A 115,343-nucleotide genomic window follows, 5' to 3' on the forward strand; every position below is an offset into this window, starting at 1 on the left:
ATTGGTGGGTCGTGCAGGATTCGAACCTGCGACCAATTGATTAAAAGTCAACTGCTCTACCAACTGAGCTAACGACCCGAAGTGGTGGGTGATGACGGGATCGAACCGCCGACCCCCTCCTTGTAAGGGAGGTGCTCTCCCAGCTGAGCTAATCACCCACTTCTCAATTTCTTGCTACACGGCGGAGACTACGTAAAGTAGTTGGTGGGTGATGACGGGTTCGAACCGCCGACCCCCTCCTTGTAAGGGAGGTGCTCTCCCAGCTGAGCTAATCACCCCCGCTGTGTGGAGTCGCATTATAGGGAGAGTTGGAAATGAGTCAACGCCTTTTCTAAATAATTTGTTTGTTCGTCGTAAAATTAAACAAAACGATCGCAATGTCATCTGTGGCGCATGATTTATAAACAAAAAGGGGAAAGCGTGACGTTGAAACGGTAACAACATTGAGGAATCAGCCCACGGTGTTAGAATATTCCCCCATAAAATCTAACGAACGCTGCCGCGTGTCGGCACCTTTATCAAACGTAAGGCCACTTCATGAAAATCAAAACTCGCTTCGCGCCCAGCCCGACAGGCTATCTGCACGTTGGCGGCGCGCGTACTGCTCTCTATTCCTGGCTTTTTGCACGTAACCACGGCGGTGAGTTTGTGCTGCGTATTGAAGACACCGATCTCGAGCGCTCAACGCCGGAGGCCATTGAAGCCATCATGGATGGTATGAACTGGCTGAGCCTGGAATGGGATGAGGGTCCGTACTTCCAGACCAAGCGTTTTGATCGCTACAACGCCGTCATTGATGAAATGCTGCAGGCGGGCACGGCCTATAAATGCTACTGCTCCAAAGAGCGCCTGGAAGCACTGCGTGAAGAACAGATGGCGAAAGGTGAAAAGCCGCGCTACGACGGTCGCTGCCGCCATGGCCACGAGCATCATGCTGACGACGAACCTTGCGTTGTCCGTTTTGCCAACCCGGAAGAGGGTTCCGTTGTTTTTGACGACCAGATCCGCGGTCCGATCGAATTCAGCAACCAGGAGCTGGACGATCTGATTATCCGTCGTACCGACGGTTCCCCGACCTACAACTTTTGCGTGGTGGTTGACGACTGGGATATGGAGATCACCCACGTTATCCGTGGCGAAGACCATATCAACAACACCCCGCGCCAGATTAACATCCTGAAAGCGCTGAATGCGCCGGTGCCGGTTTACGCCCACGTCTCGATGATTAACGGCGACGATGGTAAAAAACTCTCCAAGCGTCACGGCGCGGTCAGCGTTATGCAGTATCGCGACGACGGCTACCTGCCGGAAGCGCTGCTGAACTATCTGGTGCGTCTGGGATGGTCCAGCGGCGACCAGGAGATTTTCTCTCGCGAAGAGATGATTAAACTGTTCAGTCTGGGCGCGGTGAGCAAATCTGCCAGCGCGTTCAACACGGAAAAGCTGCAGTGGCTGAACCACCACTATATCAATTCGCTGGCCCCGGAATATGTGGCAACGCATTTACAGTGGCACATTGAGCAGGAAAATATCGACACCCGTAACGGGCCTCAGCTGGCTGAACTGGTGAAACTGCTGGGCGAACGTTGCAAAACGCTTAAAGAGATGGCGGCGAGCTGCCGCTATTTCTATGAAGATTTCGCCGAGTTTGATGCCGATGCGGCGAAAAAACATCTGCGTCCGGTTGCCCGCCAGCCGCTGGAAATGGTGCGCGACAAATTAGCCGCCATGAGTGACTGGACGGCCGAAAACGTCCACCACGCGATTCAGGCGACGGCCGATGAGCTGGAAGTGGGAATGGGAAAAGTGGGGATGCCGCTGCGCGTCGCGGTGACCGGTGCAGGCCAGTCTCCGGCGCTTGATGTCACCGTGCATGCAATCGGTAAGTCACGTAGCGTAGAACGAATCAATAAAGCGCTGGCCTTTATTGCTGAACGGGAAAGTCAACAATCCTGATAGTAATATCGGGATTTATAAAACGGTGGGGCAAGCTAACCCCGCCGTTTTTTTTGCCTATTTTTTAGCATCAGCAATACCCAGTCGGGATAGAAACCCGCTGATCCCTTCGCGGGCAAGAAGATCGCGCAGGTGCAACTGCTCTGCGGGGGTCATCAGGTGCATGGTCTCGACAATCTGGCGCCAGATCGTATCAGCATCATTCACAAAGTATTTAACGACTGGTTCCGCCAGCTGGTTATCAAGGGTTAAATGGCGCAGCGCCGGGATATTTGCCAGGAAATCGATTACCGCTTTGTCGATGACAATCACGCGAGCGCGCCCGCCTTTCACACCGGGTATGGCTTCCGTCCGCCAGTTTTGCTCTCTGGCCCAACGGTTAATGGTTTGCCGGGCGAGATTAAGGCACTCGGCAAGCTCCGCTGGCGTCATTTTTTCTTTGAGTTTCATCATGATTTCACCGATCGCGGATACCCAGTCGGTTGAGTAGCCCGGTGATCCCCTCGCGTAGCAACAGCGACATAAACAGCTTTTGCTCACCCGGCGTCATCTCTTTACATAGCGTAAGCAGCAGAGATTCCAGATCGTTATCCGTTGCGGAATAGGGGACGGGGTTTTCGGCCACGCGCTGTGCGCTGCGGATAAACTCGCGAACCTGCTCATTAACGTGTACGAGGCGCGCTTTACCGCCCTGTACGCCGGGTCGTGGGGAAGTTTGCCATCCCTCTTTGCGTACCCATTTGTTAATCGTTTGCCGACTGAAGCCAGTCAGATGCGCTATTTCTTCAGGTGTCATTCGTTCCTTGAGCATACTATTTCCTGAGTAAATATGTGGGAATTAGTTGCACATGTTATAGCATCCTTTTAAAGGAAAGCGTGACATGTTTAGCTTCTGGCTGCGATAAGGCTCGCAATGTCAGCCGTTTGCCTGCTTTTTCAGCGATCAAATAGCTGGGATTGATTTTGCCGTTGACACCTGGCGAAGGAATTCATATTATGCCGCCCGTCAACACGACACGCTTTACGTTACGGGGCTATAGCTCAGCTGGGAGAGCGCTTGCATGGCATGCAAGAGGTCAGCGGTTCGATCCCGCTTAGCTCCACCAAATTCGGAACCCTCGCTACGGCGGGGGTTTTTTGTTTGTCTGCTGGAGGAAATGTAAAGCATTCTTTGAATAAGTCAGCAAACCTCTGCGTTAAGTAATTTCAGATTTTTTCACTATTTAAAATCTTGCCTGCCTTTATTAAGCAACATAATATCTGTTGCCTAAATATATTTATTGCAGCCGGAGTTTTAATTAACAATAATGATTGATCATCTTAACATTAAGATCAAAAAAACTCTGCTGGCTCTCCTGGTCTGCCTTATCGCAATTCCGCTGTCCCGATTTATTTCGCCGCAAACCATTATTGACGGAAATCAAATTTATTTGGCATGGTTACCGCTGAGCTTAATGTATTCGGTGCTTTTTATTTTTGGCCGATACGCCGTTGCGCCATTGATAATCGCGTTTGCGATCACCAACGCCTGGATAATCGATCTGACGCTAGCCCAGGCGCTGATCCTGCTATTCTGCCAGCTCTTTTCGGTTTTCGTCTCCTGCGCTATTGTCCGCTTTCAGCTTGGAAGGCGCTGGCGCGCCGGGCTGACGGCAAAACATATGGGCGCGAGGATTTTTTGGGGAGGCTTTTTCGCTCCCCTCCTGTTGAAGGTCACTATGTACATGGCGGGGCGTTTTTTTTCGTTTCCGCTGGCGATCTCCAGCTATTTCGGCAATATGTCAGTTATTTACACCATTATCGATATACAAAGCCTGATTAGCGCCGCATTAATTTTTACGACATTCTTTTATTATCCGTTGCGGATGATTATCAGTCCGCATTATGCGCGAGCATTCTGGCGCAATCTTTGTCACGCGTGGCGGACGCGCGAGCAGCGGGTATTTACGTTGTATTGGTTTGTGGCCCTGGCGGCAATATTACTGGTGCTGTGTACGCCTTATGATTCTGTTTTTATTGCCGGTTATTTAGTCCCGCTTATTTTCATTTTATACTTCATTGGTATTAGCCGCCTGGGACATACGCTGATTCGCATTTCATGGTCCGTTTCCGCCTTTTTACTCGTGGCGTATAACCAGAATTTTTTACATGGGGTACAAACTGAATATTCACTATCATTTGTTCTTTCAGTACTAATTTGTTTCACTATCTGCCTGTTTTATATGGCGGATATCTATGCTCGCAGTGAAAGAATGAAGCTCAGGTGGCGAGATCAGGCGGAAGAAGATCCGCTAACCGGTTTACCGAATCTACGCGCGCTGGAGAGCCACCTGCAGCGAAACCCTGCTGTTGCCATCAGCAGCCTGCGTATTCAGAATCTGGATTTTCTGAGTCGTCATTACGGCATGATGATGAGAGTAGAGAGCAAAAGGCAGATTGCCCGCAAACTACAGCCGCTATTGGCTCAGGGAGAGCGCATATATCAGCTCCCCGGCAGCGAGCTGTTGCTGGTGCTTAATGGCCCGGAGCCAGAGGCGCGTTTAAATCATATTGTTTCCACGCTTAACCATAAAAAGTTTAGCTGGAACAACCAGGCGTTGGATCTGGAATTTGGCGCATCATGGGGCGGCTACGGCGGTAAAGAATCCGAGCTTCATCCGATGCTCGGTCAGCTTAGCTGGTTATCGGAGCAGGCCGGGGCGGGGCGGCGCGTATTAGCGCTGGACGCGGCGCAAGAGCAGATATCCGATCAAACAAGCGAACAGGTACGGCTGCTGGCGAAAATTAAACAGGCGCTTAGCGAGCGTGGAGTGGTGCTGTACGCCCAGCCTATCCGGAATGCCTGCGGAGAAGGGTACTATGAGATACTTAGCCGTATGCGCTGCGGTAATACCATCATTACGCCCGATAGGTTTATTCCACTGATTGCGCAATTTAACCTGAGCCAGCGTTTTGATATGCAGGTACTGGAAACGCTGTTTAGTTCGCTCAAAAACCACCACGGTCGGCATTTCTCCGTTAACCTGCTGCCCTATACGCTGATGCAAAAGGATAGCGCGGCGCAAATCATCGCTCTGTTTAAACGCCATAACCTGTCGGCAGAGGCGATAACGATTGAGGTTACCGAGGAGCAGGCATTTTCCGATGTTGAGACCAGCATGCATAACATCCAGCTGCTGCGAGATTTCGGCTGCGGCATCGCGATTGATGACTTTGGTACCGGCTACGCTAACTACGAGCGCCTGAAAAGCCTGCAGGCCGATATCCTGAAAATTGACGGCTGCTTCGTGCGTGATATCGAGACCGATCCGCTGGATGCCATTATGGTCAAATCTATTATTGAAATGGCCAAGGTTAAGAAAATGAAGGTGGTGGCGGAATATGTTGAAACGCCTGAGCAGCGGGAAAAGCTTCTTGAGTTAGGCGTTGATTATTTGCAGGGGTATCTGATCGGTAAGCCGCTGCCGTTGAGCGAACTGCGGACATGAAAAAGCCGGGACTTGCCCGGCTTTCGCTAATTACAGTACCAGCGCGGCGATAGACGCAGAGAGCACGCTCACCAGCGTAGAACCGTACACCAGCTTCAGGCCGAAGCGGGAAACCACGTTACCTTGCTCTTCATTCAATCCTTTAATTGCCCCGGCGATAATACCGATAGAGGAGAAGTTAGCGAAGGAGACCAGGAAGATAGAGATGATGCCTTCCGCACGCGGAGAGAGCGTGGCGGCAACTTTCTGCAGATCCATCATGGCGACGAATTCATTAGAAACCAGTTTGGTGGCCATAATACTCCCTACCTGCAGCGCTTCACCCGCCGGTACGCCCATAACCCAGGCTACCGGATAGAAGATATAGCCGAGGATCCCCTGGAAGGAGATGCTATAGCCGAACCAGCCGGTGACGGTGGCGAACAGGGCGTTCAGCGCGGAAATCAGCGCGATGAAGCCAATCAGCATGGCGGCAACGATAATCGCCACTTTAAAGCCCGCCAGGATGTATTCACCCAGCATCTCGAAGAAGCTTTGGCCTTCATGCAGGTTGGACATCTGCAGGTTTTCTTCGCTTTCGTCGACGCGGTACGGGTTAATCAGCGACAGAACGATAAAGGTGCTGAACATGTTCAGTACCAGCGCCGCGACCACATATTTCGGCTGCAGCATGGTCATGTACGCGCCCACGATAGACATGGAGACGGTAGACATCGCGGTCGCCGCCATGGTGTACATGCGGTTGCGGGACATCTTGCCAAGAATATCTTTATAAGCGATGAAGTTTTCGGACTGGCCCAGAATCAGGGAGCTGACAGCGTTAAAGGATTCCAGCTTGCCCATGCCGTTGATTTTGGACAGTACGGTACCGATAGCGCGAATGACGATAGGCAGAATGCGAATATGCTGCAAAATACCGATCAGCGCGGAAATAAAGACGATCGGGCACAAAACTTTCAGGAAGAAGAACGCCAGACCTTTGTCGTTCATGTTGCCGAAGACGAAATTTGTCCCTTCATTAGCGAAACCGAGGAGTTTTTCAAACATCTCGGAGAAGCCCTTCACAAAACCCAGGCCAATGTCAGAGTTCAGGAAGAACCAGGCCAGCAGCACTTCAATGACCAGCAGCTGAATGACATAACGAATACGAATCTGCTTACGGTTGTGGCTGACCAACAGGGCCAGAATGGCCACCACTACGATCGCGAGAATAAAGTGCAGGACGCGGTCCATATTTGCTCCAAATATGAGGCAGGTTAAATTTCTGTGCACATTCTATGTAACAAGCGCAAAGAAAACGAGAGCTAGCACACACTATTGCAAGGATATGTGACTAATGGCAAAAATAGTGATCAACCATGCATTTTTGTTATGTTACGTAAAGGTTTTAAAAGTTGCTCTCTTGTACTATTCTGGTGATTAATTAAAAGCGTTTATCAGTTCCCCCGGTTTTTCAGTTGCCGACCCGCTATCGTTCCCTCCTATCATAGCAATCATTATCACCATTCCAAATGAACTTGATAATCATTCGCATTTTGATAGCATAAAACATAGCAAAGGCTATATTTCCAGAGGCAGAAAATGACAAACAGTCGCGTTGAGAATAGCAGCGGTCGCGCAGCGCGCAAGATTAAGCTCGCCCTGATGGGGCCGGCGTTCATTGCTGCCATCGGCTATATCGATCCGGGTAACTTCGCCACCAACATCCAGGCCGGCGCCAGCTTTGGCTACCAGCTGCTGTGGGTGGTGGTATGGGCTAACCTGATGGCGATGCTGATTCAGGTGATGTCGGCGAAGCTGGGCATCGCCACCGGAAAAAATCTGGCGGAGCAAATTCGCGACCATTATCCGCGTCCTGTGGTGTGGTTTTACTGGGTGCAGGCCGAAATTATCGCGATGGCGACCGATCTTGCCGAGTTTATTGGCGCGGCTATCGGATTTAAGCTGGTTCTCGGCGTGTCATTGCTGCAGGGCGCGGTGCTGACGGGGATTGCGACGTTTCTGATTCTGATGCTCCAGCGTCGCGGTCAAAAGCCGCTGGAAAAAGTGATTGGCGGGCTACTGCTGTTCGTCGCGGCGGCGTATGTCGTAGAGCTTATCTTCTCTCAGCCCGCGCTGGCGCCGTTAGCGAAAGGGATGCTCGTTCCATCTCTGCCGACCAGCGAGGCGGTGTTTCTTGCCGCCGGGGTGCTGGGAGCGACCATTATGCCGCATGTCATCTATTTACACTCGTCGCTCACTCAGCACCTGCATGGAGGCACGCGCAAAGATCGCTATAACGCCACGCGCTGGGATGTGGCGATTGCCATGACCATTGCTGGTTTTGTCAACCTGGCAATGATGGCGACCGCCGCCGCGGCCTTCCATTTCAACGGCCACACCGGAGTTGCCGACCTCGATCAGGCCTATCTGACGCTTGAACCCTTGCTGAGCCACGCGGCAGCCACCATCTTTGGCCTGAGTCTGATTGCGGCGGGTTTATCTTCTACGGTTGTTGGGACCCTGGCGGGGCAGGTGGTGATGCAGGGCTTTATCCGCTTTCATATCCCGCTGTGGTTTCGTCGGGCGATCACCATGCTGCCGTCGTTTATCGTGATTTTAATGGGCCTGGATCCCACGCGTATTCTGGTGATGAGCCAGGTATTGCTGAGTTTCGGTATTGCCCTCGCGCTGGTGCCGCTGCTGATATTCACCAGCGACTCCCGCCTGATGGGCGATCTGGTCAATTCCCGGTGGGTAAAACTGCTGGGGTGGGCGATTGTCGCAGTCGTTGTGGCGCTTAACGGCTGGCTGATTGTTGGGACGATATTTAGTTAAACGCGACAACGAGAAAGGGAGCCGGATGGCTCCCTTTTACAATGAATATTAATGATGACCGTGGCCGTGGCCATGTCCGCGACCGCCTGGTCCACGACCCCAACCGCCGCGTCGGTCATCACGATCATTCCAGCCTTCACGATAGCCGCGCTCGTAGGCTTTACGTTTATCCCAGCCGCGATGCCAGCCGTTATCGTGACGACGCCAGCGGTTATCGCGCCATTCATAGTGTCGACGCCAATAATCACGGTCGCGCCAGCCGCCACCGTCCCAGTAGTTACCATAATTGTCGCGATCGCCAATTTGTAATTTTATTGATGGCAACAGGGTGATTTCACCAGCATTAGCGACCAATGGCGCTGAAGCCAGAAGCACTGCAGCCAAAATCAGTGACCTGAACATACTCTTCTCCTTCACGATCGGGGCCGTTGTCGGCCTGTTAACCTGATATTACGGGGCGGTAAAGCCCCGTCGTATCGGAGGAACTCCTAAATCGCCAGTGAGAGCACTTTTTGCTAAAGTAACAATGAATTTACACCGCAAGGATCGCGTCGATGGTTGCCCGCTCTTCGGCGCTGAAATGGCGGTTTTCCAGCATGCCAACCGCATCGTCGAGCTGCGAGGTTTTACTGGCGCCAATCAGTACCGAAGTGACTTTCTCATCGCGCAGCACCCAGGCCAGCGCCATCTGCGAAAGCTTCTGTCCGCGGGATTCGGCCAGCGCGTCCAGCTGGCGAACTTTTTCCAGTTTGCTTTCGGTAAGCTGATCCGGTTGCAGGAACCGGCTACCGCTGGCGGCGCGGGAGTCAGCCGGAATGCCGTGCAGGTAACGGTTGGTTAACTGGCCGCCCGCCAGCGGTGAAAACGCTATACTTCCCACCCCCGAGGTGTGCAGGAAATCCAGTAATCCCTCTTCGACCCAGCGTTCAAACATCGAATATTTTGGCTGATGAATCAGGCACGGCGTGCCGAGATCGTTAAGGATGTTGACGGCTTGCCGGGCCTGTTCGAGCGGATAATTAGACAAGCCGACGTACAGCGCCTTGCCCTGGCGGACGATGTGGTCCAGCGCGCGCATGGTTTCCAGCAGCGGCGTTTCGGGGTCAGGGCGGTGGTGGTAGAAAATGTCGATATAGTCCAGGCCCATTCGTTTAAGGCTTTGATCGAGGCTGGCGATCAGGTACTTGCGCGATCCCCAGTCGCCATAGGGGCCGTCCCACATGGTGTAACCGGCTTTGCTGGAGATGATCAGCTCATCGCGATAGGGCAAAAAATCCTCTTTCAGAATACGGCCAAAATTGCTCTCCGCCGATCCCGGCGGTGGCCCGTAGTTATTGGCTAAATCGAAATGGGTTATGCCGAGATCGAATGCGTGACGCAGAAGCTGACGGCTGGTTTCCACCCGCGTTTCATCGCCAAAATTATGCCAAAGCCCCAGAGAAACTGCCGGTAGCTTTAGTCCGCTATGACCGCAGCGGCGGTATTCCATCGTTTGATATCGCGTGGCGTTTGCCTGGTAAACCATACTTCCTCCGCAGATAAAACAGGGTTGTGTATACGTTTACACTAAAGAATCTTTGGCGCCGAGTATACTCCCTGAACGCGTAAATTTTACTTGCCACCGCATTTGTTGGGTGCAATGTGGACAGCGCAACTGCTTATTCAATACTCAACTTATCTGCATGAGAGGAGAGTGGGGATATGCAACCGACTTACACCATTGGCGATTATCTGCTGGATCGTCTCGTAGACTGCGGTATAGACCGCTTGTTTGGCGTACCTGGTGATTACAATTTACAGTTTCTCGACAGCGTTATTGCGCATCGGAATTTAGGGTGGGTGGGTTGTGCAAATGAGCTAAACGCGGCCTATGCCGCTGATGGCTATGCGCGTATCAAGGGCGCAGGCGCGCTGTTGACCACCTATGGCGTCGGCGAGCTGAGCGCGCTGAACGGCATCGCCGGGAGCTACGCTGAACATGTACCGGTCCTGCATATCGTCGGTGCTCCCTGTACCGGCGCCCAGCAGCGCGGCGAGCTGCTGCACCATACGCTTGGCGATGGCGATTTCAGCCATTTTTCGCGTATGAGTGAACAAATTACCTGCTCTCAGGCGGTGCTGGCGGCGGGAAATGCCTGCCATGAAATAGACCGGGTTCTGAGCGAAATGCTCACCCATCATCGTCCTGGTTATCTGATGCTGCCGGCCGATGTGGCGAAGGCAAAGACCACGCCGCCTGCTCATCGTTTGCTTATTCAGGGGCTGCCCGCCGATGAGAACCAGCTGGCGGGTTTCCGCGAGCACGCCGGACGGATGCTAAGAAGCAGCCGTCGCGTATCGCTGCTGGCCGATTTTCTCGCCCAGCGCTATGGGTTACAAAACGCTCTTCGTGAGTGGGTGGCGAAGGTACCCGTTGCTTACGCCACGATGCTCATGGGCAAAGGTCTTTTTGATGAGCAACAGAGCGGTTTTGTCGGGACGTATAGCGGGATAGCCAGTGCGGAGGAGACTCGCGATGCTATCGAAAACGCGGATACCATTATTTGTATCGGTACGCGTTTTACCGACACTATTACCGCCGGTTTTACCCAGCACCTTCCACTGGAAAAAACGATAGAAATACAGCCCTTTGCCGTTCGGGTTGCCGATCGCTGGTTCAGCCGGATTCCCATGGAAAAGGCGCTCGCCATTTTAATCGAGCTCTCTGCCAGCCTGGCGGCAGAATGGGTTTCGCCGAATATTCAGGCGCCCGGCGTGAGCGGCGCGCCAGAGGGGAGCCTGACGCAGAAAAACTTCTGGAATACGGTACAGAAACAGCTCCGTCCTGGAGATATTATCCTTGCCGATCAGGGTACCGCCGCTTTTGGCGCCGCTGCGCTTAAGCTTCCGGTCGACGCGACGCTGATCGTCCAGCCGTTATGGGGATCGATAGGCTTTACCCTTCCTGCGGCCTACGGGGCGCAAATCGCGGCAGCGGAGAGAAGGGTGGTGCTGATTGTTGGCGATGGCGCTGCGCAGTTAACTATTCAGGAGCTGGGATCGATGCTCAGAGATAAGCAGCGTCCGCTGATTTTGTTGCTCAACAACGAAGGCTATACGGTCGAGCGCGCGATTCACGGTCCCGAGCAACGCTACAACGATATTGCGCTCTGGGACTGGAATCGTCTGCCTGACGCTTTCGCTCCGGACGTCCCCTCCCGCTGCTGGCGAGTGACGCGCACGCAGGAACTACAGGAAGCGATGAATAGCAGCGTCGCCTCAGACAGGCTGACGCTGGTGGAGGTGATACTGCCAAAAATGGATATCCCCGATTTTCTGCGTACGGTCACTCAGGCACTGGAAGAGAGAAACAGCCGCGTTTAATCGTTGGGGCGTTTGGCGATCATCAGCGGTTTCCCGGCAAGTAATAGCCAGGCGGGAAGCATAACGATGCACAGCAGCGGAAGTAACGTGGAGTCTGGCACCACGACCGCTGCCATAAACAGGCTCAACCAGCCATCGCGCGTCACCACCAGCGTCAGTCCGAGGATCGCGCAGGAAACGGTGATAGCGGCCGGGACGGCATCCACGTGCGCGTGAAGCATCAGTCCGAGCGCGACGCCGACGAACACCGCCGGGAAAATCCGCCCGCCGCGAAAGCCGCAGGCGGCAGCCAGCACCAGCGCCGCCATCTTCACCAAAGCAATAAGCATGAAATCGCTGGCGGTCAATGTCTGGCTAAAGGCTAATTGCTGCATTTCTTCGAGGCCTTTGAACAGGGTAATATGTCCACCGATGACGCCCAGGATCCCCAATAAAAATCCGCCAATACCGAGGGTTAAGATCGGATTTTTCAGCCGTTGCATCAGCGCGTGTAAACGCGGTAAGCACCAAACGCCAACCATGCCGACGGCAATAGCAATAAGCGTAACGATAGCCCCGCTAAAGATATCGACAAGCTGCCACTGATTGTACTGCGCGATAGGTAACGAAAAATTGGGGTGGAAAAATAGCCCGGTGGTCAAAGAGCCCGCCGCCGCGGCAAGCAATGGTGCGAAGAGCCGGTCCCAGAGCGGGACATCGTTACTGCTGTTCAGCGTTTGCGAAAAGATCAGCGCCGCAGCAACAGGCGTACCGAATAGCGCTCCGATGGTGCCGGAAGAGGCGAGGATCGTCCAGTCGAGCGCGCTGACGCGGGGGAAAATGCGTGAACCAAGGGCCACCGTCAGAGCGATATTAATTACCATAATAGGATGTTCCGGCCCCAGGCTAACGCCGCCTGCCAGGCCAATTATCAGCGCCGCGAGCAGGCCGGGCAGCGCGCTGGGGCTCACCGGGGCGCCAATGAGCGACTCGGTGGCCGGATCGGGTCCGGCGTGCCCTGGGCTAAAACGTACGACCAGACCTACGGCAATGCCGGTGCAGGTGAGAATAGCGATCGTCCAGAAAGGGCCGCTGGCGTTCATGCCCAGAGCTCCTGGCAGGTTACTCCAGAGAATCTTCTGCAACATGGCTGCCGTTTTCATCGCCACAATCAATACCAGGCTGGCAGCAATACCGATCACGATTGCGGGTATCGATAATAACAGCATCGTTCTGGCGCGCGGGTGCAGCATGAAAATATCCTTCTGAAAATTTCGAAGCACTACTTTGCCCGTACGCGTTTAGGACGTTGGCGCAAATGGTGCTGAAACGATAAAGTAACGAGGTAGCCTGACGATCGTGCCGCACAATATTTTCATAAATTACAGCCTAACTGTGACATGGGTCGCTAAACAAAGGGCACTTATACGTTGGTCGTTGTTGTTAGGTCGTCATGAATTTAGAGTGTGCCAAAGAATCATTTTGACTTTAGCGGAGCCGTAACGGAATGACAAAATTTGCTTTAGTAGGGGACGTTGGCGGAACGAATGCCCGTCTGGCGTTATGCGATCTTACAAGCGGGGAAATATCCCGTGCCAAGACCTATTCCGGGCTCGATTATCCCAGTCTTGAAGCCGTTGTTCAGGTCTATCTGGAAGAGCATAACGTCCAGGTAGAAGACGGCTGTATTGCCATCGCCTGTCCGATTACCGGCGACTGGGTGGCGATGACCAACCACACCTGGGCATTTTCTATCGCTGAGATGAAAAAGAACCTGGGTTTCTCGCATCTGGAAATCATTAACGATTTTACTGCGGTGTCGATGGCAATCCCCATGCTGAAAGCTGAACATCTGATTCAGTTTGGCGGCGCGAAGCCGGTGGAAGGTAAGCCGATTGCCGTCTATGGCGCAGGTACCGGGCTGGGCGTTGCTCATCTGGTACATGTTGATAAACGCTGGGTGAGTCTGCCGGGCGAGGGCGGCCATGTGGATTTCGCGCCCAATAGTGAAGAAGAAGGCATTATTCTGGAAGAGCTGCGTTCCGAGCTGGGGCACGTCTCCGCCGAACGCGTATTATCTGGGCCCGGGTTGGTCAATCTTTATCATGCGATCGTGAAGTCTGATGGGCGTCTGCCGGAAAACCTGCAGCCTAAAGATGTCACCGAACGCGCGCTGGCCGATACCTGCATCGATTGTCGTCGCGCCCTGTCGCTGTTTTGCGTCATTATGGGGCGATTTGGCGGTAACCTGGCGCTGACGCTCGGTACCTTTGGCGGCGTGTATATTGCTGGCGGCATTGTGCCGCGTTTCCTCGAATTCTTTAAAGCGTCCGGTTTTCGCGGCGGATTTGAAGATAAAGGCCGGTTTAAAGCCTTCGTCCAGGATATTCCGGTGTATCTGATCGTTCACGACAATCCGGGACTGCTGGGCTCCGGCGCGCACCTGCGTCAGACGCTCGGGCAGGTTCTGTAAGCGCCGAATCTTACCCGAATAAAACGTTTATTTGGGTAAGAAATCCTACAGATGCATGAGCTGGCGAAACTCTTTCACCTTGCTGCGGCTCACCGGAACCTGAAACTCAAGGTCACGAAGCCGCAGAATATAGGTGTTGTTGAACCAGGGTTCGATTTCGCGAATTTTGTTCAGATTGACGCAGTACGAGCGGTGACAGCGAAAAAAGTGTGCGGGCGGCAGCTTGTTGCAGAATTCCGTGATATTCATCGGCATCACGAACGATTCCTTCCGGGTATAAACAAACGTCATCTTTTCATGTGCTTCCGCGTAGTAAATATCGTGGATGCTGGTGACGATAATCCGCTCATCTTTAATCAGATTAATCGTGTCGTTTTCCCGGGTCGGATTGGGCGCTGCTCCGGTAGCTGTGCTAGCCTGCTGCTGTTGCAGCCAGGCGCCGGTCAGCTTTTGCAGCATGTTGATAATGCGCGATTCCTGGTAGGGTTTAAGGATGTAATCGAACGCCTCCAGCTCAAAGGCTTCCACCGCATGCTCTTTCCACGCGGTAATAAAAACGATAAAGGGCTTATGCGCGAACTGGCTGATGTTTTGCGCCAGCAGTACGCCATCCAGCGACGGGATGTTGATATCGAGAAAAATAGCGTCGACTTTGTTGTGCTGTAAAAACTTCAGCACATCGAGTCCGTCGTCAAAGGTACCGACAATCTCCATTTCGCTATGGGTATTAATCAACCAGGTGAGCTCTTGCTGCGCGAGGAACTCATCTTCCACAATGATGACTTTCATTTTATCTCCGCTCATGACAGCAGCGACTCCGTAGCCACCTGAGGCGCGTATTGGGTTGGCACATAGAAAGCGATTTCGGTCCCCGGCGTCAGGCGTCGGATATGCAGGCCTTCTCCGTACAGTAGCTTGACCCGGTGATGAACGTTGAGTAAACCGATTTTATTTCCCGGCATTTCGTCAGCTTCTACCCTTGCTACCACCGCGGGGTCGATACCGTTCCCCGTATCGCGAACGCTAATCCGTACTCGATTCCCGCACTCATTAATGCCGATGGTCACCACGCCTTTTCCTTTGCAGGGCTGAATTCCGTGGACGATAGCATTCTCCACCAGCGGCTGAATAAGCAGGCTGGGGATCATAAAACTGACTTCATCATCAATATCATAAATCACCGTCAGCTTATCGCCGAAGCGAGCCTGTTCAATCGCGATATAATCCTTGATTTGATACAGCTCCCTTTTGATATCTATTTGTTCATCATCTTTTAATTCAATGTTGTAGCGTAAATAGCGCGACAAATTAAAAATTAGCTGACGCGCGGTGTCTGGATTCATGCGAATCGACGACGAAATAGCGTTCAGGGCATTAAATAAGAAATGGGGATTAATTTTACTCTGCAGCGCGCGCAGTTCGGCTTTATTGGCCATTTCTCGGAGCTGTTCAGCGCGGGAGACCTCCAGCTGCGTGGAGATGATTTGCGACAGGCCAATCGCCATTTCCTGCAATGAAGAGGTGATGCGGTGCGCGTGGCAGTAATAGATTTTTAGCGTACCGGTGACGACGCCTTTTTCCCATAGCGGAATGACCAGCATGGAGTGTATTTCCGGCGTCCGATGAGCTTCATCATTGTTTTTGATAATGATTTTTCCATAGCGGATCGCCTGCTGCGTCGTCGGGCTGATAACGTCGTCGTTATCGCGGTAGTTGATTTCCCCGACACCGACGTAGGCCATCACCTGCTGGGTATTGGTAATGGCGACAGCATCGGCATTGATATCGCGGCGGATAATATCGCATACCTGACGCAGGGACTCGCTATTGACGTGGCGAAACAGCGGTAGCGTTTTGTTGGCGATGTCGAGCGCCAGTTTTGCCTGGCGGGCGGCGCTGGCTTCCTTTTCTCCCTCAACGCTCTGCACCAGCAAAACGATAAAGCCGATACATACGCTGCCGAGGATCATCGGAATACCGATTTTTGACACGATATCGATCCCCAACGCCAACGAAGGCGCCCATACGACCACGAGGATCATGGTTAACGTCTCACATAGCATCCCGGCGAGGATCCCCGCTTTCCAGCGCTGCGCTTTCGGTACTTTACGACTGATAAAACCGGAGAGCAGACCGGCGACGATGCTGGTAATAAAACAGGGGACGGCGGTGACGCCATCGATATCGATCAGGTAGCGATGTATCCCGGCGATCGCGCCGACAATCGCCCCAACCCAGGGACCGAATAGGATCCCGCCGGACATGACTGCGATAATACGCACGTTGACCAGCGATCCTTCGACCGGTACGCCTGACCAGGTACTGAACAGGGCAAAGAGAGAGAAGATCGCGGTAACGGCCAGCAGCTCTTTTGGCGTATGCGCGGATTTATGCAGAAGTTCACGAAACAGGCGCAGGCGAATGAGGAAAAAGAGACAAATCAGCATTAATGCCGCACGGTCAAAAACCGCCAGCAGCATAGTAAATATTTCGTGCATGTGTGCGCCGTGTTAATCGCGAGAAAGCAATATGATAGAAAACCTCGCGGCAGAAGGCCAGCTGAAGGGATGAATAGGGAAAAGTATTACAAATAAAAGGGGATTAATGATAAAGGCCTGAGATTCAACAGCGTCTACCGATGAGAAATGATTCAAGTAAAATTATAGATATCAATATGTTAATTTTAATGAGTTAAGCGAGGTGGGTAAAGAACATTGCTGCCCTATTTTGCTGAACTGATGCCCGTTTTTAACGCCAGAATTTTTTTTTGCCTTTCCCCTCGACAGCGGGAATTTTTTCGGGTTATTTTCTAAACGTGCTGCACATGCAGCAGCGTCGCTCGGACGGTCCGGGCGCTAACGTTAATCCGAGGAATCTATGGCTGAATTCAGTCCTGAACGCCGTTTTACGCGTATCGATCGTCTCCCCCCGTACGTTTTTAATATCACCGCTGAACTGAAAATGGCTGCGCGACGCCGCGGCGAAGATATTATTGATTTCAGCATGGGTAACCCCGATGGCGCGACCCCGCCGCATATCGTCGAGAAGCTATGCACCGTTGCCCAGCGTCCCGATACGCACGGCTATTCCACCTCTCGCGGAATTCCGCGCCTGCGCCGGGCGATTTCACGTTGGTATCAAGAGCGTTATAACGTTGAGATCGATCCGGAATCAGAAGCGATAGTGACCATTGGTTCAAAAGAGGGCCTGGCGCATCTGATGCTGGCGACGCTTGACCATGGCGACACCGTACTGGTGCCCAATCCCAGCTATCCTATTCACATTTACGGTGCGGTGATCGCCGGAGCCCAGGTGCGCTCGGTACCTCTGGTTGAAGGCGTAGATTTCTTTAACGAGCTTGAGCGCGCCATTCGTGAGAGTTACCCGAAGCCGAAAATGATGATCCTCGGTTTCCCTTCCAACCCGACCGCGCAGTGCGTCGAACTGGAGTTCTTTGAGAAAGTCGTGGCGCTGGCGAAGCGTTATGACGTACTGGTTGTGCACGATCTGGCCTACGCCGATATTGTTTATGATGGCTGGAAAGCGCCCTCTATTATGCAGGTTCCCGGTGCGCGAGATGTCGCCGTCGAATTCTTTACGCTATCGAAAAGCTACAATATGGCGGGCTGGCGTATCGGCTTTATGGTTGGCAACAAAACGTTGGTTAATGCGCTGGCGCGTATTAAAAGCTACCACGACTACGGCACCTTCACCCCTCTACAGGTTGCGGCCATTGCGGCGCTTGAAGGCGATCAGCAGTGCGTTCGCGACATTGCCGAGCAGTATAAGCGCCGTCGCGATGTGCTGGTGAAAGGGCTGCATGAGGCCGGATGGATGGTGGAATGTCCGAAGGCGTCAATGTATGTATGGGCGAAGATCCCTGAACAGTATGCGGCGATGGGCTCGCTGGAGTTCGCTAAAAAGCTGCTGCAGGATGCTAAAGTCTGCGTTTCGCCGGGTATCGGCTTCGGGGATTATGGCGATACCCACGTACGCTTCGCTTTAATTGAGAATCGTGATCGTATCCGCCAGGCGGTGCGCGGCATTAAATCCATGTTCCGTGCAGACGGACTGCTGCCCGCATCGACGAAGCTAATCAGCGAAAGCAACGAATAAAAAAAGGAGCCGAGAGGCTCCTTTTTTTAACACCGTTACAGCTAGATCATCAGGGCGAAAGTCCCGGCCCAAACGATGACCATAAAAGAAATGCCCATTAAAAAATATTTCACGACTCATCACTCCGCGATCTCGGCGAGACGCCTTAAATGAATTTGACCTTCGTTATTTGTTCAACTATCGCTCACAAAAAATTCACTTTTTTCAAGGGCGATAGCTGTAAATTCTGAGCTCAAACTGCTCCAGATGGCGCTAATGTACGCCTAAAAAATGAGGGAAACAAGAGCCATTTTTTTATTAATTTTTAGTTACTTACGAGTGTCGTGATTCGACGACACATTAATTTCATTCGGTATTAAATTTTATTCTGGCGACGGCCATCAACGATGATTTTCGTATTGATATAGTTGTTTGATTTTGGGCTTTTTTCTGCCTGAAAGCGGGGGAGGGATAGCGGGCGGATTCAGGAAGTTAATCATTTCGAAAGGCGCTATTCGTACGAAGAGCGTGCGAGGGTGAAAAGTAATGCTAAGACACAAGCGCGAAATAAAACCGTAGAGCCGATAAGCGATAAGGCCAGTGCCTTTAAGCCTGGCCAGGATAGGTAACTGAAGCGCTCCGTTAGTTTGGCCGCTGCCCTCTGTACCAGCAGGATGCCGCTGACCAATACCCCTTCGCTTCGTCTGCGGAGTATGACGATGAAACAGGCAATGATTGCTTCTTCCCGCAATAAGCGTACGCCAACTGAAGATTTGACGGCTTCTGAGCGACTGGAAAGATCCGTCTGGTTGATACAACGTTCAGGGAGTCGGAGCCATGCTGGTATGCACGAATTTGCCGCTATCGCCAGGCAAAGCGCTATGCTAGTTGATACGAGATAATTTAACTGAAGTAGCTAAAGATCATAGTAAAACAGGGGAGTGAAGTATAAAGCCAGCTAGCAGATGAAAAGATACTCCTGTACGCATTTTCAGCTATAAATTACCTTCTCTTCGGCAGCAGAGCACGGACTATTCTAATTGACATTTTTGTAATATCAGAGGGCGGCTATGGATCATTTATTGTATTGTTCAGCGCCGCGTTAACACTATCTATCTCATTTTTACTCTTTTCGCAAATCTCATATTACACATCAAGATTCTCATTAACGTAGAGGGATTTCTTATCGAGCTCAGGGTTTAATTTCATGAATTCATCAATGAAGTCAGTAAGGGTTTTATTTTGTAAAGTGAATTGAGGTTCATTAATGATCTTTTTATTTAAAATAATCGTGGGCTCCCTGGCGAGCTCAAGGGGGCGACTGCTTATGGTATGCTCATAAATCTTCTCTACATCCTTGCTGATAATGTAAATTTTATTGATCGATATTGGCAGATTACTACTATTATCTGGAGAAAAATGGCAAAAAAGAGTGTTGTTAGCAGGATTTATTGCACTAACCTCTTTTGCTAAATGGTTGTGTTCGGGGCATTCTAGCAGTTCTCCAATATTTTTTGAGGTAGCATACCAAAGCCCAGAAACAATCGCTTTAAGCTGGATTTGTATTGCATGGTTACCTTGCTGCGTCTCTATAGCCGAAACGCTATCTTTCAGCTCTAAAACTCGATCTACCCTGGAATAGTACGACCATGTCGCTTCGTTTTTTTTTAAAGTATCGCTTTGATTCACACTATAAAGAGAGCATTTGTTTATGCTTTCTTTATTCTGAGTCAGAGCAATATTTAACGTTCCTGTGATGCTAGTTAATTTTACGCACAGGTTTATTGCACCGATATCATGCCAGTGGAGTAAATCTTCAATCTCACAATCTAGCAGCTTTTGCGCGCGGGAAATGGAACAATATTCTAACGGCGGGATATTGTTTTGTTTCCATATGTTTCTTTCGGTTTTACTAATCATAATTACTTTCTTCTTACGAGATGGTTACTTTTGTGTTGTTGATGTTAATTTGGCAGTGAAAATATCTTATACGGTATTTGTTAGTAATGCTTTGATGAATTAGCACGATTCATATGATTTTTAGCTTGAATTCACATTAATTCGAAGTCCTATAATTTGATATGAGCTATATACTTATTATAATTCATATTATATATTTTTATTATGAATGATTTGTTTGTTATTTATTTGTTGAGGGCATTTAAATCTCATCAATAGCGCGTTCCTTGCTGGAACAACTCAATATTAGATGTTTATTTCCACCAACCGCTCTTACGGCCTGTGGCATGATAATATTCATCTGCCCTGAAGCATCAGGTCTGCAAGAATTTGTAGATCGGTTTCTTAAATCACCACTGGCCAGGCTTTGCTGGTGCACTGAAAGCGAAAAATGAAGGGCGTTATCTGAAGGGCGTTAACTGTTGGTCTGGAAAAACTGATGAGAATGTCCCCTGCAGGAATCGAACCTGCAACTAGCCCTTAGGAGGGGCTCGTTATATCCATTTAACTAAGGGGACGACGCGCCGCATTATAGCGTTATTTTCGGCGCGCGTTAAGCTTGTGCGGGCCAACTGCTTAATCTATAGCCACTTAGCGTTTATTTCTCTCTTCAGCGGCACGCGCCTTCTTCTCATGGCTCATGTCATTGCGGATCTGCGCATGGCTTAATAAAGCGAAAATAAAGGTCCCGCCGCATATGTTGCCGGCAAGCGTTGGCAGAGCGAAAGGCCAGATAAATTCCTGCCACGGTAGCGCTCCGTTGAACACCAGATAGAAAATTTCGACGCTGCCAACCACGATATGAGTGGTGTCTGCCAGGGCGATAAGCCACGTCATCAGGATGATGACGATAATCTTTGCGGAACCCGCGGCAGGAAACATCCATACCATGGTCGCGACCAGCCATCCGGAGATAATCGCATTGGCAAACATCTCCAGCGGCGGATTTTGCATCACCTTCAGGCTAATTTTGAGAAAAGCCTCGCGAGTGGGATCATCAAACACGGGCATCACATCGAACGCCCATGCGGCGATCGCGGTCCCGATCAGGTTACCGGCCAGCACGACTCCCCATAGACGCAACAGCAGGCCGATATTGCCGAGCGTGGGCTTATGCATAATTGGCAGGACGGCGGTCACGGTGTTCTCGGTAAACAGCTGTTGGCGAGCGAGGATGACAATTACAAAACCAAAGGTGTAGCCGAGATTTTCCAGCAAAAAACCACCGGGAAGTTCGCTAAGATGAACATGGAAGATACCTTTGGCGACCAGCGAAGCCCCCATTGAAAGTCCGGCGGCAATCGCTGACCATAGTAGCGCCATAGCATCGCGCTCAAGCTCTTTCTCACCTTCCTGGCGAATCACTTCATGGGTAGCCATTGCCTGTGAAGGCAGCCGTTCTTCATCAACCTCAATTTCTTCACCATTCTGTTTTTCATCACTTTCTACCTCAACATCTTCACTATCATGGTGAGTTTGCGGTTTCATCACTTTTCCTCAACGATGGGTCTTTATTATAATCGTAGAGCGGTTTCGGCTGTTCGGGTCGGATAAGCTCCTAAATTCTTCACAATGACAAGATTAGCAATACGGAAATTGCAAAATGTGTATAGAATCGGGACATCAACAATGATGCTAAAAAAGGCTATGCTGAAAGCAGGCACATGCTTACGGGCGATATCTTAATGGAGGCAGCTGTCCCCCGATAACCCCCAGCGATAGCTAAAATTAACAGGGAGACACCTATGAATTTTCGCCTGTCGGCGCTTGCGCTTGGCGCCACATTGCTGGTGGGATGCGCCAGTTCTAGTTCTGGCGATCAACCGCAGGGGCGTTCAGATCCGCTTGAAGGCTTTAACCGTACCATGTTCAACTTCAACTTTAATGTTGTCGATCCCTATGTCCTTCGCCCGGTCGCGGTGGCGTGGCGTGATTATGTTCCGCAGCCTGCGCGTAATGGTCTGAGTAATTTTACCAGCAACCTTGAAGAGCCGGCGGTAATGGTGAACTCCTTCCTGAAAGGCGATCCCTATAAAGGAATGGTGCACTTTACGCGTTTCTTCCTGAACACCATCCTTGGGATGGGGGGCCTGGTTGATGTGGCCGGGATGGCGAATCCGAAACTGCAGCGCGTTGAGCCTGCGCGCTTCGGTAGCACGCTGGGTCACTATGGCGTCGGTTATGGTCCATATGTGCAATTGCCTTTCTACGGCAGCTTCACCCTGCGTGATGAGGGGGGGGATATGGCGGATGACTTGTATCCGGTTCTTTCCTGGCTGACATGGCCGATGTCTATCGGTAAATGGATGGTTGAGGGCGTTGAAACGCGCGCGCAGCTGCTGGATTCAGACGGCTTGCTTCGTCAGTCCTCCGATCCGTATATCTTAATGCGTGAAGCCTACTTCCAGCGTCACGACTTTATCGCCAACGGCGGTAAACTTTCTCCGAATGAGAACCCCAACGCCCAGGCGATTGAGGGCGATCTTAAAGATATCGATTCACAGTAACCGACGGGTTGAAAGTAAAAAGGGTGAACATGATGTTCACCCTTTTTTGTTGCTGCTGAGGATCAGAAACGGTAGTTGAAGTTCGCGCCGTAGAGCCAGGCTTTACCTTCTGATTTAAAGGTATATGGCCCTTCTGTAAATTCAACGTGCTGACCGTGCATATAGGACACACCGACGTCGACTGAGGCATCTTTATTAAAGGCGTAAGTCGTACCGGCGCTGAGCCACAGGCGATCCTGGTCCGGAATAGAGATAGAGCGATTGGAAGCCGGTACCGGGCTATCATCAAAGGCGATACCGGTACGGAAGGTCCAGTTATCGTCATGATAATAGGTGGTACCCAGCGCGATACGGTAGGAATCTTTAAAACCTTCGTCTTTATAGAACAGTGTTTCGCCACCGCTGGTTTTGGTTGCTTTCAGCTCCTGGAACTGGCTCCAGCTGGTGTAAGCCAGACTGTAGTGAACGGCCCATTTTGGCGCCACGCGGTTATACCCTGAAATTTCCCACATTTCTGGCAGATTCAACGTCAGAGAACCGCCAATCGTGGAGCCGCCGGTGCCGTACGGCAGGCCCAGGCCCAGAGCAGAGTTGATGGGGTTGAGGGAAGACGGCAGGCTGCTCTTATAATCCCCATCAAAATCAACTTTAATTTCAGAGCGATAGGTCAAACCGTAGCGGTTGTTTTTATCGACTTCATATAAAATACCGGCATTCCAGCCGAAGCCCCATTCATCACCCTTCAGACGAGCAATTTGGGTGTCGCGGCTGATACCGCCGGCCTGTTGACCAATTGCCGCCGCCTGAGCCGGGGAGAGTTTGCCTGCTTTCACCATTCCCGGTAGCTGGGCGCCGATGATATCCGGTAAATCGCCCGCATAGCGCTCTAATTTCGCCCGCGCGTAAACGGCGTCAAAGCCCAAACCAAAACTCCAGTGGTCGTTGAGGCGATATGCGCCGCTCAAATTCAGGTTGAGGGTTTCGAGATCGGTCGTACCGCCCATCGAGCCTGCGGCAAAATCGTTGTTGAACTCGGTGGCTAAACCATAGTTCGACGTGAGGGAGGCCCCCCAACCGAACTGGTCGTTAATCGGCGCCACGAAGTGCAGATTCGGCACCCATGCTGTTGGCGCGATATTGTCCTGGCTGGCGTCGTTACCGATAACTGAACTGCCGGTGACGTTGACATCAGGATCGACGAAAATGGCGCCGCCCGAGAAGGTTGGGCGATCGAACATCATGATTAACGCCGGGTTACGGCTGGCGTTGCCCGCATCATCAGCAATAGCGCCTTCACCTGAATAGGCGCGACCAAGGCCCGATGAAGAGAATTCGTTAAGCTGAAAGCCTGCTGACCAGGCCTGGGTTGAAACCATTGCTACAGCCACTGCAAGGGCAGATTGGGTAAGGCGGGTTTTCTGGCTCATGCCCATAACCTCATAGAGTTATTTTTTATTTAAACAATGTTACATGCTGTAACAGGAGCGCGAAGTGTAGGGTCTGCTTTACAACAGAGAAATCAGACCAGTGCGCTGAGTATAGGTCTGACCAGATGATATGTTGCAAGTTTGTTTATAAGTTTTTTCAATTGTGATCTAAGAAACGCGATCCAGTTGGCAATTTTGCTGGGGCAGCTGATACCCAAAGTGGGCGGTTTTTGTTTTGGATCATTTTTAAGTGTGATTTCGGTCACTTATCCCGTTTGTCGCCATTAACGACTGGAGGCTGGCATGCCCTGGGCGTAAAATAAGCACATTGTTTGTCTGGCACTTTGAGTGCATATACAGAGGAAATCTACGATGAGTAAATGCAGTGCTGATGAAACCCCGGTTTGCTGCTGTATGGATGTTGGCACCATTATGGACAACACCGATTGCACCGCATCCTATAGCCGCGTGTTTGCGAACCGTGCCGAGGCAGAAGAAACGCTCGCCGCATTAAGCGAAAGAGCGCGTAACGTTGAATCTGAGCCGTGCAAAATCACCCCGACCTTTACAGACGTAGAGGGTGGCGTGAAGCTGGATATCGATTTCGTGTTCAGCTGTGAAGCTGAAACCCTGATTTTCCAGCTCGGCCTGCGTTAATCCTTCCCCCGGACGCCCCTCATGGCAGGGGCGTTACCTTTTCTAATCAATGTGTTTTGGCTCCCACTTTTTCGCTTCCCCGATTGGCTTAATGTAAAATATTAGTTAAAACTGTTATCAGGTCAGACCACTTTGTTTTATCGGTTAACAGGGGAGCGTTATGAGTCAGGCATTACCGCTAGTCACCCGCCAGGGCGATCGTATCGCGATAGTCAGCGGTTTACGTACTCCGTTTGCCCGACAGGCGACGGCTTTCCACGGCGTGCCGGCCGTTGATTTAGGTAAACTGGTGGTCGGCGAAATGCTGGCTCGCAGTACTATCCCCGCGGACATAATAGAACAGCTGGTATTTGGTCAGGTGGTGCAGATGCCGGAAGCGCCGAATATTGCCCGGGAAATTGTACTGGGGACCGGTATGAGCGTGCATACTGATGCCTACAGCGTCAGCCGCGCCTGCGCGACCAGCTTTCAGGCGGTGGCCAACGTCGCGGAAAGCCTGATGGCAGGCACTATTCGCGCGGGTATCGCCGGCGGGGCCGACTCCTCTTCCGTATTACCCATTGGTGTCAGCAAAAAACTTGCCCGAACGCTGGTGGATGCCAATAAAGCCCGTACGCTGGGGCAGCGCCTTAAGCTATTTTCCCGTCTGCGTTTTCGCGACCTTTTGCCCGTACCGCCAGCCGTTGCCGAATACTCAACCGGCCTGCGAATGGGGGATACCGCCGAACAAATGGCGAAAACCTGGGGTATCACCCGCGAACGGCAGGATGCGCTGGCGCTTCGTTCGCACCAGCTTGCCGCCAAAGCCTGGGAGGAAGGGAAGCTATCGGCAGAAGTGATGACGGCGTATACGCCGCCGTTCCGTGAGCCGCTGGAACAGGATAATAATATTCGTAAAAATTCAACCCTGGCGGATTACCAAAAGTTACGCCCGGCCTTCGATCGCCAACACGGGAGCGTGACCGCCGCTAACAGTACGCCGTTGACCGATGGGGCAGCGGCGGTGATTCTGATGACCGAGTCCCGGGCGAAAGAGCTGGGTCTTGTCCCGTTGGGCTATCTGCGAAGCTACGCTTTTACCGCGATTGATGTTCGCCAGGATATGCTGCTGGGCCCGGCCTGGTCGACGCCGCTGGCGCTGGAAAGAGCGGGGCTGACGCTGGCTGATTTGACCCTGATTGATATGCACGAAGCTTTTGCCGCGCAAACGCTGGCTAACCTGCACTGTATGGCCAGCGATCGCTTTGCCCGCGAAGTGCTTGGCCGCTCTCAGGCGATCGGGGAAGTGGACGAGAGTAAATTTAACGTGCTAGGCGGCTCGATTGCCTACGGTCATCCGTTTGCCGCCACCGGCGCGCGGATGATTACCCAAACGCTGCATGAGCTGCGCCGTCGCGGCGGAGGATTTGGGCTGGTCACCGCCTGTGCGGCGGGTGGATTGGGTTCAGCGATGGTTCTGGAGGCCGAATAATGGAAACCGTATCGGCATTTACGCTTGAGGTTCGCCCGGACAATATCGCCGTCATCACCATTGACGCGCCCGGCGAAAAAATGAATACCCTGAAAGCTGAGTTCGCCAGCGAGGTTCGGGGGATCATCCGTCAGATCCGTGACAATAAAGAACTGCGCGGCGCGGTGTTTATCTCGGCAAAACCGGATAATTTTATCGCCGGGGCGGATATCAATATGATTGCCCGCTGCCATTCCGCTCAGGAAGCTGAAGCGCTGGCCCGCCAGGGTCAGCAAATCATGGCCGAGATCCACGGGCTGTCGATTCCGGTGATTGCCGCTATCCACGGCGCATGTCTGGGCGGCGGGCTTGAGCTGGCGCTGGCCTGTCACGGGCGGGTATGTAGCGATGACGATAAAACCCGGCTTGGTCTGCCGGAGGTTCAGCTAGGGCTGCTGCCCGGCTCCGGAGGAACTCAGCGCCTACCGCGATTAATTGGCGTCAGCGGCGCGCTGGAGATGATCCTCACCGGTAAGCAGCTTCGCCCGCGTCAGGCCCTGAAGGCGGGGCTGGTCGATGAGGTGGTGGCGCAGACTATCCTTCTGCAAACCGCGGTTGAACTGGCGCTCAAAGGTCGCCCGGCAAGCCGCACTGTTCCGGCGCGCGAACGTATTCTCGCAGGCCCGCTTGGCCGCAGCCTGCTGTTTCGTCTGGTAGCGAAAAAGACGCATCACAAAACCCAGGGAAACTACCCGGCAACTGAGCGCATTCTGCAGGTGATGGAAACCGGGCTGGCGCAGGGCTGCAGCAGCGGCTATGCAGAGGAGGCTCGCGCTTTTGGCGAGCTGGCGATGACGCCGCAATCGCAGGCGCTACGGTCGATTTTTTTCGCCAGCACCGATCTGAAAAAAGATCGCGGCGCGGATGCTGAGCCCGTCGCGCTGCGCAGCGTGGGCATCCTTGGCGGAGGACTGATGGGGGGCGGTATCGCTTACGTCACCGCATGCAAAGGCGGATTACCGGTACGCATTAAGGACATTCAGCCGCGCGGGATAAATCACGCGCTGAAGTACAGCTGGGATCTGCTCGACAAACAGGTGCGTCGCCGCTATCTGCGCGCCAGTGAGCGCGATCGCCAGATAGGATTAATTTCCGGCTCGTTAGATTACCAGGGATTCGCACATCGCGATGTGGTGATCGAGGCGGTATTTGAAGATCTTGCGCTCAAGCAAAAAATGGTCAGCGAAGTTGAACAGCACTGTCGTCCGGAGACGATCTTTGCTTCTAATACATCGTCTTTACCGATCGGCGAGATCGCGGCGCAGGCAAGCAGGCCGCAGCGGGTCATCGGGCTTCACTTCTTTAGTCCGGTAGACAAAATGCCGCTGGTGGAGGTGATTCCCCATATCGGTACGGATCGGCAGACAATTGCGACAGCGGTTAAGCTGGCGAAACTGCAGGGGAAAACGCCGATTGTCGTCGCCGATAAAGCGGGCTTTTATGTTAACCGCATTCTGGCCCCCTACATAAATGAAGCCATGCGCCTGTTGATGGAAGGCGAGCCGGTAGAGCATATTGATAACGCTTTGGTTAAATTCGGTTTTCCGGTTGGCCCGATTCAGCTCCTTGATGAAGTGGGGATCGATACCGGTACCAAAATTATCCCGGTGCTGGAAGCTGCGTGGGGAGAACGTTTCAGCCCGCCTGCAAACATCATTAGCTCGATTCTGAATGACGATCGCAAAGGGAGAAAAAATAACCGGGGTTTCTATCTTTATGCGGCAAAAGGGCGTAAAAGCAAAAAACGGCCCGACCCGGCTATCTACTCTTTACTGGGTATTTCCTCTCCGCAGGCGCGCTTGTCAGAACAGCAGGTGGCGGAACGTTGCGTGATGATGATGCTTAACGAAGCGGCGCGCTGCTTCGATGAGCGAGTGGTTCGCAGCGCCCGCGATGGCGACATCGGCGCCGTGTTTGGCATTGGTTTTCCGCCGTTTCTTGGCGGCCCGTTCCGCTATATGGATACCCTGGGAGCGGGGGAGGTCGCGGCGATACTGCAGCGCCTGGCCGCTCAGTACGGCCCGCGTTTTACACCATGTGACACTTTGTTACACATGGCCGAGCAGGGGGCGACCTTTTGGCCCGCTGAGGAACGTAGGACCTAAGTTATGGTCAAAGAAGGTAAATCCGGCAACGTACGGCGCTGCGCTTTGGCGATTTTGTAAGCAATAGTTGACTATACTTACGCCATTGAGGTAAAAAACAGCGTTTCATTCGTTGAATGGATCAGGCACAATGCCCGGCCACCGGGTCACCTGCGTATCATCTACGTCGGTAAGACCGCGGTGCTTCTGGTTAACAAAAGCGGTGCAATATGCAAGTTTTTATCATGCGTCACGGCGACGCTGCCCTCGATGCAGCCAGTGACTCGGTTCGTCCATTAACCGTCTGCGGTTGCGATGAGTCTCGTCAGATGGCAACCTGGCTGAAAGGTCAAAAAGTGGATATTGAGCGGGTTCTTGTGAGTCCCTTCCTGCGTGCAGAACAGACGCTGGAAATTGTTGGGGAGTGCATGAATCTGCCAAAAGATGTCGACGTGATGCCGGAACTCACGCCGTGCGGCGATGTTGGCATGGTTAGCGCTTATCTGCAGGCGCTGGCGAATGAAGGTGTGGCGACGGCGCTGGTCGTGTCCCACCTCCCTCTGGTGGGGTACCTCGTCTCAGAGCTGTGCCCGGGGGAAACGCCCCCGATGTTCACCACTTCGGCGATTGCCTGCGTTACGCTTGATGCCAGCGGCAAAGGCGAATTCAACTGGCAAATGAGCCCCTGCAATTTGAAGATGGCGAAAGCTATCTGATCCCCTCCGGGGCTGACGTTTTACGGAAGCTCCGGCGGTTGCCACTCTTCAACTTCAATCAGTACCAGCAGTGCGGCGTCGCCGCCGTACTCTTTTGGTGCCTGATGAAACGCCATAATATGCGGGTGCTGAGCCAGCCACAGCGGCGTCTGCTGTTTGAGAATATGCTTCCCGTGCCCGTGCATCACGCAGGCGCAGAATACATGCTCGCGACGACAGGCGGCAATCAAGGCTCCCAGCTCCTGCTTGGCCTGCTGCTGGGTTAACCCGTGCAGGTCGAGAAACAGCTCCGGCGAATAATCACCCCGACGCAGCTTCTTCAGCTCAAAGTGGCTGACGTCCGAGCGCACGTACTTCACCGAGCCTTCAGTATTCAGCAGCGGCTGAAACTCATCGGAAAAGTAGTGGCTATTGTCAGCCTGTTCCTGAAGCAGCCGCTTGGGTGGGACCTCAGCGATTTTTTTGCGTAGCGGGCGATGAACGATAGTGTCCTGCTTAATCTGACGCGTGCCGGTCATCAGCTGCCGGAACAATGCCTGATCCTCCTCGCTTAGCGATGTTTTCTTTTTCATTACCTGATCTCATTTTTTCTTTGTCGGTAGTTTACCCGACTCGCCACGCATCCAGGCAAGGAAAACCTATTTTTCCCCTTCAGCCTGACCTAAGAATGCTGATTTATCCCCGTCTTCGTGGCAAACTAGCCGCCGAATTTATAGCAGAGCGTGCCCTGGGGGATAGCGTGGATAAAATTTTTGTTGATGAAGCCGTTAATGAGCTTCATACCATTCAGGACATGCTGCGTTGGGCGGTAAGCCGCTTCAGCGCTGCAAATATCTGGTACGGACACGGCACTGATAACCCGTGGGATGAAGCCGTACAGCTGGTGATGCCGTCGCTGTATCTGCCGCTTGATATTCCGGAAGATATGCGTACCGCGCGTCTGACTTCCAGCGAAAAACATCGCATCGTTGAGCGCGTCATTCGCCGTATTAACGAGCGCATTCCGGTCGCTTATCTGACCAACAAAGCCTGGTTCTGCGGCCATGAGTTTTACGTTGATGAGCGCGTGCTGGTGCCGCGCTCGCCGATTGGCGAACTCATTAATAACCATTTTTCCGGCCTGATTGACCACTATCCGCAGCACATCCTCGATATGTGCACCGGCAGCGGCTGTATCGCCATCGCCTGCGCATACGCTTTCCCGGAAGCGGAAGTCGATGCGGTGGATATTTCTCTTGACGCGCTGGCCGTGACCGAGCAGAACGTGGAAGATCACGGCTTAATTCATAACGTGACGCCGATTCGCTCCGATCTATTCCGCGATCTGCCGAAGGTGCAATACGATCTGATCGTGACCAATCCACCGTACGTTGATGAAGAAGATATGTCCGACCTGCCGGGCGAATATCGCCATGAACCGGTTCTGGGACTGGCTTCCGGCAGCGATGGCCTGAAGTTGACCCGCCGGATCCTGGCCTGCGCGCCGGATTATCTCAGCGATGACGGTATCCTGATTTGTGAAGTCGGTAACAGCATGGTACATCTGATGGAGCAATATCCTGACGTGCCGTTTACCTGGCTGGAGTTTGAAAATGGCGGCGATGGCGTCTTTATGCTGACCAAACCGCAGCTGATTGCCGCCCGCGCGCATTTCGGCATCTATAAAGACTAAAACAACACGCAAACATAACGACAAAAACGGAGCCGTGATGGCAGGAAACACAATTGGACAACTCTTTCGCGTCACGACGTTCGGCGAATCGCATGGCCTGGCGCTGGGCTGCATCGTTGACGGCGTGCCGCCAGGCATTCCGCTAACCGAAGCCGATCTCCAGCACGATCTCGATCGCCGTCGTCCGGGAACCTCGCGCTATACCACCCAGCGCCGCGAGCCGGACCAGGTGAAGATCCTCTCCGGCGTATTCGAGGGCGTAACCACCGGGACCAGCATTGGCCTGCTGATTGAGAATACCGACCAGCGTTCTCAGGACTACGGCGCCATTAAGGACGTTTTCCGCCCGGGCCACGCTGACTACACCTACGAGCAGAAATATGGTCTGCGTGACTATCGCGGCGGCGGTCGTTCCTCTGCACGTGAAACCGCCATGCGCGTGGCCGCCGGGGCGATTGCCAAGAAATTCCTCGCCGCGAAATTCGGTATTGTGATTCGCGGTTGCCTGACCCAGATGGGCGATATCCCGCTGGCGATAAAAGCGTGGGATCAGGTAGAGCAGAACCCGTTCTTCTGCCCGGATCCGGACAAAATCGAAGCGCTTGATGAACTGATGCGCGGCCTGAAAAAAGAGGGCGACTCCATCGGGGCGAAGGTTACCGTGGTGGCCGATGGCGTACCGCCGGGGCTGGGCGAGCCGGTATTCGACCGCCTGGATGCCGATATCGCGCACGCGCTGATGAGCATCAATGCGGTGAAGGGCGTGGAAATTGGCGATGGTTTTGAGGTGGTGAAACTGCGCGGCAGCGAAAACCGCGATGAAATTACCAAAGCGGGCTTCCAGAGCAACCACGCGGGCGGCATTCTCGGCGGCATCAGCAGCGGTCAGCAGATCGTGGCGAATATCGCGCTGAAGCCGACCTCAAGCATCACCGTACCTGGACACACGATCAATCGCTTTGGCGAAGAAGTCGAGATGATCACCAAAGGGCGTCACGATCCTTGCGTCGGTATTCGTGCGGTACCTATTGCCGAAGCGATGCTGGCGATCGTGTTAATGGATCACTTTATGCGTCAGCGCGCGCAAAACGGCGACGTGACGACATCAATTCCACGCTGGTAATAGATGAAAAAAACCGTTATCGCACTGCTGGCGCTCCTCGCCAGCGCTACCAGCCTGGCGGCAACGCCGTGGCAGAAAATCACGCAGCCCGTTAGCGGCAGCCCGCAGTCCATTGGCGCGTTTGCCAATGGCTGTATCGTTGGCGCCCAGGCGCTGCCGTTAAACGCCACCGGCTATCAGGTGATGCGTACCGATCAGAACCGCTACTTCGGCCATCCGGACCTCGTGCAGTTTATTCAACGTCTGAGCAATCAGGCGCACAATAAAGGCATGGGGACGGTGCTGATTGGCGACATGGGTATGCCGGCCGGGGGACGCTTTAACGGCGGCCACGCCAGCCATCAGTCCGGGCTGGACGTCGATATTTTTCTTCAGCTGCCGCAGGCGCGCTGGAGTTCAGCTCAGCTGCTGAAACCGCAGGCTCTGGATCTGGTGGCCCGCGACGGCAAGCGCGTGGTACCGTCGCTATGGAGCCCGCAAATCAGCCAGCTGATTAAGATGGCGGCGGAAGATAGCGAAGTCACGCGTATTTTCGTCAACCCGGCGATTAAGCAGCAACTGTGCCTGGATGCCGGTAACGATCGCGACTGGCTACGCAAGGTCCGCCCGTGGTTCCAGCACCGCGCGCATATGCACGTACGCTTGCGCTGCCCGGCCGGCAGCCTCGAGTGTGAAGATCAGGCCCCGCCTCCGGCTGGCGATGGCTGCGGCGCGGAATTGCAAAGCTGGTTTGAACCCCCTAAACCCGGATCAACCCCTCCTGTGAAGAAGACGCCGCCTCCGCTGCCGCCTTCCTGCCAGGCGCTACTGGATGAGCATATTCTTTAATGGATAGTTTTATCGACGTTTTTATGGTGTCACCGACGGTACTGGTCGTACTGTTCTTCGTGGCCATTCTGGCGGGTTTCATCGATTCTCTGGCGGGCGGCGGCGGATTATTGACCGTTCCGGCCCTGATGGCGGCGGGTCTTCCCCCTGCGCAGGCGCTGGCCACCAACAAGCTGCAGGCCTGCGGCGGGTCGCTGTCCGCTTCGCTGTATTTCATTCGCCGCAAGGTGGTGAATCTGGCCGATCAGAAGCTGAATATTCTGATGACCTTTCTCGGCTCGACCGGCGGCGCGCTGCTGGTTCAGCACGTTCAGTCCGACGTTCTTAAGCAAATACTGCCCATTCTGGTTATCGGTATCGGCCTCTATTTTCTGTTGATGCCGAAGCTCGGCGAAGAGGACCGGCAGCGCCGTCTGTATGGCCTGCCGTTTGCCCTGATCGCCGGCGGCTGCGTTGGCTTTTACGACGGTTTCTTTGGCCCGGGCGCCGGATCTTTTTACGCGCTGGCGTTCGTCACGCTGGCCGGGTTCAACCTGGCGAAATCGACCGCACATGCGAAATTGCTGAACGCGACGTCTAACGTTGGCGGCCTGCTGCTGTTCATCATCGGCGGCAAGGTCATTTGGGCTACCGGCTTTGTGATGATGGCCGGGCAATTTATCGGCGCTCGCGCGGGATCGCGGCTAGTGCTGAGCAAAGGACAGTCACTGATTCGACCGATGATCGTCGTGGTGTCGGCGGTGATGAGTGCAAAACTGCTTTATGACAGCCATGGACAGGAGATCCTCCACTGGCTGGGGATGAACTAATGAACAGCACGCATAAATACGAACAGCTGATCGCGATCTTCGACGGCTGTTTTGCTGACGATTTTAATACCCGTCTGATTAAAGGCGATGACGAACCGATCTATCTTCCGGCAGATGATGACGTGCCTTACAACCGCATCGTCTTTGCCCACGGCTTTTATGCCAGCGGACTGCACGAGATATCGCACTGGTGCATTGCCGGAAAGGCGCGCCGCGAGCAGGTTGATTTCGGTTACTGGTACTGCCCGGACGGTCGCGACGCGATGACTCAGTCTAAATTTGAAGACGTCGAGGTGAAGCCTCAGGCATTCGATTGGCTGTTTTGCGTGGCGGCGGGATATCCATTTAACGTCAGCTGCGACAACCTGGAGGGGGATTTTGAACCCGACCGCATCGCTTTTCAGCGGCGTGTGCATGCCCAGGTGATGACCTATCTGGAGCAGGGGATCCCCGAGCGTCCCGCGCGTTTCATTAAGGCGCTGCAAGAATATTACCAAACGCCGCCCTTGACGGCAGAACAGTTCCCGTGGCCGGAAGACCTGCATTAAGGCCACGCTTTACATACTATGAGGAAAGAAGATGATCGCGGAGTTTGAATCACGCATTCTGGCGTTAATTGATAATATGGTCGACCACGCCAGTGATGACGAACTGTTTGCCGGCGGTTATCTGCGCGGCCACCTGACGCTGGCGGTGGCCGAGCTGGAAGGAGAGGGCGAGCATACTGCGCAAGCGGTGCATGACAAAGTCGCCCAGAGCCTTGAAAAAGCCATCAGCGCGGGCGAACTGTCGCCGCCGGATCAGATTCTGGTGCAGGAAATGTGGAACAGTCTGTATCAGAAGGCGATGCAGAAATAGTTCTGCTTTCTGCCAAAGCCCGGCGATCGCTCCGCCGGGCCCGATTTTCCCTCGATTATTTCACCGCTTTCCCTTTCAGCAGCTTTCTGACCCATAGCCGGTTAGGGTTCAGCGCCGCCAGCGTTTCTTTATCCATCGGTAATGGCTCATTGCTCATTTGCGACGCCAGAATTTCAGCCGCCAGCGGCGCGGAGCACAGGCCGCGTGAACCCAGCGCGCCCAACATATACAGGTTGCGGTAAACCGGCGCTTCTCCGGCCTGCTCCTGGCGTTCAGCCAGCGAGGCATATGCGCTTAAGGTAGCGTCATAATCAGGCACGTTGCCGACCATCGGCAAATGATCGCGGGTTGCGCAGCGCACGCCGCTGCGTGACTGATTCGCGCTCACGTCTACTTCCCGCGTCCATTCCGCCTGCGGGAAGCAGTCAATCAGGCGCTGCCGATTCTGCTGCTGATCGTCGGCGCTAAACGCGGCATCTGCCTGTCCTCGGTGGTAGCTTGCGCCAATGCAGTGCTGCTGATTATGCGGGTTTTGCGGCGTCAGGTAGCCGTTGTAGCACAGGACCTGGCGCAATTTCGATAGCCCTGGCGTTGTCGGAATATGGCTGACCTGACCGGCAACCGGGTACATGGGAAGATGCTCCGTCTGGATGAAGTGGGTCAACCGATGGCCGTTGGCCAGTATCACGACCTCGTGGTACTGGCGCTGGTTTAACTGCCAGCCGCTATTGTCTGCGCTGAGAGCCTCTACCGGGTAATCGTAGTGAACGCGGAGTCCGCGAGTCGCGGCGAGGGCCAGCAGCTCAGCGGTTAACTGCTGCGGACAAAGCCAGCCGCCTGCCGGATAGGCGATGCCCCCGCAGCCGGTTTCGACACCGGTTTGTTGCTCTGCGGCCTCGGCGTCCACGGCGACGGCGATTTCCGGCGGCAGATTAAGCTCAATCATCTGAGCGATTTTCTGCGCGCTTTTGACATCCCAGCCCAGCTGCGTCACGCCGCACCATTCATGATCGAACATCACCGGCAGCGTGTCGTACAGACGGCGGGCGAAAGTAAACGCCGCCGGGAAGAAGCGGGCCAGGGCGGGATCGTGCTGGCTGAGCAGCGGATAGAGCGCGCCCTGGCGGTTTCCGGAGGCGCCATCGGCCGGCGCGCTGTCGGCGCAGTATAACGTCACCTGCCATCCGCGGCGCAGCAGCGCCAGCGCGAGCAGGGCGCTGGCGATCCCCCCGCCGATGATTGCCGCATCGCGCTGTTCCGTACCGCTGCGGGCAAACCACGGCGCGCGTGCGGGGATCTCCAGCGTCTGAAGCATTTCACCGGTGAGCATTTCGCGCTTGCGGCCAAAACCCTTGCGCTTGTGCATGCTGAAGCCGGCTTCCTGCAGCCCGCGGCGCACAAAACCGGCGGAGGTGAAGGTCGCCAGGGTGCCGCCGGGTCTGGCCAGACGGGCCATCGCCGCAAACAGCTCCGCCGTCCACATGTCCGGGTTTTTTGCGGGGGCAAAGCCGTCGAGAAACCAGGCATCCACCTGCCGATTAAGCGAATCATCGAGCTCGTTGGTCAGCTCATTAATATCGCCAAACCACAAGTCCAGCGTGACCCGGCCCTCGTCCAGCAGCAGACGATGGCAGCCCGCGATGGGCAGAGGCCACTGCGCCTGCAGCTGCTCGGCCCAGCTTGCAAGCTCCGGCCAGCGCTGGTGAGCGAGGCGCAGGTCGTCCGCTTTCAGCGGAAATTTTTCGAAACTGATGAAATGTAATCTTTGCAGGGTAGCTTGTGGATTCTCGCGGTGAAAAACGTCAAACGCCTGCCACAGCGTGAGGAAATTGAGGCCGGTACCGAACCCGCTTTCGGCAACCACAAAAAACGGGCGGGGATGCCCTGGAAAGCGTTCATTGAGCCGATTGCCGCCGAGGAAGACGTAGCGCGTCTCTTCCAGACCGTTGTCATTGGAAAAGTACACATCATCAAAATCTCGGGAAACAGGTGTACCCTCAGCGTTGAATTCCAGGTTGGCAGGTTGTATGGCGTTTTGTTTCACGTAAGTTACTCGAATCACAAGGCGTAGAACGATCTTAACGATGTGTGCCTGAGGGCGCAAATTTATACACAAATTGGCTGATCGGACTTGTTCGGCGTACAAGTGTACGCTATTGTGCGACTCGAAACTTACTATAGTGCGACTTACAGAGGTATTGAATGAAACGTGCAGTGATTACTGGCCTGGGCATCGTTTCCAGTATTGGTAATAACCAGCAGGAAGTCCTGGCATCTCTGCGTGAAGGACGCTCCGGGATCACTTTCTCTGAAGAGTTTAAAGATTCGGGAATGCGCAGCCACGTATGGGGCAACGTCAAACTGGACACCACCGGCTTGATCGACCGTAAAGTGGTTCGTTTCATGAACGATGCCTCAATCTATTCCTATCTCTCTATGCAGCAGGCTATTGAAGATGCTGGCCTGAAAGATGAAGTCTATCAGCAAAACCCGCGCGTGGGTCTGATCGCCGGTTCCGGCGGTTCTTCTAAATCTCAGGTTTTCGGCGCTGACGCCATGCGTAGCCCGCGCGGCCTGAAAGCGGTTGGCCCTTACGTGGTGACCAAAGCGATGGCGTCAGCGGTATCCGCTTGCCTCGCAACACCGTTCAAAATCTACGGCGTGAACTACTCCATCAGCTCCGCCTGCGCGACTTCCGCCCACTGCATCGGTAACGCCGTTGAACAAATCCAGCTGGGCAAACAGGATATCGTGTTTGCCGGCGGCGGCGAAGAGCTGTGCTGGGAAATGGCGTGTGAATTCGACGCGATGGGCGCGCTGTCCACCAAATACAACGAAACGCCGGAAAAAGCGTCTCGTACCTATGACACCCACCGTGATGGTTTCGTTATCGCGGGCGGCGGCGGCATGGTTGTGGTTGAAGAGCTGGAACATGCCCTGGCGCGCGGCGCGCACATCTATGCTGAAATCGTTGGCTACGGCGCAACGTCCGATGGCGCAGACATGGTTGCCCCGTCCGGTGAAGGCGCGGTTCGCTGCATGAAGATGGCGATGGACGGCGTTGATACGCCGATTGACTACCTGAACTCCCACGGCACCTCTACCCCGGTAGGCGATGTGAAGGAGCTGGGGGCGATTCGTGAAGTCTTTGGCGATAACAGCCCGGCTATCTCCGCGACCAAAGCGATGACCGGCCACTCCCTGGGCGCCGCTGGCGTACAGGAAGCTATCTACTCCCTGCTGATGCTGGAACACGCCTTTATTGCCCCGAGCATCAACATTGAAGAGATGGATGAGCAGGCGGCTGGCCTGAATATCGTGACCGAGCCGACTGAACGCGCGCTGAAGACCGTGATGTCTAACAGCTTCGGCTTTGGCGGGACTAACGCCACGCTGGTGATGCGCAAATACAGCGCATAACGAGCACGCTTTACCAGGGGAGCCCGTTGGCTCCCCTTTTTTGTATTCTTGACAGACCCCTGCGCGAAAAGGCAAACTCCTGCCACAACATTAGTCTCTCAGATAATGCGTAAGCGTTTAACGTCATCCAACGCGCCTTAACCCTGATAATCAGGTGGAGGGGGCGTGGCTATCACCTCGCCTTACTCTGCGAACTGGAGTAAAGCATGTCCGCAGTCACTGAAACAAAACATACCCCTTCAGCGAATGGTTCGCTGTTTCGCATCACTTTCGCCGTTTTTCTGACCTATATGACCGTCGGCCTGCCGCTACCGGTTATCCCCTTGTTTGTCCATCAGGAGCTGGGATTCGGCAACACCATGGTTGGCATCGCTGTCGGTATTCAGTTTCTGGCGACCGTATTAACCCGCGGCTATGCCGGCCGCCTTGCCGACCAGTACGGCGCCAAACGCTCTGTCCTGCAGGGGATGCTGGCCTGCGCGCTGGCGGGGGGCGCCTGGCTGTGCGCCGCGCTGCTGCCAGTGCCGGTGATGGCGAAGTTTGGCCTGCTGGTGCTTGGTCGCCTGATCCTGGGGTTTGGGGAAAGCCAGCTGCTCACCGGGAATTTAAGCTGGGGGATGGGGCTGGTGGGGCCCATGCGATCCGGTAAAGTCATGTCATGGAACGGCATGGCGATCTACGGCTCGCTGGCGGCCGGGGCCCCGCTGGGGCTGCTAATCTACAGCCATTACGGCGTCGCGGCGCTGGCCTGCGTCACCATGGTACTGCCGTTAGTGGCCTGGGCGATTAACGGCACGGTGCGTAAAATTCCTGCTCACGGCGGCGAGCGCCCGTCGCTGTGGAGCGTGGTTGGGATGATCTGGCGGCCCGGTATCGGTCTTGGCCTTCAGGGCGTTGGCTTCGCGGTAATTGGCACCTTTGTCTCTTTGTATTTCGCCAGCAACGGCTGGGCGATGGCCGGCTTTACGCTGACCGCGTTTGGCGGGGCATTCGTGCTGATGCGCGTGCTGTTTGGCTGGATGCCGGATCGCTTCGGCGGGGTAAAAGTGGCCATCGTTTCGCTGCTGATTGAAGCGATAGGCCTAGCGCTGCTTTGGCAGGCGCCCGATGCCTGGATCGCGCTGGCGGGCGCGGCGCTAACCGGCTGCGGATGCTCGCTTATCTTCCCGGCGCTGGGCGTCGAGGTCGTGAAGCGGGTACCGCCGCAGGTACGGGGAACGGCGCTTGGCGGCTATGCCGCGTTTCAGGATATCTCCTACGGCGTCACCGGCCCGCTTACCGGGCTGCTCGCGACTTCGTTGGGCTACTCTTCGGTCTTCCTGGCCGCGGCAATATGCGCCGTGGTGGGGATCCTGGTTACCCTGGTGTCGCTGCGTAAGTAGCGCTTTCATTCGGCCCGCGATGCGGGCCGATGAGATGTCTTTAAATCACCAGCCACAGCAGGGCAAGCGCCACGAAAGCTGCCAGCGCGATAACCCACGGTTTTTTCAATGCCAGCCACGGTGAGGCGGAAGGCGCCTGAACCGGCGGGATCGCCAGCGTCTCCTGGGCTCTGGCGACCCTGAGCACGAAAATTTTGTTAAGCAGCGTCAGCAGCTGAGCCGCGCTGAGCGGCGTTTGCGCCGTCGCGTGCCAGTGGGTTTGGGCAAAATCCATCACTCTTTGCCATTCCGCGGCTTCAAGCGGCTGTTTTAATGCGGCCTGCAGCGAGGTCAGCGTCGGCGCAGCCTGAGAACTGAGCGTTTGCCGCGCGTGGAGCCAGTAGGAGAGGGGCGTAAAGTGGGTCGCCGGGATCAGCTCTCCGCTCTTGACGCCGCTTAGCTCCAGCATGGATTGCCAGATAAGCTTGCTGGACTCGCCGGTGGCCGCGGCGAGTTTGGTCACCTGCTGATTGAGCGTGTTGTGTTCCGCTGGCAGCAGCGGACGATGCGTTGGCGGGCGCTGCTGCGGCTGAGGAATCGACAGCTGGCCGCTTTGCAGGAGTTGCAGAACATTCTCCAGCTGCGGCTGGGTCAATGCATGCAGCGCGGTTTGACCGTCATGCTGACGAATATAATCGCTGACCGCCTGGCGATTGTTGCCCTGGTTCAGCAGTTCGCTCAGCTGCGCCAGGATTTGCCGACGGTGATGATTTTGCTGGGCGAGGATTAAGCGCTGGTTCAGGCTGTGCTCGGCGGCGGCAAAATGGCTTGCCAGCAGCGGCGCGTCGTTTTTCAGGCTAAGATCGTGTTTTACGCAGGCCCACACTTCCGCATTTTGCTGCGAGGTTAAGGCCACCAGGCGCGTAATGAGCCGCTCAAGCGCGGTACGCTGCTGAGTGGTGAGCGGAGGTTCGCCCGATCCCGGAGGGCGTTCGGACATACCTGAAACGGGTTGCGTCATGATTAATCCTTTGCGTATTGCTGTACTAAGGGCCGGGTGATGATGTTCCTGGCGGCCAGATTATGGCACACTTCCCCGGTTTACTCTCGCTCTCAGACAGGTACTGAACCGTGAAAATCCTCGTTGATGAAAATATGCCCTATGCGCGCGAGCTTTTTAGCCGCCTGGGGGAAGTCAAGGCCGTTGCTGGCCGCCCTGTCCCGGTCGATGCGTTGAATGACGCCGATGCGCTGATGGTGCGATCCGTCACCAAAGTTAACGAAGCACTGCTTTCCGGCAAGGCGATCAAATTTGTTGGCACCGCGACGGCGGGTACCGATCATGTCGATCAAGCGTGGCTGCAGCAGGCGGGAATCGGCTTTTCCGCTGCCCCGGGCTGCAACGCTATCGCGGTGGTGGAATATGTGTTTTCGGCGCTGTTAATACTGGCCGAGCGCGATGGTTTTGCGCTTAGCGACCGTACCGTCGGGATCGTGGGCGTCGGTAACGTGGGCGGGCGCCTGCAAAAGCGCCTTGAGGCGCTGGGAATAAAAACCCTGCTTTGCGATCCGCCGCGCGCCGATCGTGGCGATGAGGGCGATTTTCACACCCTCGACGAGCTGGTGCAGGAAGCGGACATTCTGACTTTCCATACGCCGCTCTATAAGGAAGGGCAGTACAAAACGCTGCACCTGGCGGATGAGGCGCTGATTCGCCGCCTGAAGCCGGGGACGATTTTAATCAACGCCTGCCGTGGGCCAGTGGTGGATAACGCCGCGCTGCTGCAGCGACTGCAGGCCAATCAGTCGTTAAGCGTGGTACTGGATGTCTGGGAGCCGGAGCCGGACCTGAATACCGAATTGCTCAAGCGGGTGGATATTGGTACGCCGCATATTGCCGGTTATACCCTTGAAGGAAAAGCGCGCGGCACGACGCAGGTTTTTGAGGCCTACAGCGCGTTTATTGGTCATCCGCAGCAGGTGGCGCTGGACACATTGCTGCCGGCGCCGGAATTTGGCCGCATTACGCTGCACGGGCCGCTCGATCAGGCAACGCTAAAACGGCTGGCGCATTTGGTGTATGATGTGCGCCGCGATGATGCGCCGCTGCGAAAAGTCGCGGGCGTTGCGGGCGAATTCGACAAACTGCGTAAAAATTATCAGGAACGCCGTGAATGGTCTTCGCTGTACGTGCAGTGCAGCGATGCGCAGGCGGCGACGCTGTTGCGCCAGCTGGGCTTCAACGCCGTACATCATCCTGTTCGTTAATATCATCTTAATGCTCCTGCTGGATAATCCGGCAGGGCCGCTTTTTTCTGGAGTACACCACCATGTCTGAAGGCTGGAATATTGCCGTACTGGGCGCAACGGGCGCCGTAGGCGAAGCCCTGTTCGAAACGCTTGCCGATCGTCAGTTCCCGGTGGGGGATATTTATGCCCTGGCTCGAAGCGATAGCGCTGGGGAACATCTGCGCTTTTCGGGCAAGTCGGTTGTCGTACAGGATGCGACCGAATTCGACTGGACCCAGGTCCAGCTGGCCTTTTTTGCCGCCGGCGTCGAAGCGACCGCGGCGTATATCGACGACGCCACAAACGCGGGCTGCCTGGTGATTGATTTAAGCGGTCTGTTTGCGCTGGAGCCGGACGTGCCGCTGGTGGTGCCGGATGTCAACCCGTTCGTGCTGGCGGATTACCGCAATCGTAACGTTATTGCGGTACCGAATAGCCTGACCAGCCAGCTGCTGTCGGCGTTAAAACCGCTGATCGATCAGGGCGGCCTGTCGCGCATCAGCGTGACCAACCTGCTGTCCGCCTCCGCCCACGGTAAAAAAGCGGTCGATGCGCTGGCGGGGCAGAGCGCCAAACTGCTTAACGGTGTTCCGATCGATGAGGACGACTTCTTCGGCCGCCAGCTGGCGTTCAATATGCTGCCGCTGCTGCCCGATCGGGAAGGAAGCGTGCGCGAAGAGCGTCGTATCGTCGATGAAGTCCGCAAAATGCTGCAGGATGACGGCCTGATGATCTCCGCAAGCGTCGTTCAGTCGCCGGTATTCTACGGTCATGCACAGATGGTCAGCTTTGAAGCGCAGCGCCCGCTGGCGGCGGAAGAGGCGCGCGATGCCCTTAGCCGCGGCGAAGATATCGAGCTGTCAGAAGAGGGCGAGTTCCCGACGCAGGTCGGCGATGCTTCCGGTAATGGCCGCCTTTCCGTCGGCTGCGTGCATAACGATTACGGGATGCCGGAGCAGGTGCAGTTCTGGTCCGTTGCCGATAACGTCCGTTTTGGCGGCGCGCTGATGGCGGTGAAAATCGCTGAGAAGCTGGTTCAGGAGTATCTGTACTGATGTCTGAGATGGAGCAGCCGCCGGTCTACAAAATTGCGCTGGGCATCGAATATGATGGCAGCAAGTACTACGGCTGGCAGCGGCAGAATGAAGTTCGCAGCGTGCAGGAGAAGCTGGAAAAGGCGCTTTCGCAGGTGGCGAACGAGCCTGTTAACGTTTTTTGCGCCGGCCGTACGGACGCCGGCGTTCACGGCACCGGTCAGGTGGTGCATTTTGAAACGCGCGCGCAGCGTCAGGATGCCGCATGGACGCTTGGCGTTAATGCCAATTTACCCGGCGACATTGCGGTGCGCTGGGTGAAGCCGGTTCCGCAAGATTTTCACGCCCGCTTCAGCGCCACGGCGCGTCGCTATCGTTATGTTATCTATAATCATCGTCTGCGGCCGGCGGTATTGAGCCGCGGCGTAACCCATTATTATCTGCCGCTGGATGCGGAGCGGATGCAGCGCGCCGCTCAGTGTCTGCTGGGAGAGAATGATTTCACCTCGTTTCGTGCGGTACAGTGCCAGTCGCGCACGCCGTGGCGCAACGTGATGCACATCAACGTCACCCGTTATGGTGCATATGTGGTGGTGGACATCAAAGCGAATGCCTTTGTACATCATATGGTAAGGAACATTGTCGGCAGTCTGATGGAAGTAGGTGCCGGTAACCAGCCTGAGAGCTGGATTGCAGAACTTCTGGCGGCAAAAGACAGGACGCTTGCCGCCGCAACGGCAAAGGCGGAAGGATTGTATCTGGTGTCGGTGGACTACCCGGCCCGCTACGACCTCCCGGTCATGCCGATGGGCCCGCTGTTTCTGGCGGACTAACCGGGTTATTAAGGGCTAACGCAAACTATGGACCTGATTCACTTTTTAATTGATTTTATCCTGCATATTGATGTGCATCTGGCTGAGCTGGTCGCGGAGTACGGTATTTGGGTATACGCGATTTTATTTTTGATTCTGTTCTGCGAAACCGGTCTGGTGGTCACGCCGTTCCTGCCGGGGGATTCTCTGCTGTTTGTGGCGGGCGCGCTCTCCGCGCTGCCGACCAACGATCTCAACGTGCATTTAATGGTGCTGCTGATGGTCATTGCCGCGATTGTTGGCGATGCGCTGAACTACACGATTGGCCGGCTGTTTGGTGAAAAGCTTTTCAGCAATCCCAATTCGAAAATTTTCCGCCGCAGCTACCTGGATAAGACCCATAGCTTCTACGAACGCCACGGCGGTAAAACTATCATTCTGGCGCGTTTCGTGCCGATCGTCCGAACGTTTGCGCCGTTTGTGGCGGGAATGGGGCATATGTCCTATCGTCATTTTGCGATGTATAACGTTGTTGGCGCGCTGCTGTGGGTGCTGTTATTTACCTATGCGGGTTATCTGTTCGGCGATTTGCCGATCGTACAGGAAAACCTTAAGCTGCTGATTGTGGCGATTATCGTCCTCTCCGTATTGCCTGGCGTGATTGAAGTCATCCGCCACAAGCGGGCGGCGGCGAAACAGGCGAAATAACGCGGCGACGATCTTCGGGCGGTATGCCGCCGTCCGTAGAGTGAAGTGTGAGCGGTTCGACCACTTTTTTATCCCATGTTACGGGATGTTATGATTTAATGTGCAACATTCATGGTCTGTAAGGGGCAAAAATGGCATTATGCGCCCCTTGCGACAAAACTGGCATCGACCAGGTTCAGGTAGAAAGGTTATCAATGAGCTGGATTGAACGAATTAAAAGCAATATAACCCCCACCCGTAAGGCAAGTATTCCTGAAGGTGTATGGACCAAGTGCGACAGCTGCGGACAGGTATTGTACCGCGCAGAGCTGGAGCGCAACCTGGAGGTTTGCCCTAAGTGCGATCACCACATGCGTATGTCGGCGCGCAACCGCCTGCATAGTCTGCTGGACGAAGGTTCCCTCGTGGAGCTGGGTAGCGAGCTCGAGCCGAAAGATGTGCTGAAGTTCCGCGATTCGAAAAAGTATAAAGACCGTCTGGCGTCCGCCCAGAAAGAGACCGGCGAAAAAGACGCGCTGGTGGTCATGAAAGGCACCCTGCACGATATGCCGGTTGTTGCCGCCGCTTTCGAATTCTCCTTTATGGGCGGGTCAATGGGCTCCGTGGTCGGCGCGCGCTTTGTTCGCGCGGTTGAGCAGGCTCTGGAAGACAACTGCCCGCTGATTTGCTTCTCCGCATCCGGCGGCGCGCGTATGCAGGAAGCGCTGATGTCGCTGATGCAGATGGCGAAAACCTCCGCTGCGCTGGCGAAAATGCAGGAGCGCGGCTTGCCGTATATCTCTGTGCTGACCGACCCAACCATGGGCGGCGTCTCGGCGAGTTTTGCGATGCTGGGCGATCTCAACATCGCTGAGCCAAAAGCGCTGATCGGCTTTGCCGGTCCCCGCGTTATCGAGCAGACCGTTCGCGAGAAGCTGCCGCCGGGGTTCCAGCGCAGCGAGTTCCTGATTGAGAAAGGGGCGATCGACATGATCGTACGCCGCCCGGAAATGCGTCTGAAGCTGGCCAGTATCCTGGCGAAGCTGATGAACCTTCCGGCGCCAAGTCCGGAACCCGCTCACGAAGGCGAGGTGGTGCCGCCGGTACCGGATCAGGAACCAGAGGCCTGATAATGGAGAGGGCAGGCCTGACGGCGCTGCCCTTTTTTATACGCGTAGCGATCTTAACTCTTGCCGGACATCATGGAAAAACAACCTATTCCTCAGGCCGCGTCGCCCCTGGCTACGTGGCTTTCTTATCTGGAGCATCTGCACAGCAAAACTATCGATCTCGGGCTGGCGCGCGTCAGCGAGGTCGCGCAGCGGATGGCGGTATTAAAACCGGCACCGTTTGTCTTCACGGTGGCGGGGACCAACGGTAAAGGCACCACTTGCCGTACCCTGGAGTCGGCGCTGATGGCGGCGGGCTACAAGGTTGGAGTTTACAGTTCGCCGCATCTGGTACGCTACACCGAGCGGGTGCGCGTGCAGGGTGAGGAGCTGACGGAGCTGGCGCACACTACCTCTTTTGCCGAAATTGAAGCCGCGCGCGGTGAGATTTCCCTGAGCTATTTTGAGTTCGGTACGCTTTCCGCGCTGTGGCTGTTTCAGCAGGCGCGGCTGGATGTGGTGATTCTTGAGGTGGGCCTGGGCGGCCGCCTGGATGCGACCAATATCGTCGATGCCGACGTGGCGGTGGTGACCAGTATCGCCCTCGACCATACCGACTGGCTGGGGCCGGATCGCGAAAGCATCGGCCGCGAAAAGGCGGGTATTTTCCGCACCGGCAAAGCGGCCATCGTCGGTGAACCCGATATGCCGTTGACCATTGCTCAGGTGGCGGATGAAAAAGGGGCGCGGCTCCTGCGCCGTGACGTTGACTGGCGGTACGAGGCCGGGGAACAAGGCTGGTCTTTCTACGATCGGCAGGGGGCGTTGACCGACCTGCCGCTGCCGCAGGTTCCGATGCCGAATGCGGCTACGGCGATTGCGGCCTTGCGCGCCAGCGGGCTTAAGGTTAGCGAGCAGGCGATTCGCGACGGCGTACAACGCGCGATGCTGCCGGGGCGTTTCCAGATAATCAGCGATGCTCCCCGGACGATCCTGGATGTTGCCCATAATCCGCATGCGGCGGCCTATCTCGCCGGGCGTCTCAAAACCTTATCGAAAACGGGGCGCGTGCTGGCGGTTATTGGTATGCTGCATGACAAGGATATCGCGGGAACGCTGGCAAATTTGCAGGCCGAAGTTGACGACTGGTACTGCGCGCCGCTGGAATGGCCGCGCGGAGCCACGGCGGAGCAGCTGCTGGAACATTTGCGCGCAGGTAAAGTCTATACTAGCGTCGCTGAGGCGTGGCATGCCGCGATGGCGGACGCCAGACCTGAAGATACGGTGCTGGTATGTGGTTCATTCCACACGGTGGCGCATGTAATGGAAGAAATAGACGCGGGGAGAATCGGTGGCGAGTAAGTTTCAGAACCGTTTAGTCGGGACGATTGTGCTGGTGGCGCTGGGGGTGATTATCCTGCCAGGGCTGCTGGATGGTCAGAAAAAACATTATCAGGATGAGTTTGCCGCGATCCCGCTGGTGCCAAAGCCGGGGGATCGCGATGAGCCGGATATGTTACCTGCAGCGACTCAAGCGCTGCCTTCGCAGCCTCCGGAAGGGGCGGCGGAAGAGGTACGAGCAGGCGATGCCGCTGCGCCATCGCTGGATCCGTCGCGAATACCGGTGAACAACAACAGTTTTGATGTGGTCCAGGAGCCGGTTGTGACGCCGAAGCCGCAGCCGAAACCTCAGCCGAAGCCTCAGCCTAAGCCGGTAGAGAAACCGCAGACGCAGCAGGTTACGGCGCAGACGCCGCCGCCTAAACCGCAGCAGCAGGCTGAAATTCCGGCGCCGACCGGCAAAGCTTATGTTGTGCAACTGGGCGCGCTGAAGAACGCCGATAAGGTCAACGAAATTGTTGGTAAGCTGCGCGCTTCCGGCTTTAAAGTTTACACATCGCCTTCGACGCCGGTGCAGGGTAAAATCACCCGTATCCTCGTGGGGCCGGATACTTCAAAGGATAAGCTGAAAGGCCAGCTTGGCGAGCTGAAGCAGATTTCAGGACTTAGCGGCGTGGTCATGGGCTACAGCCCGAACTAACTCTCTCTTTTTTAAAGGAGTAGAGGGCCGGAACCCCTGTCTGACGCGCCCTGAAGAGGCGAAAGGCAGTATGGCGTTGAATGTTTTTTCAGCGCCATTTTTATTTCTGTAGGGCATGGAAATCCCTACGCAAACGTTTTCTTTTTCTGTTAGAATGCGCCCCGAACCGGACGACAGGGCGTAAAATCGTGGGACGTATATGGTCTGGATTGATTACGCCATAATTGCGGTGATTGGTTTTTCCTCACTGGTTAGCCTGATCCGCGGCTTTGTTCGTGAAGCTTTATCGCTGGTAACCTGGGGATGCGCTTTCTTTGTTGCCAGTCATTACTACACTTACCTGGCTGTCTGGTTCACGGGCTTTGAAGACGAACTGGTCCGAAATGGGATTGCTATCGCGATACTGTTTATCGCAACGCTTATCGTCGGCGCTATCGTTAACTTTGTGATAGGTCAGCTGGTGGAAAAAACCGGCCTGTCGGGAACCGACAGGGTGTTAGGGATCTGCTTTGGCGCCCTGCGCGGGGTGTTAATCGTCTCAGCGATTCTGTTCTTTCTCGATAGCTTTACCGGTATGGCGAAAAGCGAAGACTGGCAAAAGTCTGAGCTTATCCCGCAGTTCAGTTTCGTTATCAGATGGTTTTTTGACTATCTGCAGAGCTCGTCAAGTTTCTTGCCCAAAGCATAAGCGTTGGGATGTAGCTTAACGAGGAAAAGACGTATGTGCGGTATTGTCGGTATCGCCGGTGTTATGCCGGTAAACCAGTCGATTTATGACGCGTTAACGGTGCTTCAGCATCGTGGCCAGGATGCCGCAGGCATCATCACTATTGATGCGAACAACTGTTTCCGTTTGCGTAAGGCGAACGGACTGGTGAGCGACGTTTTTGAAGCTCGCCATATGCAGCGTATGCAGGGCAATATGGGTATTGGTCACGTTCGTTACCCGACGGCGGGCAGCTCCAGCGCCTCCGAGGCACAGCCTTTTTACGTCAACTCGCCGTATGGCATCACGTTAGCGCACAACGGTAACCTGACTAACGCTCACGAGCTGCGTAAAAAGCTGTTTGAAGAAAAACGCCGCCATATCAACACCACCTCTGATTCCGAAATTCTGCTCAATATCTTCGCCAGCGAGCTGGACAATTACCGCCACTATCCGCTGGAAGCAGACAACATTTTTGCGGCGATCGCTGCCACCAACCGCCAGATTCGCGGCGCTTACGCCTGCGTGGCGATGATTATCGGCCACGGCATGATCGCCTTCCGCGACCCGAACGGCATCCGTCCGCTGGTGCTGGGCAAGCGCGATATCGGCGATGGCCGCACCGAGTATATGGTGGCTTCGGAAAGCGTGGCGCTGGATACGCTGGGCTTTGAGTTCCTGCGCGACGTGGCGCCTGGCGAAGCGGTGTACATCACCGAAAAAGGTCAGCTGTTCACTCGTCAATGCGCGGAGAACCCGGTCAGCAACCCGTGCCTGTTCGAATACGTCTACTTTGCGCGTCCGGACTCCTTCATCGATAAAATCTCCGTCTATAGCGCGCGCGTTAATATGGGCACGAAGCTGGGCGAGAAAATTGCCCGCGAGTGGGAAGATCTGGATATCGACGTGGTCATTCCTATCCCGGAAACCTCCTGCGATATCGCGCTGGAAATTGCCCGTATTCTCGACAAACCTTACCGCCAGGGGTTTGTTAAAAACCGCTACGTTGGCCGCACCTTTATCATGCCGGGCCAGCAGCTGCGCCGTAAGTCCGTGCGCCGTAAGCTTAACGCCAACCGCGCCGAGTTCCGCGATAAGAACGTGCTGCTGGTGGATGACTCCATCGTGCGCGGCACTACCTCAGAGCAGATTATCGAGATGGCGCGCGAAGCCGGGGCGAAGAAAGTGTATCTGGCCTCCGCGGCACCGGAAATTCGCTTCCCGAACGTGTATGGCATCGATATGCCGACCGCCAATGAGCTGATCGCACACGGGCGTGAAGTGGATGAGATTCGCCAGATCATCGGCGCAGACGGCCTGATTTTCCAGGATCTGGACGATCTGATTGACGCGGTGCGCGCTGAGAATCCGGATATTCAGCAGTTCGAATGCTCGGTGTTCAACGGTATCTACGTCACCAAAGATGTTGATCAGACCTATCTGGATTTCCTTGACTCTCTGCGCAACGACGACGCAAAAGCGGTTCAGCTGCAGAACGAAGTGGAAAACCTGGAGATGCACAACGAAGGGTAATGCCTTGATTCACCAGAAGCCCGCGGTCCGGAGACTGCGGGCTTTTTGTTTATAGAGGTCAGGCTTCGTTGATCCAAATTCGCATTTCGCCTTCGCCACGATTGGCCCAGCTAAACCATGGAATAAAGGTTAAGGTCTGTTTCTCTACCGCCGTCTGGCGATGGTCGAAGCTGTAGAGCGGTTTATCCTGTTGGGCGGTCAGTACCCGAAGCCCCTCCGCCTGCAGCACTATTTTTCCTTTTAGCACCCCAGTCCCTTGAATCTCGCGTATCTGACTCGCTTTCGGCAGCGACAGGTTGTGCAGTTCGGCGCCGTTATCAACCTCTTCCAGACAGTAAACCAGCGGTCCGCGCTGAATGGCGACTTTACCGGCGTTATGGCGCACCAGCGGGTTGGCGTAGACCCGGCGGATAGTCATCGGCAGGCGCAGCGTAATGACGTCCCCCTGCTGCCATTGGCGCGTAATATGCAGATAGCCTTTCAGCTGTTCGCCCTGCGCGCCTTCGCCGTTGATGAGCACCTGCGGCGCTTCACACCACTCCGGCAGGCGCAGCGCCAGCGTATGCTGAACGGCCTGCGGGTGGCTGAAAGTGATGATGACCTCCTCATCCCATGGATAGTTACCGCTGATTTTTAGCGCCAGCGGCTGGTCATTAATGGTGAACTGCGCTTCGCTTCCGGCGTAGAAATTAATAAACAGCGCGTCCCGGCGCGGCGTGAACAGGTAGTGCCCGATAGCCACCAACGTGCGGGCGATATTTGGCGGGCAGCAGGCGCAGCCAAACCAGCGCTGGCGAACCGGTTTGATATGATCGTAAATATGGTTATGAGGAATGCTTTTCGGATAGGTTTCCAGCGGGTTAACATAAAAGAAGTGTTTACCATCCAGCGCCATCCCGCCGAGTACCGTATTGTAAAAAGCGCGTTCCATCACGTCTGCATAGTGCGCATCGCCTTCCATTTCCAGCATCCGACGGGCGAACATCATCAGGCCAATCGAAGCGCAGCTTTCGCCGTAGGCGGTATCGTTGGGCAGATCGTAGTCGCTGGTAAAAGCTTCGCCGATCCCCTGGGAGCCGATTCCTCCGGTGATATACATCCGACGCTGTACCATGTTGTTCCAGATCCGCAGGCAGGTCTGACGTTTCTCTTCGTCATTGGTCATACGGGCGATATGCGCCAGGCCGGTCATCAGATAGACCGAACGTACGGCGTGGCCGACCGCTTCGTTCTGTTCAGCGAGCGGTTTGTGCGCATGGGTGTAAGTTTTGTCTTTGATCATTCCCGGCCAGGCGTCGCCCCAACCGATCCAGTGCCGGGTACCGCCGCGTTTTTCGAACTCGATATCGTAATAGTAGGGCTGCTTCCCTCGCTCTTCGACGAAGAAGCAGGCCAGCGCCTGATAGCGAGGTTCCCGGGTGACTTCATACAGGCGCATCAGCGCCAGTTCGATTTCCGGATGTCCCGGATAGCCGCGAAGCTGTCCGGGGTTAGGTCCGAAGACGGTATCAATGTGGTCGGCAAAGCGGCAGGAGATTTCCAACAGACGACGTTTGCCGGTGGCGCGATAAAAAGCGACAGTTGCTTCAAAAAGATGCCCGGCACAGTACAGTTCGTGGCACTCCGCAAGGTTAGTCCAGCGCTGACCCGGTTCTTTGACGGTATACCAGGTATTGAGATAGCCGTCTTCACACTGCGCTTGCGCCAGCAGTTCGATCACTTCGTCAGCGGTTTGTTCGAGCGCCGCGTCAGGTTTTTGGCTTAACGACCAGGCGACCGCCTCAAGCCATTTGGTGACGTCGCTATCCTGAAAAACCATTCCGTAAAATTGGCCATCCTCTTGTCCCGCGGCAATGCGGTAGTTGGCCAGCGCGTGGCTAGGCTCCGCATCGGGAATATTGTCGTTCAGCGCTTCCCACTGATAAGGAATGACGACATCACGAATCAAACGCTGATACTCTCCCAGGAAAGGATCGGTAACGGTAATTCGGTTCAGATCGGCTTCAATTACATCGGACTGCATCATGTTTACCTCAGGAAATTTGGCTATGTCTTTGGTTAAGATCGGTGGAGATACGTTTCATCATTGGGCCGTTCAGTCGGCACTTCAGCAGGCACAGAGCCAGCACCAGATGGAAAATTGCCGGTATTACGCTTTGCAGCAGGGTGATGCCCTGAACAGATACGGCAGTTTGATTTTCCAGGCCTGGACGGTACGCGACCAGGATCAGCAACAGGCTGATAATGCCGCCGGATGAGGCCCAGGAGAGCTTGATAAAAAAGAGGTTAAAGGCGAAGTTCATACCGGAGGAACGCACGCCATTCTTCCATTCACCGTAATCATCGGCGAAGGCCATAATCGAGAAGTGCAGCGGCAGGGTGAAACCAAGCACAATGTTGTTGATCAGGATACAGACCAGCCATAGCGTCTGATGCTGCGGGCCGGTCGGCAGGAACCACATCGCCAGGCCGAAAATAACCAGCACCAGGTTGGTGCGGAAGTACAGCGTAACCATGTCGACGCGCCGGGAAAGCGGGTTGACGATCACCGCGCCAATAATTGCGGCCACGGTGACGATGGCAAAAAACAGCGACATAAAGCCGGCGCTGCCCTGCAGCGCGTAGGAGATAAAGTACATGTAGCCGCCGCCGCGAATGCACAGAATATTCACCAGCAGGAAGGACATCACCAGCATCAGCAGTAATTGGTCGTTCTTACGCAGACCTTGCAGATGCTGGCGCAGCGTGAATTTCCCGGCCAGCGACAGCGGAACCCGCTCTTTGACCCAGAAAAAGCAAAGTAAAAACATGATCATACCAACGGCGCACAGCACGGCCACGCCGTACTGGTAGCCTTTAGCCAGATTCCCCTGGCCAAAAAGCTCGACCATCCATGGCAGCCCGACGGAGACCAGGAAGCCGGCGATACCGCTTAAGACAAAGCGCCAGGACTGGCAGGACATTACCTGATCGTGACGGTTGGTCATGGCGTTTATCAGGGCGCAGTAGGGGACGTTATTGGCGGTATAGCCAATAGAGAGCAAAAAATAGGTCCCGAACGCCCAGGCAATTTTCATGTTTGGGCTCATGTCTGGCACGGTAAACGTCAGGATGCCGATAACCGCAAGCGGCACGGCAGTCCAGAGCTGCCACGGGCGAAAGCGGCCCCAGCGGCTGCGGGTTCTGTCAGCAATAACGCCCATAACCGGGTCTGATACCGCATCAAAAATTCTCAGGGTAAAGAACATTGCCCCGACGATGGCCGGGCTGAGGCCGAACACATCGGTGTAGAAAAAAAGCAGGAAGCCGCTGATTAAGTCAGAGATGCAGTGTCCACCGGCATCTCCCAGCCCATAGCCTATTTTTTCGCGGGTGGAGAGCGTTTCGCCCGCATCAACCATCTGCACATTCGTGTCCAGATTATCGACTGTAGCCATAACCAATCCTTATTTGCTTAGCAGAGTGTGAGGGTACACAGGTCATTACGATCTGTTTTTTTTTAGTAAACTTAATACGCTTCCGAGCATAGATCTAATCTTCTCTTTTCGTACATTTTTGACTTTCTCGCTTGTGATTTTGATCTTGATTTTTACTATAAATTATTTTTAATGCTGATCTTGATCACATTTATCCGTGAGGGATGCCGGGATTTTTTGCGTTATTCGCTAAGCTGAGCATCATTTTTACGAGAAAAGGTCGAATTAAATGCATCTAGGAATGGATATCGGTGGGACCAAAGTTGAGACTGTCGTGCTGGATGACAAGGGAAAACTGGTCCGGCAGCAGCGCATTGCGACACCGAAAGCCAGTATTGAGCAGTTCTTACAGGGTATCATTGGGGAAGTCCAGGCCGCGCAGGATTGGGCAGGCGAAAAGCTAAGCCTGGGATTCGGTTTGCCCGGCGCGATTGACACCGCTACATGTTTAGTAAAAAATTCAAATATTCAGGTGGTCAATGGGCATCCGCTGCATGATATCCTGAGCGACTATTTTTCCCAGCCGGTGGCTGTCGCAAACGATGCTAACTGTTTCGCGCTGTCGGAAGCGATAGATGGCTGCGGCGCCGGTCATGAAGTGGTGTTTGGGGCGATACTTGGTACCGGATGCGGCGGCGGTGTGGTGGTGCATCAGCGTTTGCTGACCGGGCCGAATGCCTGCAGCGGTGAATGGGGGCATAATCCTTTGCCGCACTATTCTCCAGAACACGATGGGCCTGCGCACTTGTGCTATTGCGGTCAGCATAACTGCGTAGAATCGTTTATCTCTGGCAGCGGGCTGGCCCGACAGTTTCGCTTACATAATGAAGGACGCGGAACCGCTGAAGAACTGGTGTTGAAGATGCGTGAAGGACACCCTCAAGCGCTGGCGCTGTGGCGGCAATTCCGTAATCAGCTGGCGCGCGCCTTCGCAAACGTCGTGAATACGCTCGATCCGGATGTGATAGTGATAGGTGGGGGGCTGTCGGGCGTCGATGAGCTGTATAGCGATTTGTCGGCTGAGATGGCAAAGTACGTCTTCGGAGGACGCTGCGTGACGCCGGTTCTGCCGGCAAAGCATGGCGACAGCAGCGGCGTACGCGGCGCAGCATGGGCTGGAGAGCAGGCGCTGCAGGGATAATCAGCGTAAACCCCGTAAAACAGGTGAAAACGAACGGAATGGTAAAAAAGACCAGAATTAAAGATATTGCGGCGGCCTGCGGCGTGTCGATTGCCGCAGTATCAAGAGCGCTAAAAGGGCAGCCGGGGCTTAGCGAGGAGACCCGCCAGCGGATCCTGTCGATAGCGGAAGCCGAAGGCTATGATTTTAGCCGCTTGCGCAACGGTCGCATCAAGCGGCTGCTGTTTTTAATGCACAGGGAACACAATATTGCCAGCGCTCTGCCGTTCTATTCGACCGTCATGCTTGGCGTTGCTGACGCTTGTAGAGAAAATGAAATTGCCATGAGCTTCCAGCCCATTGGTCCGGGAGATTCAGTTGGCGAGTTGATTAATCTCCATCAGCCTGATGCGCTGATCTGCGCGGGTTATCTTGAAGCAGAGATACTGACGGAATTGAAAAAAACGGCGCTCCCCGTTGCCCTGGTTGATTTGTGGGCGGCGGATTTTCCCTGCGCCAATCCTGACAACTATCACGGCGGATTTATCGCCACCCGCCACCTGCTAGAACAGGGAAGAAAGCGCATTGCGTTACTTGGCCATTCCCTGCGCCATTACAGTATTCGCCAGCGTACTGAAGGCTATCAGCAGGCGCTGTTTGATGCCGGCATTTCTCTGGGCGAGGATTATAGAGTCGAGATCCCGCCGGTTAAGGAGATAGAACAGCCGTTGGTGGAGGGCATGGAGAAACTGCTGGCGCTACCGCAGCCGCCGGATGCTATCTTTGCTTATAACGATATGGCGGCGCTGGTGGCGATGCGAGTCTGCGCGCGGAAGGGCATCAAGGTGCCGGATGAGATTGCGATCGTCGGTTTCGATGATATTGAAGCTGCTGCCTGGGCCTGGCCGCCGTTAACCACGGTGGCCATTGATAAGCGTGAGCTTGGCCGCGATGCGTTCCGTCTTTTACTCAGCGATGAGGGTGACAGAAACCTGTTGTTGCCGGTGCGGTTAGTGGTTCGTGAGAGTTCATTGCGGTTGCGTCCGCAGGCATAATCCGGCAAAGTCTGCGCCATCGTGTGAAAGGGGCAATCATCGTGAAGCGACTCATTATCGGTATATCTGGCGCCAGCGGCGCAATCTACGGCGTGCGTTTGCTCCAGGTTTTGCGCGAGGTGCCTGATGTCGAAACCCATCTTATTTTAAGCCAGGCGGCGCGGCAGACGCTGGCGCTGGAGACGGATTTCTCCCTGCGGGAGGTGCAGGCGTTAGCCGATGTGGTGCACGATGCCCGCGATATCGCCGCCAGCATCTCTTCCGGCTCTTTTAAAACCGCGGGAATGGTCATTTTGCCGTGTTCTATGAAGACCCTTTCCGGCATTGTTCATAGCTATACCGATGGGCTATTGACCAGGGCGGCAGACGTGGTGCTCAAAGAGCGTCGCCCGCTGGTGCTGTGCGTAAGGGAAACGCCGTTCCACCTTGGCCACCTGCGTCTGCTGGTCCAGGCGGCGGAAATGGGCGCGGTGATTATGCCGCCGGTTCCCGCGTTTTATCATCGGCCAAAGACCCTTGATGACGTGATAAACCAAACGGTCAACCGCGTTATCGATCAGTTTGATATTTCTCTTCCTGAAGACCTCTTTACCCGCTGGCAGGGAGCGTAAAGCGCACTAAGATAGTGCGCTTTATTCACATCTGCATTGCCGCAGTGCAATTTTGTCGCCTCGATCAAATCCTAAACATTTAATTTGTTTTTTTGCGCTGTGACACTGCGGTTTATCCGTTATTGCTGGTATCTTCCCTTTTAAGACAAACTTGCAACCTTTATTTAACAAATTTAACGCCATTTCCAGCACGCACTGAGAAAATGGCATAAAACGTGCAAGATTTTGTCGGCAGCATAAATAACAAAATAACGCATCGCATAACAACATCACGACACTTAAGGGTAACCTATGAAGAAGACGGTCCTGGCTCTCTCTTTAATGATGGGCATTTGCAGCGCCTCCAGCGCGTTCGCCGCGCTGCCGCAGAGTATTCGCATTGGCACCGATGCCACCTACGCGCCTTTCTCTTCTAAGGATGCGAAAGGGGATTTCGTGGGTTTTGACATTGATTTGGGCAATGAGCTCTGTTCGCGTATCAAAGTAAAATGTACCTGGGTTGGCAGCGATTTCGACTCCCTGATCCCGTCGCTGAAGGCCAAGAAAATCGACGCTATCATCTCTTCGTTGTCGATTACGGAAAAACGCCAGCAGGAAATCGCCTTCTCTGACAAGCTCTACGCCGCCGACTCGCGCCTGATTGCCGCCAAAGGCTCGCCGATTCAGCCAACGCTGGAATCGCTGAAAGGCAAGCATGTCGGCGTGCTTCAGGGCTCTACCCAGGAGGCCTATGGTAATGAACGCTGGCGCAGCCACGGCGTCGATGTCGTGGCTTATCAGAACCAGGATTTGATTTACTCAGACCTCTCCGCTGGCCGCCTTGACGCCGCATTGCAGGATGAAGTGGCCGCGAGCGAAGGTTTCCTCAAGCAACCCGCCGGTAAAGATTTCGCGTTTGCCGGTCCTTCCGTTAAAGACAAAAAATTCTTCGGTGATGGTACCGGCATCGGCCTGCGTAAGGACGATAGCGAGCTGAAGGCCGCGTTTGATAAAGCGCTGGCTGACATGCGTAAAGACGGTACCTACGACAAAATGGCGAAGAAGTACTTCGACTTCAACGTTTACGGTGAGTAAGACGCCCGCTGGCCCGGACTCCGGGCCACGCGTATCTATTTCTGCCCATTATTGGTGCAACTGCACTTTTTGCGGATCGCTTTGGTGCAAAGAATTCCGCACGGGATGTTAATAAGTGCATAGTTAAGCGTTTCTGATGCGAAAAAATTTGCTTCCCGGCGCGGAATGTTTTGCCTTACCGGGGCGAATAATGGCACGATAACTGCCGTAAGTACTTCTAATAAATCCGTTAGAATGACAGTCTGTTGAGGATAGTTATGAAAAAACTGGCGTTGTCTCTCTCTTTAGCGCTGGCCCTTTCCAGCGTTTCCACTGTATTCGCAGCCATTCCGCAAAAAGTCCGCATCGGCACCGATCCTACTTATGCCCCGTTCGAATCCAAGAATGCACAGGGTGAATTGGTTGGTTTTGACATCGATCTGGCAAAAGAGCTCTGTAAGCGCATCAATACGCAATGTACCTTCATTGAGAACCCGCTGGACGCGCTGATCCCGTCTTTAAAAGCGAAGAAAATCGATGCCATTATGTCTTCGCTTTCAATCACCGAAAAACGTCAGCAGGAAATTGCCTTCACCGACAAGCTTTACGCGGCGGATTCGCGCCTGGTCGTGAAAAAAGGCAGCGATATTACGCCAGACCTCGCGAAGCTGAAAGGTAAACGCGTTGGCGTTCTGCAGGGTACCACTCAGGAAACCTACGGCAACGAGCACTGGGCGCCGAAGGGTATTGAAATCGTTTCCTACCAGGGGCAGGACAATATTTATTCTGACCTGACCGCTGGACGTATCGATGCTGCGTTCCAGGATGAAGTCGCCGCCAGCGAAGGCTTCCTCAAACAGCCTATCGGCAAGGATTATCAGTTTGGCGGCCCGTCGATTAAAGACGAGAAGCTGTTCGGCGTCGGCACCGGTATGGGGCTGCGTAAAGAGGACAACGAACTGCGTGAAGCATTGAATAAAGCCTTTGCCGAGATGCGCCAGGACGGCACCTACGACAAGCTGGCGAAGAAATATTTCGATTTTAACGTGTACGGCGACTAATCATCCCGCGTACCCCATCGCGCGTGATTTCACGCGCGATGGTTGATGACAGACAGGGCAGACAGCATGCTGTACGGGTTTTCACAGGTTATATTTCAGGGCGCGCTGGTCACCCTTGAGCTGGCGTTAAGCTCGGTCGTTCTGGCGGTGCTTATCGGCCTGGCGGGCGCTGGGGCGAAACTTTCTAACAATCGTCCATTAGCGCTGATTTTTGAAGGCTATACCACTTTAATCCGTGGTGTCCCCGATCTGGTGCTGATGCTGCTGATTTTCTACGGGCTGCAGATCGCGCTTAACAGCGTGACCGATGCGCTTGGCCTGGCGCAGTTTGATATTGACCCAATGGTGGCGGGTATCATCACGCTGGGCTTTATTTACGGCGCCTACTTCACCGAAACTTTTCGCGGCGCCTTCCTGGCGGTGCCGACGGGGCATATTGAAGCGGCGACGGCTTTCGGCTTTAGCGGCGGGCAAACCTTTCGTCGCATTCTGTTCCCGGCAATGATGCGCTATGCGCTGCCTGGAATAGGCAACAACTGGCAGGTGATCCTCAAAGCGACCGCGCTGGTCTCGCTGCTGGGGCTGGAGGATGTGGTCAAGGCAACCCAGCTGGCGGGTAAAAGCACCTGGGAGCCGTTCTACTTCGCCATCGTCTGCGGCCTGATTTATCTCGTATTTACAACGGTTTCCAATGGTGTGCTGCTGATGCTCGAACGCCGTTACTCGGTGGGCGTGAAGAGGGCTGACCTGTGATTGACATTATTCAGGAGTACTGGAAATCCCTGCTGTGGACCGACGGCTACCGCTTTACCGGCGTCGCGATTACGCTCTGGCTGCTGATCTCTTCCGTGGTGATGGGCGGCATCCTGGCGGTTTTCCTCGCGATAGGCCGAGTGTCGAGCAACAAATTTATCCAGTTCCCCATCTGGCTCTTCACCTATATCTTTCGCGGCACGCCGCTGTACGTTCAGCTGCTGGTGTTCTATTCCGGGATGTATACGCTGGAAATCGTCAAAGGCACTGAACTGCTGAACGCCTTCTTTCGCAGCGGGCTGAACTGTACGGTGCTGGCGCTGACGCTGAACACCTGCGCCTATACCACGGAGATTTTCGCCGGGGCGATTCGTTCAGTGCCGGCAGGCGAGATAGAGGCTGCCCGGGCGTACGGTTTTTCCTCGGTTAAAATGTATCGCTGCATTATCCTGCCTTCCGCGCTGCGTATCGCTCTGCCTGCGTACAGCAACGAAGTGATTCTGATGCTGCATTCCACCGCGCTGGCTTTTACCGCCACGGTGCCGGATCTGCTGAAAATTGCCCGCGATATTAACTCGGCAACCTACCAGCCGTTTACCGCCTTTGGTATTGCCGCAGTACTGTATTTAATTATCTCGTATGTGCTGATTAGCCTGTTCCGCAGGGCGGAAAAGCGCTGGCTCCAGCACATCAAACCTTCTTCGACGCACTGAGAACGCCATGTCCGACAATAAATTAAATGTAATCGATCTGCATAAACGTTACGGCGAGCATGAGGTACTGAAAGGCGTCTCACTGCGGGCGAAAGCCGGAGACGTGATCAGTATTATTGGCTCATCCGGTTCCGGTAAAAGTACCTTTTTGCGCTGCATTAACTTTCTTGAAAAGCCCAGCGAAGGGACGATCGTCGTTAACGGGCAAAACATTGGCCTGGTTCGCGATAAAGACGGTCAGTTAAAGGTGTCTGATAAGAACCAGCTGCGCCTTCTGCGTACCCGCCTGACGATGGTGTTCCAGCACTTCAACCTGTGGAGCCATATGACGGTGCTGGAAAACGTGATGGAAGCGCCGATTCAGGTATTAGGCCTGAGCAAACAGGAAGCTCGCGATCGGGCGGTCAAATATCTGGCAAAAGTCGGTATTGACGAACGCCAGCAGATTAAATATCCGGTGCACCTCTCCGGCGGCCAGCAGCAGCGTGTTTCCATTGCCCGCGCGCTGGCGATGGAGCCCGACGTACTGCTGTTTGATGAACCGACGTCGGCGCTTGACCCTGAACTGGTGGGCGAAGTGCTGCGTATTATGCAGCAGCTGGCGGAAGAGGGGAAAACCATGGTCGTGGTAACGCATGAAATGGGCTTTGCGCGCCATGTCTCTTCGCACGTGATTTTCCTGCATCAGGGCAAGATTGAAGAAGAAGGGCACCCTGACGATGTTTTCGGCAATCCGAAAAGCCAGCGCCTGCAGCAGTTCCTGAAGGGCTCGTTAAAGTAATACTGCCTATGCCCCCGGCGGAATCCCCTCCGCCGGGACGGCTAGCGCTCCAGCCGATACACCCAGTCATCGTAGTCCATTCCGTTCAAATGATACGCTTTTTCGAGCACCTGAATGCGGATAAAACCGTGTTTTTCCAGCAGGCGGGAAGAGCCAGCGTTATTGCTCAGCACCCAGGCATTTATCGCGTGAACGCCGAGCTGGTTAAAGCCGTAGTCGCAAATTGCTTTTAACGCTTCGCTGGCGTATCCCTTTCCCTGAGCATCGGGCAGGAGAGCGTATCCGATATCCGCTTCGTGCGGATTTTTACCGCTGATGCGCAGGCCGATATCGCCAACCGCCGCGCCGCTGGCGTCGCGCAGTACGAATACGCCAGGGTCAGCGCAGCGGGATTCAAACAGCGTCCGCAGCGCTGGCTCTTCAAGAACCTCGCCCATATAGCGCATCACTTCCGGGTCTCGCCGTAAGCGCAGGAAAAATGGCCAGTCGGATGCGTGAAACGGCGAGAGGCGCAGGCGCGGCGTAGTGAGTATTATCATCATGCAGTCCATAGAGGTGGATTATTCCACCACCTTAACATCATAAAGCGCTGAGTCTAACCGACCCTCGGTGAAGCCCGGCGCTGATTTTCGAGCCCGCCGAGATAGCGCAGCACGGTGTTGCTCTCTTGCGTCGCCCTCAACTGCAGCGCCAGGTTGAGGTTGTCCAGCACCTCGGCGTGGGCGACCAGCGGTGAATCCCCGGCAAGCCGTCCCTCCATCACCAGCCAGCCGACGACGGTTTTCCAGCGCCACAGCGGCGAATTGCCTTTCACCCGCTGTACCGGCCCTGGAAACTGGCCCGAGCCTCGTGCGCCATCTTTCAATAAGGCGATGGCCTGTCGCGTCAGGCCGGTGAGTTCAGCAATATCGCTTAATCCAACCAGCGCGGAATCGACGGATTCGACCCGCGCATTCAGGGCCGGGGCGGATTCGATATTGGCAATCGCTGACAAAATGGCCTGTTCGAGAGAATCGCATTCGCGGTCGAACTCCAGATAGACCGCCGTTCCGTAAAAGCAGACCAGGGCATCAGCGCAGCCTGCCGCATGCAGCGCATCCTCTAGTCCTACGGTATGCGCGGTGACGCCGGAGAGGGTGAGCGTAAAGTTATACAGCGCCATGGTTTAATCCTTCTTGTGGTTAATCTGACCCGATACGGGTACCAGACAGCGATCGACCATGCGGATGATTTGCCTGGCATGGTGAATGGGCGCCGCCGGCGTTGACCAGATGCTCATCATGTGTTCCCGATGGTGGGCTGTTCCGCACATCAGTCGCCCAAAACAGTGCGCGCTTTTGCCGCCAGGGAGAAAAATCCAGCCGCGCGCCAGCGCGTAGTCAATAGCGGCTCTGATATGTTTATCCGGATGTTCCTTCATCAATGTGTCCTGCTAATACTGAATATAATGTTGACGGATGTCAACGATCGGGTAAGGTTAAATCACACGCAGGGGTTATGACAGAGTGAAGGGGAGATCGCTGGAATGAGATTCACAGTTAAGACGCGACAGACGCGGTGGTTTTTGCGCGTTGCGAGGAGGGTTCCACAAATAACAGAGCAGGGAGATCGCCGAGACCTCCCTGAAGGCCCCTGAACTATTTCAGGACATCGGCAAGGGCCTCTTCCAGATCGTACCAACGAAAGCCAAATCCGGCGGCTTCCAGGCGTTTTGGCAGCGCGCGCTGGCCGCCGAGTACCAGAACGGAAGATTCTCCCATCAGCAGGCGAATCGCCGCCGCCGGGACGCGGAAAATGGCGGGCCGATTCAACGCATGGCCCAGCGCGTGGGCGAACTGCTCGTTACGCACCGGGTAAGGGGAAACCATATTAAACGGCCCCCGCAGGTCGTTATCCAGCAGCCAGAGGATACCGTTGACCATGTCGTCGATGTGGATCCACGCCAGATATTGCCTTCCGCTACCGATAGGGCCGCCGAGGCCAAGTTTAAAAGCCGGCGTCATTTTGGCCAGAATGCCGCCGCGCGGCGCCAGCACCACGCCGGTACGCAGCAGGCAGACGCGGGTGCGATCGCTCTGTGCTTCACAGGCGATTTGCTCCCAGCGGGCGCAAAGCTTATGGGTAAACTCGTTGTGCGGCGGCTCTTCTTCGGTAACCACGACTTCACCGAGGTCGCCATAGTAACCGGTGGCGGAACCGCTTATCAGCACCGTGGGTGGCGTATCGCTGGCGTTGCACAGCTTGACCAGCTTTTGCGTGATATCCCAGCGGCTGTGGCAGAGACGCTGTTTCTGCTCCGCCGTCCAGCGTTTATCGGCGATCGGCTCGCCTGCCAGATTAATGACGGCATCAATGCCGTTGAGGTTCGCCTGATGCTCGAAATCGCGCCACAGGGTGACGCGTGGGTCGAGGCGGCTTTTGGCCTTTTCCGGGCTGCGCGTTGAAACCGTTACGTGATGCCCCAGCTCCAGTAGCCGGGGGATCAGATGTCGGCCTATCAGGCCGGTACCGCCAGTAAGCAGAACGTTCATAGCGCCTCCCTAAGATGATGCGCCTAACGCCGCCAGCTCATCGTCATGGATACCGAATCGGCGTAGCGCAGCGCATGCAGTTTATCGATCTCTACTTCAGCATAAGTGACCCAGTGATGTTCGCGTGCGATATCGAGCACATCCTGAGTTAATTTTTCCAGCAGAGAGAAGCGGTTATTCTCAATATGGCTAATAATGCGCTTGGTGATGGTGCGGTAGTTCAGCGCATCGTTAATGTCTTCGCTGTTGCGTGATTTCTCCGCCGGATAATGGATAGCGACGTTAACCACCACGTCCTGGCGGTTGGCGATCTCTTCCTCTTTAATTCCGATAAAAGTACGCAGGCGCAGGTTCTTAATTCGAATAATGGCGTCTGGTTGAGACATTGCAGGCTTCCTCCGTGTAGTAATTTCCGCCATCATACATCAAAGCTTCCCGGGCGAGCAGGGGGTTAATGGGCTTCTGTTTTCAGCAGCGCTTCAACGGTGGCCGGGCGCTGGCGAATGCGCTCGAACCAGTTATGCACCGCCGGAAAACTGGCGAGGTCGATACGCTGGCGCTGATGGGCATTCACCCACGGCCAGCAGGCGATATCGGCGATGCTGTAGTGATTGCCGCCAAGCCAGGGGCTCTCGCCAAGGCGCCGATTGAGCACGCCATACAGACGCTGCGTTTCCACCTGATACCGTTCAATGGCGTAGGGCACCGCCTGCGGAGCAAAGTGGTTGAAATGATGATTTTGCCCGAGCATCGGCCCTAACCCACCGACCTGCCAGAATAACCACTGTAGCGTAACGTGGCGTTCGCGGAGTTCGCCGCTCAGTAATTTGCCGGTTTTTTCAGCCAGATAAAGCAGGATCTCGCCGGACTCAAACAGGCTTAACGGGGCGCCGCCGTCGGCGGGAGCATCGTCAACGATCGCCGGGATCTTGTTGTTCGGTGAAATCGCCAGAAACGACGGTTGAAACTGCTCCCCCTTACTGATATCCACCCGGATCAGGCGGTAAGGCAGCTGCGCTTCTTCAAGGAAGAGCGTGATTTTGTGGCCATTAGGGGTGGGTGCGTAGTAAAGATCGATCATGAGAGTCCCTCGCCGTCACAGGTCGCAAACTTTTCGAGTATAGGTGAACTGGCATCATCCGGCAGGTTTGCCTCATTCTGGATGACTTTCGCCGATAGCGTACACCTCAGAGAAGTATGTAAGATCCTGAGGCTAGCGGTCAGTGACATCCTCTGAAAGACAGGATATGTTGGCGTATCGCCCCATTACATTAGCCATTGAGGATGCTATGAGCCAGCTCGCGATTACCCTGTGGTCCGACGCCGATTTTTTCTCGCCATATGTGATGTCCGTCTACGTTGCCCTGCAGGAAAAGAGCCTGCCTTTTACCCTAAAAACCGTCAACCTCGACAGCGGCGAGCATCTGCAAAGCGGCTGGAAAGGCTACAGCGCGACGCGACGCGTACCGCTGCTGGAGATCGGCGAGTTTTTTCTGAGCGAATCCTCCGCGATTACCGAATATCTGGACGAGCGCTTTGCGCCCCCGGAATGGGAGCGGCTTTATCCGCATGACCTGCAAAAGCGCGCGCGGGCGCGTCAGGTACAGGCCTGGCTGCGCAGCGATTTAATGCCGATCCGTGAAGAACGCTCAACGGACGTGGTCTTTGGCGGCGCAAAGAAGCCTCCGCTCAGCGACGCCGGGCAAAAAAGCGCCGCTAAGCTGTTTGAAACGGCTGGCGTACTGCTGTCCCACGGCGGGCAGAATCTATTTGGCGAGTGGTCCATTGCCGATACCGACCTGGCGCTGATGCTCAATCGACTGGTCCTTAACGGCGATGAGGTCCCCGCCGCGCTGGCGGATTACGCCGCCTTCCAGTGGCAGCGGGCGTCGGTACAGCGCTACGTCGCACTCTCAGCCAAACGCGCGGGCTGATAAGCTTCAGCGGTTCCGTTATCATAGACGCATCGTCATGCGTGGAGATAAATTGTATGAAGCTGATGTTTGCCTCGGATATCCACGGCTCTCTGCCTGCCGCTGAACGCGTGCTTGAGCTGTTCGCGCGCAGTGGGGCGCAGTGGCTGGTTATCCTCGGCGATGTGCTTAACCACGGGCCGCGTAACGCCCTTCCCGAAGGCTATGCTCCGGCCCAGGTCGCGGAGGCGCTCAATCGCGTGGCGGAGCGGGTGATTGCCGTACGCGGCAACTGCGACAGCGAAGTCGATCAGATGCTGCTCCATTTCCCCATTACCGCCCCCTGGCAGCAGGTTTTGAGCGAGCGAACCCGCCTGTTTCTGACCCACGGACATCTGTATAGCCCCGATAATTTGCCTCCCCTCGCCGCTGGCGATGTGCTGGCTTATGGTCATACTCATATTCCGGTTGCCGAGAAACGCGGTGAGATTTTCCTCTTCAACCCCGGCTCGGTCAGCATCCCTAAAGGGGGATTTACCGCCAGCTACGGTCTGCTGAACGAGGGGCAATTGCAGGTTTTAGCACTCGATGATAATCAGGTTATTGCAGAGGTCGCAATTTACCCGTAATTTACCCCTCAACCGTATAGACGCGCCGCAAGAGCGCTTTAAAAAGTAAGGTTTCCTGATGGCGGAACAGAATCATTTGGCAAGCACAGAATGGGTCGATATTGTTAATGAAAACAATGAGGTGATAGCACAGTCCAGCCGCGAACAAATGCGCGCGGAGTGTTTGCGTCATCGTGCGACCTACATTGTTGTTCATGATGGGATGGGCAAAATCCTGGTACAGCGCCGTACCGAAACAAAAGATTTCCAGCCTGGCATGCTGGACGCTACCGCCGGCGGCGTGGTGCAGGCTGACGAGCAAATGCTGGAGTCCGCGCGCCGGGAGGCGGAAGAAGAGCTCGGTATTGCCGGCGTGCCTTTTGCTGACCACGGGCAGTTTTACTACGAAGATAAACACTGCCGCGTCTGGGGCGGCCTGTTTAGCTGCGTCTCGCACGGGCCGTTCGCCCTGCAGGAAGAAGAAGTGAGCGAAGTGTGCTGGCTGACGCCGGAAGAGATCACCGCCCGCTGCGATGAGTTCACCCCGGATTCATTAAAAGCGCTGGCGCTGTGGATGACCCGCAATGCCAATAATGAGTCAGCAAAAAGCGAAAAGCAGGAAGAGGCCGAGTAGTTTTAACAGCTATCCCTCATGCATAAACTGGATGCGATGGGTCTTCTGTCGCTCCAGTTTCCCTCGCTAAGCCGCTCCAGAAGAGCACGGCCGGCTTCGATGCCAATCTTGTGATGCGGTACCGCCATCGTCGTTAACGGCGGCTGGCAGACCCGACTTACGTCACTATCCCCAAAGCCGACGACGGCTAAATCATCAGGAACTTTGATGCGCCGACGCTGGCATTCATACAGCGCTCCGCATGCCAGCTCATCGGAAACGCAGACCAGCGCATCGAGTTCCGGCCATGCCAGCAAAAACTCCGGCAGCTGTGAAGCGCCGGTGGAAAAGTTGGCGGGCAGCGCGGCGTTAATCACCCGGTTTGGCGACATGTGATGGCGCAGCATGGCTTTATACCATCCCTGTAAATGCTGCTGAAAAATCCACTGTTCCTGATTGGCGCACAGCAGACCGATATTCTGATAGCCGCGGTGGATAAGCATCTCCGTCAGCTCGAACATCGCCGCCACGTTATCAATGCCGATATTCATGTCGATAGGATCGGCGCGCATTGCGCCCATCTCCACCACCGGAATCGAGGCGTTCTGCAGCCAGTGGCGTACGGTATCGCTGTGCTCAACGCTCAGTAGAATGGCGGCGGCGATATTAGAAGCCAGCAGCGTTTCCAGTAGTTTCTCTTCCTGCTCCAGACGGTGCTGCGATTCCGCCAGCATGATTTGATATCCTGCCGGCTGTAATATCTGCTGAAGCCCGGCAAACATCGCCGAGCAGCCCGCTTCCGCAAGATTTGGCACCACCATGGCGATGGTTCGTGAGGAGGCTGACGCCAGCGCGCTGGCGGCAAGATTAGGCATGTACCCCAGCTCCTGCACCGCCGCTTCGATTTTTTCACGTAGCTTATCGGAAACTTGCTCCGGCGTGCGAAGGGCGCGGGACACGGTCATTGTTCCTACGCCAGCCAGTTGCGCAACGTCGGCGATCGTGACTTTTCCGGTACTACGCCGTTTTCGGGTTAGAGACATACACATTCCTGCTAAACAGACGTTTTTTATTATCATCCATTACTTCACGTGTCAGGAGTATACGCCTTAAACCGGCCTTTTTGCTGCGTTTTGATGGGATGATTGCGAATTGATAGCGCTATCACAAATCTGAATGTTCAACGTTGGTAGCGCTATCTTTGTGATCGCTCTCGCAGATAACTCTTGGCGGCTTGCATAAAGTTTGCCCATCTTTTGCTAAAAGTGGGGGTGACAAAATGCTCAAAACATGGCTCTCGGATGCCACCATCATGCTGCGGCAGAGCGTGGAAACCTGGCCACAGGCGCTGGACATCTGTGCCCAACCGCTGCTCAAGGCCGGTGTGATAGAACCTGCGTACGTAAAGGCCATCGTGGAGCAGCATCAAAGGTTGGGGCCCTACTATGTACTGGCTCCGGGTCTGGCGATGCCGCACGCGCGACCGGAGGAGGGAGCGAAAGGCTTAGGGCTGTCGCTGCTGAAGCTGGGGCAGGGCGTGTCCTTTGGCTCGGAAGAGTTCGACCCGGTTGATATTGTCATTATGCTTGCGGCCCCGGATAAGCATAGCCATATCGAAACAATCTCTGCGCTGGCGGAATTATTTTCCAGCGATGAAGATATGAATAAATTACATCAGGCAACCAACCTGGAGGAGATAAAAACTATCATCGCGCGTTTCTGATTTAATTTTATTATCCGACTTATAACCCATTACGCACCTGCGTGATGCGGACGTACTCTACCCAAAAAAGGTGATAACAATGAAAATTATGGCAATTTGCGGTTCTGGCCTGGGCAGTAGTTTTATGGTTGAGATGAATATTAAAAAGGTGCTGAAAAAGCTCGATATCGAGGCTGAGGTGGAGCACTCCGATCTGTCGTCGGCAACGCCGGGCGCGGCAGATTTATTCGTGATGGCAAAAGATATTGCCGCCAGCGCCAGCGTCCCGGAAAGCCAGCTGGTGGTGATTACCAACATCATCGATATTAACGAACTCGAAGCGCAGCTGCGCGCGTGGTTCGCCAGACAATAACTATTTATAGCGAGGTGGATATGTTTATCCTTGAAACGCTGAATTTTGTTGTTGATATACTCAAAGTACCTTCGGTACTGGTCGGTTTAATTGCCTTAATTGGTCTGGTAGCGCAAAAGAAATCTTTCTCCGATGTCGTCAAGGGAACCATTAAAACTATTCTGGGTTTTATTGTTCTCGGCGGCGGCGCGACGGTATTAGTCGGTTCGCTGAATCCATTGGGGGGGATGTTTGAACACGCATTTAATATTCAGGGAATTATCCCTAATAATGAGGCGATAGTTTCTATTGCGCTGGAAAAATATGGTGCTTCAACCGCGCTTATAATGGCGTTCGGGATGGTAGCGAATATTGTGGTCGCCCGGTTTACGCGCCTGAAGTACATTTTTCTCACCGGCCACCACACCTTCTATATGGCCTGTATGATCGGCGTGATTCTTACCGTGGCGGGTTTTGAAGGTATCGGGCTGGTCTTTACCGGTTCCCTGATCCTCGGCCTGGTGATGGCGTTCTTCCCGGCGCTGGCCCAGCGCTATATGAAGCGTATTACCGGCACGGATGACATCGCTTTCGGCCACTTCGGCACCCTGGGCTATGTCCTTTCGGGATGGATCGGTAGCGTCTGCGGTAAAGGCTCGCGTTCAACCGAAGAGATGAACCTACCGAAAAACCTGAGCTTCCTGCGCGACAGCTCCATCTCCATTTCGCTGACCATGATGATTATCTATTTGATTATGGCGGTGAGCGCGGGGCGTGAATATGTTGAAAGCACCTTCAGCGGCGGCCAGAACTACCTGGTATACGCCATCATCATGGCGATTACCTTCGCCGCCGGGGTGTTCATCATCCTGCAAGGGGTACGTCTGATCCTGGCGGAAATCGTCCCGGCCTTTACCGGATTTTCGGAGAAGCTGGTGCCTAATGCCCGTCCGGCGCTGGACTGCCCGGTGGTCTATCCCTATGCGCCCAATGCGGTACTGATTGGCTTCCTGTTCAGCTTCCTCGGCGGCCTGGTCGGGCTGTTCCTCTGCGGGCAGTTCAAGTGGGTGCTGATTCTGCCCGGCGTGGTGCCGCATTTCTTTACCGGCGCGACCGCCGGCGTATTTGGCAACGCCACCGGTGGGCGGCGCGGGGCGATGATCGGGGCGTTTGCCAACGGCCTGCTGATCACCTTCCTGCCGGTACTGCTGCTGCCGGTGCTGGGCGCGATTGGCTTTGCCAACACCACTTTCTCGGATGCGGATTTCGGCGCCGTCGGTATCGTGCTGGGTAACCTGGCCCGCTATTTGTCGCCGTTTGCCATTACCGGACTTGTGGTGGCGTTGTTCGTACTGCTGGTGGTGTACAACGTTTTTGCGAAAAAGAGATCTGCGGGCGGCGGCGCGCAGGAGAACAGCGGAGCTAAATCATGAATGTGAAAGAAGTGACCCAACTGGCGCGGGATATTCGCGTCGCCACCCTTAAATCGCTGACGGATCTCGGTTTCGGCCACTACGGCGGCAGTATGTCGGTTGTGGAGACGCTGGCGGTACTGTACGGCGCGGTGATGAAAATCGACCCCGCCGATCCGGACTGGCCCGAGCGCGACTACTTTGTGCTGTCGAAAGGTCATGCCGGCCCGGCGCTATACAGCACGTTAGCGATTAAGGGATATTTTCCGCTAGAAGAGCTGAGTACGCTAAACCAGAACGGTACGCGGCTGCCAAGCCACCCGGACCGGCTGAAAACGCGCGGGGTGGACGCCACTACTGGCTCGCTGGGACAGGGGATTTCCATCGCCGGCGGAATGGCGCTGTCGCATAAGCTGGCGGGGCGGGCGAATCGGGTATTCTGCATCGTTGGCGACGGCGAGCTGAATGAAGGCCAGTGCTGGGAAGCGTTCCAGTTTATTGCCCATCATTGCCTGAATAATCTGACCGTGTTTGTTGACTGGAACAAGCTACAGCTTGACGGCAGGCTGGACGAGATCATTCGCGCCTTCAATCTGGAAGATAAATTCCGCGCCTTTGGTTTTGACGTCGTTACCGTCAAAGGCGATGACATCCCCGGACTGCTGGCGGCGGTGCAGCCCGTTCCTCCCGTCGATGCGCGCCCGCGGGTAGTCATTCTCGATAGCGTGAAAGGCCAGGGCGTGCCGTATCTCGAGAATCTCAGTAATAACCATCACTTGCGCCTGACGGACGAGATGAAAGAGACGCTAAACGAGACGATTCGCCAGCTGGAGGCCGAACATGATTAAAGTTGCACCTGCAGGACAAAAAGATGCCGTAGAGATGCGTAAAGTCTATGCCGGGTTTGTCGCGCAGCAGATTGAAGCCCATAGCCCGATTATCGCCCTGGAAGCGGATCTGATGAGCTCTATGGCGATGGACGGCGTTGCGCGGCAGCATCCACAGCACGTCATCAATTGCGGCATTATGGAAGCGAACGTGATCGGCACCGCCGCCGGGCTATCGTTGACCGGGCGCAAGCCGTTTGTCCATACCTTTACCGCTTTCGCCAGCCGCCGCTGCTTCGACCAGCTGTTTATGGCGCTGGACTATCAGCGGAATAACGTCAAAGTGATTGCCTCTGACGCGGGGGTGACCGCCTGTCATAACGGCGGAACCCATATGTCATTTGAAGATATGGGGATTGTGCGCGGCCTCGCGCATTCGGTGGTGCTGGAAGTGACCGATGCGGTGATGTTCGAGGATATCCTGCGGCAGCTTATCGATCTCGACGGTTTTTACTGGGTACGCACGATCCGCAAACAGGCGCCGAGCGTCTACGCGCCGGGTTCGACGTTCACGATTGGCAAAGGTAATGTGCTGCGCGAAGGTGACGACATCACCCTGATAGCCAACGGGATCATGGTGGCGGAAGCCCTTGAGGCAGCGCGTCAGCTTGAGCAGGAAGGGGTCAGCGCGGCGGTGATTGATATGTTTACCCTGAAGCCCATCGACCGCATGCTGGTGAAAAATTACGCCGAAAAAACCGGGCGTATCGTGACCTGTGAAAATCACAGTATTCATAACGGGCTGGGATCGGCGGTGGCGGAAGTGCTGGTGGAGACCTGCCCGGTTCTGATGCGTCGTGTGGGGGTGAAGGAGCGCTATGGCCAGGTGGGAACGCAGGACTTTCTGCAGAAGGAGTATGGCCTGACGGCGCATGATATTGTCTCGGCGGCGCGAGAGCTGCTGTAAATAAAAAGGCGACCGTGAGGTCGCCTTTTTTCATCCAGCGGGCAGATTATGCTTGCTGCTGGGACGACTGAATCGCGGTCAGGGCGATGGTATAGACGATATCGTCAACCAGCGCGCCACGGGACAGGTCGTTCACCGGCTTACGCATCCCCTGCAGCATCGGCCCGATAGAGATCAGGTCGGCAGAACGCTGTACGGCTTTGTAAGTGGTGTTACCGGTGTTCAGGTCCGGGAAGATGAACACGGTAGCGCGGCCGGCAACCGGAGAGTTCGGCGCTTTGGATTTCGCTACGTCAGCCATGACCGCAGCATCGTACTGCAGCGGGCCGTCGATCATCAGGTCAGGACGTTTTTCCTGCGCCAGACGCGTCGCTTCGCGTACTTTCTCTACATCGCTGCCGGCGCCAGAGGTACCGGTGGAGTAGGAGAGCATGGCTACGCGTGGTTCGATGCCGAAGGCAATCGCGGAGTCTGCGGACTGGATAGCGATTTCAGCCAGCTGTTCAGCGGTCGGATCCGGGTTGATCGCGCAGTCGCCGTAAACGTAAACCTGTTCCGGCAGCAGCATGAAGAATACGGAAGAGACCAGAGAGCTACCCGGCGCAGTTTTGATCAGCTGCAGCGGCGGACGGATGGTGTTGGCGGTGGTGTGAACCGCGCCGGATACCAGGCCGTCGACTTCGTCTTGTTCCAGCATCAGGGTGCCGAGAACCACGTTGTCTTCCAGCTGCTCGCGGGCAACCGCTTCGGTCATGCCTTTGCTCTTACGCAGCTCGACCAGGCGAGCAACGTAGCTTTCGCGAACCACTTCCGGGTCAACGATTTCAATACCGGCGCCCAGCTCTACGCCCTGAGAAGCGGCAACGCGGGTGATTTCATCCGGGTTACCCAGCAGTACGCAGGTCGCGATACCGCGCTCGGCGCAGATAGCCGCGGCTTTAACGGTACGCGGTTCGTTGCCTTCCGGCAGCACAACACGCTTGCCTGCTTTACGCGCCAGCTCGGTGAGCTGATAGCGGAAGGCTGGCGGAGAGAGACGACGGCTGCGCTCGGAAGTCGCGGTCAGGGATTCAATCCAGTCGGCGTTGATATAGTTAGCCACGTATTCCTGAACTTTCTCGATGCGCTCGTGATCGTCAACCGGCACTTCCAGGTTGAAGCTCTGCAGGCTCAGAGAGGTCTGCCAGGTGTTGGTGTTAACCATGAATACCGGCAGGCCGGTAGCAAACGCGCGTTCGCACAGCTTGCTGACGCGCGGGTCCATTTCATAGGCCCCGGTCAGCAGGATGGCGCCGATTTCCACGCCGTTCATCGCGGCCAGGCAGGCGGCGACCAGTACGTCAGGACGGTCCGCGGAAGTGACCAGCAGAGAACCTGCGCGGAAGTGTTCCAGCATGTGCGGAATGCTACGCGCACAGAAGGTGACGGACTTCACGCGGCGGGTATTGATGTCGCCTTCGTTGATGATGGTGGCGTTCAGGTGATGCGCCATATCAATCGCGCGGGTGGCGATCAGATCGAAGCTCCACGGCACCGCGCCCAGAACCGGTAATGGGCTACCGTTCTGCAGCTGAGCCGGATCGATCTTCACGACTTTTGCTTTGGAAGAGTCGTCGAAGATTTCCGACAGGTCCGGGCGAGTACGGCCCTGTTCGTCAACCGGCGCATTCAGCTTGTTGACGATGACGCCGGTGATGCTGGTGTTTTTCGCGCCGCCGAAGCTGCTGCGGGTGAGCTCAATGCGCTCTTTCAGCTGTTCCGGGGTATCGGTACCCTGGGACATCACAAAGACGATTTCAGCGTTCAGCGTTTTCGCGATTTCGTAGTTCAGAGACTGGGCAAACTGATGTTTGCGGGTCGGGACCAGACCTTCAACCAGCACCACTTCAGCATCCTGCGTGTTGGCGTGGTAGTTGGCGATGATCTCTTCCATCAGCACGTCTTTCTGGTTGCTGGAGAGCAGCGACTCAACGTGGCTCATTTTCAACGGCTCTGCGGCCGGAAGGTCGGAGTTCGCGCGAATGATGGTGGTGGTCTGGTCTGGCGCATCGCCACCGGCACGCGGTTGAGCGATAGGTTTAAAGACGCTCAGGCGAACGCCTTTACGTTCCATAGCACGGATGACACCGAGGCTGACGCTGGTCAGGCCTACGCTGGTTCCGGTAGGGATCAGCATGATTGTACGGGACACGATATATCCTCTTTCGTTACCGCCAGTATCAGGCGGGATACAAAACAGCACCGCCAGCTAGGCTGGCGGTGTGGAATCAGGCGGTCAGACGGTTGGCGTCCTGCGCGATGACCAGCTCTTCGTTGGTCGGAATGACGATAGCCGGGCGAGTGCCTTCTTTGTTGATGAAGCCAGACTTGCCGAAACGGGCAGCCAGGTTACGCTCGTGATCAACTTCAAAGCCCAGTACGCCCAGTTTGCCCAGAGACAGTTCGCGAACCATCGCGGCGTTTTCACCGATACCACCGGTGAACACAACGGCGTCCAGACGACCGTCCATCAGCGCGGTGTAGGAGCCGATGTATTTTGCCAGGCGGTGGCAGTAAACGTCCATTGCACGTTTAGCGTCAGCTTTTTCCTGGTAGTTGTCTTCAACATAGCGACAGTCGCTGGTCACTTCGGTCAAACCGAGCAGGCCGGACTCTTTAGTCAGCATTTTGTTGATGGCGTCTACGCTCATGCCCAGGGCATCGTGCAGATGGAAAATGATTGCCGGGTCGATATCGCCAGAACGCGTACCCATCACCAGGCCTTCCAGCGGAGTCAGACCCATGGAAGTGTCAACGCATTTACCGTTGCGGATAGCGGAAACGGAACCACCGTTGCCCAGATGGCAGGTGATGATGTTCAGCTCTTCAACCGGTTTGTTCAGAACTTTCGCGGCTTCCTGAGTCACATAGAAGTGGCTGGTGCCGTGCGCGCCGTAGCGACGTACGCCGTGTTCTTTGTACAGGCTGTACGGCAGGGCATAGAGGTAAGATTCTTCCGGCATGGTCTGATGGAACGCGGTGTCGAACACGGCAACGTTCTTGTCTTTCAGATTAGGGAAGGATTTCAGGGCTTCTGCGATACCGATCAGGTGCGCCGGGTTGTGCAGCGGGGCGAAAGACGCGGAGTCTTTAATTCCCTGAATAACGGAGTCATCGATAACGACGGAGCTGGTGTATTTTTCACCACCGTGAACGATGCGGTGGCCGATTGCGGTCAGCTGAGCAGACAGTTCTGGTTTTTGTGCCAGAATAGTGTTAACGATAAAGTTCAGCGCTTCACTGTGAGCAGCGCCAGCGCCTAATTCGGCTTCTTGCTTGCTGCCATCCATTTTCCATTTGATACGGGCTTCAGGAAGATGGAAACATTCTGCTAAACCAGACAGGTATTCGTCACCGTTGACGGCATCAAGGATAGCGAATTTCAGAGAGGAGCTACCGCAGTTCAGAACCAGTACTAACTTACTCGACATGGAAGTACCTTTTATGATACGTGGCTAAAAAAACGTCAGTGTGTCACAAAGCGTAGCGCAGGATGACATTGACATTTATGATTAACATCATGCCTTGTACTGTTTTCGGGCACGATGAGAGAAGTACATTTGATTTTATGTCATTTTGCATAATTTTCAGCCAGTGGCAGAATATGCGATAATTTGACTAACCTGGTAAAAGGGTCTAACCGCCCCTCAGGTGCGCACAGAATACCTGATTGAGTGCGCCATTGCCAAAATCTTTTGAACGTTGTCATACACAGTTGGTGTTTTGCACAAATTTTTTAAGTTTTATATGTAAAGTTGAGGTAAGCCATGTCCGGTCCCGAGAATCGCTCTGTGAGTTTTTTTGGCTTGTTTCGCCACGGGCAGCATTATGCAAAGACCTGGCCTCTGGATAAGCGCCTTGCTCCGGTGTTTATTGAAAACCGCATTATTCGCGCCACGCGTTATGCGATTCGTATCATGCCGCCGGTGGCGATTTTCACGCTGTGTTGGCAAATCGCCCTCGGTGGCCAGCTGGGCCCGGCCGTCGCCACCGCGCTGTTTGCGCTGAGCCTGCCGATGCAGGGTTTATGGTGGTTGGGCAAGCGTTCAGTGACGCCGCTGCCGCCGTCGATACTGAGCTGGTTTTATGAAGTGCGCGGTAAACTGCAGGAGGCCGGGCAGGCGTTAACGCCGGTAGACGGAAAGCCTGATTATCAGGCTTTAGCTGACACGCTTAAGCGCGCCTTCAAACAACTGGATAAAACTTTCCTTGATGATTTGTAATTGCATCGGGAAAACGCATATAAAAGAAGGCGCATAATTCATGCGCCTTCTTTTTTCACGCCGTAAAAGTGCAACAGGAGTCAAAAATGGAAATGACCAATGCGCAGCGTCTGATTCTGTCGAATCAATACAAAATGATGACGATGCTCGATCCGGACAACGCTGAACGCTACCGCCGCCTGCAGACCATCATTGAGCGTGGATACGGGCTGCAGATGCGCGAGCTGGACCGCGAGTTTGGCCAGCTTACCGAAGAAACGTGTCGCACCATCATTGATATCATGGAGATGTATCACGCGCTGCATGTCTCCTGGACGAATCTGAAGGACGCCAGCGGGATTGACGAGCGTCGGGTCACCTTCCTCGGCTTTGACGTGGCGACCGAGGCCCGCTACCTCGGCTATGTCCGCTTTATGGTTAACGTTGAAGGGCGCTACAGCCACTTTGACGCCGGGACTCACGGCTTTAACTCCCAGACCCCAATGTGGGAAAAATACCAGCGCATGCTGAGCACCTGGCACTCCTGCCCGCGCCAGTATCATTTAAGCAGTAACGAAATTAATCAAATTATCAACGCCTGATGGAGGTTCCCGTGCAGTGTAAAGGTTTCCTGTTTGATCTTGACGGGACATTGGTCGATTCGTTGCCGGTTGTGGAGCGTTCGTGGTGCAAATGGGCGGATCGATTCAGTATCCCTCATGATGAAGTGTTGAACTTTATTCATGGCAAACAGGCGATAACCTCATTACGTCATTTTCTTCCCGGCCGCAGCGAAGAAGAGATTCAGTCCGAGTTCGTCTGGCTGGAAAAGGTCGAAGCAGCGGATACGGATGGCGTAACGGCGCTGCCGGGAGCGGTGGCGCTGCTCAGGACGCTTGATGACGCGGGGATCCCTTGGGCGATCGTGACGTCAGGTTCGATTCCCGTCGCCCACGCCCGTCACCGCGCCGCGGGGCTGCCTGAGGCGAAGGTTTTCGTCACCGCCGAGCGCGTAAAGCACGGGAAACCCGCTCCGGATGCCTATCTGCTTGGGGCCGAGCTGTTAGGGCTGGCGCCGGGAGATTGCGCCGTGGTGGAGGATGCCCCTGCCGGGTTGCTCTCTGGGCTGAATGCCGGTTGTCGGACCATCGCGGTCAATGTGCCCGCCGATGCGCCGCGTCTTGATGAAGCTGATTTGGTGTTAACAACGCTTGAAAATCTGCTGGTTGAGCGCCTGCCTGACGGCAATGTGAATGTTAGCCTTAAAGATTAATCTCATGATTTAGCCCCGCGCCGGCGGGGCTTTTTTATGCCAAACTTCCAACTCCATCTTCTGACAAGGATAAGTTGTGAACGGTGAACTGATTTGGGTGTTATCTCTTCTTGCCGTAGCCGTCGTACTCTTTGCCACCGGAAAAGTGCGCATGGATGCTATCGCATTGCTGGTGATTGTCGCTTTTGTCCTTAGCGGCACCTTAACGCTCAGCGAGGCCTTCTCGGGATTTAGCGATCCCAACGTTATCCTTATCGCCGCGCTTTTCATTATTGGCGATGGGCTGGTGCGCACCGGGGTCGCCACCAAAATGGGCTCCTGGCTGGTGAAGGTTGCCGGTAACAGCGAAACCAAAATGCTGGTCTATTTAATGCTAACCGTTGCCGGACTAGGCGCTTTTATGAGCTCGACCGGCGTGGTGGCCATTTTTATTCCCGTGGTGCTCAGCGTGTCAATGCGCATGAACACGTCACCTTCGCGGTTGATGATGCCGCTCAGTTTTGCCGGACTTATTAGCGGAATGATGACTCTGGTGGCCACACCGCCCAATCTGGTCGTCAACAGCGAGCTATTACGCGAAGGGCTGCAAGGATTCAGCTTTTTTAGCGTCACGCCGATAGGCCTGGTGGTGCTGGTCCTGGGCGTTTTCTATATGCTGGTGATGCGGTTTATGCTTAAGGGAGACGAAGGCGAACAGGTCCGCGATGGCCGTAAGCGAAGCACCTTCCGCGATCTTATCAAAGATTATCACCTCACAGGGCGCGCGCGCCGCCTGGCCATTCGCCCTGGCTCGCCGATGATTGGCCAGCGCCTGGACGACCTGAAACTGCGCGAGCGCTATGGGGCGAACGTCATCGGCGTTGAGCGCTGGCGGCGCTTCCGGCGGGTTATCGTTAACGTTAACGGCGTATCGGAGTTCCGCGCCCGCGACGTTTTGCTGATCGATATGTCGGCCTCCGATGTGGATTTACGTCAGTTCTGCGGCGAGCAAATGCTGGAGCCCATGGTGCTGCGCGGCGAATACTTTTCCGATCAGGCGCTGGACGTAGGGATGGCGGAAGTCTCCCTGATCCCGGATTCCGAACTGATTGGCAAGACGGTGCGCGAAATCGCCTTTCGTACCCGTTTCGATTTGAACATCGTGGGTCTGAAACGCGATGGCAAAGCTCTTGACGGCGCGGTCACCGATGAAGCTTTGCAGCTTGGCGATATCATGCTGGTGGTGGGGAACTGGCGGCAGATAGCGCTGCTGGCCAAGCGGGGTCGTGACTTTGTGGTGCTGAATATGCCTATTGAGGTTAATGACGCCTCGCCGGCGCACAGCCAGGCGCCGCACGCGATTTTCTGTCTGGTGTTGATGGTCGCGCTGATGCTGACTGACGAAATTCCGAACCCCATAGCGGCGATCGTTGCCTGCCTGCTGATGGGGAAATTCCGCTGTATTAACGCCGAAAGCGCCTATAAAGCCATTCACTGGCCGAGCATTATTTTGATCGTCGGGATGATGCCTTTTGCTCTGGCGCTGCAGAAAACCGGCGGCGTGGATCTGGTGGTGCAGGGATTAATGGACGTGGCGGGAAGTAAAGGACCGTACCTGATGCTTGGCTGCCTGTTTGTGATGTGCGCGGCTATCGGCCTGTTTATATCCAATACGGCCACCGCGGTACTGATGGCGCCCATTGCGCTGGCCGCGGCAAAGTCGATGGGCGTTTCGCCTTATCCTTTTGCGATGGTGGTCGCCATGGCGGCCTCGGCGGCGTTTATGACGCCGGTATCGTCGCCGGTGAACACCCTGGTACTGGGGCCGGGTAAATACTCATTCAGCGATTTTGTCAAAATCGGCGTGCCGTTTACTATCCTGGTGATGGTGGTGTGCGTTCTGCTGATCCCGGTGCTGTTTCCGTTCTGATTCAGCAGCGTTCTTTCCCCGGTCAGGCTGCGGCTGGCCGGGGAGCGGTTATTTTATAAAGGCGAATCCTGGCTGATTTCATCAAGCGAAAGGTGGAAGCTCGGCACGAAAACCTGCATAAAGTAGTCCATCTCTGCGCTGCGGCGCGATTCCAGCGTTTTCTCAAGGCGGCCTTTGGCCAGCAGAAATTCATTATTCCCCGCCGATAGCTCTTCCAGACACTTCAGGTAGGCGCAAAGCGCATCTGCCTGCTTGACAAGGAATTTTTCCTCGTCGCTGTAGTGCTGTTCGTCGATGAGCGGCTCAAAAATATCGCGCAGTTCATCAGGAACCATATCGACCAGTTTCTGCTGGGCGATTTTCTCGATGGCCTTGTATTCTTGCGCGATCTGCGAGTTGAAATATTTTACCGGCGTCGGCAGGTCGCCGGTCAGAACTTCCGAGGCATCGTGATACATCGCCAGCAGGGCAATGCGCTCGGCGTTAACCTGACCGCCAAATTTACGATTTTTGATCGCCGCCAGCGCATGGGCCACCATCGCGACCTGTAAGCTGTGTTCGGAGACGTTTTCGGTGCGCACATTACGCATCAGCGGCCAGCGGTTGATCAGTTTCAGGCGGGAGAGGTGGGCAAAGAAATGACTCTGACTCATAGGAACCCTTAATCAGTTACGACGTCGGGTGACATTGTGCGCAGGGATTGCCGCCGGATGCAAATCCCGGCGGCTGGACAGATGAAGTCAGAGCTGGTGGTAGCCGGAAAGGAAACGCCCGAAACGGGTAATCGCCATTTCAAGATCGTCTTCGCGCGGAAGGGTCACGATACGCACGTGATCCGGCCACGGCCAGTTAAAGGCGGTACCCTGAACCAGCAGGACTTTTTCCTGCAGCAGAAAATCGAGCACCATCTTCTGGTCATCGTGAATATTAAAGCGCTTAGCGTCGATTTTCGGGAACATATATAGCGCGCCTTTCGGCTTGGTGCACGATACGCCCGGAATGTCATTAATCAGCTCCCAGGCGCGATTGCGCTGCTCATATAAGCGCCCGCCGGGAACAATAAATTCGCTGATGCTCTGATAGCCACCGAGAGCGGTTTGGATCGCATGCTGGGCCGGGACGTTGGCGCACAGGCGCATAGAGGCCAGCATCTCCAGACCTTCGATATAGCCTTTTGCGTGTTTCTTCGGCCCGTTAAGCACCATCCAGCCCTGGCGGAAGCCGGCAACGCGGTAGGTTTTTGACAGACCGTTGAAGGTGATCGTGAGGAGATCCGGGGCCAGCGGCGCAATAGAGTGGTGCTGCGCCTCATCGTAGAGGATTTTGTCGTAGATCTCATCGGCGAAAATAATCAGATTATGCTGGCGGGCGATCTCGACGATCTCCATCAGCAGCTCTTTTGAGTACACCGCGCCGGTTGGGTTATTCGGGTTGATAATCACGATGCCGCGGGTACGCGGGGTGATTTTCGCGCGGATATCGTCGAGGTCCGGGAACCAGTCGGACGACTCATCGCAGAGATAATGCACCGCTTTACCGCTGGAAAGCGCGACCGCGGCGGTCCAGAGCGGATAATCCGGCGCCGGAACCAGCATTTCATCGCCGCTATTCAGCAGCGCCTGCATGGCCTGAACGATAAGTTCGGAAACGCCGTTGCCGATATAAATATCTTCGACCGTCACATCACGCATGCCGCGAGCCTGGTAATGCTGCATGATGGCCTTACGTGCGGAATAGAGGCCCTTTGAATCGCTATAGCCCTGGGAAGTCGGGAGGTTGCGGATGACGTCAACGAGGATTTCGTCAGGCGCGTCAAAGCCAAACGGCGCTGGGTTGCCGATGTTCAGCTTCAGGACTTTGTTGCCTTCTTCTTCAAGGCGTTTCGCCTCTTTCAGAACCGGGCCGCGGATGTCGTAACAGACGTTATCTAACTTGCTGGATTTTTCGATGGGGGACATGAACCTTGACCTTTTAGCTGTTATCGCCACTCCCTGCCGTGGAAGTCAGCACGGAATAATGTACTCCGCATCCCCGCTGTTTTGAAGGGTTAACAGGAGAAGATTTTGCTATTCATGTTTTTTTGGTTTAATTGATTTCTCTGGTGGGTGGGTGTTTTGTTTATACAATAAACCTTTAATACTTTCATTGGTGGTCATATATTGCGTTATCCACTGATTCTGTAAACGTTTATCTGGCTTGTTGATTTAACGGAAATAAGTGCTTATTTTTTGCGCAAAAACCGCGTCACTTTCATATGTACGTTTAATTCACAATACACAGAATGTTTTAACAACTTTGCCAGATATTTTTAATGAAAAGCATTTAATTGATAAATGAGTTTTATTTTATGCAAGGAATATTCTTAGATTTTTAATTTAATTAAAGCGCGGGTCAGCATTTAAAATTGCCTGAGATAATACTGATTAACTCTTATAAATATTGTGGTTTTCGGTTAGAATAACGTCGTTAATACCGATATAAGGCTATGCCAGGTAGCCTGTTTCTTTATTAATACATTGTTATTGCAGGTTTTTGTTATCTTCCTGAGCGCGATGGCAAAGTTTGTCGCTGGTGCGGATGCAGGCAATGGTCATTGACGGCTATTTTTTGCGTCTCATCACAAAAAACAAAGCGCCGTAATTAAAAGCGCTCAGGCATACGAGCAAAATATTACTCTGAAATTCCGCGCATTTGCTGCGGATGAGTGCTTTCTAATGCAATAACGTTCGTCCAGTTGTTCATCCGTCTGTCCGTGGCGGGTCACGCGAAGCTTAAGGAATAGCCGGAAACCTGGAGCACAGCATCAACAAGGCAGGTCAGCATTAGCCGCCTGAATGTGAAGCAAATATGATAAATGAAAATCGTTCGATACTAAATTTAGACCTCGACCTCTTGAGAACCTTTGTTGCCGTCGCCGATCTCAATACATTTGCCGCTGCCGCCGTTGCGGTATGCCGGACTCAGTCAGCGGTAAGCCAGCAGATGCAGCGGCTGGAGCAGCTGGTCGGCAAAGAACTTTTTGCTCGCCATGGACGCAATAAACTTCTGACCGAGCAGGGCATTCAGCTGTTGGGCTATGCGCGGAAAATTCTGCGTTTTAATGATGAAGCCTGCATGTCGCTCATGTTCGGCAGCCTGCAGGGAACGCTGACCGTTGGTGCGTCAGATGAGACAGCGGATACTATTTTACCGTGTTTATTAAATCGGATTGGCAGTTTTTATCCGCGGCTGACGCTTGAAATCAAAGTTCTCAATCATATTGATATCGTCGATCGGCTGAAGAAGGGAGCTATCGATCTTGCGCTGACCACCCGACCCACGAAGGGTTTTGACATGCTGACGCTACGCGCTTCGCCAACGTTGTGGTATTGCGCAGCGGACTACGTCCTCCCTCAGGGCGAGTCTGTCCCGCTTGTTCTGCTGGATGCCCCGGATCCGTTTCGGGAAGAGATCGTTGCGGTACTCAACGCCGCTCGCGTCCCCTGGCATCTTTCCCACGCGGCAACCTCAATGGCCGGGGTGAAGGCGGCGGTGAAGGCCGGGCTCGGGGTGACCGCGCAGCCGGTAGAGATGATGAGCCCTGAATTCCGCGTTCCGGGGCGGTGTGACGGCTTACCCGTGCTGCCGGATACCCACTATATGCTGAACTGCGATTCTCAGCAGGCAAGCGAACTGACGCAGGCTATTTTTCAGTCGCTGAGCGCGGAGTACCAGCCGTGGTCCACGCAACGTGTTTATACCCCCGAAGGGGGAGATAATTCCCTTATTTCCTGAGTGGGAAAAGCTAACAAACATCACAAAAACTGGTAACAAAATGTAAGTGTAAAAACGAACCCCCGACGTGTGAAATCGCCGCTGCGGTTCGTTTTTTTCAAATTTTATTGATTAATAGAATGTTTTGTTGATTTGTTTTGATGTAAATCAGTGAGTTAGATCTGCTCTTCCTCTCATTTCTCGACTTTTCTCTGCACTTTCAATACTTCCTGCTAATGTTAAAAAACCGGATAGTTTGTTGCCGTTTTCTTGGTTGAATTAACAAAAGCGTGTCACAGATCAAGAAAATACCCCTCTTTAGGGGGAGGAATCGTGGCTAAATCCTGTCAAAATAGGCGGGTAATTTTGATTTACGGCGGAAACGGACACGATTCAACAGCACTAAATCCGAAGAGTATGCAAGGTTATTCCGCATAAAAGGGCATTTAATGTTAATGAAAAAAATCCAATGTAAATTAATGTTGTGAAAACTTTTGTTAAAGTTGACAAAAGGTTAATGAAAGGAGTAAAAAGCCACCGCAACTGGCCTTCCACATCACCCAGGGACGCTTTTTTGCACGGCTATTTTTTTATTCCTCCCCGTGAAACGCTGTGGCGTTCATCTGCCAGTAAGAGCAGAGGGTTTTAGCGCTACACTTTTTTGGTTAAGCAATGCGTATGTCAACATCCACTGAAGTCATCGCTCATCATTGGGCATTCGCTATATTTCTCATCATCGCTATCGGCCTGTGCTGCCTGATGCTTATCGGCGGTTGGTACCTTGGCGGACGCGCGCGCGCGCGTAGCAAGAACACGCCGTTTGAATCCGGGATCGACTCCGTCGGTTCGGCTCGCTTACGTCTTTCTGCGAAGTTTTATCTGGTTGCCATGTTCTTCGTTATCTTCGACGTGGAAGCCCTGTATCTCTACGCATGGTCGACTTCTATCCGTGAAAGCGGCTGGGTCGGCTTTGTGGAAGCCGCAATTTTCATTTTAGTGCTACTGGCTGGTCTGGTTTACCTCGTTCGTATTGGCGCTCTGGACTGGACGCCTGCGCGCTCCCGTCGCACGCTGGTTAACCCGGAAACAGACAGTCCCACTAACCGTCATACGCAGTAAAAGCGAGGCAATAAGATGGATTATACGCTCACCCGCATCGATCCTAACGGTGAGAACGACCGTTACCCCCTGCAAAAACAGGAGATCGTAACCGACCCCCTGGAGCAAGAAGTCAACAAAAGCGTGTATATGGGGAAACTCGAACACGCTTTGCATGACATGGTGAACTGGGGCCGTAAGAACTCAATCTGGCCTTACAACTTTGGCCTTTCTTGCTGCTACGTGGAAATGGTGACGTCATTCACTGCGGTGCATGACGTTGCGCGTTTTGGTGCAGAAGTATTGCGTGCCTCCCCGCGTCAGGCTGACCTGATGGTGGTCGCGGGCACCTGCTTTACCAAAATGGCGCCGGTCATTCAGCGTCTTTATGACCAGATGCTGGAGCCGAAGTGGGTTATCTCGATGGGCGCATGCGCCAACTCCGGCGGTATGTACGATATTTACTCTGTCGTGCAGGGCGTGGATAAGTTTATTCCGGTTGATGTTTACATCCCGGGCTGTCCGCCGCGTCCGGAAGCGTATATGCAGGCGCTGATGCTGCTGCAGGAATCCATTGGTAAAGAACGTCGTCCGCTCTCTTGGGTGGTAGGCGATCAGGGCGTTTATCGCGCCAATATGCAGTCGGAACGCGAGCGTAAACGCGGCGAACGTATTGCAGTGACCAATCTGCGGACTCCGGACGAGATTTAACTTGCGCCTGCGGGCGGGATGAAAACTTCGCAAATCAATCTACTACAGCGCGAAGTCTCGCCGGCAGTCACCACGGACCTTTTGCAATGGTGAACAATATGACCGATTTAACCGCGCATGACGCCGCACCAGCCTGGCAAACCCGCGATCACCTTGATGACCCGGTGATCGGCGAACTGCGCAACCGTTTTGGGCCGGATGCCTTTACCGTTCAGCCAACCCGCACCGGCGTTCCGGTGGTTTGGGTGAAGCGTGAACAGCTGCTTGAGGTGGGTGATTTCCTGAAGAAGTTGCCGAAGCCTTACGTGATGCTGTTTGACCTGCACGGCATGGACGAACGTCTGCGCACGCACCGCGACGGTTTACCCGCCGCGGATTTTTCCGTTTTCTATCACCTGATTTCAATCGACCGCAATCGCGACATCATGCTCAAGGTCGCATTGTCTGAAAACGATCTGCATCTGCCGACCTTCACCAAACTGTTCCCGAACGCCAACTGGTATGAGCGTGAAACCTGGGAGATGTTTGGCGTGACCTTCGATGGTCACCCGAATCTGCGCCGCATCATGATGCCGCCGACCTGGGAAGGCCACCCGCTGCGTAAAGACTACCCGGCGCGCGCAACCGAATTTGACCCGTTTGAGCTGACCAAAGCCAAACAGGATCTGGAAATGGAAGCGCTGACCTTCAAACCGGAAGAGTGGGGCATGAAGCGCGGGACCGAAAACGAGGACTTTATGTTCCTTAACCTCGGCCCTAACCACCCCTCCGCGCACGGTGCGTTCCGTATTATTTTGCAGCTTGATGGCGAAGAGATCATCGACTGCGTTCCTGATATCGGCTACCACCACCGCGGCGCTGAGAAGATGGGCGAGCGCCAGTCCTGGCACAGCTACATTCCGTATACCGACCGTATTGAGTACCTCGGCGGCTGCGTTAATGAGATGCCGTACGTGCTGGCGGTGGAGAAACTGGCGGGAATAACCGTGCCGGATCGCGTCAACGTCATCCGCGTAATGCTCTCCGAGCTGTTCCGTATCAACAGCCATCTGCTGTACATCTCCACCTTTATCCAGGACGTCGGGGCGATGACGCCGGTGTTCTTTGCCTTTACCGACCGCCAAAAGATCTACGATCTGGTGGAAGCAATTACCGGCTTCCGTATGCACCCGGCCTGGTTCCGTATCGGCGGCGTCGCGCACGACCTGCCCCGCGGTTGGGATCGCCTGCTGCGTGAATTCCTCGAGTGGATGCCGAAGCGTCTGGATTCCTATGAAAAGGCCGCGCTGCGCAACACCATCCTGATCGGTCGTTCGAAAGGGGTTGCCGCCTACAACGCCAAAGAAGCGCTGGAGTGGGGCACCACCGGCGCGGGCCTGCGCGCGACCGGCATCGGCTTCGACGTACGTAAATGGCGTCCTTATTCTGGCTATGAAAACTTCGACTTTGAAATCCCGACCGGCGGTGGCGTCTCCGACTGCTACACCCGCGTGATGCTGAAAGTGGAAGAGCTGCGCCAGAGCCTGCGCATTCTTCAGCAGTGCCTCGATAACATGCCGGAAGGCCCGTTCAAGGCGGATCACCCGCTGACGACGCCGCCGCCGAAAGAGCGCACGCTGCAGCATATCGAAACCCTGATTACGCACTTCCTGCAGGTTTCCTGGGGGCCGGTCATGCCGGCGCAAGAATCCTTCCAGATGATTGAAGCGACCAAGGGTATTAACAGTTACTACCTGACCAGCGACGGCAGCACTATGAGCTACCGTACCCGCGTGCGCACGCCAAGCTTCGCGCACCTGCAGCAGATCCCGGCCGCTATTCGCGGCAGTCTGGTCTCCGACCTGATTGTCTATCTGGGTAGTATCGATTTTGTTATGTCAGACGTGGACCGCTAATTATGCACGAGAATCAACAACCACAAACCGAGGCTTTTGAGCTGAGTGCGGCAGAGCGTGAGGCGATTGAGCACGAAAAGCACCACTACGAAGACCCGCGTGCGGCGTCCATTGAAGCGCTGAAAATCGTTCAGAAGCAGCGCGGTTGGGTGCCGGACGGCGCAATCTACGCTATCGCCGATGTGCTGGGGATCCCGGCCAGCGACGTAGAAGGCGTGGCGACCTTCTACAGCCAGATTTTCCGCCAGCCGGTGGGTCGTCACGTGATTCGCTACTGCGACAGCGTGGTGTGCCATATCACCGGGTTCCAGGGCATTCAGTCGGCGATCGAGAAGAAGCTGGATATCAAACCGGGTCAAACCACCTTTGATGGCCGTTTCACTCTGCTGCCGACCTGCTGCCTGGGCAACTGCGACAAGGGGCCGACCATGATGATTGATGAGGACACTCACAGTTATCTGACGCCGGAAGCGATTCCTGACCTCCTGGAGCGGTATAAATGAAAACCATTATTCGTACTGCCGAAACCCATCCGTTAACCTGGCGTCTGCGCGACGACAAACAGCCGGTATGGCTGGATGAATACCAGAGTAAAAACGGCTACGCCGGGGCGCGTAAAGCGCTCTCCGGCATGGCGCCGGATGAAATCGTCACTGCGGTAAAAGACGCCGGCCTGAAAGGGCGCGGCGGCGCGGGCTTTTCCACCGGTCTGAAGTGGAGCCTGATGCCGAAAGACGAGTCCATGAACATCCGTTACCTGCTGTGTAACGCCGATGAAATGGAGCCGGGCACCTATAAAGACCGCCTGCTGATGGAACAGCTGCCGCACCTGCTGGTGGAAGGCATGCTGATCTCCGCGTTCGCGCTGAAAGCCTACCGCGGCTATATCTTCCTGCGCGGCGAATATATCGAAGCGGCGCAGCACCTGCGCCGGGCAATCGCCGAAGCGACCGAAGCGGGCCTGTTGGGGAAAAATATCCTTGGCACCGGTTTTGACTTCGAACTGTTTGTGCACACCGGGGCAGGGCGCTATATCTGCGGCGAAGAAACCGCGCTGATTAACTCCCTCGAAGGCCGCCGCGCCAATCCACGTTCGAAGCCGCCGTTCCCGGCCAGCTCCGGCGTATGGGGGAAACCGACCTGCGTGAACAACGTTGAAACCCTGTGCAACGTTCCGGCGATTCTGGCCAACGGCGTCGAGTGGTATCAGAACATTTCTACCAGTAAAGACGCCGGCACCAAGCTGATGGGCTTCTCTGGACGGGTGAAGAACCCGGGCGTCTGGGAACTGCCGTTCGGCACCACCGCGCGCGAGATCCTCGAAGATTACGCGGGCGGCATGCGCGATGGTCTGAAGTTTAAAGCCTGGCAGCCGGGCGGCGCGGGCACCGACTTCCTGACCGAAGCGCACCTCGATTTGCCGATGGAGTTCGAAAGCATTGGTAAAGCGGGTAGCCGTTTGGGTACCGCGCTGGCGATGGCCGTCGACCACGAGATCGGCATGGTTCCGCTGGTGCGCAACCTCGAAGAATTTTTTGCCCGCGAATCCTGCGGCTGGTGTACGCCCTGCCGCGACGGCCTGCCGTGGAGCGTGAAGATCCTGCGCGCCCTGGAGCGCGGCGAAGGCCAGCCGGGGGATATCGAGACGCTTGAGCAACTGTGTCGATTCCTCGGTCCGGGTAAAACCTTCTGCGCGCACGCGCCGGGCGCGGTTGAACCGCTGCAGAGCGCGATCAAATATTTCCGCGAAGAATTCGAGGCTGGCATTAAGCAGCAGTTCAGCAATACCCATGCAATTAACGGTATTCAGCCGAACCTGCTTAAGACGCGCTGGTAATCTAAAGGTTTTTTATTTTTGGAAGCACGCAAATGGCTACGATTCATGTAGACGGCAAAGAATACGAGGTCAACGGAGCGGACAACCTGCTAGAAGCTTGTCTCTCTCTGGGCCTTGATATTCCATACTTTTGCTGGCATCCGGCGCTAGGGAGCGTCGGTGCTTGCCGCCAGTGTGCGGTGAAGCAATATCAGAACGCGGAAGACACGCGTGGCCGCCTGGTGATGTCCTGTATGACTCCGGCATCCGACGGCACTTTTATTTCCATCGACGACGCAGAAGCGAAGCAGTTCCGCGAAAGCGTAGTTGAGTGGCTGATGACCAACCACCCGCATGACTGTCCGGTGTGCGAAGAGGGCGGCAACTGTCACTTGCAGGATATGACCGTGATGACCGGTCATAGCTTCCGTCGCTACCGCTTTACCAAGCGTACCCACCGCAACCAGGATCTGGGGCCGTTCATCTCGCACGAAATGAACCGCTGCATCGCCTGCTACCGCTGCGTCCGCTACTACAAAGATTATGCCGACGGCACCGACCTTGGCGTTTACGGCGCTCACGACAACGTCTACTTTGGGCGCCCGGAAGACGGCACGCTGGAAAGCGAGTTCTCCGGCAACCTGGTGGAAGTCTGTCCGACCGGCGTGTTTACCGATAAAACGCACTCCGAGCGTTATAACCGTAAATGGGACATGCAGTTTGCGCCAAGCATCTGTCAGCAGTGTTCCATCGGCTGTAACATCAGCCCCGGCGAACGCTATGGCGAACTGCGTCGTATCGAAAACCGCTATAACGGTACCGTTAACCGCTACTTCCTCTGCGACCGCGGTCGTTTCGGCTACGGCTATGTGAATCTCAAAGACCGTCCGCGTCAGCCGGTTCAACGCCGCGGTGACGATCTGATTACCCTTAACGCCGAGCAGGCGATGCAGGGGGCGGCGGATATTCTGCGCCAGTCGAAGAAAGTGATCGGTATCGGCTCCCCGCGCGCCAGCCTCGAAAGCAACTTCGCGCTGCGCGAACTGGTCGGCGCCGGGAACTTCTATACCGGCATCGCGAAGGGCGAACAAGAGCGCCTGCAGATGATGCTGAAAGTGCTGCGCGAAGGCGGTATCCATACCCCGGCGCTGCGCGAAATCGAATCCTACGATGCGGTGCTGATCCTCGGCGAAGACATCACCCAGACCGGCGCGCGTATCGCGCTGGCGGTGCGTCAGGCGGTGAAAGGCAAAGCGCGCGAAATGGCGGCGGCGCAGAAAGTCGCCGACTGGCAGATCGCCGCGATCCTTAACATCGGCCAGCGCGCGAAGCATCCGCTGTTTGTCACCAATATTGATGACACCCGCCTCGATGACATCGCCGCATGGACCTACCGCGCGCCGGTGGAAGATCAGGCGCGCCTCGGCTTTGCCATCGCCCATGCGCTGGATGAAAGCGCCCCGGCGGTCGAAGGGCTGAGCGGCGAGCTGAAAGGCAAAATCGACGTGATCGTTCAGGCGTTATCCGGAGCGAAAAAACCGCTGATTGTCTCCGGAACCAACGCCGGCAGCATTGAAGTGATTCAGGCGGCGGCCAACGTGGCGAAAGCCCTGAAAGGCCGCGGCGCCGATGTCGGCGTGACGATGGTCGCCCGCGCGGTCAACAGCGTTGGCCTCGGCATGATCGGCGGCGGCTCGCTTGAAGAGGCGCTGAGCGAACTGGAAACCGGCGCAGCCGATGCGGTTATCGTGCTGGAAAACGACCTGCACCGCCACGCTTCAGCCGCCCGCGTTGATGCGGCGCTGGCGAAAGCGCCGCTGGTGATGGTGGTTGACCATCAGCGTACGGCGATTATGGAAAAAGCGCATCTGGTGCTCTCCGCGGCAAGCTTTGCGGAAAGCGACGGTACCGTGGTCAACAACGAAGGTCGCGCCCAGCGCTTCTTCCAGGTTTACGACCCGGCCTACTACGACGCGAAAACCGTAATGCTGGAGAGCTGGCGCTGGCTGCACTCATTGCACAGCACCGTGAACAATCGTCAGGTTGACTGGACCCAGCTGGACCACGTGATTGACGCTGCCGTTGCCGCACTGCCGCAGCTGGCTGGTATCAAAGACGCCGCGCCGGATGCGACCTTCCGCATTCGCGGCCAGAAGCTGGCCCGTGAACCGCACCGCTACAGCGGTCGTACGGCGATGCGCGCCAACATCAGCGTGCATGAACCGCGTCAGCCGCAGGATAAAGACACCATGTTCGCCTTCTCCATGGAAGGGAACAACCAGCCGTCCGCGCCGCGCTCGCAAATTCCATTTGCCTGGGCTCCGGGCTGGAACTCCCCGCAGGCGTGGAACAAGTTCCAGGATGAAGTGGGCGGTAAACTGCGCCACGGCGATCCGGGCGTGCGTCTGTTTGAAGCTTCCGCTAGCGGTCTTGAGTACTTTACCGCAGTACCGGCAAGCTTCCAGGCAGAGGACGGGAAATGGCGTATCGCGCCTTACTATCACCTGTTCGGCAGCGACGAGCTGTCGCAGCGTTCTCCGGTATTCCAGAGCCGCATGCCGCAGCCGTACGTTAAGCTGAACCCGGCAGATGCCGCGAAGCTTGGGGTGAACGAAGGCGCAATGGTCTCTTTGCGCGTTGATGGCCAGGCGCTTAGCCTGCCGCTGGTGATTTCGGCGGGGCTGACGGCAGGGCAGGTTGGCTTACCGATGGGCATGCCAGGGATTGCGCCGGTACTGACCGGAGCGCGTATTGATACTCTGCAGGAGGCGAAAGCATGAGTTGGTTAACTCCCGATCTCATCGACATTCTGTTAAGCATCCTTAAAGCGGTGGTGATTCTGCTGGTCGTGGTGACTTGCGGCGCGTTTATGAGCTTCGGCGAACGTCGTCTGCTGGGCCTGTTCCAGAACCGTTACGGACCTAACCGCGTGGGCTGGGGCGGTTCGCTGCAGCTCGTCGCCGACATGATCAAAATGTTCTTTAAAGAGGACTGGGTTCCGCGCTTCTCGGATCGCGTGATCTTTACTCTGGCGCCGGTTATCGCCTTTACTTCGCTGCTGCTGGCCTTCGCCATCGTGCCGGTCAGCCCGACGTGGGTGGTGGCCGATCTGAACATCGGGATTCTGTTCTTCCTGATGATGGCGGGCCTGGCGGTCTATGCGGTGCTGTTCGCCGGCTGGTCGAGCAACAACAAATACTCGCTGCTTGGCGCGATGCGTGCTTCTGCCCAGACCCTGAGCTACGAAGTGTTCCTCGGCCTTTCCCTGATGGGCGTGGTGGCGCAGGCCGGTTCATTCAACATGACCGATATCGTCAATAACCAGGCGCATCTGTGGAACGTCATCCCGCAGTTCTTTGGTTTCGTGACCTTTGCGATTGCGGGCGTGGCGGTATGTCACCGTCACCCGTTTGACCAACCGGAAGCGGAGCAGGAGCTGGCCGACGGTTACCACATCGAATATTCCGGCATGAAGTTCGGTCTGTTCTTCGTCGGTGAATATATCGGCATTGTTACCGTATCGGCGCTGATTGTGACGCTGTTCTTCGGCGGCTGGAATGGCCCATGGTTACCTCCTTTCATCTGGTTCGCGCTGAAAACCGCGTTCTTTATGATGATGTTCATTTTGATCCGCGCATCATTACCGCGTCCGCGCTATGACCAGGTAATGTCCTTTGGCTGGAAGGTATGCCTGCCGTTAACGCTGATCAACCTGTTGGTAACGGCGGCTGTCATTCTCTGGCAGGCGCAATAAGGGGTGAATTGACCATGACCTTAAAAGAATTATTGGTAGGGTTTGGCACCCAGGTCCGCAGTATCTGCATGATCGGGATGCACGCCTTTGCCAAACGAGAAACTCGGATGTACCCGGAAGAGCCGGTATATCTGCCGCCGCGCTACCGTGGCCGTATCGTGCTGACGCGCGATCCGGACGGCGAAGAGCGCTGCGTTGCCTGTAACCTGTGTGCGGTAGCCTGTCCGGTAGGCTGTATCTCTCTGCAAAAAGCGGAGACCAAAGACGGCCGCTGGTACCCGGAGTTTTTCCGCATCAACTTTTCACGCTGTATTTTCTGCGGCCTGTGCGAAGAAGCGTGCCCGACCACGGCGATTCAGTTGACCCCGGACTTTGAGCTGGGCGAATACAAACGTCAGGATCTGGTGTACGAAAAAGAGGATCTGCTGATTTCCGGTCCGGGTAAATACCCGGAATATAACTTCTACCGGATGGCGGGTATGGCAATCGACGGCAAAGATAAGGGCGAAGCAGAGAACGAAGCCAAGCCTATCGACGTCAAGAGCCTGTTACCGTAAGGAGAGGGCAATGGAATTCGCTTTTTATATCTGTGGCCTGATAGCCATCCTCGCAACCCTGCGGGTGATCACCCACACAAATCCGGTGCACGCGCTGCTGTACCTGATCATTTCGCTGTTGGCGATTGCCGGGGTGTTCTTCTCGCTGGGGGCTTACTTCGCCGGCGCGCTGGAAATTATCGTTTATGCGGGCGCCATTATGGTGCTGTTCGTGTTCGTGGTGATGATGCTCAACCTGGGCGGCAGCGAAATCGAACAGGAACGTCAGTGGCTGAAACCCGGGATCTGGATTGGTCCGGCCATTCTTTCCGCGGTGCTGCTGGTGGTGATCGTTTACGCCATTCTCGGCGTTAACGATCAGGGTATCGACGGCGCGGCGATTAACGCCAAAGAGGTGGGTATCGCGCTGTTTGGGCCGTACGTTCTGGCGGTGGAGCTGGCCTCCATGCTGCTGCTCGCGGGTCTGGTTGTCGCCTTCCATATCGGTCGCGAAGAACGCGCCGGGGAAGTGCTGAGCAATCGTCCGAACGACAGCGATAAAAGAAAAACGGAGGAACACGCATGATCCCCTTAACACATGGACTGATCCTCGCCTCTGTCCTGTTTGTCCTCGGCCTGACGGGGCTGGTTATCCGCCGCAATCTGCTGTTTATGCTGATTAGCCTGGAGATCATGATCAATGCCGCCGCGCTGGCTTTCGTGGTTGCAGGGAGCTACTGGGGCCAGACCGATGGCCAGATAATGTATATCCTCGCCATCACCCTCGCCGCCGCGGAAGCGAGTATCGGCCTGGCGCTGCTGCTGCAGCTCCATCGTCGTCGCCAGAACCTGAACATCGATTCAGTAAGTGAGTTGCGCGGATGAACATGCTTGCCTTAACCATTCTTTTGCCATTGATTGGCTTTGTTTTGCTGGCCTTCTCCCGCGGCCGCTGGTCGGAAAATTTATCCGCCACCGTAGGCGTTGGCTCGGTAGGCCTGGCGGCGCTGGTGACGGCGTTTGTCGGCGTCGACTTCTTTGCCAACGGCAAACAGGCGCTCAGCGTACCGCTGTGGACCTGGATGTCGGTCGGCGACTTCAACATTGGCTTCAACCTGGTGCTGGACGGCCTCTCTCTGACCATGCTCTCCGTGGTCACCGGCGTCGGCTTCCTGATCCACATGTTCGCCTCCTGGTATATGCGCGGTGAAGAGGGCTACTCCCGCTTCTTCGCCTATACCAACCTGTTTATCGCCAGCATGGTCGTTCTGGTGCTCGCGGATAACCTGCTGCTGATGTACCTCGGCTGGGAAGGCGTGGGCCTGTGCTCCTATCTGCTGATCGGCTTCTACTACACCGATCCGAAGAACGGCGCGGCGGCGATGAAAGCGTTTGTGGTGACCCGCGTCGGCGATGTGTTCCTGGCGTTCGCGCTGTTCATTCTCTACAACGAACTGGGCACCCTGAACTTCCGCGAAATGGTCGAACTGGCGCCTGCGCACTTTGAGGCCGGCAACAACATGCTGATGTGGGCTACCCTGATGCTGCTGGGCGGCGCGGTGGGTAAATCCGCGCAGCTGCCGTTGCAGACCTGGCTTGCGGACGCGATGGCGGGCCCAACGCCGGTTTCCGCGCTAATCCACGCCGCGACCATGGTCACCGCCGGTGTCTATCTGATTGCGCGCACGCATGGCCTGTTCCTGATGACCCCGGAAGTCCTGCATCTGGTGGGGATCGTCGGGGCGGTAACGCTGGTGCTGGCAGGCTTCGCCGCGCTGGTGCAGACCGATATCAAACGCGTGCTCGCTTACTCCACCATGAGCCAGATTGGCTATATGTTCCTCGCGCTCGGCGTGCAGGCGTGGGACGCGGCGATTTTCCATCTGATGACCCATGCGTTCTTTAAAGCGCTGCTGTTCCTGGCGTCCGGCTCGGTGATCCTCGCCTGCCACCACGAACAGAACATCTTCAAGATGGGCGGCCTGCGTAAGTCAATTCCGCTGGTCTACGTCTGCTTCCTGGTCGGGGGCGCGGCGCTGTCCGCGCTGCCGCTGGTGACTGCCGGCTTCTTCAGTAAGGATGAGATTCTGGCGGGCGCGATGGCGAACGGTCATCTTAATCTGATGGTCGCCGGTCTGGTCGGGGCGTTTATGACCTCCCTGTACACCTTCCGTATGATTTTCATCGTGTTCCACGGTAAAGAACAAATTCACGCTCACGCAGGGAAGGGGATAACCCATCATCTGCCGCTGATTGTGCTGCTGGTGCTCTCGACCTTCGTTGGCGCGCTGATTGTGCCGCCGCTGGAAGGCGTGCTGCCGCAGACCACCGAGCTTGAACACGGACGCGTCATGACGCTGGAAATCGCCTCCGGGGTGATTGCCATCGCGGGCATTCTGATTGCCGCCTGGCTGTGGCTGGGTAAACGCACGCTGGTGACGTCGATTGCCAACAGCGCGCCGGGTCGTCTGCTCGGTACCTGGTGGTACAACGCCTGGGGCTTTGACTGGCTGTATGACAAAGTATTCGTCAAGCCGTTTCTCGGCGTGGCGTGGCTGCTGAAGAGCGATCCGCTGAATGCGCTGATGAACATTCCGGCAATCCTTTCCCGCTTCGCAGGCAAAGGCCTGGTGGTGAGTGAGAACGGCTATCTGCGCTGGTATGTGGCTTCAATGGGCATCGGCGCGGTCGTGGTGCTGGCGCTGCTGATGGTATTGCGTTGAGTTTGCGGAGGGCGGGCGTTGTCGGGTAGCGCTTACCCGTAGGCCCGGCGGGCAGAGCGCCGCCGGGCAACAAAACCCGCAATTCGAAGTGAATTTTCTGTGAGAATTCGTTGAAAATCGGTCCTGAACGGGACTTTAACAAGGAATAAAGATCGCCATGTTATTACCCTGGCTAATATTAATTCCCTTTATCGGCGGCTTCCTGTGCTGGCAGACTGAACGCTTTGGCGTGAAGATGCCGCGCTGGATCGCGCTGATCACTATGGGATTGACGTTTCTGCTTGGCCTGCAGTTGTGGATGCAGGGCGGCTATTCTCTCACGCAATCAACCGGTATTCCGCAGTGGCAGTCGGAATTCGTGATGCCGTGGATCCCGCGATTCGGTATCAGCATCCATCTGGCTATCGACGGCCTGTCGCTGCTAATGGTGGTGCTGACCGGGCTGCTCGGCGTGCTGGCGGTGCTCTGTTCATGGCGCGAAATCGAGAAATATCAGGGCTTTTTCCATCTTAACCTGATGTGGATCCTCGGCGGCGTGATCGGCGTATTCCTGGCTATCGACCTGTTCCTGTTCTTCTTCTTCTGGGAAATGATGCTGGTGCCGATGTACTTCCTGATCGCGCTGTGGGGCCATAAAGCCTCCGACGGTAAAACGCGTATCACGGCGGCAACCAAGTTCTTCATTTATACCCAGGCGAGCGGGCTGGTGATGCTGATTGCCATCCTGGCGCTGGCGTTTGTCCACTTCAACGCTACCGGCGTGTGGACCTTCAACTATGAAGAACTGCTGAAAACCCCGATGTCCCACGGCGTGGAATACATGCTAATGCTGGGCTTCTTTATCGCTTTCGCGGTAAAAATGCCGGTGGTTCCGCTGCACGGCTGGCTGCCGGACGCGCACTCTCAGGCGCCGACCGCCGGTTCCGTTGACCTCGCGGGGATTCTGTTGAAAACCGCGGCCTACGGCCTGCTGCGCTTTGCGCTGCCGCTGTTCCCGAACGCTTCCGCCGAATTTGCCCCTATCGCCATGTGGCTGGGCGTCATCGGTATTTTCTACGGCGCGTGGATGGCCTTCAGCCAGTACGATATCAAGCGTCTGATTGCTTACACCTCCGTTTCCCACATGGGCTTTGTGCTGATTGCTATCTATACCGGCAGCCAGCTGGCTTACCAGGGCGCGGTGATTCAGATGATTGCCCACGGCCTGTCCGCTGCCGGCCTGTTTATCCTTTGCGGCCAGCTGTACGAGCGCCTGCATACGCGCGATATGCGTCAGATGGGCGGTCTGTGGAGCAAAATCAAGTGGCTGCCGGCGCTGTCGATGTTCTTTGCGGTCGCGACCCTCGGGATGCCGGGTACCGGTAACTTCGTCGGCGAATTTATGATTCTGTTCGGCAGCTATAAAACCGTACCGGTGATTACGATTATTTCTACCTTCGGTCTGGTGTTCGCTTCCGTGTACTCGCTGTCGATGCTGCATCGCGCGTACTTTGGTAAAGCAAAAAGCGAAATCGCCGCGAAAGCATTGCCGGGAATGTCCCTGCGTGAACTGTCGATCATCCTGCTGCTGGTTGTTCTGCTGGTGCTGCTGGGCTTCTTCCCACAGCCGATTCTGGACACCTCGCACTCTGCGATGAGCAACATTCAGCAGTGGTTTGTTAATTCTGTTTCTACTACAAGGCCGTAATTCGCCATGACAATAACTCCACAACAACTGATCGCACTGCTACCGCTGCTGATCGTCGGCTTGACGGTGGTGGTTGTGATGCTCTCCATTGCGTGGCGACGCAATCATTTCCTCAATGCCACGCTGTCGGTTCTCGGCCTGAACGCCGCGTTGATATCACTCTGGTTCGTGGGTCAGAACGGAGCGATGGACGTCACGCCGATGATTCGCGTAGACGGCTATTCGATGCTCTACACCGGGCTGGTGCTGCTGGCGAGCCTCGCCACCTGTACTTTCGCCTACCCATGGCTTGAGGGTTACAAGGACAATAAAGAAGAGTTCTATCTGCTGGTGCTGATCGCCGCGCTGGGCGGCATTCTGCTGGCGGGCGCTAACCATCTGGCGGCGCTGTTCCTCGGTATCGAACTGATTTCGCTGCCGCTGTTCGGCCTGGTCGGCTACGCCTTCCGCCAGAAACGTTCGCTGGAAGCCAGCATCAAGTACACGATTCTGTCCGCCGTTGCCTCTTCGTTCCTGCTGTTCGGTATGGCGCTGGTATATGCCAATTCCGGCAACCTTTCGTTCCTGGCGCTCGGTAAGAGCCTGACGGATGGCATGCTGCACGAGCCGCTGCTGCTGGCCGGTCTCGGTTTGATGATTGTCGGCCTCGGCTTTAAGCTGTCGCTGGTGCCGTTCCACCTGTGGACGCCGGACGTTTACCAGGGGGCGCCTGCGCCGGTCTCCACCTTCCTGGCGACCGCCAGCAAGATCGCCATCTTCGGCGTGGTGATGCGTCTGTTCCTCTATATGCCGGTTGGCGGCAGTGAGGCGGTACGCGTGGTGCTGGGTCTTATCGCCTTTGCGTCGATTATCTTCGGTAACCTGATGGCGCTGAGCCAGACCAATATTAAACGTCTGCTCGGCTACTCATCCATTTCTCATCTTGGCTACCTGCTGGTGGCGCTGATTGCCCTGCAGAGCGGCGAGATGTCGATGGAAGCGGTGGGGGTTTACCTGGCGGGTTACCTGTTCAGCAGCCTCGGCGCGTTCGGGGTGGTGAGCCTGATGTCCAGCCCGTACCGCGGCCCTGATGCCGATTCGCTCTACTCCTACCGAGGCCTGTTCTGGCATCGTCCGATTCTGTCGGCGGTGATGACGGTGATGATGCTGTCTCTTGCCGGTATCCCAATGACGCTGGGCTTTATCGGTAAGTTTTACGTGCTGGCGGTAGGCGTGCACGCGCACCTGTGGTGGCTGGTCGGGGCGGTAGTGCTGGGTTCAGCGATTGGCCTCTACTACTATCTGCGCGTGGCGGTGAGCCTCTATCTGAGCGCGCCAGAGAAACTGAATCGCGATGCGCCGTCTAACTGGCAGTACAGCGCCGGGGGCATCGTGGTGCTGATCTCCGCGCTGCTGGTGCTGGTACTGGGCGTATGGCCGCAGCCGTTAATCAGCATCGTACAGTTGGCTACGCCGCTGATGTAATCATATCCGTCGTGGGTAAAAAGGATCGCTTCGGCGGTCCTTTTTTTATCTACGCGAAAGCGGTGGGACCTTTGCTTTAATATTTTTTGTAATATTCATGCTTTTTATCATATTAATCTCACTTTACATTTCCACTCATCCTCTTATTTTCCGTACTATTATTACTACGCACACTGTTGTGTTTTGTAGATGGAGAAAGTGAATGAAAACAAGGCGTAAGCATTTGACCATCGGGGAGGTTCAGCGTTTGGTTGAAGCGGCCAGGCGGGGGGCAAATCCGGAACGCGATGTCTGTTTACTGTGGATGTGTTTTAATCATGGGTGTCGGGTGAGCGAAATTCGTCACTGGAAGCTCTCTGATATCGATATTCAAAGCGGGGTCATTTATATTCGTCGGCTGAAAAATGGCTTTTCAACCACGCATCCTATTTATAAACAAGAGGTAAAGGTACTCAACGAGTGGCTGCGTGTGCGTAATAATTACCCCGGGAATAATTCCGGCTGGCTCTTTTTATCACGTAATGGCCAGCCTTTATCCCGCCAGAGAATATATCAAATGATGAAAAATCTGAGCCTTGTTGCCCAGTTGGAAATTAATGCGCATCCGCATATGCTGCGCCACGCGTGTGGTTTCGCGCTGGCGAATAACGGTGTGGATACGCGATTAATTCAGGATTTTCTTGGGCACCGGAATATTCAGCATACGGTTATTTATACGGCAAGTAATGATGCAAGATTTAGAGAGGTTTGGTAAATGAAATAGTCATTTTGTATCAAACTGACTCCTATGCTATCCACAGGTGGTAACAATGTCAATTTATGATTAACAATGTTTTTTGTTATTATTTTCATGTGGTTACATTAAATATAGACGTCATTTATTTTTCGGTTTTTTTAATTAGCTTCACGTATGGTTTGTACCTCTTCCCACTCTTTAGTTTTTTATCGTGTTTATTAGGCTTTTTCCTGGTAAATACGAAATAAAAAATGCCCTCCCTGGCAATATATATTTCAATTAATTGAAGTGGTCAAATTGATACAAAATGACCACTTCAGAATATTATATCCATTTCATGGGTCAATGTTTTGTTGCGTTATTAATATCAAACGTAAATAAAAGGATGCGCACGGTATTGCGCTTTTAAGTTAATGCATTGACTGCATTGAAAAGGACAAATCATGAAAAAAACATTACTTGCTGCTGTTGTTGCCGCCTGCGCGACGATCTCTGGTGCTGCGCTGGCAGATGACGGTCAGGTGAAGTTTATTGGCGACATCATTGATGCTGGCTGCGACGTGGTCAACGACCTGTCTAACCCGCTGGAAGTCCAAATGGGACAGATCGCCAAGACGGCGTTTACCGGTACCGGTTCTACTGCGGCTGAGCAAGGTTTTGATATCCAACTGAAAAACTGCCCGACTACGGTTACTAAAGCATCGGTACTGTTCTCCGGCACTAATGTCGGCGGCGACAATAGCAAACTGCAGCTGACCGCAGAACCTAATGTCGCTACAGGCGTGGCTCTGCAGCTGGTTGATGGCAGCACTAACAGTACCCTGCCGCTGTTCACCCGTTCTACCAGCCTGACCATCCCATCTACCGGTGATATCGATCTGCCGTTCCGCGTTCGTTATATCCAGACCGACACAACTGTTGTTGCTGGTAAAGCTAACGGTAGCGCTAACTTCACTATCAGCTACAACTGATCCTCCGTCTATTAGACCGTGCTAGCGAGCCGAAATCGGCTCGCTTTTCCAGGGAGCTGGAGATGAAACGATACCTGAAAGTGTTGATGGCTGGATGGCTGTTGGTGGGCGCTACGGCACATGCGGGCGTCGTGACCGGCGGTACTCGCCTGATTTATCCGGGCGGTAAAAAAGAGGCCACGCTGAGCGTAACCAACAATGATGCTACACCCTATCTTATTCAGAGCTGGGTGGAGAATGATAAAGGGGCCGCGCCCTTTCTGTTAACGCCGCCGTTATTTCGCCTGGACGGTGAGCAGCAGACCCGCCTGCGGGTGATTTATAGCGGCGGATTGCCCGAAAACAAAGAAAGTATGTTCTGGATGAATATCAAAGCGATTCCATCCTCACAGGCCAAAGCTGGCGCCAACACATTACAGATCGCTATTAAAACCCGTATCAAATTAATTTATCGGCCGAAATCCGTCGAGGGAACGCCGGAAACAGTGACGGATCAGCTTCGCTGGACGCGCAGCGGCAATACGCTACAGGTCACTAATCCCACCGCGTTTTATATGAATTTCGCCGAGGTGAAAATCGGTGGCGCGGAAGTCAAAGAAGCCAACTGGGTGGCGCCTGGCGCGACGGCGCGTTTTGATTTGCCGCGCGGCAGTACAGGCTCTTTGCAGTGGAAACTGATTAATGATTACGGCGGTATTGGCGCGCAGCACAGCGCTAATTTGTAAAGGCTATCAGGCCAGGGAGTTCCAGAGACAATGAACAATAATCATAACAAATGGCGGCTTAACCGGATAGCCGGAGCTCTGGCCGTTGCCTTGATACCGTGGTGTGATACTGCGCTGGCGCGGGATGTGTTTAACCCGGCGTTATTGGAAATGGATGGCCCGCAGACGGGGGTCAGGGATTTATCGGCTTATGAACACGCTGGAGGGCAGCAGCCGGGAACCTATCGGGTCGATATTTACCTCAACAATATCTTTATGGAGACCCGGGATGTCACTTTTCAGCAAAGCCGGATCCCGGGGGAAACGGCCCTGCAGCCGTGTCTGAACGTTGAAGAGCTTGCCGAATGGGGCGTGCGCGTTAAGCAATTCCCTGAATTAGGCCGTAAATCGGCGGACTGCGCGGATTTGGGCGTTATACCACAGGCAACGGCTGACTTTCGTTTTAGTCAGCAACGCCTGTTATTAAGTTTCCCTCAGGCGGCGGTTACCAGCGCGGCGCGGGGCTGGGTCGACCCGAAGCAGTGGGATGACGGCATAGCGGCCCTTCTGCTGAACTACTCCGTAAGCGGGGCGAATAACTGGTCGCGCAAGAATGACATGCCGGATAGTGACAACCAATACGTTAACCTGCGTCCCGGTATCAACATGGGTCCGTGGCGTTTGCGCAACTACACTACCTGGTCACGTAACAGCAGCGAAGGCGAGTCCAGTAACAGCTGGGATACGGTTTATACCTATGCCCAGCGTAATATTAATGCCCTGCAAGGGGTGATGACGTTGGGCGATAGCAGCACCGACGCCGACATTTTCGAAGGCATCCCTTTTCGCGGGGCGATGCTGGCTTCCGATGACGATATGCTGCCGGAAAGCCTGCGCGGCTATGCGCCGGTGGTTCGCGGGATTGCGCGTACCAATGCCCAGGTCATTATTCGCCAGAACGGCTATGAGATTTACCAGACCTATGTCTCCCCCGGCGCGTTCGAAATCACCGATCTGTATCCGACCGGTGGCTCGGGCGATTTAGCGGTCACTATTAAAGAATCCGATGGCAGCGAGCAAAACCTGATCGTGCCTTATGCTTCACTGCCTGTCCTGCAGCGCGAGGGCCGCCTCAAATATAGCGTGACCTCCGGCGTATACCGGGCCTACGACAATAGCATTGATGAAACGCCCCTTACTCAGGGGACGGCTATTTACGGTCTACCGTTGGGGATAACCCTGTACGGCGGCGGTCAGTTTAGCAGCAAATATCAGTCCCTGGCGCTGGGGGTGGGGAAAAACCTTGGCGATCTTGGCGCCGTATCGACCGATGTCACCCAGGCCTGGTCGAACCGACAGGATCAAGACAAAGAGAGCGGGCAGTCGGTGCGTATTCGTTATAGCAAAGATCTTCCAGGCTTAGGGACTAACATTTCCCTGGCCGGATATCGCTATGCTACCAGCGGCTACTGGGATATGCAGGAGGTGCTGGATACCTATCGGGACGATAATTATACCCCTTCAATAGAACGGCGGCGCAATCGCGGGGAAGTGACGCTCAGCCAGAGCCTTGGCGAAGAAATGGGGTCTCTCTCGCTAAACTATATCCGCGAAGATTACTGGAACACCGGGCGCACGATGGAGTCCGTCGGCGTGGGATACAACAATAGCTGGCGCGGCGTCAGCTACAGCATGAACTACAGCTATAACCGTAATACCACCGACCAGAATACCGGAACGCGCAATGATGAAGACCACCTTTTCGCTCTGAGCATCAGCGTGCCGCTGGGGGAATGGCTGCCGAAACCAGTTTATGCCAGCTACTCCCTGAACAGCAGTAAGAATGGCTCCACCAGCAACAACCTGGGCCTTTCCGGCACTTTGCTTGAGCGTGATAACCTGAGCTGGAGCGTACAGGAAGGATACACCAGCCAGGGACGAGGGGAGAGCGGCAGCATTAATGCCGACTGGCGCGCGACCTATGGCGAGCTTACCGGCGGCTACAGCCATGATAAATACAGCCATCGCCTGAACTACGCCCTGCGCGGTGGAGTCCTGGCGCATGAAAATGGCCTGACGCTGGGGCAGCCTTTTGGCGAAACCCTCGCTTTAGTTAAAGCGCCCGGCGCTTCCGGGGTTGGGATCAATAACCAGACCGGCGTCAGAACCGACTGGCGGGGCTACGCCGTGGTGCCTTACGCCTCGCCGTATCGCAAGAATATCTTGACCCTTGACACCAGCACGATGCCGGACGATGTCGATCTCGAGCTAACCACTCAAACGGTGGTGCCAACCCGCGGGGCGGTGGTTCGCGCAAACTACTCCACCAGCGTCGGTAGCCGGGTTCTGATGACGGTTCGTCGGGCGAATGGTCAGCCGGTACCTTTCGGCGCGATGGTCAGCGTACCCGGAGCCGCGGCGTCAGAGCAGGCATTTATCGTTGGCGAGGGCGGACAAGTTTATCTGACCGGGCTGGAGTCTAATGGAGCGCTTAACGTGAAATGGGGAGCGGCCGCACAGGAGCGCTGCCGGATTCAGTACGCGCTGCCGTCAGGTAAAACTCTCACCGGCATTATTGTAGCCCCGGGGCTATGCCGCTAATCGAAAGGATGCAGAAATAATGAAACGATTTTTATGGGCAATATTAGCAGGCCTGTCGGCGCTGGCGCTATCGCCGCAGGCGATGGCGGCAACCGGGTGGTGTGAGACGACTTCGGCTGGTCACGCTCCATTTCGCAATACATTCTCATTTATTGAAACCTTTACTAATCCCTCGCAAAACCAGGCTGGGATGACGTTTCCTCGCCTGTACCGTTGGAATACCGGGGGAAATTATAATGCAAAATGTGATTGTGGCAGCTATATCACTGGGCCTACATATTTTAAAGCCACGGTACCTGGGATGGCTGCGACGCAAAGTCGAGGCGGGGTAAATTATTATCAGCTTAATAAATATCTGGAAATTGCCAGCGAGCTATATATTGCCGGGGGCGTGAATGACTATTTCCCAACACCTATCGACAATAAAAGCAATAACAATAACCAGGGCTTTGCTTGCAATGCGGGCGGTTCAACTTTTCAGAGTGGTTCAGTGGGATACGTTTCGCTCTATTTTACTCGACCATTTGTTGGTCAGGTGACTATCCCTCCGACGGTTATCCTTAATGTCTATGGAACAAGAATCTCTGGAAGCTACGGTGCAAATCCATTAACGCAGATCTCAATGAGCGGCTCGGTTACGGTACCGCAGTCCTGCGAAATAAATACCGGTCAGCCAATTAACATTGATTTTGGCGATATTGCTGGCAATAACTTCAAAACGGCCAACCAGATGCCGACGGGCTTCACTCCTTACGAGGTAAATATGACCGTGGCCTGCACCAATATTTCGGCAGGGGTTAAAATTGCTCTCTCATTCCAGGGCACGGCTGACTCCCATGACAACACTGCGCTGGTGACGACCAATAGCGATATTGCGGTGCGGATTGAAAGTATTACCGGAACCAAAATTCCAGTGATTTCAGGGCTGCTGCCGGTCGATCTGAACTATTCGACCCAGACCGGGGATACCACTATGAAAGTCTATCCGATAAATACCACCGGTAATTTACCCGCTGGCGGTGGGTTTACCGCCACGGCAACCATTCAGGCTGAAATTGAATAGCAGGAGTCAATAATGAAAAAGGCGCTATGGTTGGCATTGTTGCTGCCTGTTTTTTCATCCTGGGGCGGAATACCCTTAAATATAAAAGGCACGATTTATTATTATCCCTGCGATGTGAGCACTGATACAAAATATCAAGAGGTGAATTTCGGTACGCTGGTGAAAACAAATTTTCAGGCGGCCGGCTCCGCTTCGGAGTGGAAAACCTTTACCTTAAATGTCGAAAACTGCCCGGCAGGAACCACTAAAGCGACGGTGAAGTTTGACGGCGTGACGGACGGCGATGACGCCACGCATTTCGCCAATGTGGCGGCCAGCGATGCGGCGCAGCGTATTGCGCTGCAAATAACCAATAGCGACCATTCCACGACCTATAAAAATCAGGACAAGATGACGGTTGCGATTAACAGCAGTACGCAAAAGGGCGTTTTTCCGCTGGCTGCCCGTTTATATTCAACTCAGGGCGGAGCGACGGCGGGTAACTTTGAATCGGTGGTGCAGTTAACATTTACCTATCAATGACCTGATGAGCTAACTGGATGAAAAGGAATGGCGTATGCAGGAAGATACGGAATATCTGAGCGTAAAGGATGTTGAGCGACTGGTACTTGCCGCAAACTATTGTGCTCACCCGGAAAGAAATAGCTGCATGATTCAAATGTGCTTTTTGCACGGCTGCCGGATTAACGAAATTACCGCATTAACTTTGCGAGATATCGACCTGCCGGGAAAACGAGTTTATATTCGCCGGGCGCGTCACGGTATTTCTGGGTATCATCCATTACAACCGAAAGAGGTTCTCTCACTGCAGCGCTGGTTGCTGGCCAGAGAGTGTTATCCGGCGCAAAATGATTTATTATTTATCTCCTCTCGCGGTAATAAAATGACCCGTCAGCGTTTTTACCAGATTATTCGTGAATGCTGCGAGCTGGCAAAATTGAAGCAAAATATTCACCCGCGGATGCTGCGCCATGCCTGCGGCTATGAACTGGGAAAAAAAGGCATTGATGACGACTCTATCCAGGATTACCTGGGTTATCGGAATTTGAAATCTATCCTGCGTTATAACAGCTACGTTGAAGAGTAGCTGGCGGCGTATTCGCGGCTTTTGTCTCTGCCGCGTTACGCCTCTTTTTTATTCTACGGTATAGACCATGAAATCTTCCGCCAGCACGGTAGACGGGAATATCTCTCGGCACTCTGCCAGCAGGCGCTGGCAGCCTTCAGCGTCATAGCGAGAACTAAAATGCGTGGCGATAAGCGTACCGACGTCGGCGTCGTGCGCCAGCGCGGCGGTTTGCTGGCTGGTTGAATGGCCACGGCTATTCGCTTTTTCCGCCATCGCCTGTTCGAGGGTCACCTCATGGACCATAACATCCACGCCGCGGGCCAGTTCCAGCGCCGCCGGGCAGGGGGCGGTATCGCCGAAAATCGCCAGCTTCTTACCCGGCGTTGCCGGGCCGAGGTAGCGGCTGCCGTCAATCACCCGACCATCCAGCTCAACCGTCAGCCCCTGCTTTAAACGGTGGAACAGCGGGCCGGGAGGCACGCCTTCGGCGATAAGCCGGGCGGCATCGAGGGTGCCCGGCTTATCATGCTGTTCGATACGATAGCCATAGCACTCGACCGGATGGTTTAACGGCCAGGCGGTGACCCGGAAGCCGGCTTCATCAAACACCAGCCCCGGTTCGACTTCGACGATAGTGAGCGGATAATCGGTCCAGGAGCCGCTCAGGCGCAGCGCGGTTTCCACAAACTCTTTAAGCCCCTTTGGCCCGTACAGCGTCAGCGGCAGAGTATTGCCCTGCATCGAGCGGCTGCACAGCAGGCCGGGGAGGCCGAAAAGGTGATCGCCATGTAAATGGGTGATAAAAATCTTGTTCAGTTTGCCGGGGTGACAGGCGGTGCGCAGAAACTGATGCTGAGTTCCCTCTCCGCAGTCGAACAGCCACATCTCCGCCATTGTTGGCTGTTGCAAATTCAGCACTATCGACGTCATATTACGCGTACGGGTCGGCACGCCAGCGGATGTCCCCAAAAAGAGTAATTCCATCGTCCAATATCCTCAGGGCGTGGGTCAAAAAACAAAGTATACCAACTAAGGAACCGCAGATGATGACATGGCAGGATCTTCACCACGCCGAACTGACCGTCCCCCAGCTATATGCCGTGCTGAAATTACGCTGTGCGGTGTTTGTTGTCGAACAATCCTGCGTCTATCAGGACATCGACGGCGACGATCTGGTGGGAGAGAACCGCCATCTTCTCGGCTGGCGCGGCGATGAACTGGTGGCCTACGCGCGCATTCTCAAGAGCGATGACGAGTTTGAACCGGTAGTGATTGGCCGGGTGATTATCAGCCCGGCGGCGCGCGGCGAGAAGCTGGGTTATCAGCTGATGGAACAGGCGCTGGCCAGCTGCCGTCAACACTGGCCGCAAAAGGCCATCTATCTTGGCGCCCAGGCGCATCTGCAAAAATTCTACGCCAGCTTCGGTTTTGTGCCGGTGACCGAAGTTTACGACGAGGACGGCATCGACCATATCGGCATGGCGTACGAAATCGCCACCCACTGACCGTCGCGCGAATTAAAAGCCGCTCCCTCATCGTGGGTACTGCTATTCCTCAGTAGGACCCCGTATAATGTGGGGTTTTTACTCCGTGGAGGTTCGCGTGCTGTCTGTTTCCACCGCGCTGGAAAGCCTATACCGCTGCCTGGATGAAGCGTTCCCGCCATCGCCCGGCACGCGAATTTACGATATCTCCTTTGCGCTGAATGACGCTTTTGATCCGCTGCTGTGGTGCAACCATCAGCGGCAGTGGCCGCAGTTTTACTGGCAGCAGCGCAGCGGCGATGAAGAGCTGGCGGCGCTGGGAGCTGTAAAAACCTTTGCTTCCCTGACGCTGGCGCACGATTTTTTGCGCCAGCAGGGGCGTGATGACCTGCGAATTTGCGGCCTTAACGCCTTTGATCCTCAGCAGGGCCTGTTGCTATTGCCGAGGCTGGAGTGGCGTCGCCTGGGCGGCAGCGCCACGCTACGTCTGGTGCTGTCCAGCGAGAGCTCGCTCCGCGACGATGCCCGCGCGGCGCGTGAATTTCTCGATTCGCTGACGGCGAAACAGGCGCAGGCCACCGCGATGCCCTCTCTGCTTAGCGAACAGCATTTCCCGGCTTATCCGCAGTGGCGAGCGCTGATTACGCAGGCGACGCAGGCGATAGCGGCGGGGGAGATGGATAAAGTAGTGCTGGCTCGCGCCACCGATTTGCATTTCGCCGCGCCGTTAAACGCCGGATCGATTATGGCCGCCAGCCGTCGCAGCAATCTTAACTGCTTCCACTTCCTGATGGCCTTTACCCCGCGAGAGGCATTCGTGGGTTCAACGCCGGAACGGCTGTGGCGGCGGCGCGGCGCGCTATTGCGTACCGAAGCGCTGGCGGGAACCGTCGCCAGCCATGCGGACGATCGTCAGGCCCAGCGTTTGGGCAACTGGTTGATGGGCGACGATAAAAATCAGCGCGAAAATATGCTGGTGGTGGAGGATATCTGCCAGCGGCTGCAAGGGGAGACGCGCGCGCTGGAAGTGCTGCCGCCGCAGATTGTTCGTTTGCGGAAAGTTCAGCATTTGCGGCGCTGTATATGGGCCGAGCTGGATAAACCCGATGATGCCCGCTGTCTTCATCTGCTTCAGCCCACGGCGGCGGTCGCGGGTTTGCCGCGTCAGGTGGCGCTGGATTTTATCACCCGTAATGAGCTTTTTACCCGCGGCTGGTATGCAGGCTCTGCTGGCTATCTGTCGCTGGCGCAAAGCGAATTTTGCGTCTCTCTGCGTTCGGCGAAAGTCGAAAACCATACGCTCAGACTGTATGCCGGGGCGGGGATCGTCAGCGGCTCTTACCCTGAGCAGGAGTGGCAGGAAATTGAAAATAAAGCCGCGGGATTGCGTTCGTTACTGCTTACAGAAACATAGATAAAACGATGCATATCAAAACGGCAACAGTCTGCTTTATCTATACTTAGCCTCAATATTTGATACTGGACAAATTCATGTCAGTAAGCGCATTTAACCGACGCTGGGCGGCGGTGATCCTTGAAGCTTTGACCCGCCACGGCGTGCAGCACATCTGCATTGCGCCCGGATCGCGTTCGACGCCTTTAACCCTGGCGGCGGCGGAAAACCACGCGTTTATTCACCATACCCACTTTGACGAACGCGGTCTTGGCCATCTGGCGTTAGGGCTGGCGAAAGCCAGCGGCCAGCCGGTGGCGGTAATTGTGACCTCCGGTACCGCGGCGGCTAACCTCTATCCGGCGCTGATTGAAGCCGGGTTGACCGGCGAAAAACTCATTTTGCTGACCGCCGACCGGCCGCCGGAGCTGATCGACTGCGGCGCGAATCAGGCTATACGCCAGCCGGGCATGTTCGCCTCGCATCCGTCGCACACAATATCCCTTCCGCGCCCGTCGCAGGATATCTCCTCCCGCTGGCTGGTCTCGACCCTCGACCAGGCGCTCGGCGCGCTGCACGTCGGCGGCGTTCATATTAACTGCCCGTTTGCCGAACCGCTGTATGGCGATATGGACGACACCGGCGCCGAATGGCAGCAGCAGCTCGGCGACTGGTGGCAGAGCGATAAGCCCTGGCTGCGTCAGTCTCTGCAGACCTCAAGCGAAAAGCAGCGTGACTGGTTTTTCTGGCGCCAAAAACGCGGCGTAGTGGTCGCCGGACGGATGAGCGCGGAAGAGGGCCAGAAGGTTGCCGAGTGGGCGAAAACGCTCGGTTGGCCGCTGATTGGCGATGTGCTCTCGCAAACCGGGCAGCCGCTTCCCTGCGCCGATCTGTGGCTCGGCAACGCAAAAGCGGTCAGCGAACTGGCGCAGGCGCAAATCATTGTTCAACTGGGCAGCAGCCTGACCAGCAAACGCGTTTTGCAGTGGCAGGCTAACTGCGAACCCGAAGAGTACTGGCTGGTGGACAACCTGCCGGGGCGTCTGGATCCTGCCCAGCATCGCGGTCGTCGCCTGGTCTGCGCCATCGACCGCTGGCTTGAGCAGCACCCGGCGGAAAAACGCCAGCCGTGGGCCGTCGTTATTCCTGAACTGGCGCGCCAGGCCTGGCAGGCGGCGGTCGCCAGCAGCGAGGCGTTCGGCGAGGCCCAGCTGGCGCAGCGAATCCGGCGCTATCTGCCGGATCAAGGGCAGCTGTTTGTCGGCAACAGCCTGGCGGTACGTTTAATTGACGCGCTGTCGCAGCTACCGGCGGGTTACCCGGTCTACAGCAATCGCGGGGCCAGCGGAATCGACGGCCTGCTGGCGACGGCGGCCGGGGTGCAGCGCGCCAGCGCGCGCCCTACGCTGGCTATCGTCGGCGATCTGTCGGCGCTTTACGATCTCAACTCGCTGGCGCTCCTGCGTCAGGCTTCAGCGCCGATGGTGCTGATTGTCGTCAACAATAACGGCGGGCAGATTTTTTCCCTGCTGCCCACGCCGCAGGCGCAGCGAAGCCAGTTCTATCTGATGCCGCAGAATATCCATTTCGCCCATGCGGCGGCGATGTTCGATCTGACCTATCATCGCCCTGCGGACTGGAATGAACTGGAACGGGCGCTGGACGTTGCCTGGCGAGCGCCCGGCGCGACGCTGATTGAGCTGGTGGTCAACGAAACCGACGGTACGCAAACTTTGCAGCGGCTGCTGGCGCAGGTGAGTCAGCTATGATCCTCCACGCGCTGGCCGAACGCGGCCAGCCGGGCCATCCCTGGCTGGTCTTTTTGCACGGTTTTTCCGGCGATTGTCACGAATGGCTGACGGTCGGCCAGGCGTTTGGCGCGTATTCGCGTCTCTATATTGACCTGCCGGGCCACGGCGGTTCAGCGAATATTGCGGCAAACAGCCTGGCCGAGGTTGGTTATCTTGTTGAGAAAACGCTTAATAGTTACAACATACTTAAGTGCTGGCTGGTGGGTTACTCCCTTGGCGGACGGGTGGCCATGTACTTTGCCTGCCAGCCGCGCGAAGGGCTCTGCGGGCTGGTGGTGGAGGGGGGGCATCCGGGGTTAACGGATGAAAACCAACGTTTGCTGCGCCGCCACGGCGATGCCGCCTGGGCTGAACGCTTTCGCCGCGAGCCGCTGACCCAGGTGTTTGCCGACTGGTATCAGCAGCCGGTCTTTGCTTCCCTTGATGCCGCGCAGCGGGCGGCGCTGATTGCGCTACGCAGCCGCAATAACGGCGGTGCGCTGGCGGCAATGCTGCAGGCCAGCTCGCTGGCGGAACAGCCCGATCTCCGCGAACCGTTACGGGCTCGCGAGTTCCCTTTTCATTACCTTTGCGGCGAACGCGACGGCAAGTTTCGCGCCATCGCCGATGAGCTATCGGCCACCACGCACGTGATTAATCATGCCGGACACAATGCGCATCGGGAAAACCCCGATGCTGTCGTGGCTTGTCTGGCGCAGTTTTTAGCGAGTTAACTGAAGGACACTTTATGATCTCTCTTGATGAAGCAATGCTTTACGCCCCGATTGAATGGCAGGACTGCTCCGAAGGCTACACCGACATTCGTTACCAAAAATCGGCGGACGGAATTGCCAAAATCACCATCAACCGCCCGCAGGTACGCAACGCATTTCGTCCGCTGACCGTCAAAGAGATGATTCAGGCGCTGGCGGATGCCCGCTATGACGACAATATCGGCGTCATCGTGCTGACCGGTGAAGGCGACAAAGCGTTTTGCGCCGGCGGCGATCAGAAGGTCCGCGGCGACTACGGCGGCTATCAGGATGATTCCGGCGTTCATCACCTCAACGTTCTCGATTTCCAGCGGCAGATCCGCACCTGCCCGAAACCGGTGGTGGCGATGGTGGCGGGTTATTCCATTGGCGGCGGCCATGTCCTGCATATGATGTGCGATCTGACCATCGCGGCGGAAAACGCTATCTTTGGCCAGACCGGTCCGAAAGTTGGCTCCTTCGACGGCGGCTGGGGCGCCTCGTATATGGCGCGCATCGTCGGGCAGAAAAAAGCCCGTGAGATCTGGTTCCTGTGCCGCCAGTACGACGCGCAGCAGGCGCTGGATATGGGCCTGGTCAATACCGTGGTGCCGCTGGCGGATCTGGAAAAAGAGACCGTGCGCTGGTGCCGGGAAATGCTGCAAAACAGCCCGATGGCGCTGCGCTGCCTGAAGGCGGCGCTGAACGCCGACTGCGACGGCCAGGCGGGACTGCAGGAGCTGGCGGGTAACGCCACCATGCTATTTTACATGACCGAAGAGGGTCAGGAAGGGCGCAATGCTTTCAACCAGAAGCGCCAGCCGGACTTCAGCAAATTTAAACGGAATCCGTAATGCGACAGGCGCAGGTCTACCGCTGGCAGCTACCGATGGACACGGGTGTGGTGCTGCGTGAACGGCGGTTAAAAACCCGCGATGGTTTGCTTCTGCGCCTGCGCGACGGCGAGCTCGAAGGCTGGGGGGAAATCTCTCCCCTGCCGGGATTCAGCCTGGAAACGCTGGATGACGCGCGGACGGCGCTGCTGGCGTGGGCGAGCGCCTGGCGAGATGGCGAAGACGACGCGCTGCCGGCCCCGCCGTCGGCGGCTTTCGGGGCGAGCTGCGCACTGGCGGAACTGTGCGGCGAGCTGCCGCAGGCGGCGGATTATCGTGCGGCGCCGCTCTGTTCCGGCGACCCGGACGAGCTGTTCGCCAGGCTTTCGCTGATGCCCGGCGAGAAGGTCGCCAAGGTCAAAGTTGGCCTGTATGAGGCGGTGCGCGACGGTATGGTGGTCAATCTGCTGCTGGAGGCGATTCCCGATCTGACGCTGCGCCTCGACGCTAACCGCGCCTGGACGCCGCTGAAAGCCCAGCAGTTCGCTAAATATGTTAATCCGCACTATCGCAGCCGCATCGCCTTTCTCGAAGAGCCTTGTAAAAATCGCGACGATTCGCGCGCTTTTGCGAAAGAAACGGGTATCGCTATCGCCTGGGATGAGAGCCTGCGCGAGGCGGACTTTAGCTTTGCCGCCGAGCCGGGGCTGCGGGCGGTGGTGATTAAACCAACGTTGACCGGCAGTCTGCAAAAGGTACGCCAGCAGGTGGCGCAGGCGCATGCGCTGGGGCTGACGGCGGTGATCAGCTCATCCATTGAGTCGAGCCTTGGACTGACGCAGCTGGCGCGAATCGCCGCCTGGTTTACCCCGGACACGATACCCGGTCTGGACACCCTGAGCCTGATGCGCGGCCAGCTGGTGCGCCGTTGGCCGGATAGCGAGCTGCCGTGTCTGAGCGTTGATGAGCTGGAGCCGCTACTGTGACCTTTAGCGACTGGCCCTGGCGTCACTGGCGGCAACGGCGGGAAGAGGCCCGGGCGCTGCGCTTGAATGAGCGGCGGCTAAGCTGGCGAGAACTGTGCGCGCGCATTGATGCGCTGGCGGCGGGATTTCACGCCCAGGGGGTCAGCGACGGCGATGGCGTGCTGCTTCGCGCTTACAACCAGCCCGATGCTTTGCTGGCATTGCTGGCCCTGCTGCAGTGCGGCGCGCGCGTTCTGCCGCTGAATCCGCAGCTGCCGGCTCCTCTGTTGGCGGAACTGCTGCCGTCCCTTGGCCTGCGCCACGCGCTGGCGCTGAACGGCGGCGACCTTCCGGTAGCGCTTAATGCCTTAGTTTTGCGCGTTGGCGACGGCGCGTACGCGGCGGCCTGGCGAGAAGATCGTATCGCTTCCATGACGCTCACCTCGGGGTCGACGGGGCTGCCGAAAGCGGCGGTGCACGCTTTTCGCGCCCATCTTGCCAGCGCAGAGGGCGTGCTGGCGATGATACCCTTTGCGCCACACGATGACTGGCTGCTGTCGCTGCCGCTGTTTCACGTTTCCGGTCAGGGCATTCTCTGGCGCTGGCTATTTGCTGGCGCAGGCCTGACGGTACGCGACAAGCAGCCGCTGGAACAGGCGTTACGCGGCTGTACCCACGCCTCCCTGGTGCCGACTCAGCTATGGCGCCTGCTTAACGGCGACGCCGGGGTGTCGTTAAAAGCGGTTCTGCTCGGCGGCGCGGCGATTCCGGTGGCGCTCACCGAACAGGCCCGCAGGCGCGGTATCCGCTGCTGGTGCGGCTACGGGCTAACCGAGTTTGCCTCCACGGTATGCGCCAAGGAGGCGGACGGCCTGGCGGATGTCGGGCGGCCGCTGCCGGGGCGCGAAGTGCGGATTGTCGATGGCGAGGTCTGGCTGCGCTCGGACAGCATGGCGGAAGGCTACTGGCGCGATGGGCAAACGGTCCCCATCGCTGATGCCGACGGCTGGTTCGCCACCCGCGATCGGGGACAGCTGGAGCACGGCAGGCTGACTATCCTCGGAAGAGTGGATAACCTCTTTTTTAGCGGCGGAGAAGGTATTCAGCCGGAAGAGGTGGAGCGGGTTATCGGCGCACACCCATTGATTGGGCAAGTTTTTATCGTGCCGCAGGATGACGCGGAGTTTGGCCAGCGGCCGGTGGCGGTGGTGGAATGCAGCGCGCATTGCGAACCGTCCGAGCTGGCAGGCTGGTGCGCCGATAAGCTGGCGCGGTTTCAGCAGCCGGTGCGCTGGCTGCGGCTGCCTGAATCGCTGAAAACCGGCGGAATTAAAATTTCCCGCCGGGCGCTACGCGACTGGGTCAACCAGCAGGAGAGCTCCGCCTCAGAAGCGCTGGACGTGCAGTAGCTGCTGCGTATGCCAGCGGCCCAGCGCAAAAACGGTGGTCAGCGCACCGAGCAGGGCGCAGAACATATCGGACTGAGTATCCCAGGGATCGCCCTGGGTGCCGAGAAATTCATCGGCGCCCTGTCCCAGCGCCAGCGCCGCCCACCATTCGATCAGCTCGTAGACGGCGCTAATCGCTAGCGCAATGCAGCAGACCACGAAACCGAGCATTTTACGCCCGTGAACGTAGCCGCCGCGCAGCAAAATCTCCCGCGCCGCCAGCGCCGGGACCAGCCCCTGGAAAAAGTGTCCCAGCTTATCGTAGGGGTTGCGGCTCAGCCCCAGCCATTCCTGTACGTCAAAGCCGATGGGCACTTTGGCGTAGGTGTACATACCGCCGACCATCAAAATGATGGCATGAAAGAAAACCAGCGTGTAAAGCAGCGGCGTCAACGGATAGCGCGAGCGCGTGGCCAGCAAAAGCGGAACGAGGATAATGACCGGCGTGACTTCCATCAGCCAAGTGAGTTTGTCCCCTGCGCTGATACCGGTGTAAGCGAGGATCAGGGCCAGCGCCAGCGCGGCGAATGTTAACCCCGAACGGGATGCTGCGACGGTCATAACGGATCACCAGAAAGTTAAAACGATAACTATCAGGCAGATGCAGGAGAAATTCAATCGATACCGTCATTGGCGGCGGTTGGCGACCGCCAATGACGTTGTCTATCAGGAGGAGGGAATATCGCCGGGCGTTTTTTGCTGACGTTTACGCATATATCGCAGCAGCGGGGGCACAACAATCACCGCGATGGCCAGCAGCAGGAGCGTTTTGGTCACGCCGCTTTGCCATAGAATCGCCACGTTGCCGTTGCTGATGGAGAGCGCGCGGCGCAGGTTCTGCTCCAGCATCTCCCCCAGCACGAAGCCTAAGATCAGCGGCGACATCGGGAAGTGCATCTTACGCATGATGTAGCCGAGCACGCCCAACCCAACCATCAATAGCAGGTCGAAGGTGGTGCTGTGCACCGCGTAGACGCCGACCGCGGACACGGCGGCGATAGCCGGGACCAGAAACCACAGCGGGATGGTCAGCATGCGGGTGAACAGACCGATCAGCGGAATGTTCATAATCAGCAGCATCACGTTGGCGATGAGCAGCGCGGCGATTAACCCCCAGACGATATCCGGCTGTTCGGTAAACATCGCCGGCCCCGGGGTAATATTGTAGAGGGTCAGCGCGCCCATCATCACCGCGGTGGTCCCGGAACCGGGGACGCCGAGCGTGAGCATCGGAATAAACGAGCCGCAGGCGGAAGCGTTATTCGCCGCTTCCGGCGCCGCGACGCCGCGAATATCGCCTTTCCCGAAGGTGTCGCTGTTGCCGCTGAGCTTTTTCTCGGTCATATAGGTGATGGCGCTGGCAATGGTCGCCCCCGCGCCCGGCAGAATGCCGACAAAGAAACCCACCACCGATGAGCGCAGGGTCGCGCCGACGCACTGTCCCGCCTCTTTAGCGTTAAACAGCATACGGCCGGTTTTGCGCACCAGCTTCTGCCCGCCGCTGGTGCTCTCCAGCATCAGCAAGATCTCCGAAACCGAAAAGAGGCCAATCACCACCACGATAAACTGCACGCCGTCGGAGAGATGAACGCTGTCGAAAGTGAAACGATACACCCCGGTATTGGCATCAACGCCCACCGTCGCCAGCCCCAAGCCGATCAACGCGGCGAGGAACGACTTGAGCGGATTTTGCGCCATCATGCTGCCGAGGCAGGCGATGGCGAAAACCATCAGGGCGAAATATTCCGCCGGGCCGAACGCCAGCGACCACTGCGCCAGTATGGGGGCGAACAGAATCATCCCGCCGATAGCG

General features: G+C 55.5%; 107 protein-coding genes and 5 tRNA genes (1 of these 112 running past the window's edge). 77 read left to right on the top strand and 35 right to left on the bottom strand.

Features of this window, described 5'->3' with window-relative positions:
* Positions 1–2: 2 nt before the first annotated feature.
* The 3 genes from CMQ96_RS08365 to CMQ96_RS08375 form a co-directional block, all read right to left on the bottom strand.
* Positions 3–78 (bottom strand) — tRNA-Lys (locus tag CMQ96_RS08365).
* A 4-nt stretch (positions 79–82) separates the two neighbouring features.
* A tRNA-Val gene (locus tag CMQ96_RS08370) sits at positions 83–158 on the bottom strand.
* Positions 159–202: 44 nt separating this feature from the next.
* Positions 203–278 (bottom strand) — tRNA-Val (locus CMQ96_RS08375).
* A 259-nt stretch (positions 279–537) separates the two neighbouring features.
* On the opposite strand from CMQ96_RS08375, the gene gltX reads away from it, so the two are divergent.
* A complete protein-coding gene (gene gltX, locus CMQ96_RS08380) occupies positions 538–1,956 on the top strand; it encodes a glutamate--tRNA ligase (RefSeq protein WP_024359303.1) in 1,419 nt (472 codons plus the stop codon).
* 57 nt (positions 1,957–2,013) lie between these two features.
* On the opposite strand, the gene CMQ96_RS08385 is transcribed toward gltX, so the two are convergent.
* On the bottom strand, positions 2,014–2,409 hold the full coding sequence (locus CMQ96_RS08385; RefSeq protein WP_024359302.1) for a YfeC-like transcriptional regulator: 396 nt from the start codon (positions 2,407–2,409) through the stop codon (positions 2,014–2,016).
* A 4-nt stretch (positions 2,410–2,413) separates the two neighbouring features.
* Positions 2,414–2,767 carry a YfeC-like transcriptional regulator gene (locus CMQ96_RS08390; protein WP_004123321.1) on the bottom strand — a complete coding sequence of 118 codons (354 nt, stop codon included), beginning with the start codon at positions 2,765–2,767 and terminating at the stop codon, positions 2,414–2,416.
* Positions 2,768–2,986: 219 nt separating this feature from the next.
* Between CMQ96_RS08390 and CMQ96_RS08395 the strand changes: the two genes are divergently transcribed.
* Both CMQ96_RS08395 and CMQ96_RS08400 read left to right on the top strand, forming a co-directional pair.
* Positions 2,987–3,062, top strand: a tRNA-Ala gene (locus CMQ96_RS08395).
* Positions 3,063–3,263: 201 nt separating this feature from the next.
* A complete protein-coding gene (locus tag CMQ96_RS08400; RefSeq protein WP_098066572.1) occupies positions 3,264–5,444 on the top strand; it encodes an EAL domain-containing protein in 2,181 nt (726 codons plus the stop codon).
* Between the two features lie 30 nt (positions 5,445–5,474).
* Here the strand turns inward: CMQ96_RS08400 and CMQ96_RS08405 are convergent, their stop codons facing one another.
* A complete protein-coding gene (locus CMQ96_RS08405; RefSeq protein ID WP_004104312.1) occupies positions 5,475–6,677 on the bottom strand; it encodes a NupC/NupG family nucleoside CNT transporter in 1,203 nt (400 codons plus the stop codon).
* Between the two features lie 348 nt (positions 6,678–7,025).
* On the opposite strand from CMQ96_RS08405, the gene CMQ96_RS08410 reads away from it, so the two are divergent.
* Complete coding sequence (locus CMQ96_RS08410) at positions 7,026–8,261, top strand: Nramp family divalent metal transporter (RefSeq protein WP_004870823.1); 1,236 nt, start codon at positions 7,026–7,028, stop codon at positions 8,259–8,261.
* Between the two features lie 48 nt (positions 8,262–8,309).
* Here the strand turns inward: CMQ96_RS08410 and CMQ96_RS08415 are convergent, their stop codons facing one another.
* Positions 8,310–8,663, bottom strand: coding sequence for a DUF2502 domain-containing protein (locus tag CMQ96_RS08415; RefSeq protein WP_024359300.1), 354 nt, complete (start codon positions 8,661–8,663; stop codon positions 8,310–8,312).
* Positions 8,664–8,793: 130 nt separating this feature from the next.
* The gene (mgrA, locus tag CMQ96_RS08420; protein ID WP_024359299.1) at positions 8,794–9,786 is read right to left on the bottom strand and encodes an L-glyceraldehyde 3-phosphate reductase; all 993 of its coding nucleotides are present in this window, start codon (positions 9,784–9,786) and stop codon (positions 8,794–8,796) included.
* Positions 9,787–9,962: 176 nt separating this feature from the next.
* On the opposite strand from mgrA, the gene CMQ96_RS08425 reads away from it, so the two are divergent.
* Positions 9,963–11,624: an alpha-keto acid decarboxylase family protein gene (locus CMQ96_RS08425; protein WP_098066574.1), complete on the top strand. Its 1,662-nt coding sequence runs from the start codon at positions 9,963–9,965 to the stop codon at positions 11,622–11,624.
* Here the strand turns inward: CMQ96_RS08425 and CMQ96_RS08430 are convergent.
* The gene (locus CMQ96_RS08430) at positions 11,621–12,856 is read right to left on the bottom strand and encodes an ion channel protein (RefSeq protein ID WP_004870829.1); all 1,236 of its coding nucleotides are present in this window, start codon (positions 12,854–12,856) and stop codon (positions 11,621–11,623) included. The genes CMQ96_RS08425 and CMQ96_RS08430 overlap by 4 nt on opposite strands.
* A 254-nt stretch (positions 12,857–13,110) precedes the next feature.
* Between CMQ96_RS08430 and glk the strand changes: the two genes are divergently transcribed.
* Complete coding sequence (gene glk / locus CMQ96_RS08435; protein WP_082236901.1) at positions 13,111–14,076, top strand: glucokinase; 966 nt, start codon at positions 13,111–13,113, stop codon at positions 14,074–14,076.
* Positions 14,077–14,121: 45 nt separating this feature from the next.
* Here glk and CMQ96_RS08440 read toward each other — a convergent pair whose 3' ends face one another.
* Positions 14,122–14,865 (bottom strand): LytTR family DNA-binding domain-containing protein, encoded by a 744-nt coding sequence (locus tag CMQ96_RS08440; protein ID WP_004870833.1) that lies wholly within the window; start codon positions 14,863–14,865, stop codon positions 14,122–14,124.
* 11 nt (positions 14,866–14,876) lie between these two features.
* Positions 14,877–16,556, bottom strand: a complete 1,680-nt coding sequence (locus CMQ96_RS08445; RefSeq protein ID WP_162685387.1) for a sensor histidine kinase — start codon at positions 16,554–16,556, stop codon at positions 14,877–14,879.
* 397 nt (positions 16,557–16,953) lie between these two features.
* Between CMQ96_RS08445 and alaC the strand changes: the two genes are divergently transcribed.
* Entirely contained in the window at positions 16,954–18,192 is a 1,239-nt protein-coding gene (alaC, locus tag CMQ96_RS08450; protein WP_098066576.1) for an alanine transaminase, read from the top strand.
* A 41-nt stretch (positions 18,193–18,233) separates the two neighbouring features.
* Here the strand turns inward: alaC and ypdK are convergent, their stop codons facing one another.
* The 4 genes from ypdK to CMQ96_RS08470 form a co-directional block, all read right to left on the bottom strand.
* Positions 18,234–18,305: a membrane protein YpdK gene (gene ypdK, locus CMQ96_RS08455; protein ID WP_077777854.1), complete on the bottom strand. Its 72-nt coding sequence runs from the start codon at positions 18,303–18,305 to the stop codon at positions 18,234–18,236.
* Positions 18,306–19,317: 1,012 nt separating this feature from the next.
* Positions 19,318–20,091 carry a hypothetical protein gene (locus tag CMQ96_RS08460; RefSeq protein ID WP_098066578.1) on the bottom strand — a complete coding sequence of 258 codons (774 nt, stop codon included), beginning with the start codon at positions 20,089–20,091 and terminating at the stop codon, positions 19,318–19,320.
* 485 nt (positions 20,092–20,576) lie between these two features.
* Positions 20,577–20,648 (bottom strand) — tRNA-Arg (locus CMQ96_RS08465).
* A gap of 73 nt (positions 20,649–20,721) precedes the next feature.
* On the bottom strand, positions 20,722–21,618 hold the full coding sequence (locus CMQ96_RS08470; protein ID WP_024359296.1) for a formate/nitrite transporter family protein: 897 nt from the start codon (positions 21,616–21,618) through the stop codon (positions 20,722–20,724).
* A gap of 257 nt (positions 21,619–21,875) precedes the next feature.
* Between CMQ96_RS08470 and mlaA the strand changes: the two genes are divergently transcribed.
* Positions 21,876–22,637 (top strand): phospholipid-binding lipoprotein MlaA, encoded by a 762-nt coding sequence (mlaA, locus tag CMQ96_RS08475; RefSeq protein ID WP_004870841.1) that lies wholly within the window; start codon positions 21,876–21,878, stop codon positions 22,635–22,637.
* 62 nt (positions 22,638–22,699) lie between these two features.
* On the opposite strand, the gene fadL is transcribed toward mlaA, so the two are convergent.
* The gene (gene fadL, locus CMQ96_RS08480; RefSeq protein WP_049249965.1) at positions 22,700–24,064 is read right to left on the bottom strand and encodes a long-chain fatty acid transporter FadL; all 1,365 of its coding nucleotides are present in this window, start codon (positions 24,062–24,064) and stop codon (positions 22,700–22,702) included.
* 372 nt (positions 24,065–24,436) lie between these two features.
* On the opposite strand from fadL, the gene CMQ96_RS08485 reads away from it, so the two are divergent.
* The 4 genes from CMQ96_RS08485 to sixA all read left to right on the top strand — a co-directional run bounded on the left by CMQ96_RS08485 (position 24,437) and on the right by sixA (position 29,031).
* Positions 24,437–24,721: a YfcZ/YiiS family protein gene (locus CMQ96_RS08485; protein WP_004870845.1), complete on the top strand. Its 285-nt coding sequence runs from the start codon at positions 24,437–24,439 to the stop codon at positions 24,719–24,721.
* Positions 24,722–24,881: 160 nt separating this feature from the next.
* A complete protein-coding gene (gene fadI / locus CMQ96_RS08490) occupies positions 24,882–26,192 on the top strand; it encodes an acetyl-CoA C-acyltransferase FadI (RefSeq protein ID WP_004123265.1) in 1,311 nt (436 codons plus the stop codon).
* Complete coding sequence (gene fadJ / locus CMQ96_RS08495) at positions 26,192–28,336, top strand: fatty acid oxidation complex subunit alpha FadJ (RefSeq protein WP_064343077.1); 2,145 nt, start codon at positions 26,192–26,194, stop codon at positions 28,334–28,336. The genes fadI and fadJ overlap by 1 nt, the downstream gene beginning before the upstream one ends.
* A gap of 209 nt (positions 28,337–28,545) precedes the next feature.
* Positions 28,546–29,031 (top strand): phosphohistidine phosphatase SixA, encoded by a 486-nt coding sequence (gene sixA, locus CMQ96_RS08500; protein ID WP_004870849.1) that lies wholly within the window; start codon positions 28,546–28,548, stop codon positions 29,029–29,031.
* Positions 29,032–29,051: 20 nt separating this feature from the next.
* On the opposite strand, the gene smrB is transcribed toward sixA, so the two are convergent.
* Positions 29,052–29,603, bottom strand: coding sequence for an endonuclease SmrB (gene smrB, locus CMQ96_RS08505; protein ID WP_004870851.1), 552 nt, complete (start codon positions 29,601–29,603; stop codon positions 29,052–29,054).
* 167 nt (positions 29,604–29,770) lie between these two features.
* On the opposite strand from smrB, the gene prmB reads away from it, so the two are divergent.
* From prmB to CMQ96_RS08535, 6 genes are read left to right on the top strand one after another with little or no spacing between them, the layout of a single operon-like run.
* On the top strand, positions 29,771–30,703 hold the full coding sequence (gene prmB / locus CMQ96_RS08510) for a 50S ribosomal protein L3 N(5)-glutamine methyltransferase (RefSeq protein WP_024359294.1): 933 nt from the start codon (positions 29,771–29,773) through the stop codon (positions 30,701–30,703).
* Positions 30,704–30,740: 37 nt separating this feature from the next.
* Positions 30,741–31,826 (top strand): chorismate synthase, encoded by a 1,086-nt coding sequence (gene aroC, locus CMQ96_RS08515; protein WP_004852905.1) that lies wholly within the window; start codon positions 30,741–30,743, stop codon positions 31,824–31,826.
* A 3-nt stretch (positions 31,827–31,829) separates the two neighbouring features.
* On the top strand, positions 31,830–32,654 hold the full coding sequence (gene mepA, locus CMQ96_RS08520) for a penicillin-insensitive murein endopeptidase (protein WP_004870856.1): 825 nt from the start codon (positions 31,830–31,832) through the stop codon (positions 32,652–32,654).
* Positions 32,654–33,463: a sulfite exporter TauE/SafE family protein gene (locus CMQ96_RS08525; RefSeq protein WP_024359293.1), complete on the top strand. Its 810-nt coding sequence runs from the start codon at positions 32,654–32,656 to the stop codon at positions 33,461–33,463. The genes mepA and CMQ96_RS08525 overlap by 1 nt, the downstream gene beginning before the upstream one ends.
* Positions 33,463–34,011, top strand: coding sequence for an elongation factor P hydroxylase (locus CMQ96_RS08530; protein WP_004870863.1), 549 nt, complete (start codon positions 33,463–33,465; stop codon positions 34,009–34,011). Before CMQ96_RS08525 ends, CMQ96_RS08530 begins: the two co-directional genes overlap by 1 nt.
* Positions 34,012–34,042: 31 nt before the next feature.
* Positions 34,043–34,321: a YfcL family protein gene (locus tag CMQ96_RS08535; RefSeq protein ID WP_004870865.1), complete on the top strand. Its 279-nt coding sequence runs from the start codon at positions 34,043–34,045 to the stop codon at positions 34,319–34,321.
* 55 nt (positions 34,322–34,376) lie between these two features.
* On the opposite strand, the gene mnmC is transcribed toward CMQ96_RS08535, so the two are convergent.
* A complete protein-coding gene (mnmC, locus tag CMQ96_RS08540) occupies positions 34,377–36,365 on the bottom strand; it encodes a bifunctional tRNA (5-methylaminomethyl-2-thiouridine)(34)-methyltransferase MnmD/FAD-dependent 5-carboxymethylaminomethyl-2-thiouridine(34) oxidoreductase MnmC (protein WP_049085910.1) in 1,989 nt (662 codons plus the stop codon).
* Between the two features lie 158 nt (positions 36,366–36,523).
* Here mnmC and fabB point away from each other — a divergent pair, with 158 nt between their 5' ends.
* Both fabB and CMQ96_RS08550 read left to right on the top strand, forming a co-directional pair.
* Positions 36,524–37,741, top strand: a complete 1,218-nt coding sequence (fabB, locus tag CMQ96_RS08545) for a beta-ketoacyl-ACP synthase I (protein WP_049085908.1) — start codon at positions 36,524–36,526, stop codon at positions 37,739–37,741.
* 206 nt (positions 37,742–37,947) lie between these two features.
* On the top strand, positions 37,948–39,123 hold the full coding sequence (locus CMQ96_RS08550) for an MFS transporter (protein ID WP_098066580.1): 1,176 nt from the start codon (positions 37,948–37,950) through the stop codon (positions 39,121–39,123).
* A gap of 40 nt (positions 39,124–39,163) precedes the next feature.
* On the opposite strand, the gene flk is transcribed toward CMQ96_RS08550, so the two are convergent.
* On the bottom strand, positions 39,164–40,123 hold the full coding sequence (gene flk / locus CMQ96_RS08555; protein WP_098066582.1) for a flagella biosynthesis regulator Flk: 960 nt from the start codon (positions 40,121–40,123) through the stop codon (positions 39,164–39,166).
* 110 nt (positions 40,124–40,233) lie between these two features.
* Here flk and pdxB point away from each other — a divergent pair, with 110 nt between their 5' ends.
* The 9 genes from pdxB (at position 40,234) to purF (ending at position 49,313) form a co-directional block, all read left to right on the top strand.
* Entirely contained in the window at positions 40,234–41,370 is a 1,137-nt protein-coding gene (gene pdxB, locus CMQ96_RS08560; RefSeq protein WP_004870875.1) for a 4-phosphoerythronate dehydrogenase PdxB, read from the top strand.
* 62 nt (positions 41,371–41,432) lie between these two features.
* Positions 41,433–42,446, top strand: a complete 1,014-nt coding sequence (locus tag CMQ96_RS08565) for an aspartate-semialdehyde dehydrogenase (RefSeq protein ID WP_098066584.1) — start codon at positions 41,433–41,435, stop codon at positions 42,444–42,446.
* Positions 42,446–43,258: a tRNA pseudouridine(38-40) synthase TruA gene (gene truA, locus CMQ96_RS08570; RefSeq protein WP_004870879.1), complete on the top strand. Its 813-nt coding sequence runs from the start codon at positions 42,446–42,448 to the stop codon at positions 43,256–43,258. Before CMQ96_RS08565 ends, truA begins: the two co-directional genes overlap by 1 nt.
* Before the next feature lie 27 nt (positions 43,259–43,285).
* The gene (locus CMQ96_RS08575) at positions 43,286–43,945 is read left to right on the top strand and encodes a DedA family protein (protein ID WP_004123217.1); all 660 of its coding nucleotides are present in this window, start codon (positions 43,286–43,288) and stop codon (positions 43,943–43,945) included.
* A gap of 194 nt (positions 43,946–44,139) precedes the next feature.
* The gene (accD, locus tag CMQ96_RS08580) at positions 44,140–45,054 is read left to right on the top strand and encodes an acetyl-CoA carboxylase, carboxyltransferase subunit beta (protein ID WP_176518984.1); all 915 of its coding nucleotides are present in this window, start codon (positions 44,140–44,142) and stop codon (positions 45,052–45,054) included.
* Positions 45,055–45,126: 72 nt separating this feature from the next.
* Positions 45,127–46,395 (top strand): bifunctional tetrahydrofolate synthase/dihydrofolate synthase, encoded by a 1,269-nt coding sequence (gene folC, locus CMQ96_RS08585; RefSeq protein ID WP_098066588.1) that lies wholly within the window; start codon positions 45,127–45,129, stop codon positions 46,393–46,395.
* Entirely contained in the window at positions 46,385–47,074 is a 690-nt protein-coding gene (gene dedD, locus CMQ96_RS08590) for a cell division protein DedD (RefSeq protein WP_004870885.1), read from the top strand. Before folC ends, dedD begins: the two co-directional genes overlap by 11 nt.
* A gap of 199 nt (positions 47,075–47,273) precedes the next feature.
* A complete protein-coding gene (gene cvpA, locus CMQ96_RS08595; RefSeq protein ID WP_004104143.1) occupies positions 47,274–47,762 on the top strand; it encodes a colicin V production protein in 489 nt (162 codons plus the stop codon).
* A gap of 33 nt (positions 47,763–47,795) precedes the next feature.
* Positions 47,796–49,313, top strand: a complete 1,518-nt coding sequence (purF, locus tag CMQ96_RS08600) for an amidophosphoribosyltransferase (RefSeq protein ID WP_098066590.1) — start codon at positions 47,796–47,798, stop codon at positions 49,311–49,313.
* A 58-nt stretch (positions 49,314–49,371) separates the two neighbouring features.
* On the opposite strand, the gene CMQ96_RS08605 is transcribed toward purF, so the two are convergent.
* Positions 49,372–51,339, bottom strand: coding sequence for a glycoside hydrolase family 127 protein (locus CMQ96_RS08605; protein ID WP_098066591.1), 1,968 nt, complete (start codon positions 51,337–51,339; stop codon positions 49,372–49,374).
* 7 nt (positions 51,340–51,346) lie between these two features.
* On the bottom strand, positions 51,347–52,750 hold the full coding sequence (locus tag CMQ96_RS08610) for an MFS transporter (RefSeq protein ID WP_098066593.1): 1,404 nt from the start codon (positions 52,748–52,750) through the stop codon (positions 51,347–51,349).
* A 268-nt stretch (positions 52,751–53,018) separates the two neighbouring features.
* On the opposite strand from CMQ96_RS08610, the gene CMQ96_RS08615 reads away from it, so the two are divergent.
* From CMQ96_RS08615 to hisP, 8 genes are all read left to right on the top strand, one after another.
* Entirely contained in the window at positions 53,019–53,930 is a 912-nt protein-coding gene (locus CMQ96_RS08615; protein ID WP_098066595.1) for an ROK family protein, read from the top strand.
* Positions 53,931–53,968: 38 nt separating this feature from the next.
* Complete coding sequence (locus tag CMQ96_RS08620) at positions 53,969–54,964, top strand: LacI family DNA-binding transcriptional regulator (protein ID WP_098066597.1); 996 nt, start codon at positions 53,969–53,971, stop codon at positions 54,962–54,964.
* A gap of 41 nt (positions 54,965–55,005) precedes the next feature.
* Positions 55,006–55,575, top strand: a complete 570-nt coding sequence (locus CMQ96_RS08625) for a UbiX family flavin prenyltransferase (RefSeq protein WP_049088439.1) — start codon at positions 55,006–55,008, stop codon at positions 55,573–55,575.
* 291 nt (positions 55,576–55,866) lie between these two features.
* The gene (gene argT, locus CMQ96_RS08635; RefSeq protein WP_024359280.1) at positions 55,867–56,649 is read left to right on the top strand and encodes a lysine/arginine/ornithine ABC transporter substrate-binding protein ArgT; all 783 of its coding nucleotides are present in this window, start codon (positions 55,867–55,869) and stop codon (positions 56,647–56,649) included.
* Positions 56,650–56,906: 257 nt separating this feature from the next.
* A complete protein-coding gene (gene hisJ, locus CMQ96_RS08640) occupies positions 56,907–57,689 on the top strand; it encodes a histidine ABC transporter substrate-binding protein HisJ (RefSeq protein WP_004123203.1) in 783 nt (260 codons plus the stop codon).
* A 66-nt stretch (positions 57,690–57,755) separates the two neighbouring features.
* Positions 57,756–58,442 carry a histidine ABC transporter permease HisQ gene (locus CMQ96_RS08645; RefSeq protein WP_004123199.1) on the top strand — a complete coding sequence of 229 codons (687 nt, stop codon included), beginning with the start codon at positions 57,756–57,758 and terminating at the stop codon, positions 58,440–58,442.
* The gene (gene hisM, locus CMQ96_RS08650) at positions 58,439–59,155 is read left to right on the top strand and encodes a histidine ABC transporter permease HisM (protein WP_004870894.1); all 717 of its coding nucleotides are present in this window, start codon (positions 58,439–58,441) and stop codon (positions 59,153–59,155) included. The genes CMQ96_RS08645 and hisM overlap by 4 nt, the downstream gene beginning before the upstream one ends.
* A gap of 7 nt (positions 59,156–59,162) precedes the next feature.
* Positions 59,163–59,936 carry a histidine ABC transporter ATP-binding protein HisP gene (hisP, locus tag CMQ96_RS08655; RefSeq protein WP_004870897.1) on the top strand — a complete coding sequence of 258 codons (774 nt, stop codon included), beginning with the start codon at positions 59,163–59,165 and terminating at the stop codon, positions 59,934–59,936.
* 41 nt (positions 59,937–59,977) lie between these two features.
* Here hisP and CMQ96_RS08660 read toward each other — a convergent pair whose 3' ends face one another.
* From CMQ96_RS08660 to yfcG, 6 genes are all read right to left on the bottom strand, one after another.
* Positions 59,978–60,475, bottom strand: coding sequence for a GNAT family N-acetyltransferase (locus tag CMQ96_RS08660; protein ID WP_176518985.1), 498 nt, complete (start codon positions 60,473–60,475; stop codon positions 59,978–59,980).
* Between the two features lie 56 nt (positions 60,476–60,531).
* Entirely contained in the window at positions 60,532–61,098 is a 567-nt protein-coding gene (locus CMQ96_RS08665; protein WP_049088443.1) for a hypothetical protein, read from the bottom strand.
* 3 nt (positions 61,099–61,101) lie between these two features.
* Positions 61,102–61,356: a hypothetical protein gene (locus tag CMQ96_RS08670; protein WP_049088446.1), complete on the bottom strand. Its 255-nt coding sequence runs from the start codon at positions 61,354–61,356 to the stop codon at positions 61,102–61,104.
* A 217-nt stretch (positions 61,357–61,573) separates the two neighbouring features.
* Entirely contained in the window at positions 61,574–62,467 is an 894-nt protein-coding gene (locus tag CMQ96_RS08675; RefSeq protein ID WP_024359275.1) for a TIGR01777 family oxidoreductase, read from the bottom strand.
* Positions 62,468–62,490: 23 nt separating this feature from the next.
* On the bottom strand, positions 62,491–62,853 hold the full coding sequence (gene folX / locus CMQ96_RS08680) for a dihydroneopterin triphosphate 2'-epimerase (RefSeq protein WP_004104107.1): 363 nt from the start codon (positions 62,851–62,853) through the stop codon (positions 62,491–62,493).
* Positions 62,854–62,918: 65 nt separating this feature from the next.
* On the bottom strand, positions 62,919–63,548 hold the full coding sequence (gene yfcG, locus CMQ96_RS08685; protein WP_049087139.1) for a GSH-dependent disulfide bond oxidoreductase: 630 nt from the start codon (positions 63,546–63,548) through the stop codon (positions 62,919–62,921).
* Between the two features lie 208 nt (positions 63,549–63,756).
* Here yfcG and yfcF point away from each other — a divergent pair, with 208 nt between their 5' ends.
* The 3 genes from yfcF to yfcD are packed head-to-tail and all read left to right on the top strand — an operon-like array spanning position 63,757 to position 65,622.
* A complete protein-coding gene (yfcF, locus tag CMQ96_RS08690) occupies positions 63,757–64,401 on the top strand; it encodes a glutathione transferase (RefSeq protein ID WP_098066603.1) in 645 nt (214 codons plus the stop codon).
* Between the two features lie 56 nt (positions 64,402–64,457).
* Complete coding sequence (gene yfcE / locus CMQ96_RS08695; protein WP_004870910.1) at positions 64,458–65,009, top strand: phosphodiesterase; 552 nt, start codon at positions 64,458–64,460, stop codon at positions 65,007–65,009.
* A gap of 58 nt (positions 65,010–65,067) precedes the next feature.
* Positions 65,068–65,622, top strand: coding sequence for an NUDIX hydrolase YfcD (gene yfcD / locus CMQ96_RS08700; protein WP_004852867.1), 555 nt, complete (start codon positions 65,068–65,070; stop codon positions 65,620–65,622).
* A 2-nt stretch (positions 65,623–65,624) separates the two neighbouring features.
* Here yfcD and CMQ96_RS08705 read toward each other — a convergent pair whose 3' ends face one another.
* Positions 65,625–66,644, bottom strand: coding sequence for a LacI family DNA-binding transcriptional regulator (locus tag CMQ96_RS08705; protein ID WP_004870912.1), 1,020 nt, complete (start codon positions 66,642–66,644; stop codon positions 65,625–65,627).
* 236 nt (positions 66,645–66,880) lie between these two features.
* On the opposite strand from CMQ96_RS08705, the gene CMQ96_RS08710 reads away from it, so the two are divergent.
* The 5 genes from CMQ96_RS08710 to CMQ96_RS08730 all read left to right on the top strand — a co-directional run bounded on the left by CMQ96_RS08710 (position 66,881) and on the right by CMQ96_RS08730 (position 70,861).
* A complete protein-coding gene (locus CMQ96_RS08710) occupies positions 66,881–67,324 on the top strand; it encodes a PTS sugar transporter subunit IIA (RefSeq protein WP_004870914.1) in 444 nt (147 codons plus the stop codon).
* A 79-nt stretch (positions 67,325–67,403) separates the two neighbouring features.
* Entirely contained in the window at positions 67,404–67,676 is a 273-nt protein-coding gene (locus CMQ96_RS08715; protein WP_004870916.1) for a PTS sugar transporter subunit IIB, read from the top strand.
* A gap of 20 nt (positions 67,677–67,696) precedes the next feature.
* Positions 67,697–69,088 carry a PTS ascorbate transporter subunit IIC gene (locus CMQ96_RS08720; protein WP_049087141.1) on the top strand — a complete coding sequence of 464 codons (1,392 nt, stop codon included), beginning with the start codon at positions 67,697–67,699 and terminating at the stop codon, positions 69,086–69,088.
* A complete protein-coding gene (locus CMQ96_RS08725; protein ID WP_049131210.1) occupies positions 69,085–69,915 on the top strand; it encodes a transketolase in 831 nt (276 codons plus the stop codon). Before CMQ96_RS08720 ends, CMQ96_RS08725 begins: the two co-directional genes overlap by 4 nt.
* Positions 69,908–70,861, top strand: a complete 954-nt coding sequence (locus CMQ96_RS08730; protein WP_098066605.1) for a transketolase family protein — start codon at positions 69,908–69,910, stop codon at positions 70,859–70,861. The genes CMQ96_RS08725 and CMQ96_RS08730 overlap by 8 nt, the downstream gene beginning before the upstream one ends.
* 46 nt (positions 70,862–70,907) lie before the next feature.
* Here CMQ96_RS08730 and pta read toward each other — a convergent pair whose 3' ends face one another.
* Both pta and ackA read right to left on the bottom strand, forming a co-directional pair.
* Positions 70,908–73,052, bottom strand: a complete 2,145-nt coding sequence (gene pta / locus CMQ96_RS08735; RefSeq protein WP_024359270.1) for a phosphate acetyltransferase — start codon at positions 73,050–73,052, stop codon at positions 70,908–70,910.
* A 76-nt stretch (positions 73,053–73,128) separates the two neighbouring features.
* A complete protein-coding gene (gene ackA / locus CMQ96_RS08740) occupies positions 73,129–74,331 on the bottom strand; it encodes an acetate kinase (RefSeq protein WP_004123156.1) in 1,203 nt (400 codons plus the stop codon).
* Between the two features lie 336 nt (positions 74,332–74,667).
* Between ackA and yfbV the strand changes: the two genes are divergently transcribed.
* The 4 genes from yfbV to CMQ96_RS08760 all read left to right on the top strand — a co-directional run bounded on the left by yfbV (position 74,668) and on the right by CMQ96_RS08760 (position 78,284).
* Positions 74,668–75,123 carry a terminus macrodomain insulation protein YfbV gene (gene yfbV / locus CMQ96_RS08745; protein WP_024359269.1) on the top strand — a complete coding sequence of 152 codons (456 nt, stop codon included), beginning with the start codon at positions 74,668–74,670 and terminating at the stop codon, positions 75,121–75,123.
* 86 nt (positions 75,124–75,209) lie between these two features.
* A complete protein-coding gene (locus tag CMQ96_RS08750; protein WP_004123152.1) occupies positions 75,210–75,704 on the top strand; it encodes a YfbU family protein in 495 nt (164 codons plus the stop codon).
* 11 nt (positions 75,705–75,715) lie between these two features.
* On the top strand, positions 75,716–76,375 hold the full coding sequence (locus CMQ96_RS08755) for a sugar phosphatase (protein ID WP_024359268.1): 660 nt from the start codon (positions 75,716–75,718) through the stop codon (positions 76,373–76,375).
* Positions 76,376–76,451: 76 nt separating this feature from the next.
* Complete coding sequence (locus CMQ96_RS08760; RefSeq protein ID WP_004870932.1) at positions 76,452–78,284, top strand: SLC13 family permease; 1,833 nt, start codon at positions 76,452–76,454, stop codon at positions 78,282–78,284.
* 53 nt (positions 78,285–78,337) lie between these two features.
* On the opposite strand, the gene yfbR is transcribed toward CMQ96_RS08760, so the two are convergent.
* Both yfbR and alaA read right to left on the bottom strand, forming a co-directional pair.
* Positions 78,338–78,937 (bottom strand): 5'-deoxynucleotidase, encoded by a 600-nt coding sequence (yfbR, locus tag CMQ96_RS08765; RefSeq protein WP_004870934.1) that lies wholly within the window; start codon positions 78,935–78,937, stop codon positions 78,338–78,340.
* Between the two features lie 87 nt (positions 78,938–79,024).
* Positions 79,025–80,242 carry an alanine transaminase AlaA gene (gene alaA, locus CMQ96_RS08770; protein ID WP_024359267.1) on the bottom strand — a complete coding sequence of 406 codons (1,218 nt, stop codon included), beginning with the start codon at positions 80,240–80,242 and terminating at the stop codon, positions 79,025–79,027.
* A gap of 889 nt (positions 80,243–81,131) precedes the next feature.
* On the opposite strand from alaA, the gene CMQ96_RS08775 reads away from it, so the two are divergent.
* From CMQ96_RS08775 to CMQ96_RS08880, 21 genes are all read left to right on the top strand, one after another.
* On the top strand, positions 81,132–82,058 hold the full coding sequence (locus CMQ96_RS08775; protein ID WP_024359266.1) for a LysR family transcriptional regulator: 927 nt from the start codon (positions 81,132–81,134) through the stop codon (positions 82,056–82,058).
* Between the two features lie 651 nt (positions 82,059–82,709).
* Positions 82,710–83,156: an NADH-quinone oxidoreductase subunit NuoA gene (gene nuoA, locus CMQ96_RS08785; RefSeq protein ID WP_004870939.1), complete on the top strand. Its 447-nt coding sequence runs from the start codon at positions 82,710–82,712 to the stop codon at positions 83,154–83,156.
* 15 nt (positions 83,157–83,171) lie between these two features.
* On the top strand, positions 83,172–83,846 hold the full coding sequence (gene nuoB / locus CMQ96_RS08790; RefSeq protein WP_002913178.1) for an NADH-quinone oxidoreductase subunit NuoB: 675 nt from the start codon (positions 83,172–83,174) through the stop codon (positions 83,844–83,846).
* 86 nt (positions 83,847–83,932) lie between these two features.
* On the top strand, positions 83,933–85,741 hold the full coding sequence (nuoC, locus tag CMQ96_RS08795; protein WP_004104077.1) for an NADH-quinone oxidoreductase subunit C/D: 1,809 nt from the start codon (positions 83,933–83,935) through the stop codon (positions 85,739–85,741).
* Between the two features lie 2 nt (positions 85,742–85,743).
* The gene (nuoE, locus tag CMQ96_RS08800) at positions 85,744–86,244 is read left to right on the top strand and encodes an NADH-quinone oxidoreductase subunit NuoE (protein ID WP_004104075.1); all 501 of its coding nucleotides are present in this window, start codon (positions 85,744–85,746) and stop codon (positions 86,242–86,244) included.
* Positions 86,241–87,578 carry an NADH-quinone oxidoreductase subunit NuoF gene (gene nuoF, locus CMQ96_RS08805; protein WP_004870941.1) on the top strand — a complete coding sequence of 446 codons (1,338 nt, stop codon included), beginning with the start codon at positions 86,241–86,243 and terminating at the stop codon, positions 87,576–87,578. Before nuoE ends, nuoF begins: the two co-directional genes overlap by 4 nt.
* A 32-nt stretch (positions 87,579–87,610) precedes the next feature.
* Positions 87,611–90,337, top strand: a complete 2,727-nt coding sequence (gene nuoG / locus CMQ96_RS08810; RefSeq protein ID WP_098066607.1) for an NADH-quinone oxidoreductase subunit NuoG — start codon at positions 87,611–87,613, stop codon at positions 90,335–90,337.
* A complete protein-coding gene (gene nuoH, locus CMQ96_RS08815; protein WP_004870946.1) occupies positions 90,334–91,311 on the top strand; it encodes an NADH-quinone oxidoreductase subunit NuoH in 978 nt (325 codons plus the stop codon). The genes nuoG and nuoH overlap by 4 nt, the downstream gene beginning before the upstream one ends.
* 14 nt (positions 91,312–91,325) lie before the next feature.
* A complete protein-coding gene (nuoI, locus tag CMQ96_RS08820) occupies positions 91,326–91,868 on the top strand; it encodes an NADH-quinone oxidoreductase subunit NuoI (RefSeq protein ID WP_004104066.1) in 543 nt (180 codons plus the stop codon).
* A gap of 10 nt (positions 91,869–91,878) precedes the next feature.
* Entirely contained in the window at positions 91,879–92,433 is a 555-nt protein-coding gene (gene nuoJ, locus CMQ96_RS08825; protein WP_004123127.1) for an NADH-quinone oxidoreductase subunit J, read from the top strand.
* The gene (gene nuoK, locus CMQ96_RS08830; RefSeq protein ID WP_004104062.1) at positions 92,430–92,732 is read left to right on the top strand and encodes an NADH-quinone oxidoreductase subunit NuoK; all 303 of its coding nucleotides are present in this window, start codon (positions 92,430–92,432) and stop codon (positions 92,730–92,732) included. The genes nuoJ and nuoK overlap by 4 nt, the downstream gene beginning before the upstream one ends.
* The gene (nuoL, locus tag CMQ96_RS08835; RefSeq protein WP_004870951.1) at positions 92,729–94,570 is read left to right on the top strand and encodes an NADH-quinone oxidoreductase subunit L; all 1,842 of its coding nucleotides are present in this window, start codon (positions 92,729–92,731) and stop codon (positions 94,568–94,570) included. Before nuoK ends, nuoL begins: the two co-directional genes overlap by 4 nt.
* Before the next feature lie 157 nt (positions 94,571–94,727).
* Complete coding sequence (nuoM, locus tag CMQ96_RS08840) at positions 94,728–96,257, top strand: NADH-quinone oxidoreductase subunit M (RefSeq protein ID WP_004870953.1); 1,530 nt, start codon at positions 94,728–94,730, stop codon at positions 96,255–96,257.
* 6 nt (positions 96,258–96,263) lie between these two features.
* A complete protein-coding gene (nuoN, locus tag CMQ96_RS08845; RefSeq protein WP_024359263.1) occupies positions 96,264–97,721 on the top strand; it encodes an NADH-quinone oxidoreductase subunit NuoN in 1,458 nt (485 codons plus the stop codon).
* A 202-nt stretch (positions 97,722–97,923) separates the two neighbouring features.
* A complete protein-coding gene (locus tag CMQ96_RS08850) occupies positions 97,924–98,475 on the top strand; it encodes a tyrosine-type DNA invertase (protein WP_024359262.1) in 552 nt (183 codons plus the stop codon).
* Positions 98,476–98,900: 425 nt separating this feature from the next.
* Positions 98,901–99,428, top strand: a complete 528-nt coding sequence (locus CMQ96_RS08855) for a fimbrial protein (RefSeq protein ID WP_024359261.1) — start codon at positions 98,901–98,903, stop codon at positions 99,426–99,428.
* 62 nt (positions 99,429–99,490) lie between these two features.
* The gene (locus tag CMQ96_RS08860; RefSeq protein ID WP_024359260.1) at positions 99,491–100,153 is read left to right on the top strand and encodes a molecular chaperone; all 663 of its coding nucleotides are present in this window, start codon (positions 99,491–99,493) and stop codon (positions 100,151–100,153) included.
* Between the two features lie 30 nt (positions 100,154–100,183).
* Positions 100,184–102,733, top strand: coding sequence for a fimbria/pilus outer membrane usher protein (locus CMQ96_RS08865; RefSeq protein WP_049100295.1), 2,550 nt, complete (start codon positions 100,184–100,186; stop codon positions 102,731–102,733).
* A 19-nt stretch (positions 102,734–102,752) separates the two neighbouring features.
* Positions 102,753–103,796 carry a fimbrial protein gene (locus CMQ96_RS08870; protein WP_024359258.1) on the top strand — a complete coding sequence of 348 codons (1,044 nt, stop codon included), beginning with the start codon at positions 102,753–102,755 and terminating at the stop codon, positions 103,794–103,796.
* A 12-nt stretch (positions 103,797–103,808) separates the two neighbouring features.
* Entirely contained in the window at positions 103,809–104,318 is a 510-nt protein-coding gene (locus CMQ96_RS08875) for a fimbrial protein (protein WP_004870973.1), read from the top strand.
* Between the two features lie 34 nt (positions 104,319–104,352).
* Complete coding sequence (locus CMQ96_RS08880) at positions 104,353–104,883, top strand: tyrosine-type recombinase/integrase (protein WP_004870975.1); 531 nt, start codon at positions 104,353–104,355, stop codon at positions 104,881–104,883.
* A gap of 48 nt (positions 104,884–104,931) precedes the next feature.
* Here CMQ96_RS08880 and rnz read toward each other — a convergent pair whose 3' ends face one another.
* Positions 104,932–105,849, bottom strand: coding sequence for a ribonuclease Z (gene rnz, locus CMQ96_RS08885; protein WP_024359257.1), 918 nt, complete (start codon positions 105,847–105,849; stop codon positions 104,932–104,934).
* Between the two features lie 59 nt (positions 105,850–105,908).
* On the opposite strand from rnz, the gene CMQ96_RS08890 reads away from it, so the two are divergent.
* The 7 genes from CMQ96_RS08890 (at position 105,909) to menE (ending at position 113,491) form a co-directional block, all read left to right on the top strand.
* A complete protein-coding gene (locus CMQ96_RS08890) occupies positions 105,909–106,370 on the top strand; it encodes a GNAT family N-acetyltransferase (protein ID WP_004870979.1) in 462 nt (153 codons plus the stop codon).
* A 97-nt stretch (positions 106,371–106,467) separates the two neighbouring features.
* Entirely contained in the window at positions 106,468–107,763 is a 1,296-nt protein-coding gene (gene menF / locus CMQ96_RS08895; protein ID WP_049100302.1) for an isochorismate synthase MenF, read from the top strand.
* Positions 107,764–107,840: 77 nt separating this feature from the next.
* On the top strand, positions 107,841–109,511 hold the full coding sequence (menD, locus tag CMQ96_RS08900; protein ID WP_098066609.1) for a 2-succinyl-5-enolpyruvyl-6-hydroxy-3-cyclohexene-1-carboxylic-acid synthase: 1,671 nt from the start codon (positions 107,841–107,843) through the stop codon (positions 109,509–109,511).
* The gene (gene menH / locus CMQ96_RS08905; protein WP_098066611.1) at positions 109,508–110,266 is read left to right on the top strand and encodes a 2-succinyl-6-hydroxy-2,4-cyclohexadiene-1-carboxylate synthase; all 759 of its coding nucleotides are present in this window, start codon (positions 109,508–109,510) and stop codon (positions 110,264–110,266) included. Before menD ends, menH begins: the two co-directional genes overlap by 4 nt.
* A 14-nt stretch (positions 110,267–110,280) precedes the next feature.
* On the top strand, positions 110,281–111,138 hold the full coding sequence (gene menB, locus CMQ96_RS08910; RefSeq protein ID WP_004123101.1) for a 1,4-dihydroxy-2-naphthoyl-CoA synthase: 858 nt from the start codon (positions 110,281–110,283) through the stop codon (positions 111,136–111,138).
* Positions 111,138–112,103, top strand: a complete 966-nt coding sequence (gene menC / locus CMQ96_RS08915; RefSeq protein WP_098066613.1) for an o-succinylbenzoate synthase — start codon at positions 111,138–111,140, stop codon at positions 112,101–112,103. The genes menB and menC overlap by 1 nt, the downstream gene beginning before the upstream one ends.
* Positions 112,100–113,491 (top strand): o-succinylbenzoate--CoA ligase, encoded by a 1,392-nt coding sequence (gene menE, locus CMQ96_RS08920; protein WP_024359252.1) that lies wholly within the window; start codon positions 112,100–112,102, stop codon positions 113,489–113,491. The genes menC and menE overlap by 4 nt, the downstream gene beginning before the upstream one ends.
* Here menE and CMQ96_RS08925 read toward each other — a convergent pair.
* Together CMQ96_RS08925 and CMQ96_RS08930 are read right to left on the bottom strand one after the other, a co-directional pair.
* On the bottom strand, positions 113,468–114,091 hold the full coding sequence (locus CMQ96_RS08925) for a DUF2238 domain-containing protein (RefSeq protein ID WP_004133986.1): 624 nt from the start codon (positions 114,089–114,091) through the stop codon (positions 113,468–113,470). The genes menE and CMQ96_RS08925 overlap by 24 nt on opposite strands.
* 105 nt (positions 114,092–114,196) lie before the next feature.
* On the bottom strand, positions 114,197–115,343 hold the 3' portion of the coding sequence (locus tag CMQ96_RS08930; RefSeq protein WP_049087151.1) for a tripartite tricarboxylate transporter permease. Its footprint extends 374 nt past the window's final position; only the last 1,147 of its 1,521 coding nucleotides appear in the window; its start codon lies off the right edge, out of view; its stop codon occupies positions 114,197–114,199.

It is taken from the genome of Klebsiella sp. MBT K-1, from assembly GCF_002556465.1.
Lineage (GTDB): Bacteria > Pseudomonadota > Gammaproteobacteria > Enterobacterales > Enterobacteriaceae > Klebsiella > Klebsiella grimontii.

Excerpts from the sequence above, each read along its gene's own strand:
- CMQ96_RS08485 (WP_004870845.1), top strand. The coding sequence starts at position 24,437 with ATGAGTAAATGCAGTGCTGATGAAACCCCGGTTTGCTGCTGTATGGAT.
- yfcF (WP_098066603.1), top strand. The coding sequence starts at position 63,757 with ATGAGCCAGCTCGCGATTACCCTGTGGTCCGACGCCGATTTTTTCTCG.
- CMQ96_RS08775 (WP_024359266.1), top strand. The coding sequence starts at position 81,132 with ATGATAAATGAAAATCGTTCGATACTAAATTTAGACCTCGACCTCTTG.
- nuoE (WP_004104075.1), top strand. The coding sequence starts at position 85,744 with ATGCACGAGAATCAACAACCACAAACCGAGGCTTTTGAGCTGAGTGCG.
- CMQ96_RS08615 (WP_098066595.1), top strand. The coding sequence starts at position 53,019 with ATGCATCTAGGAATGGATATCGGTGGGACCAAAGTTGAGACTGTCGTG.
- nuoB (WP_002913178.1), top strand. The coding sequence starts at position 83,172 with ATGGATTATACGCTCACCCGCATCGATCCTAACGGTGAGAACGACCGT.
- nuoC (WP_004104077.1), top strand. The coding sequence starts at position 83,933 with ATGGTGAACAATATGACCGATTTAACCGCGCATGACGCCGCACCAGCC.
- CMQ96_RS08445 (WP_162685387.1), bottom strand. The coding sequence starts at position 16,556 with ATGCTGCTGGCGGTTTTTGACCGTGCGGCATTAATGCTGATTTGTCTC.
- yfbV (WP_024359269.1), top strand. The coding sequence starts at position 74,668 with ATGTCCGGTCCCGAGAATCGCTCTGTGAGTTTTTTTGGCTTGTTTCGC.
- nuoK (WP_004104062.1), top strand. The coding sequence starts at position 92,430 with ATGATCCCCTTAACACATGGACTGATCCTCGCCTCTGTCCTGTTTGTC.
- gltX (WP_024359303.1), top strand. The coding sequence starts at position 538 with ATGAAAATCAAAACTCGCTTCGCGCCCAGCCCGACAGGCTATCTGCAC.
- CMQ96_RS08880 (WP_004870975.1), top strand. The coding sequence starts at position 104,353 with ATGCAGGAAGATACGGAATATCTGAGCGTAAAGGATGTTGAGCGACTG.
- CMQ96_RS08550 (WP_098066580.1), top strand. The coding sequence starts at position 37,948 with ATGTCCGCAGTCACTGAAACAAAACATACCCCTTCAGCGAATGGTTCG.
- mgrA (WP_024359299.1), bottom strand. The coding sequence starts at position 9,786 with ATGGTTTACCAGGCAAACGCCACGCGATATCAAACGATGGAATACCGC.
- CMQ96_RS08575 (WP_004123217.1), top strand. The coding sequence starts at position 43,286 with ATGGACCTGATTCACTTTTTAATTGATTTTATCCTGCATATTGATGTG.
- CMQ96_RS08725 (WP_049131210.1), top strand. The coding sequence starts at position 69,085 with ATGAATGTGAAAGAAGTGACCCAACTGGCGCGGGATATTCGCGTCGCC.
- CMQ96_RS08430 (WP_004870829.1), bottom strand. The coding sequence starts at position 12,856 with ATGCTGCACCCGCGCGCCAGAACGATGCTGTTATTATCGATACCCGCA.
- CMQ96_RS08665 (WP_049088443.1), bottom strand. The coding sequence starts at position 61,098 with ATGGCGCTGTATAACTTTACGCTCACCCTCTCCGGCGTCACCGCGCAT.
- hisP (WP_004870897.1), top strand. The coding sequence starts at position 59,163 with ATGTCCGACAATAAATTAAATGTAATCGATCTGCATAAACGTTACGGC.
- CMQ96_RS08605 (WP_098066591.1), bottom strand. The coding sequence starts at position 51,339 with ATGATGCAGTCCGATGTAATTGAAGCCGATCTGAACCGAATTACCGTT.
- accD (WP_176518984.1), top strand. The coding sequence starts at position 44,140 with ATGAGCTGGATTGAACGAATTAAAAGCAATATAACCCCCACCCGTAAG.
- CMQ96_RS08865 (WP_049100295.1), top strand. The coding sequence starts at position 100,184 with ATGAACAATAATCATAACAAATGGCGGCTTAACCGGATAGCCGGAGCT.
- CMQ96_RS08850 (WP_024359262.1), top strand. The coding sequence starts at position 97,924 with ATGAAAACAAGGCGTAAGCATTTGACCATCGGGGAGGTTCAGCGTTTG.
- CMQ96_RS08890 (WP_004870979.1), top strand. The coding sequence starts at position 105,909 with ATGATGACATGGCAGGATCTTCACCACGCCGAACTGACCGTCCCCCAG.
- CMQ96_RS08525 (WP_024359293.1), top strand. The coding sequence starts at position 32,654 with ATGGATAGTTTTATCGACGTTTTTATGGTGTCACCGACGGTACTGGTC.
- CMQ96_RS08870 (WP_024359258.1), top strand. The coding sequence starts at position 102,753 with ATGAAACGATTTTTATGGGCAATATTAGCAGGCCTGTCGGCGCTGGCG.
- CMQ96_RS08415 (WP_024359300.1), bottom strand. The coding sequence starts at position 8,663 with ATGTTCAGGTCACTGATTTTGGCTGCAGTGCTTCTGGCTTCAGCGCCA.
- CMQ96_RS08440 (WP_004870833.1), bottom strand. The coding sequence starts at position 14,865 with ATGAAAGTCATCATTGTGGAAGATGAGTTCCTCGCGCAGCAAGAGCTC.
- yfcD (WP_004852867.1), top strand. The coding sequence starts at position 65,068 with ATGGCGGAACAGAATCATTTGGCAAGCACAGAATGGGTCGATATTGTT.
- nuoF (WP_004870941.1), top strand. The coding sequence starts at position 86,241 with ATGAAAACCATTATTCGTACTGCCGAAACCCATCCGTTAACCTGGCGT.
- CMQ96_RS08620 (WP_098066597.1), top strand. The coding sequence starts at position 53,969 with ATGGTAAAAAAGACCAGAATTAAAGATATTGCGGCGGCCTGCGGCGTG.
- nuoN (WP_024359263.1), top strand. The coding sequence starts at position 96,264 with ATGACAATAACTCCACAACAACTGATCGCACTGCTACCGCTGCTGATC.
- cvpA (WP_004104143.1), top strand. The coding sequence starts at position 47,274 with ATGGTCTGGATTGATTACGCCATAATTGCGGTGATTGGTTTTTCCTCA.
- CMQ96_RS08670 (WP_049088446.1), bottom strand. The coding sequence starts at position 61,356 with ATGAAGGAACATCCGGATAAACATATCAGAGCCGCTATTGACTACGCG.
- CMQ96_RS08645 (WP_004123199.1), top strand. The coding sequence starts at position 57,756 with ATGCTGTACGGGTTTTCACAGGTTATATTTCAGGGCGCGCTGGTCACC.
- menC (WP_098066613.1), top strand. The coding sequence starts at position 111,138 with ATGCGACAGGCGCAGGTCTACCGCTGGCAGCTACCGATGGACACGGGT.
- CMQ96_RS08875 (WP_004870973.1), top strand. The coding sequence starts at position 103,809 with ATGAAAAAGGCGCTATGGTTGGCATTGTTGCTGCCTGTTTTTTCATCC.
- CMQ96_RS08425 (WP_098066574.1), top strand. The coding sequence starts at position 9,963 with ATGCAACCGACTTACACCATTGGCGATTATCTGCTGGATCGTCTCGTA.
- CMQ96_RS08750 (WP_004123152.1), top strand. The coding sequence starts at position 75,210 with ATGGAAATGACCAATGCGCAGCGTCTGATTCTGTCGAATCAATACAAA.
- CMQ96_RS08855 (WP_024359261.1), top strand. The coding sequence starts at position 98,901 with ATGAAAAAAACATTACTTGCTGCTGTTGTTGCCGCCTGCGCGACGATC.
- nuoJ (WP_004123127.1), top strand. The coding sequence starts at position 91,879 with ATGGAATTCGCTTTTTATATCTGTGGCCTGATAGCCATCCTCGCAACC.
- CMQ96_RS08730 (WP_098066605.1), top strand. The coding sequence starts at position 69,908 with ATGATTAAAGTTGCACCTGCAGGACAAAAAGATGCCGTAGAGATGCGT.
- folC (WP_098066588.1), top strand. The coding sequence starts at position 45,127 with ATGGAAAAACAACCTATTCCTCAGGCCGCGTCGCCCCTGGCTACGTGG.
- CMQ96_RS08385 (WP_024359302.1), bottom strand. The coding sequence starts at position 2,409 with ATGATGAAACTCAAAGAAAAAATGACGCCAGCGGAGCTTGCCGAGTGC.
- CMQ96_RS08405 (WP_004104312.1), bottom strand. The coding sequence starts at position 6,677 with ATGGACCGCGTCCTGCACTTTATTCTCGCGATCGTAGTGGTGGCCATT.
- nuoM (WP_004870953.1), top strand. The coding sequence starts at position 94,728 with ATGTTATTACCCTGGCTAATATTAATTCCCTTTATCGGCGGCTTCCTG.
- CMQ96_RS08860 (WP_024359260.1), top strand. The coding sequence starts at position 99,491 with ATGAAACGATACCTGAAAGTGTTGATGGCTGGATGGCTGTTGGTGGGC.
- mlaA (WP_004870841.1), top strand. The coding sequence starts at position 21,876 with ATGAATTTTCGCCTGTCGGCGCTTGCGCTTGGCGCCACATTGCTGGTG.
- menH (WP_098066611.1), top strand. The coding sequence starts at position 109,508 with ATGATCCTCCACGCGCTGGCCGAACGCGGCCAGCCGGGCCATCCCTGG.
- alaA (WP_024359267.1), bottom strand. The coding sequence starts at position 80,242 with ATGTCCCCCATCGAAAAATCCAGCAAGTTAGATAACGTCTGTTACGAC.
- CMQ96_RS08400 (WP_098066572.1), top strand. The coding sequence starts at position 3,264 with ATGATTGATCATCTTAACATTAAGATCAAAAAAACTCTGCTGGCTCTC.
- yfcE (WP_004870910.1), top strand. The coding sequence starts at position 64,458 with ATGAAGCTGATGTTTGCCTCGGATATCCACGGCTCTCTGCCTGCCGCT.
- nuoL (WP_004870951.1), top strand. The coding sequence starts at position 92,729 with ATGAACATGCTTGCCTTAACCATTCTTTTGCCATTGATTGGCTTTGTT.
- yfbR (WP_004870934.1), bottom strand. The coding sequence starts at position 78,937 with ATGAGTCAGAGTCATTTCTTTGCCCACCTCTCCCGCCTGAAACTGATC.
- ackA (WP_004123156.1), bottom strand. The coding sequence starts at position 74,331 with ATGTCGAGTAAGTTAGTACTGGTTCTGAACTGCGGTAGCTCCTCTCTG.
- CMQ96_RS08390 (WP_004123321.1), bottom strand. The coding sequence starts at position 2,767 with ATGCTCAAGGAACGAATGACACCTGAAGAAATAGCGCATCTGACTGGC.
- CMQ96_RS08720 (WP_049087141.1), top strand. The coding sequence starts at position 67,697 with ATGTTTATCCTTGAAACGCTGAATTTTGTTGTTGATATACTCAAAGTA.
- CMQ96_RS08705 (WP_004870912.1), bottom strand. The coding sequence starts at position 66,644 with ATGTCTCTAACCCGAAAACGGCGTAGTACCGGAAAAGTCACGATCGCC.
- nuoH (WP_004870946.1), top strand. The coding sequence starts at position 90,334 with ATGAGTTGGTTAACTCCCGATCTCATCGACATTCTGTTAAGCATCCTT.
- CMQ96_RS08565 (WP_098066584.1), top strand. The coding sequence starts at position 41,433 with ATGTCTGAAGGCTGGAATATTGCCGTACTGGGCGCAACGGGCGCCGTA.
- mepA (WP_004870856.1), top strand. The coding sequence starts at position 31,830 with ATGAAAAAAACCGTTATCGCACTGCTGGCGCTCCTCGCCAGCGCTACC.
- smrB (WP_004870851.1), bottom strand. The coding sequence starts at position 29,603 with ATGAAAAAGAAAACATCGCTAAGCGAGGAGGATCAGGCATTGTTCCGG.
- CMQ96_RS08675 (WP_024359275.1), bottom strand. The coding sequence starts at position 62,467 with ATGAACGTTCTGCTTACTGGCGGTACCGGCCTGATAGGCCGACATCTG.
- CMQ96_RS08610 (WP_098066593.1), bottom strand. The coding sequence starts at position 52,750 with ATGGCTACAGTCGATAATCTGGACACGAATGTGCAGATGGTTGATGCG.
- folX (WP_004104107.1), bottom strand. The coding sequence starts at position 62,853 with ATGTCTCAACCAGACGCCATTATTCGAATTAAGAACCTGCGCCTGCGT.
- CMQ96_RS08660 (WP_176518985.1), bottom strand. The coding sequence starts at position 60,475 with ATGATAATACTCACTACGCCGCGCCTGCGCCTCTCGCCGTTTCACGCA.
- rnz (WP_024359257.1), bottom strand. The coding sequence starts at position 105,849 with ATGGAATTACTCTTTTTGGGGACATCCGCTGGCGTGCCGACCCGTACG.
- CMQ96_RS08410 (WP_004870823.1), top strand. The coding sequence starts at position 7,026 with ATGACAAACAGTCGCGTTGAGAATAGCAGCGGTCGCGCAGCGCGCAAG.
- nuoI (WP_004104066.1), top strand. The coding sequence starts at position 91,326 with ATGACCTTAAAAGAATTATTGGTAGGGTTTGGCACCCAGGTCCGCAGT.
- alaC (WP_098066576.1), top strand. The coding sequence starts at position 16,954 with ATGGCTGAATTCAGTCCTGAACGCCGTTTTACGCGTATCGATCGTCTC.
- sixA (WP_004870849.1), top strand. The coding sequence starts at position 28,546 with ATGCAAGTTTTTATCATGCGTCACGGCGACGCTGCCCTCGATGCAGCC.
- CMQ96_RS08535 (WP_004870865.1), top strand. The coding sequence starts at position 34,043 with ATGATCGCGGAGTTTGAATCACGCATTCTGGCGTTAATTGATAATATG.
- CMQ96_RS08460 (WP_098066578.1), bottom strand. The coding sequence starts at position 20,091 with ATGATTAGTAAAACCGAAAGAAACATATGGAAACAAAACAATATCCCG.
- aroC (WP_004852905.1), top strand. The coding sequence starts at position 30,741 with ATGGCAGGAAACACAATTGGACAACTCTTTCGCGTCACGACGTTCGGC.
- fadI (WP_004123265.1), top strand. The coding sequence starts at position 24,882 with ATGAGTCAGGCATTACCGCTAGTCACCCGCCAGGGCGATCGTATCGCG.
- CMQ96_RS08715 (WP_004870916.1), top strand. The coding sequence starts at position 67,404 with ATGAAAATTATGGCAATTTGCGGTTCTGGCCTGGGCAGTAGTTTTATG.
- CMQ96_RS08470 (WP_024359296.1), bottom strand. The coding sequence starts at position 21,618 with ATGAAACCGCAAACTCACCATGATAGTGAAGATGTTGAGGTAGAAAGT.
- hisJ (WP_004123203.1), top strand. The coding sequence starts at position 56,907 with ATGAAAAAACTGGCGTTGTCTCTCTCTTTAGCGCTGGCCCTTTCCAGC.
- CMQ96_RS08530 (WP_004870863.1), top strand. The coding sequence starts at position 33,463 with ATGAACAGCACGCATAAATACGAACAGCTGATCGCGATCTTCGACGGC.
- glk (WP_082236901.1), top strand. The coding sequence starts at position 13,111 with ATGACAAAATTTGCTTTAGTAGGGGACGTTGGCGGAACGAATGCCCGT.
- CMQ96_RS08710 (WP_004870914.1), top strand. The coding sequence starts at position 66,881 with ATGCTCAAAACATGGCTCTCGGATGCCACCATCATGCTGCGGCAGAGC.
- nuoG (WP_098066607.1), top strand. The coding sequence starts at position 87,611 with ATGGCTACGATTCATGTAGACGGCAAAGAATACGAGGTCAACGGAGCG.
- nuoA (WP_004870939.1), top strand. The coding sequence starts at position 82,710 with ATGCGTATGTCAACATCCACTGAAGTCATCGCTCATCATTGGGCATTC.
- purF (WP_098066590.1), top strand. The coding sequence starts at position 47,796 with ATGTGCGGTATTGTCGGTATCGCCGGTGTTATGCCGGTAAACCAGTCG.
- argT (WP_024359280.1), top strand. The coding sequence starts at position 55,867 with ATGAAGAAGACGGTCCTGGCTCTCTCTTTAATGATGGGCATTTGCAGC.
- CMQ96_RS08925 (WP_004133986.1), bottom strand. The coding sequence starts at position 114,091 with ATGACCGTCGCAGCATCCCGTTCGGGGTTAACATTCGCCGCGCTGGCG.
- fabB (WP_049085908.1), top strand. The coding sequence starts at position 36,524 with ATGAAACGTGCAGTGATTACTGGCCTGGGCATCGTTTCCAGTATTGGT.
- truA (WP_004870879.1), top strand. The coding sequence starts at position 42,446 with ATGTCTGAGATGGAGCAGCCGCCGGTCTACAAAATTGCGCTGGGCATC.
- menB (WP_004123101.1), top strand. The coding sequence starts at position 110,281 with ATGATCTCTCTTGATGAAGCAATGCTTTACGCCCCGATTGAATGGCAG.
- fadL (WP_049249965.1), bottom strand. The coding sequence starts at position 24,064 with ATGAGCCAGAAAACCCGCCTTACCCAATCTGCCCTTGCAGTGGCTGTA.
- menD (WP_098066609.1), top strand. The coding sequence starts at position 107,841 with ATGTCAGTAAGCGCATTTAACCGACGCTGGGCGGCGGTGATCCTTGAA.
- fadJ (WP_064343077.1), top strand. The coding sequence starts at position 26,192 with ATGGAAACCGTATCGGCATTTACGCTTGAGGTTCGCCCGGACAATATC.
- flk (WP_098066582.1), bottom strand. The coding sequence starts at position 40,123 with ATGACGCAACCCGTTTCAGGTATGTCCGAACGCCCTCCGGGATCGGGC.
- yfcG (WP_049087139.1), bottom strand. The coding sequence starts at position 63,548 with ATGATCGATCTTTACTACGCACCCACCCCTAATGGCCACAAAATCACG.